Origin of the sequence: Pseudomonas sp. KUIN-1, assembly GCF_009176725.1 — a bacterium.
GTDB classification, from domain to species: Bacteria; Pseudomonadota; Gammaproteobacteria; order Pseudomonadales; family Pseudomonadaceae; genus Aquipseudomonas; species Aquipseudomonas fragariae.
On record NZ_AP020337.1, the window covers coordinates 5,662,963 to 5,778,305 of the forward strand.

General features: G+C 58.4%; 96 protein-coding genes, 2 tRNA genes and 8 pseudogenes (2 of these 106 only partly in view). 44 read left to right on the top strand and 62 right to left on the bottom strand.

What is annotated here, in order from left to right; all coding sequences use genetic code 11:
• From KUIN1_RS25695 to KUIN1_RS25725, 7 genes and pseudogenes are all read right to left on the bottom strand, one after another.
• Positions 1 to 1,084: the 5' portion of a site-specific integrase gene (locus KUIN1_RS25695; protein ID WP_152092385.1), read on the bottom strand. It extends 1,010 nt beyond the left edge of the window; the window shows 1,084 of its 2,094 coding nt (coding positions 1–1,084); the start codon lies at positions 1,082 to 1,084; the stop codon falls past the left edge of the window.
• Positions 1,084 to 3,459 carry a tyrosine-type recombinase/integrase gene (locus tag KUIN1_RS25700; RefSeq protein WP_152092386.1) on the bottom strand — a complete coding sequence of 792 codons (2,376 nt, stop codon included), beginning with the start codon at positions 3,457 to 3,459 and terminating at the stop codon, positions 1,084 to 1,086. Before KUIN1_RS25700 ends, KUIN1_RS25695 begins: the two co-directional genes overlap by 1 nt.
• Complete coding sequence (locus tag KUIN1_RS25705; RefSeq protein WP_232059994.1) at positions 3,456 to 4,688, bottom strand: tyrosine-type recombinase/integrase; 1,233 nt, start codon at positions 4,686 to 4,688, stop codon at positions 3,456 to 3,458. Before KUIN1_RS25705 ends, KUIN1_RS25700 begins: the two co-directional genes overlap by 4 nt.
• Before the next feature lie 133 nt (positions 4,689 to 4,821).
• Positions 4,822 to 5,481, bottom strand: a pseudogene (gene thyA / locus KUIN1_RS25710) (thymidylate synthase); the annotation flags it as partial.
• Positions 5,482 to 5,535: 54 nt separating this feature from the next.
• On the bottom strand, positions 5,536 to 6,348 hold the full coding sequence (gene lgt, locus KUIN1_RS25715) for a prolipoprotein diacylglyceryl transferase (RefSeq protein ID WP_003405275.1): 813 nt from the start codon (positions 6,346 to 6,348) through the stop codon (positions 5,536 to 5,538).
• 513 nt (positions 6,349 to 6,861) lie between these two features.
• Positions 6,862 to 9,141: a phosphoenolpyruvate--protein phosphotransferase gene (ptsP, locus tag KUIN1_RS25720; RefSeq protein WP_003420161.1), complete on the bottom strand. Its 2,280-nt coding sequence runs from the start codon at positions 9,139 to 9,141 to the stop codon at positions 6,862 to 6,864.
• Between the two features lie 21 nt (positions 9,142 to 9,162).
• A complete protein-coding gene (locus KUIN1_RS25725; protein WP_002555745.1) occupies positions 9,163 to 9,642 on the bottom strand; it encodes an RNA pyrophosphohydrolase in 480 nt (159 codons plus the stop codon).
• A 142-nt stretch (positions 9,643 to 9,784) separates the two neighbouring features.
• Here KUIN1_RS25725 and KUIN1_RS25730 point away from each other — a divergent pair, with 142 nt between their 5' ends.
• Positions 9,785 to 10,441: an HAD family hydrolase gene (locus KUIN1_RS25730; protein WP_011269258.1), complete on the top strand. Its 657-nt coding sequence runs from the start codon at positions 9,785 to 9,787 to the stop codon at positions 10,439 to 10,441.
• A gap of 13 nt (positions 10,442 to 10,454) precedes the next feature.
• Here KUIN1_RS25730 and KUIN1_RS25735 read toward each other — a convergent pair whose 3' ends face one another.
• Together KUIN1_RS25735 and ilvA are read right to left on the bottom strand one after the other, a co-directional pair.
• Complete coding sequence (locus KUIN1_RS25735; protein ID WP_011269259.1) at positions 10,455 to 10,883, bottom strand: DUF2269 family protein; 429 nt, start codon at positions 10,881 to 10,883, stop codon at positions 10,455 to 10,457.
• Between the two features lie 411 nt (positions 10,884 to 11,294).
• Complete coding sequence (gene ilvA / locus KUIN1_RS25745; protein ID WP_152092388.1) at positions 11,295 to 12,809, bottom strand: threonine ammonia-lyase, biosynthetic; 1,515 nt, start codon at positions 12,807 to 12,809, stop codon at positions 11,295 to 11,297.
• 161 nt (positions 12,810 to 12,970) lie between these two features.
• Between ilvA and rpiA the strand changes: the two genes are divergently transcribed.
• Positions 12,971 to 13,642, top strand: coding sequence for a ribose-5-phosphate isomerase RpiA (rpiA, locus tag KUIN1_RS25750; RefSeq protein WP_003397175.1), 672 nt, complete (start codon positions 12,971 to 12,973; stop codon positions 13,640 to 13,642).
• Between the two features lie 45 nt (positions 13,643 to 13,687).
• On the opposite strand, the gene KUIN1_RS25755 is transcribed toward rpiA, so the two are convergent.
• The 4 genes from KUIN1_RS25755 to KUIN1_RS25770 form a co-directional block, all read right to left on the bottom strand.
• Positions 13,688 to 14,593, bottom strand: coding sequence for an SdiA-regulated domain-containing protein (locus KUIN1_RS25755; RefSeq protein WP_024641946.1), 906 nt, complete (start codon positions 14,591 to 14,593; stop codon positions 13,688 to 13,690).
• A 126-nt stretch (positions 14,594 to 14,719) separates the two neighbouring features.
• Entirely contained in the window at positions 14,720 to 15,664 is a 945-nt protein-coding gene (locus KUIN1_RS25760) for an SdiA-regulated domain-containing protein (RefSeq protein WP_003397170.1), read from the bottom strand.
• A gap of 181 nt (positions 15,665 to 15,845) precedes the next feature.
• Positions 15,846 to 16,511, bottom strand: a complete 666-nt coding sequence (locus KUIN1_RS25765; RefSeq protein WP_152092389.1) for a fumarylacetoacetate hydrolase family protein — start codon at positions 16,509 to 16,511, stop codon at positions 15,846 to 15,848.
• Positions 16,512 to 16,591: 80 nt separating this feature from the next.
• Positions 16,592 to 17,986 carry an FAD-binding oxidoreductase gene (locus KUIN1_RS25770; protein WP_162886633.1) on the bottom strand — a complete coding sequence of 465 codons (1,395 nt, stop codon included), beginning with the start codon at positions 17,984 to 17,986 and terminating at the stop codon, positions 16,592 to 16,594.
• 160 nt (positions 17,987 to 18,146) lie between these two features.
• On the opposite strand from KUIN1_RS25770, the gene serA reads away from it, so the two are divergent.
• Positions 18,147 to 19,376: a phosphoglycerate dehydrogenase gene (gene serA, locus KUIN1_RS25775; protein WP_002555754.1), complete on the top strand. Its 1,230-nt coding sequence runs from the start codon at positions 18,147 to 18,149 to the stop codon at positions 19,374 to 19,376.
• Positions 19,377 to 19,611: 235 nt separating this feature from the next.
• Here serA and KUIN1_RS25785 read toward each other — a convergent pair whose 3' ends face one another.
• Positions 19,612 to 20,049, bottom strand: coding sequence for a DUF4399 domain-containing protein (locus KUIN1_RS25785; protein ID WP_011269266.1), 438 nt, complete (start codon positions 20,047 to 20,049; stop codon positions 19,612 to 19,614).
• Between the two features lie 138 nt (positions 20,050 to 20,187).
• Positions 20,188 to 20,823 carry a 2OG-Fe(II) oxygenase gene (locus KUIN1_RS25790; RefSeq protein ID WP_162886057.1) on the bottom strand — a complete coding sequence of 212 codons (636 nt, stop codon included), beginning with the start codon at positions 20,821 to 20,823 and terminating at the stop codon, positions 20,188 to 20,190.
• 141 nt (positions 20,824 to 20,964) lie between these two features.
• Here KUIN1_RS25790 and KUIN1_RS25795 point away from each other — a divergent pair, with 141 nt between their 5' ends.
• Together KUIN1_RS25795 and KUIN1_RS25800 are read left to right on the top strand one after the other, a co-directional pair.
• Entirely contained in the window at positions 20,965 to 21,723 is a 759-nt protein-coding gene (locus KUIN1_RS25795; RefSeq protein ID WP_003420191.1) for a DUF2059 domain-containing protein, read from the top strand.
• 51 nt (positions 21,724 to 21,774) lie between these two features.
• The gene (locus KUIN1_RS25800; protein ID WP_024640574.1) at positions 21,775 to 21,966 is read left to right on the top strand and encodes a hypothetical protein; all 192 of its coding nucleotides are present in this window, start codon (positions 21,775 to 21,777) and stop codon (positions 21,964 to 21,966) included.
• Here the strand turns inward: KUIN1_RS25800 and KUIN1_RS25805 are convergent.
• Positions 21,963 to 22,904, bottom strand: a complete 942-nt coding sequence (locus tag KUIN1_RS25805; protein WP_024640575.1) for an alpha/beta hydrolase — start codon at positions 22,902 to 22,904, stop codon at positions 21,963 to 21,965. The two genes, KUIN1_RS25800 and KUIN1_RS25805, sit on opposite strands and share 4 nt — an antisense overlap.
• Before the next feature lie 270 nt (positions 22,905 to 23,174).
• On the opposite strand from KUIN1_RS25805, the gene KUIN1_RS25810 reads away from it, so the two are divergent.
• Complete coding sequence (locus tag KUIN1_RS25810) at positions 23,175 to 25,562, top strand: penicillin acylase family protein (protein WP_152092390.1); 2,388 nt, start codon at positions 23,175 to 23,177, stop codon at positions 25,560 to 25,562.
• 724 nt (positions 25,563 to 26,286) lie between these two features.
• On the opposite strand, the gene KUIN1_RS25820 is transcribed toward KUIN1_RS25810, so the two are convergent.
• From KUIN1_RS25820 to KUIN1_RS25850, 7 genes are all read right to left on the bottom strand, one after another.
• Positions 26,287 to 27,168 (bottom strand): ABC transporter permease subunit, encoded by an 882-nt coding sequence (locus tag KUIN1_RS25820; protein ID WP_116886447.1) that lies wholly within the window; start codon positions 27,166 to 27,168, stop codon positions 26,287 to 26,289.
• Entirely contained in the window at positions 27,165 to 28,085 is a 921-nt protein-coding gene (locus tag KUIN1_RS25825) for an ABC transporter permease subunit (RefSeq protein ID WP_003372160.1), read from the bottom strand. Before KUIN1_RS25825 ends, KUIN1_RS25820 begins: the two co-directional genes overlap by 4 nt.
• The gene (potA, locus tag KUIN1_RS25830; RefSeq protein WP_024640641.1) at positions 28,082 to 29,224 is read right to left on the bottom strand and encodes a polyamine ABC transporter ATP-binding protein; all 1,143 of its coding nucleotides are present in this window, start codon (positions 29,222 to 29,224) and stop codon (positions 28,082 to 28,084) included. Before potA ends, KUIN1_RS25825 begins: the two co-directional genes overlap by 4 nt.
• A 55-nt stretch (positions 29,225 to 29,279) precedes the next feature.
• Positions 29,280 to 30,374, bottom strand: coding sequence for a polyamine ABC transporter substrate-binding protein (locus tag KUIN1_RS25835; protein ID WP_104684644.1), 1,095 nt, complete (start codon positions 30,372 to 30,374; stop codon positions 29,280 to 29,282).
• 171 nt (positions 30,375 to 30,545) lie between these two features.
• Positions 30,546 to 31,643 carry a polyamine ABC transporter substrate-binding protein gene (locus tag KUIN1_RS25840; protein WP_060400258.1) on the bottom strand — a complete coding sequence of 366 codons (1,098 nt, stop codon included), beginning with the start codon at positions 31,641 to 31,643 and terminating at the stop codon, positions 30,546 to 30,548.
• Positions 31,644 to 31,786: 143 nt separating this feature from the next.
• Complete coding sequence (locus tag KUIN1_RS25845; protein WP_116886446.1) at positions 31,787 to 33,151, bottom strand: aspartate aminotransferase family protein; 1,365 nt, start codon at positions 33,149 to 33,151, stop codon at positions 31,787 to 31,789.
• Between the two features lie 68 nt (positions 33,152 to 33,219).
• Positions 33,220 to 34,578, bottom strand: a complete 1,359-nt coding sequence (locus KUIN1_RS25850) for a glutamine synthetase family protein (protein ID WP_002555767.1) — start codon at positions 34,576 to 34,578, stop codon at positions 33,220 to 33,222.
• Between the two features lie 594 nt (positions 34,579 to 35,172).
• On the opposite strand from KUIN1_RS25850, the gene KUIN1_RS25855 reads away from it, so the two are divergent.
• Positions 35,173 to 36,549 carry a glutamine synthetase family protein gene (locus tag KUIN1_RS25855; protein ID WP_003413528.1) on the top strand — a complete coding sequence of 459 codons (1,377 nt, stop codon included), beginning with the start codon at positions 35,173 to 35,175 and terminating at the stop codon, positions 36,547 to 36,549.
• A gap of 458 nt (positions 36,550 to 37,007) precedes the next feature.
• Positions 37,008 to 37,652 carry a TetR/AcrR family transcriptional regulator gene (locus KUIN1_RS25865; RefSeq protein ID WP_024642508.1) on the top strand — a complete coding sequence of 215 codons (645 nt, stop codon included), beginning with the start codon at positions 37,008 to 37,010 and terminating at the stop codon, positions 37,650 to 37,652.
• A 31-nt stretch (positions 37,653 to 37,683) separates the two neighbouring features.
• Here the strand turns inward: KUIN1_RS25865 and KUIN1_RS25870 are convergent, their stop codons facing one another.
• Positions 37,684 to 38,763, bottom strand: a complete 1,080-nt coding sequence (locus tag KUIN1_RS25870) for an RHS repeat-associated core domain-containing protein (protein WP_116886443.1) — start codon at positions 38,761 to 38,763, stop codon at positions 37,684 to 37,686.
• Positions 38,764 to 38,865: 102 nt separating this feature from the next.
• Between KUIN1_RS25870 and KUIN1_RS28200 the strand changes: the two are divergent.
• A pseudogene (locus tag KUIN1_RS28200) lies at positions 38,866 to 38,949 on the top strand (TetR/AcrR family transcriptional regulator); the annotation flags it as partial.
• Between the two features lie 42 nt (positions 38,950 to 38,991).
• On the opposite strand, the gene KUIN1_RS25880 reads toward KUIN1_RS28200, so the two are convergent.
• The 9 genes from KUIN1_RS25880 to KUIN1_RS25930 form a co-directional block, all read right to left on the bottom strand.
• Positions 38,992 to 40,071 carry an RHS repeat-associated core domain-containing protein gene (locus KUIN1_RS25880; RefSeq protein ID WP_116886442.1) on the bottom strand — a complete coding sequence of 360 codons (1,080 nt, stop codon included), beginning with the start codon at positions 40,069 to 40,071 and terminating at the stop codon, positions 38,992 to 38,994.
• Between the two features lie 663 nt (positions 40,072 to 40,734).
• On the bottom strand, positions 40,735 to 42,042 hold the full coding sequence (locus tag KUIN1_RS25885) for a delta-60 repeat domain-containing protein (protein WP_024650881.1): 1,308 nt from the start codon (positions 42,040 to 42,042) through the stop codon (positions 40,735 to 40,737).
• Between the two features lie 367 nt (positions 42,043 to 42,409).
• Entirely contained in the window at positions 42,410 to 42,625 is a 216-nt protein-coding gene (locus KUIN1_RS25890) for a TOBE domain-containing protein (protein ID WP_002555770.1), read from the bottom strand.
• 26 nt (positions 42,626 to 42,651) lie between these two features.
• Positions 42,652 to 43,464, bottom strand: coding sequence for an aliphatic sulfonates ABC transporter ATP-binding protein (gene ssuB / locus KUIN1_RS25895; protein ID WP_103754874.1), 813 nt, complete (start codon positions 43,462 to 43,464; stop codon positions 42,652 to 42,654).
• Positions 43,461 to 44,258, bottom strand: a complete 798-nt coding sequence (gene ssuC, locus KUIN1_RS25900) for an aliphatic sulfonate ABC transporter permease SsuC (RefSeq protein WP_004407339.1) — start codon at positions 44,256 to 44,258, stop codon at positions 43,461 to 43,463. Before ssuC ends, ssuB begins: the two co-directional genes overlap by 4 nt.
• Positions 44,259 to 44,286: 28 nt before the next feature.
• Positions 44,287 to 45,252, bottom strand: a complete 966-nt coding sequence (locus KUIN1_RS25905) for a sulfonate ABC transporter substrate-binding protein (protein WP_103754873.1) — start codon at positions 45,250 to 45,252, stop codon at positions 44,287 to 44,289.
• Positions 45,253 to 45,778: 526 nt separating this feature from the next.
• Positions 45,779 to 46,417, bottom strand: a complete 639-nt coding sequence (locus tag KUIN1_RS25915; RefSeq protein ID WP_003318285.1) for a peroxiredoxin — start codon at positions 46,415 to 46,417, stop codon at positions 45,779 to 45,781.
• A gap of 169 nt (positions 46,418 to 46,586) precedes the next feature.
• A complete protein-coding gene (locus KUIN1_RS25920) occupies positions 46,587 to 47,948 on the bottom strand; it encodes an OprD family porin (RefSeq protein ID WP_024652461.1) in 1,362 nt (453 codons plus the stop codon).
• Positions 47,949 to 48,970: 1,022 nt separating this feature from the next.
• Complete coding sequence (locus tag KUIN1_RS25930; protein WP_004407332.1) at positions 48,971 to 49,411, bottom strand: hypothetical protein; 441 nt, start codon at positions 49,409 to 49,411, stop codon at positions 48,971 to 48,973.
• On the opposite strand from KUIN1_RS25930, the gene KUIN1_RS25935 reads away from it, so the two are divergent.
• Positions 49,410 to 49,865, top strand: coding sequence for a tRNA (cytidine(34)-2'-O)-methyltransferase (locus KUIN1_RS25935; protein WP_024652462.1), 456 nt, complete (start codon positions 49,410 to 49,412; stop codon positions 49,863 to 49,865). The two genes, KUIN1_RS25930 and KUIN1_RS25935, sit on opposite strands and share 2 nt — an antisense overlap.
• A gap of 61 nt (positions 49,866 to 49,926) precedes the next feature.
• Here KUIN1_RS25935 and secB read toward each other — a convergent pair whose 3' ends face one another.
• Genes secB through KUIN1_RS25950 form a run of 3 tightly spaced genes read right to left on the bottom strand, consistent with a single transcriptional unit; the run spans position 49,927 to position 51,123 of the window.
• Positions 49,927 to 50,415 (bottom strand): protein-export chaperone SecB, encoded by a 489-nt coding sequence (gene secB, locus KUIN1_RS25940; RefSeq protein WP_003372189.1) that lies wholly within the window; start codon positions 50,413 to 50,415, stop codon positions 49,927 to 49,929.
• A gap of 40 nt (positions 50,416 to 50,455) precedes the next feature.
• Positions 50,456 to 50,707 (bottom strand): glutaredoxin 3, encoded by a 252-nt coding sequence (grxC, locus tag KUIN1_RS25945; protein WP_011269283.1) that lies wholly within the window; start codon positions 50,705 to 50,707, stop codon positions 50,456 to 50,458.
• Between the two features lie 2 nt (positions 50,708 to 50,709).
• The gene (locus tag KUIN1_RS25950; protein WP_003318290.1) at positions 50,710 to 51,123 is read right to left on the bottom strand and encodes a rhodanese-like domain-containing protein; all 414 of its coding nucleotides are present in this window, start codon (positions 51,121 to 51,123) and stop codon (positions 50,710 to 50,712) included.
• A 156-nt stretch (positions 51,124 to 51,279) separates the two neighbouring features.
• Here KUIN1_RS25950 and gpmI point away from each other — a divergent pair, with 156 nt between their 5' ends.
• The 6 genes from gpmI (at position 51,280) to KUIN1_RS25980 (ending at position 60,222) form a co-directional block, all read left to right on the top strand.
• Entirely contained in the window at positions 51,280 to 52,812 is a 1,533-nt protein-coding gene (gpmI, locus tag KUIN1_RS25955) for a 2,3-bisphosphoglycerate-independent phosphoglycerate mutase (RefSeq protein WP_004407326.1), read from the top strand.
• 152 nt (positions 52,813 to 52,964) lie between these two features.
• On the top strand, positions 52,965 to 54,290 hold the full coding sequence (locus KUIN1_RS25960; RefSeq protein ID WP_011269286.1) for a murein hydrolase activator EnvC family protein: 1,326 nt from the start codon (positions 52,965 to 52,967) through the stop codon (positions 54,288 to 54,290).
• Positions 54,291 to 54,323: 33 nt separating this feature from the next.
• Complete coding sequence (locus tag KUIN1_RS25965; RefSeq protein WP_010433148.1) at positions 54,324 to 55,661, top strand: S41 family peptidase; 1,338 nt, start codon at positions 54,324 to 54,326, stop codon at positions 55,659 to 55,661.
• A gap of 3 nt (positions 55,662 to 55,664) precedes the next feature.
• Positions 55,665 to 56,447 carry a divergent polysaccharide deacetylase family protein gene (locus KUIN1_RS25970; protein WP_004407320.1) on the top strand — a complete coding sequence of 261 codons (783 nt, stop codon included), beginning with the start codon at positions 55,665 to 55,667 and terminating at the stop codon, positions 56,445 to 56,447.
• 251 nt (positions 56,448 to 56,698) lie between these two features.
• Positions 56,699 to 58,522: a M60 family metallopeptidase gene (locus KUIN1_RS25975; RefSeq protein ID WP_060400255.1), complete on the top strand. Its 1,824-nt coding sequence runs from the start codon at positions 56,699 to 56,701 to the stop codon at positions 58,520 to 58,522.
• A 197-nt stretch (positions 58,523 to 58,719) separates the two neighbouring features.
• Positions 58,720 to 60,222: a trypsin-like serine peptidase gene (locus KUIN1_RS25980; protein WP_053275613.1), complete on the top strand. Its 1,503-nt coding sequence runs from the start codon at positions 58,720 to 58,722 to the stop codon at positions 60,220 to 60,222.
• 4 nt (positions 60,223 to 60,226) lie between these two features.
• Here KUIN1_RS25980 and KUIN1_RS25985 read toward each other — a convergent pair whose 3' ends face one another.
• Positions 60,227 to 60,982 carry a substrate-binding periplasmic protein gene (locus KUIN1_RS25985; protein WP_004407313.1) on the bottom strand — a complete coding sequence of 252 codons (756 nt, stop codon included), beginning with the start codon at positions 60,980 to 60,982 and terminating at the stop codon, positions 60,227 to 60,229.
• Between the two features lie 414 nt (positions 60,983 to 61,396).
• On the opposite strand from KUIN1_RS25985, the gene KUIN1_RS25990 reads away from it, so the two are divergent.
• A complete protein-coding gene (locus KUIN1_RS25990; protein ID WP_232059995.1) occupies positions 61,397 to 62,734 on the top strand; it encodes a S1 family peptidase in 1,338 nt (445 codons plus the stop codon).
• A gap of 56 nt (positions 62,735 to 62,790) precedes the next feature.
• Here KUIN1_RS25990 and hisF read toward each other — a convergent pair whose 3' ends face one another.
• From hisF to KUIN1_RS26025, 7 genes are all read right to left on the bottom strand, one after another.
• On the bottom strand, positions 62,791 to 63,561 hold the full coding sequence (gene hisF, locus KUIN1_RS25995) for an imidazole glycerol phosphate synthase subunit HisF (protein ID WP_002551458.1): 771 nt from the start codon (positions 63,559 to 63,561) through the stop codon (positions 62,791 to 62,793).
• Between the two features lie 19 nt (positions 63,562 to 63,580).
• The gene (hisA, locus tag KUIN1_RS26000) at positions 63,581 to 64,318 is read right to left on the bottom strand and encodes a 1-(5-phosphoribosyl)-5-[(5-phosphoribosylamino)methylideneamino]imidazole-4-carboxamide isomerase (RefSeq protein WP_003372206.1); all 738 of its coding nucleotides are present in this window, start codon (positions 64,316 to 64,318) and stop codon (positions 63,581 to 63,583) included.
• 106 nt (positions 64,319 to 64,424) lie between these two features.
• Positions 64,425 to 64,685: a DUF2164 domain-containing protein gene (locus KUIN1_RS26005; protein WP_162496708.1), complete on the bottom strand. Its 261-nt coding sequence runs from the start codon at positions 64,683 to 64,685 to the stop codon at positions 64,425 to 64,427.
• 4 nt (positions 64,686 to 64,689) lie between these two features.
• Complete coding sequence (hisH, locus tag KUIN1_RS26010; RefSeq protein ID WP_003318304.1) at positions 64,690 to 65,328, bottom strand: imidazole glycerol phosphate synthase subunit HisH; 639 nt, start codon at positions 65,326 to 65,328, stop codon at positions 64,690 to 64,692.
• Entirely contained in the window at positions 65,328 to 65,921 is a 594-nt protein-coding gene (hisB, locus tag KUIN1_RS26015) for an imidazoleglycerol-phosphate dehydratase HisB (protein ID WP_002551454.1), read from the bottom strand. The genes hisH and hisB overlap by 1 nt, the downstream gene beginning before the upstream one ends.
• A gap of 93 nt (positions 65,922 to 66,014) precedes the next feature.
• Entirely contained in the window at positions 66,015 to 67,214 is a 1,200-nt protein-coding gene (locus KUIN1_RS26020; RefSeq protein WP_152092392.1) for an amino acid aminotransferase, read from the bottom strand.
• 216 nt (positions 67,215 to 67,430) lie between these two features.
• On the bottom strand, positions 67,431 to 69,092 hold the full coding sequence (locus KUIN1_RS26025) for an OFA family MFS transporter (protein ID WP_011269292.1): 1,662 nt from the start codon (positions 69,090 to 69,092) through the stop codon (positions 67,431 to 67,433).
• A 497-nt stretch (positions 69,093 to 69,589) separates the two neighbouring features.
• Here KUIN1_RS26025 and KUIN1_RS26030 point away from each other — a divergent pair, with 497 nt between their 5' ends.
• From KUIN1_RS26030 to KUIN1_RS26070, 9 genes are all read left to right on the top strand, one after another.
• Positions 69,590 to 71,815, top strand: a complete 2,226-nt coding sequence (locus KUIN1_RS26030) for an AsmA family protein (RefSeq protein WP_024640513.1) — start codon at positions 69,590 to 69,592, stop codon at positions 71,813 to 71,815.
• Positions 71,816 to 71,907: 92 nt separating this feature from the next.
• Complete coding sequence (gene mutY, locus KUIN1_RS26035; RefSeq protein WP_011269294.1) at positions 71,908 to 72,975, top strand: A/G-specific adenine glycosylase; 1,068 nt, start codon at positions 71,908 to 71,910, stop codon at positions 72,973 to 72,975.
• Complete coding sequence (locus KUIN1_RS26040; RefSeq protein ID WP_002555777.1) at positions 72,972 to 73,244, top strand: oxidative damage protection protein; 273 nt, start codon at positions 72,972 to 72,974, stop codon at positions 73,242 to 73,244. Before mutY ends, KUIN1_RS26040 begins: the two co-directional genes overlap by 4 nt.
• A gap of 101 nt (positions 73,245 to 73,345) precedes the next feature.
• A tRNA-Phe gene (locus KUIN1_RS26045) sits at positions 73,346 to 73,421 on the top strand.
• 462 nt (positions 73,422 to 73,883) lie between these two features.
• Positions 73,884 to 74,456 carry a DUF6932 family protein gene (locus KUIN1_RS26050; protein WP_232059996.1) on the top strand — a complete coding sequence of 191 codons (573 nt, stop codon included), beginning with the start codon at positions 73,884 to 73,886 and terminating at the stop codon, positions 74,454 to 74,456.
• Positions 74,449 to 75,351 (top strand): hypothetical protein, encoded by a 903-nt coding sequence (locus KUIN1_RS26055; protein ID WP_024640511.1) that lies wholly within the window; start codon positions 74,449 to 74,451, stop codon positions 75,349 to 75,351. Before KUIN1_RS26050 ends, KUIN1_RS26055 begins: the two co-directional genes overlap by 8 nt.
• 266 nt (positions 75,352 to 75,617) lie before the next feature.
• Positions 75,618 to 75,896 carry a lipoprotein gene (locus KUIN1_RS26060; protein WP_003318312.1) on the top strand — a complete coding sequence of 93 codons (279 nt, stop codon included), beginning with the start codon at positions 75,618 to 75,620 and terminating at the stop codon, positions 75,894 to 75,896.
• A 312-nt stretch (positions 75,897 to 76,208) separates the two neighbouring features.
• On the top strand, positions 76,209 to 77,555 hold the full coding sequence (locus KUIN1_RS26065; RefSeq protein WP_103754836.1) for a methyl-accepting chemotaxis protein: 1,347 nt from the start codon (positions 76,209 to 76,211) through the stop codon (positions 77,553 to 77,555).
• Between the two features lie 143 nt (positions 77,556 to 77,698).
• On the top strand, positions 77,699 to 78,184 hold the full coding sequence (locus KUIN1_RS26070; protein ID WP_004407280.1) for a hypothetical protein: 486 nt from the start codon (positions 77,699 to 77,701) through the stop codon (positions 78,182 to 78,184).
• A 57-nt stretch (positions 78,185 to 78,241) separates the two neighbouring features.
• Here the strand turns inward: KUIN1_RS26070 and gabP are convergent, their stop codons facing one another.
• The gene (gene gabP, locus KUIN1_RS26075) at positions 78,242 to 79,633 is read right to left on the bottom strand and encodes a GABA permease (RefSeq protein ID WP_004407279.1); all 1,392 of its coding nucleotides are present in this window, start codon (positions 79,631 to 79,633) and stop codon (positions 78,242 to 78,244) included.
• 525 nt (positions 79,634 to 80,158) lie between these two features.
• Between gabP and KUIN1_RS26090 the strand changes: the two genes are divergently transcribed.
• From KUIN1_RS26090 to KUIN1_RS26110, 5 genes are all read left to right on the top strand, one after another.
• Positions 80,159 to 80,932 (top strand): ABC transporter ATP-binding protein, encoded by a 774-nt coding sequence (locus KUIN1_RS26090; RefSeq protein WP_004407276.1) that lies wholly within the window; start codon positions 80,159 to 80,161, stop codon positions 80,930 to 80,932.
• Positions 80,933 to 80,945: 13 nt separating this feature from the next.
• A complete protein-coding gene (locus KUIN1_RS26095) occupies positions 80,946 to 81,710 on the top strand; it encodes an ABC transporter substrate-binding protein (RefSeq protein WP_024652769.1) in 765 nt (254 codons plus the stop codon).
• 66 nt (positions 81,711 to 81,776) lie between these two features.
• Positions 81,777 to 82,472, top strand: a complete 696-nt coding sequence (locus tag KUIN1_RS26100; RefSeq protein ID WP_003342249.1) for an ABC transporter permease — start codon at positions 81,777 to 81,779, stop codon at positions 82,470 to 82,472.
• Positions 82,469 to 83,158 (top strand): ABC transporter permease, encoded by a 690-nt coding sequence (locus tag KUIN1_RS26105; RefSeq protein WP_003318320.1) that lies wholly within the window; start codon positions 82,469 to 82,471, stop codon positions 83,156 to 83,158. The genes KUIN1_RS26100 and KUIN1_RS26105 overlap by 4 nt, the downstream gene beginning before the upstream one ends.
• Position 83,159: 1 nt before the next feature.
• Positions 83,160 to 84,431 (top strand): methyltransferase, encoded by a 1,272-nt coding sequence (locus KUIN1_RS26110; protein WP_103754837.1) that lies wholly within the window; start codon positions 83,160 to 83,162, stop codon positions 84,429 to 84,431.
• Between the two features lie 295 nt (positions 84,432 to 84,726).
• Here KUIN1_RS26110 and KUIN1_RS26115 read toward each other — a convergent pair whose 3' ends face one another.
• Positions 84,727 to 85,053: a DUF6124 family protein gene (locus KUIN1_RS26115; RefSeq protein ID WP_003434742.1), complete on the bottom strand. Its 327-nt coding sequence runs from the start codon at positions 85,051 to 85,053 to the stop codon at positions 84,727 to 84,729.
• A 436-nt stretch (positions 85,054 to 85,489) separates the two neighbouring features.
• Positions 85,490 to 86,515 (bottom strand): J domain-containing protein, encoded by a 1,026-nt coding sequence (locus tag KUIN1_RS26120; protein ID WP_103754838.1) that lies wholly within the window; start codon positions 86,513 to 86,515, stop codon positions 85,490 to 85,492.
• A 758-nt stretch (positions 86,516 to 87,273) separates the two neighbouring features.
• Between KUIN1_RS26120 and KUIN1_RS26130 the strand changes: the two genes are divergently transcribed.
• Both KUIN1_RS26130 and KUIN1_RS26135 read left to right on the top strand, forming a co-directional pair.
• Positions 87,274 to 87,349 (top strand) — tRNA-Thr (locus KUIN1_RS26130).
• A 580-nt stretch (positions 87,350 to 87,929) separates the two neighbouring features.
• A complete protein-coding gene (locus KUIN1_RS26135) occupies positions 87,930 to 88,400 on the top strand; it encodes a hypothetical protein (RefSeq protein ID WP_011269305.1) in 471 nt (156 codons plus the stop codon).
• 1,352 nt (positions 88,401 to 89,752) lie between these two features.
• On the opposite strand, the gene avrPto1 is transcribed toward KUIN1_RS26135, so the two are convergent.
• From avrPto1 to KUIN1_RS28865, 3 genes and pseudogenes are all read right to left on the bottom strand, one after another.
• Positions 89,753 to 90,244 (bottom strand): type III secretion system effector AvrPto1, encoded by a 492-nt coding sequence (gene avrPto1, locus KUIN1_RS26155; RefSeq protein WP_011269306.1) that lies wholly within the window; start codon positions 90,242 to 90,244, stop codon positions 89,753 to 89,755.
• 117 nt (positions 90,245 to 90,361) lie between these two features.
• Positions 90,362 to 91,333: pseudogene (locus KUIN1_RS26160) on the bottom strand (hypothetical protein).
• Positions 91,306 to 91,511: pseudogene (locus tag KUIN1_RS28865) on the bottom strand (hypothetical protein); the annotation flags it as partial. The pseudogenes KUIN1_RS26160 and KUIN1_RS28865, both read right to left, overlap by 28 nt.
• Between KUIN1_RS28865 and KUIN1_RS28210 the strand changes: the two are divergent.
• Positions 91,448 to 91,834, top strand: a pseudogene (locus tag KUIN1_RS28210) (site-specific integrase); the annotation flags it as partial. The pseudogenes KUIN1_RS28865 and KUIN1_RS28210 sit on opposite strands and share 64 nt — an antisense overlap.
• A gap of 389 nt (positions 91,835 to 92,223) precedes the next feature.
• Here the strand turns inward: KUIN1_RS28210 and KUIN1_RS26175 are convergent.
• On the bottom strand, positions 92,224 to 92,970 hold the full coding sequence (locus tag KUIN1_RS26175; protein WP_024652768.1) for an SDR family oxidoreductase: 747 nt from the start codon (positions 92,968 to 92,970) through the stop codon (positions 92,224 to 92,226).
• Positions 92,971 to 93,103: 133 nt separating this feature from the next.
• Here KUIN1_RS26175 and KUIN1_RS26180 point away from each other — a divergent pair, with 133 nt between their 5' ends.
• The 3 genes from KUIN1_RS26180 to KUIN1_RS26190 all read left to right on the top strand — a co-directional run bounded on the left by KUIN1_RS26180 (position 93,104) and on the right by KUIN1_RS26190 (position 96,696).
• Positions 93,104 to 93,991 carry a LysR family transcriptional regulator gene (locus KUIN1_RS26180; RefSeq protein WP_024652767.1) on the top strand — a complete coding sequence of 296 codons (888 nt, stop codon included), beginning with the start codon at positions 93,104 to 93,106 and terminating at the stop codon, positions 93,989 to 93,991.
• Positions 93,992 to 94,717: 726 nt separating this feature from the next.
• Positions 94,718 to 95,803 (top strand): type I restriction endonuclease, encoded by a 1,086-nt coding sequence (locus KUIN1_RS26185; RefSeq protein WP_003342475.1) that lies wholly within the window; start codon positions 94,718 to 94,720, stop codon positions 95,801 to 95,803.
• A 155-nt stretch (positions 95,804 to 95,958) separates the two neighbouring features.
• Positions 95,959 to 96,696 (top strand): hypothetical protein, encoded by a 738-nt coding sequence (locus KUIN1_RS26190; RefSeq protein ID WP_103713678.1) that lies wholly within the window; start codon positions 95,959 to 95,961, stop codon positions 96,694 to 96,696.
• A 10-nt stretch (positions 96,697 to 96,706) separates the two neighbouring features.
• On the opposite strand, the pseudogene KUIN1_RS28215 reads toward KUIN1_RS26190, so the two are convergent.
• The 5 genes and pseudogenes from KUIN1_RS28215 to KUIN1_RS26220 form a co-directional block, all read right to left on the bottom strand.
• Positions 96,707 to 96,862, bottom strand: a pseudogene (locus KUIN1_RS28215) (GNAT family N-acetyltransferase); the annotation flags it as partial.
• 51 nt (positions 96,863 to 96,913) lie between these two features.
• Positions 96,914 to 97,144 carry a type II toxin-antitoxin system RelB/DinJ family antitoxin gene (locus KUIN1_RS26205; protein ID WP_004407018.1) on the bottom strand — a complete coding sequence of 77 codons (231 nt, stop codon included), beginning with the start codon at positions 97,142 to 97,144 and terminating at the stop codon, positions 96,914 to 96,916.
• A gap of 15 nt (positions 97,145 to 97,159) precedes the next feature.
• Positions 97,160 to 97,618: pseudogene (locus tag KUIN1_RS28420) on the bottom strand (GNAT family N-acetyltransferase); the annotation flags it as partial.
• An 86-nt stretch (positions 97,619 to 97,704) separates the two neighbouring features.
• Positions 97,705 to 98,379: pseudogene (locus KUIN1_RS26215) on the bottom strand (Fic family protein); the annotation flags it as partial.
• Positions 98,354 to 98,923: a GNAT family N-acetyltransferase gene (locus KUIN1_RS26220; protein WP_162886000.1), complete on the bottom strand. Its 570-nt coding sequence runs from the start codon at positions 98,921 to 98,923 to the stop codon at positions 98,354 to 98,356. The gene KUIN1_RS26220 and the pseudogene KUIN1_RS26215, both read right to left, overlap by 26 nt.
• Before the next feature lie 160 nt (positions 98,924 to 99,083).
• Here KUIN1_RS26220 and KUIN1_RS26225 point away from each other — a divergent pair, with 160 nt between their 5' ends.
• Entirely contained in the window at positions 99,084 to 99,578 is a 495-nt protein-coding gene (locus tag KUIN1_RS26225; protein ID WP_004407013.1) for a hypothetical protein, read from the top strand.
• 271 nt (positions 99,579 to 99,849) lie between these two features.
• Here KUIN1_RS26225 and KUIN1_RS26230 read toward each other — a convergent pair whose 3' ends face one another.
• The 4 genes from KUIN1_RS26230 to KUIN1_RS26250 all read right to left on the bottom strand — a co-directional run bounded on the left by KUIN1_RS26230 (position 99,850) and on the right by KUIN1_RS26250 (position 107,017).
• On the bottom strand, positions 99,850 to 101,124 hold the full coding sequence (locus KUIN1_RS26230; RefSeq protein WP_011269316.1) for an OprD family porin: 1,275 nt from the start codon (positions 101,122 to 101,124) through the stop codon (positions 99,850 to 99,852).
• A 645-nt stretch (positions 101,125 to 101,769) separates the two neighbouring features.
• Positions 101,770 to 102,876 carry an agmatine deiminase gene (gene aguA / locus KUIN1_RS26240; protein ID WP_096135536.1) on the bottom strand — a complete coding sequence of 369 codons (1,107 nt, stop codon included), beginning with the start codon at positions 102,874 to 102,876 and terminating at the stop codon, positions 101,770 to 101,772.
• Between the two features lie 5 nt (positions 102,877 to 102,881).
• Positions 102,882 to 103,760 (bottom strand): N-carbamoylputrescine amidase, encoded by an 879-nt coding sequence (gene aguB / locus KUIN1_RS26245; protein ID WP_003372277.1) that lies wholly within the window; start codon positions 103,758 to 103,760, stop codon positions 102,882 to 102,884.
• A gap of 344 nt (positions 103,761 to 104,104) precedes the next feature.
• Positions 104,105 to 107,017, bottom strand: a complete 2,913-nt coding sequence (locus tag KUIN1_RS26250; protein WP_103713676.1) for an aminotransferase — start codon at positions 107,015 to 107,017, stop codon at positions 104,105 to 104,107.
• Between the two features lie 242 nt (positions 107,018 to 107,259).
• Here KUIN1_RS26250 and rfbB point away from each other — a divergent pair, with 242 nt between their 5' ends.
• The 5 genes from rfbB to KUIN1_RS26275 all read left to right on the top strand — a co-directional run bounded on the left by rfbB (position 107,260) and on the right by KUIN1_RS26275 (position 112,795).
• On the top strand, positions 107,260 to 108,342 hold the full coding sequence (gene rfbB, locus KUIN1_RS26255; protein ID WP_058399524.1) for a dTDP-glucose 4,6-dehydratase: 1,083 nt from the start codon (positions 107,260 to 107,262) through the stop codon (positions 108,340 to 108,342).
• An 80-nt stretch (positions 108,343 to 108,422) separates the two neighbouring features.
• A complete protein-coding gene (rfbC, locus tag KUIN1_RS26260) occupies positions 108,423 to 108,968 on the top strand; it encodes a dTDP-4-dehydrorhamnose 3,5-epimerase (RefSeq protein ID WP_003318259.1) in 546 nt (181 codons plus the stop codon).
• 170 nt (positions 108,969 to 109,138) lie between these two features.
• On the top strand, positions 109,139 to 110,947 hold the full coding sequence (locus tag KUIN1_RS26265; protein WP_032607501.1) for a sensor histidine kinase: 1,809 nt from the start codon (positions 109,139 to 109,141) through the stop codon (positions 110,945 to 110,947).
• Positions 110,944 to 112,335 carry a sigma-54-dependent transcriptional regulator gene (locus tag KUIN1_RS26270; protein WP_103713675.1) on the top strand — a complete coding sequence of 464 codons (1,392 nt, stop codon included), beginning with the start codon at positions 110,944 to 110,946 and terminating at the stop codon, positions 112,333 to 112,335. The genes KUIN1_RS26265 and KUIN1_RS26270 overlap by 4 nt, the downstream gene beginning before the upstream one ends.
• On the top strand, positions 112,322 to 112,795 hold the full coding sequence (locus tag KUIN1_RS26275; RefSeq protein ID WP_024652755.1) for a YiiD C-terminal domain-containing protein: 474 nt from the start codon (positions 112,322 to 112,324) through the stop codon (positions 112,793 to 112,795). Before KUIN1_RS26270 ends, KUIN1_RS26275 begins: the two co-directional genes overlap by 14 nt.
• 548 nt (positions 112,796 to 113,343) lie before the next feature.
• Here the strand turns inward: KUIN1_RS26275 and cysQ are convergent.
• Both cysQ and nudE read right to left on the bottom strand, forming a co-directional pair.
• Positions 113,344 to 114,186, bottom strand: a complete 843-nt coding sequence (gene cysQ / locus KUIN1_RS26280) for a 3'(2'),5'-bisphosphate nucleotidase CysQ (protein WP_032657773.1) — start codon at positions 114,184 to 114,186, stop codon at positions 113,344 to 113,346.
• Entirely contained in the window at positions 114,183 to 114,749 is a 567-nt protein-coding gene (nudE, locus tag KUIN1_RS26285; RefSeq protein ID WP_003372295.1) for an ADP compounds hydrolase NudE, read from the bottom strand. Before nudE ends, cysQ begins: the two co-directional genes overlap by 4 nt.
• A gap of 97 nt (positions 114,750 to 114,846) precedes the next feature.
• Between nudE and yrfG the strand changes: the two genes are divergently transcribed.
• Positions 114,847 to 115,343 carry the 5' portion of a GMP/IMP nucleotidase gene (gene yrfG / locus KUIN1_RS26290; protein ID WP_152092466.1) on the top strand. 166 nt of this gene lie beyond the right edge of the window, so 497 of the gene's 663 nt are visible here — the first part of the coding sequence; the start codon lies at positions 114,847 to 114,849; the stop codon falls past the right edge of the window.

The following is a 115,343-nucleotide window of genomic DNA, read 5'->3' on the forward strand; positions in this document are numbered from 1 at the left end:
AGAGACATGAGTAGTTAACAAAGTTCAGGTAAAGCCTGAATTGATCATCGAGAGCCGATCCGGTGTCTTTCGCATATTGCTTAACAGCATAGGGCGCTATTACAGAGAACAGCTTGCTAGAGCTCATGACATCGCTGCCCAGAACTTTAGCGACCTCATCAAAAGAGAAACCCTTGTTAGAAAGGCGCTTGTACACATACAAGTTGAATTTGAGCGGATTCAACCCACTCTGTTGCGAAGGAAAGTATTCCTTAGCGTTACGACGCTTGAGGCTAGCAACATCGATAACCTCTTCTCCCATCGCATCCAAAAAATCGACAATCGACAGCGAGGCCATCTGGGAAGAAATTTCGAAGACGCTGTTTGGTAAAATTTGCGACTTTTTCTCAGCATCCTTTGCAGGCCGATTTTTACCACCCAGGACTTTCCATTTCAGCTTGGAAAAGTCGACGAATGGCAGGCTCGCACCGAACACGTTCGCTTGCAGGTAGCCAGACTTGAGGTGCTTGAACAGCTTCTCAGTGTATTCGTCGTATACGTAGTCGTAATCTTCGGCAGCTGCTGCATAGAAATGCGCAGGCAAGCATTGAATTGAGATCAGCTCACGATCCACGTGCTCCTTTCCAAGCTCAATAGCCGCGACGGCATAAACCTTATCCAAAAACCGAAGCCCGTTCTCATAGTCACTGATCAGCGAATTGGGCTTGAGCGGTTTCTTGCTGACTCTGGTGGATTTCCTATCCGCTGGAATCCCGCTCAGGGCCTTGAGGATGATCATGAATGCAGCTTTGAGCTCGAGAATCGCCAGCTCTGGAATGTTGGAATACTTCGTGAAATCGATGCGAAGTTTAGCCCCACGAATGTAGCGCGAGGCATTTGGGTAATCCGCATTGAAGTCCCAAACCCAGTCGACGAATGCAGAGCTCTGAGATACCTGCAAGGTACTGAGGTAGGACAGGAAAGCCAAAGCCTCCTGCTGTTCGCTTCCTGCTTCAAGAGCGGAAGCCTGGCCCTGCAGCAGTGAAAGGCTCGAGCGAAACTTCGAGAACGTTAACAGGGTAGAAAAATCAATCTGCTCCATCATCACATCGCCACCCCGTCCACCAGCACAGTCGTATCCACAAACTCTGAAAGACGATGGCCCTCGGCCAACTCTTCAGGCGTGAAATCAGATTTTGAGTGCAGGATGCCATCCAGCAGCGCAAGGTTCTCGCGTACTACGCGTCCATACGGCGTGTCCATGATGCGAGAAACGTCCTTGAGCGAGAGGTAGTCCCGCTCCATCGCGAACAGCTCTGGCAGGTTCGACGCAGTGAGCAAAACGTTCTCGCATCCCAGGCACATGTTGTACAACGCACAAGGGCTGCCGGGCACGTAAGAGCTCAACTTCTTGATGAAGTCAGGCGGGTTGAAAATGTTACGGCAGCTCGCTAGAGGAGTTTTGAAAACAACCTGTGGCCCATCGAGATTAACGACATCGATGAGGTTGGCTCCAGCCTCGATGCTCGAGCGATTATCAGCCAATTTGGCTGCCGACTCATGAAGCTCCCTGAGAGCCACATCCAGCTTGGAGCGTGCGATGTGGTTGAAGTCCATACGATCCAGGTACGCCAGCGTAGTCTCGATTCGCATGTGCCCCAAGATCAACTGGATCTCACGGACAGGGACGTCACGCTCCACCAGCTCGCTGACAAAGCTCGGGCGAAGACGTGAAGGTGTGAGGCTCAACTGCTGCCCAGCGCTATCCAGGAGGCCTTTACGCTTAGCGTAAGCAGCAAAGGCCACCCACAAAGCACTCTCCTTCCCAGTTGCGAAGGATTTGATCTCCATGAAGCTTTTAGGGGCACTTGATTGCCAAATGAATAGCTTATCGCGCATAACTGGGGGTGCAGATACGCGGATTTTGGCTGTCAGTGCCTTGATGTCCTCAAAAATCTGAGCGACAGCATACGATTGAGACGTGGTGAGCCAGGTGATGTCAGCTTCGAAAATATCGAGATGCATCAGCTTTTCACCGTCAGAACGCTCTTTCCAGTACCGGAGGCAAGGACGCCCAGTGAGCGGATGCTTAGGCTCGTAGTCATCCACATCAAGCAGCTTGATTGAGTCAGCGTTCAGCCCGGTGACTTGAGCCAGCTTGATCGCATAAGGCGTGATCACCTGAGCGTCCACCAGATAGTGAACGCCCCAACCCTCTACAACCTCCCGCAGCCCGGTGCCTGAACGGCTCACGATACGCAGAAAGGCTCTCACATGAGGATCTTCACTGTCTTTTTGATCATGACCAACATGCGTACAACCGAGCTTGTTCTCGAAAATCCAGCGAGCATTTTCAAGGGTATTGCAGCCTGGCTTTAAGCTGCCTTTCGCATCAATGGGATCTTCACCAATACCGCTCCGCTGGTAGGGCTGCGCAAGGGTGTTGTAGTGCTCGATATCCTCGTTCACGCTCGTAGAGATTCGAACACGCTCAGCGCTCGAGTATGGGCGGTACGCATCAGTGACACGATCAGCATCAAACCCCTGACAGTTGATGAAATCTGATCCCGCGTAACCCTTGATATTTTTGATGGTCGTCAAGGTGCTACGGACGGCACTCACCAAGGTAGTCGCGGTAATCGGAGAAAGGGTGCCCTCAACAATATGGCGCTCGAGATACGAACGGAACAACGGGAGGCTGAACGGATCGAGAACCTCAGTCAGCGGCTCCATGCCACTGAAGCCTTGCCCAGTGAGAAGCCTCGTGAACCATTTGAACCCCTCATGATAATTGCTCGCTCCAGAGTCGCTGGTAGTACCCAGCGAAGCGGTCGCAAACGCATGTTTCAAGTCGTTGAATGGCCTACCTTCAGATGATTTTTCGAGACCGTCCAAGGCAGCAAAATCAAGCATCTGGAGTCGTTTAAAATCCACAAGAGCATTCTCCTGCGGCACAAACTCCTCCTTGGATTCAACTCGCTCCTTAACGGTCATATAGTCCGCAGAGGCGACCCCGAGAGACTGAAGATCAAGGTTGATCTCCTGGTAGGCGAGCCGAACACTTTCATGCCTGCTGTAGCCGTATTTGATCGCGTCCAGCGCAGAAGCCGGCACAACTGATTTGGAGAGCTTTAGCTTGTTGCCAAAAATCGGGAGCGCGAGCTTCTCTTCTTGAGAGAGCGATTTATACCAGCCCAAAAGCTTCAAACGCCAATTACAACCCGCAGCTGTTTCTCCATGATGTATAACGCCGTCAATAAGCATGTTCAGGATGAGCTTCTGCTCTGCAAGCTCGAACATCTTGATTGATGGGTCGAGATCCTTACTCGCAACATACGAGTCACTCAACATCAATGGCGCATAAGCACCACTAGAATTGTCGCTAAGCTCAACTTGGTAATATTGAAGAGGGTTCTCTTCCAGATCTCTAAGCCACCTGAAGATTTTGGCACTCTCAAATGCGTGCTCTGAAAAATTCATTTCTTATCTCCCAACCTGATTTTCAACGTCGTCTGAGCAGCAAGATCCGCCATGCTTTGCGCTTTAGTCGCGACCTCGCCCGTGTTCGGACAGACCAGATGAAAGATATCCTGTGGCAACTTGGTATAAATTCCTGTAGTGGATGTGTCTTCGTGGCCAAGCGACTTCTGGGCCATCAGGAGTTTGTTGAGATAGTCATCACCAAAGTCCGGGCTAGTCAAAATGGCATATGCGTGACCATGGCGGAGCTTATGCGGCGAAACCATACGCTCAAGTCGCTTGCTCTTTACTGCACGCTTAGAGAGCCGCTCGAGTAGCTTGCTGACAGCGTCTGGGTTAAACGGCTGTCCCTCTGAATTAAAAAAGCACGGAGTTACATCGGCGGTCTCATAACGGCGAGCGTGTTTCTTAAATAGGGGAGACGCGTGATAACGCTTGATGCGTTCGAGCACAGCCCGGCTCACGATTGAGTATCGTGGCTTAAACTCATTTCCACGTGCTTTACTGCCGTCAATGTAAAGAGGACAGTAATCAGGATGCACCCAATCAAGATCTTCATCCGCAACAAAGTTAGCTTGAGCAAACCCCAAAGCCCTATTCACGGCACCCAGAGTGACCCTGCCAACTTCACTTCGACGCAGACCCACATCAAAGATAGCTTGGATCAGGCAGCGCTCTCTCTCGCTGCTCGCAGACTCAATAAGCTCTTTGAGTTCCTGCAATGAACAGGGATAAACCAAATCCTTCTTTGGAGCAGGAGAAAGAAAACCACCAGCATAAGGATTATCCTCACGCGCTGGGCCTTTGTGCTTTCCGCCAACGCACAGGAAGTCATTGAACAGGGCCATATAACAAGCATCCCTGTTACGGATGGTCGTTGAGGTCAAACCATCCACTTCACGCAGGTGGGTAAAGTACCGTTGAATACCGTGTTTAGTTACGGCAAGAAGAATTTCGTCATAAGAGGAGGTTCTGAAAGTTGGCGTGCCTTTCAGGTGTTCGAGTAGGTAACCAATGTTACGCCCGTACGTCTCGGCGGACAGAGCCGCTAACTCGGCGCTGCGAACTGCGAAGGTCAGGTACTCGCTTACAAGCGGGACTAGCCTCTCTTCTGAATCGAACAGCCCCACCGCTGTAACAGAAACACGGTCTGCCACCGTGGGCCCATCTTCGTTGAGCATCGACCCACCCAGGTCGAGCATCTGCTTTTCTTTGACTACAACCTTCACCGACAACCCCTTTTTGAAGGCCGCCCATCCTATGCAGAATGTGCAGCTTGTCAAGGTCAAGATAAAGTCGCATGAAGGATAAATTTTTTTAGGCGAGGAAGGCGTACTGTGCGCTTTTTCCTACGTCCGATAAAAGGCCCAGATCGTTGGAGCGGATGTACAGCGTCAGCGAGATTTCGCGGGTCTGCGGGTTCGGGTGCAGCTGGTACAGCAGGTGGCACGGCGGCAGGGCCATTTCATCGAGCTGTGCGCAGTTCCAGCCGTGGAACAGGATCCGCCGGCTGCCCGGGTCGTTGATGATGGTGTCGACGCACTGGCGAATCTGGTCGATGGCCTTGTACAGGACCACGAAAGACTGGCTGTCTTCTTCGGACTCGGCAATCTGACGATACCCCTGGCCCAGCGCCAGTTCGATGGCCGCGACATTGCCGGCATCGATACGCTTGTAGGCAGGCCACTTGCGCCATTGCACGCCATAGATTTCGCCCAGATCGTCCTCGCCCTTGCGGAACGGGTTGTTCAGCCACTGAGCGTTTTCGTTGGCGTTCTGATCCCAGACCTTGCAGCCCAGTTCGCGGAATTCGGCGGCGTTGTTTACGCCACGCAGAAAGCCGACCATCTCGCCGATGGCCGATTTGAAGGCAATGCGCCGTGTGGTGATCGCCGGAAAACCTTCCTGCAAGTCATAACGCAGCATCGCCCCCGGAAAGCTGATGGTGTTCACGCCGGTACGGTTGGCTTGCAAGGTCCCGTGCTTGATCACATGAGCGACCAGTTCCAGATATTGCTTCATAAATCACCTGCATTGTTGAACGCGCCGGGCGTTGTCTCACCCGGCGTTTCGGTATTAGGCCGCTGCTTTGCTGGCGGACGGGTCGCGCTTGTAGGCCAGCCAGATCAGCAACAGGCCCGCGATGATCATCGGCAGGCTGAGGATCTGACCCATGGTCACCCAGCCCCACGCCAGGTAACCCAACTGGGCGTCAGGGACGCGGACAAACTCGACCACAAAGCGGAAGATCCCGTAGAACAGCGCAAACATGCCGGAAACGGCCATGGTCGGACGCGGCTTGCGGGCGTACAGATTGAGGATGATGAACAGCGCAACGCCTTCCAGCGCGAACTGATACAGCTGCGAGGGATGACGCGCCAGTTGCGCAGGGTCGCTGAACGGCGGGAAGACCATGGCCCACGGCACATCGGTCGGCTTGCCCCACAGCTCGGCATTGATGAAGTTGCCGATACGCCCGGCACCCAGGCCGATCGGCACCAGCGGGGCAACGAAGTCCATCAGCTGGAAGAAGCTTTTGCCGTTGCGCTTGCCAAACCACCAGGCCGCGATCATCACGCCGACAAAGCCGCCGTGGAACGCCATGCCGCCCTTCCAGACCTCGAAGATCAGCAGCGGATTGGCGATGTAGGCCGACAGGTCATAGAACAGCACGTAGCCCAGCCGCCCACCGACAATCACGCCCATGGCCAGCCAGAAAATCAGATCGGAAAGTTTTTCCTTGGTCCAGGTCGGGTCGAACTTGTTCAGGCGACGCGACGCAAGCAGCCAGGCGCCGCCGATACCGACCAGGTACATCAACCCGTACCAGTGAATTTGCAGCGGGCCGATAGCGACGGCTACCGGGTCAATCTGCGGGTAAGGCAGCATTGCGACTCCTCAATTGGAACGCCCTTGCGAGCGACTGAATCAGGCGCGCATGTTACCGGAGCCCGGCAGGATGCTCTAGCGGCGACCGATGGAAGCCGCCTGAACGAAGTGAAAAAAGATGCGCCTGGTGTGCCTAGTCATATGGTTATCGCTTCCACGCGCAGCGTTATGTACAGGTCTTGGAGAGCACTGAATACGTGCCTTTCAGGCTTCTGCCCGCAGGACGTAGGAGCGCACCGGGCGACGCCTGGCTTATTCGCGCAGACGGTACGTTTTCGGCGATCATGCCGGCCTCTTCGCGAACAAGTTCGCTCCTACAGGGGCAATGTGTACTCCCTGTGGGAATGAGAGGGCGTTGGAGCGCACCGGGCGACGCTTCGCTTGTTCGCGAAGACGGTGTCTTCAGACGATACGTTTTCGGCGATCATGTCGGCCTCTTCGCGAACAAGTTCGCTCCTACAGGGGCGATGTGCACTCCCTGTGGGAGTGAGCTCACGAAAGCATTAGTAGCGCTTAGTGCCCTTTGACCGAGCTGGGGTTGATCATCCGCGACAGGCCGAGGTTTTTCAGTGCCAGTTGCAGGGAGCTGCTGATGACCTGCGGGTTGTCGTTGGTCATCAGTTGCGCCAGCAGTTCCTTGGCCTTGCTGAGGTTGATCTGGCGCAGCATCCATTTCACTTTCGGCAGGTTGGTGGCGTTCATCGACAGGCTGTCGAAACCCATCGCCATCAACAGCACCGCTGCTGCCGGATCACCCGCCATTTCGCCGCAGATGCTCACCGGTTTGCCCTCGGCGTGGGCATCACGCACCACGCTTTGCAGCGCCTGAAGCACCGCCGGGTGCAGGTAATCGTAGAGATCGGCCACACGCGGGTTGTTGCGGTCGACCGCCAGCAGGTATTGGGTCAGGTCGTTCGAACCCACCGAGAGGAAGTCTACCTGCCGCGCCAGGTCGCGGGTCTGATAGACCGCAGCCGGCACTTCGATCATTACGCCCACGGGCGGCATCGGCACGTCGGTGCCTTCGTCGCGCACTTCGCCCCACGCACGGTGGATCAGGTGCAGCGCTTCTTCCACTTCATGGGTGCTGGAGATCATCGGCAGCAAGATGCGCAGGTTATTCAGGCCCTCGCTGGCCTTGAGCATCGCGCGGGTCTGGACCAGGAAGATTTCCGGGTGGTCGAGGGTGACGCGAATACCGCGCCAGCCGAGAAACGGGTTGTCTTCCTTGATCGGGAAGTAGGACAGCGACTTGTCGCCACCGATGTCCAGGCTGCGCATGGTCACCGGCAGTGGATGGAAGGCGGCCAGTTGCTCGCGGTAGATCGCCAGCTGTTCTTTTTCGCTCGGGAAGCGCTGGTTGATCATGAACGGCACTTCGGTGCGGTACAGGCCCACCCCTTCGGCGCCTCGCTGTTGCGCACGCGCCACGTCGGCCAGCAGGCCGGTGTTGACCCACAGCGGCATGCGATGCCCGTCGAGGGTCACGCAAGGCAGTTCGCGCAGTGCATCCAGGCCCTGGGAGAGCTGACGCTCCTCCTCCACCACCTTGCCGAACTGCTTGCGCATGATTTCGCTGGGGTTGGTGAAGACTTCGCCGTGATAGCCGTCGACCACCAGATCGATGCCATCGACCTTGGAGTAAGGGAAGTCCACCAGGCCCATGACCGTGGGAATGCCCATGGCCCGCGCCAGAATCGCGACGTGGGAGTTGCCGGATCCCTGAACCGACACCAGGCCGACCAGTTTGCCTTCTGGCACCTCGCCGAGCATCGCCGGGGTCAGCTCTTCACTCACCAGAATCGTGTTGTCGGGATAGACCAGCGCCTGTTGCCGCGCTTCCTGGAGATAGGCCAGCAGACGGCGGCCCAGGTCCTTGACGTCCGACGCCCGCTCGCGCAGATAGGCATCGTCCATCAGTTCGAAACGTTTGACGTGCTCACTGACCACCGAGCGCAAGGCACCCTGCGCCCATTGGCCGGTCTTGATCACGTCGGTCACTTCGCTGCCTAGCGAGGCGTCGTCGAGCATCATCAGGTAGACATCGAACAGCGCCCGCTCTTCGGGACGCAACTGAGTGGCCAGCTTGGCTGACAGGGTGCGCATGTCACCGCGTACGCCTTCCAGCGCGTTCTGGAACAACGCCAGTTCGGCGGCGATGTCAGTGACGGTCTTGTCGGGGACCACTTCCAGATCGGCTGGCGGCAGCATGACCACGGCGACACCGACCGCAGCACCCGGCGAACCGGCGACACCGACGAACTTGGCTTCCTGAATGCCCTTGCCCTGACGACCCAGACCGCGGATCGAGCCGGTCGCTTCGGCATGCGCGATAACGCCCGCCAGTTGCGCGCTCATGGTGACCAGGAAGGCTTCTTCGCCCTCGTCGAACTGCCGGCGCTCCTTTTGCTGGATGACCAATACGCCGACCACACGCCGGTGGTGAATGATCGGCGCGCCCAGGAACGAGGCGTAGCGTTCTTCACCGGTTTCGGCGAAATAGCGATAACGAGGGTGATCTGCGGCGTTTTCGAGATTCAGCGGTTCTTCGCGCGTACCGACCAGACCGACCAGGCCTTCATTCGGTGCCATGCTGACTTTGCCGATGGAGCGCTTGTTGAGGCCTTCGGAAGCCATCAGGACAAAGCGGTTGACCTCGGCATCGAGCAGGTAGACCGAGCAGACCTGGCTGCCCATGGCCTCCTTGACGCGCAACACAATAATGCCCAACGCCGCCTTGAGATCCTTGGCGGAGTTAACTTCCTGGACGATCTTGCGCAGCGTATTGAGCATGGCTCGGGGTCGAACTCCGTGTCAGTCGCGCGATAAGAGGCGCGGGGCAAGCTCTTTGAGTGCGCGTCGATACACCTCGCGCTTGAATGTCACCACCTGGCCTAACGGATACCAATAGCTGACCCAGCGCCAGCCATCGAACTCCGGTTTACCGGTCAAATCCATCCGCACCCGCTGCTCGTTGGAGATCAGGCGCAGGAGAAACCATTTTTGCTTCTGGCCGATACACAGCGGCTGGCTGTGGGTACGGACCAGTCTTTGCGGCAGACGATAGCGCAACCAGCCCCGAGTGCAGGCAAGTATTTGCACATCATGTCGTTCCAGACCGACTTCTTCATTCAATTCGCGATAAAGCGCGTCTTCCGGCGTCTCCTGCGGGTTGATACCCCCTTGAGGAAACTGCCAGGCATCCTGGTTAATACGCCGAGCCCATAGGACCTGACCAGCATCGTTTGTCAGAATAATCCCGACATTAGGACGGAAACCATCGGGGTCGATCACGGCAACAACCTCGCAAACGCATGTCGCCGCATTGTTCCACAAAGGCGATCAAACCAGCAACGAGGCTTATCACCTTATGTGAAGACTTGTGAAAACCTCGTATTCTGGGGCTCTTTTTTCAACTATTTCAGCGAGTAACCCTATGCGTCTGGCTTTATTCGACCTCGACAACACCCTTCTGGGCGGCGACAGCGATCACGCCTGGGGCGATTACCTGTGCCGGCGCGGGATCCTTGATGCCGCGACCTACAAAACCCGCAACGACGAGTTCTATCAGGATTACCTGGCCGGCACGCTGAACATGACCGATTACCTGAATTTTACCCTGGAGATTCTGGGCAACACTGACATGGCGCAGCTCGAGCAGTGGCATCGCGAGTTCATGCGCGACTGCATCGAACCGATGATGCTGCCCAAGGCGCTGGAATTGATCGCCAAACACCGCGAGGCCGGCGACAAGCTGGTGGTGATTACCGCCACCAACCGCTTTGTGACGGCACCTATCGTGGCGCGACTGGGGATCGATACCCTGCTGGCGACCGAATGCGAGATGGCTGACGGCCGCTATACCGGCCGCACCACAGGTGTGCCCTGCTTCCGTGAAGGCAAGGTGACACGCCTCAATCAGTGGCTGCAAGACAACGCGTTCAGCCTTGAGGACAGCTATTTCTACAGTGATTCGATGAACGACCTGCCTCTGCTGGAGCAGGTGGCCAACCCGGTTGCGGTCGATCCGGACGATAAATTGCGTGCCGAAGCCGAGCGACGCGGCTGGCCGGTAATTACCCTGCGTCACTGAGTGCTGGCAATACTCAGGCCGGTTTGAAGCCCGTCAGACCGGCCATCGCCACGAAGCACACGAGGCTGATCACCGTCAGCGCCAGGGTAAAGCCGCGCTTGCCGCCTTGGGCACCGAGACGCAACCGGTTGAGCCTGGCCACCAGCCAGACCCAACTGCACAGCCCCAGGGTGTAAAGCACGCTGCTGCCCAGCACCCAGGTCTGGCCCAGTGACAGGCCTTTCAAATGCACCAGCCACCAGCCACTGAACGGCAGCGTCGCCAGGCACACGGCCATCAACACCCAGAAAAACAGCAGTGGCCGCTTGAGCAGGCGATTCTGCACGGTCGTGTCGCCTTCAAGACGCACCTTGATCACCCCGCTGGCCAACACCAGCGCGCTGATCAGCAACAACGCGATGGCGACGATGTGCAAGGTATTAAGGGTGGTGATGGGTTCCATGACGCGGTGTTCCTCTGGAATCGGGCTTGGGTGAGTTTAGCAGTGTGGACACTAGAATCGCGCCTTAAGCGCCATCGCGCCCGTGCTCCGGTGGTTACACCGGTCTGGACGCTCCGCGTCCTCTTGCGACGCAGAGCGTCGTGAACTGCATTCCCACGCTGGAGCGTGAGGAACGATAGTCGTCAGTCAGATCACCATCGTGCCCATGCTCCGCGTGGGTACACCGGTCTGGACGCTCCGCGTCCTCTTGCGACGCGGAGCGTCGTGAACTGCATTCCCACGCTGGAGCGTGAGGAACGATAGTCGTCAGTCAGATCACCATCGTGCCCATGCTCCGCGTGGGTACGCCGGTCTGGACGCTCTGCGTCCTCTTGTGACGCGGAGCGTGAGGAACGAGAGATATCCTCGGCCTCAGCCCAGAAACAACCGGTAAGCCGGGTTCTCGCTTTCGTCCCAATACCGGTAACCAATCTCGTCCAGCGCAGCGCCGACCAGATGCCGCTCTTCCTCCGGCACTACCAGCCCGGCAACCACTCGGCCATCGGCTGCGCCGTGGTTGCGGTAGTGGAACATCGAGATGGTCCAGCGCCCGCCCAGGCAGTTGAGGAAGTTGAACAGCGCGCCCGGTCGCTCCGGGAACTCGAAGCGCAGCACCACTTCATCGTCGACACGCTCGGCATGCCCGCCGACCATGTGGCGGATGTGCAGTTTGGCCAGTTCGTTGTCGGTCAGGTCCAGCACCGGGAAACCCTGTCCGGTCAGGCTGGCGATCAGGGCGCTGCGTGGGTCGTTCTCGGGATGGGTCTGCACGCCGACGAAGATGTGCGCCTCGCGATCAGTGTGGTAGCGGTAGTTGAATTCGGTGATCTGCCGCTTGCCGATGGCCTCGCAGAACGCCTTGAAGCTGCCCGGTTGCTCGGGGATGGTCACGGCAATGATCGCCTCGCGGCCTTCGCCCAGTTCGGCGCGCTCGGCCACGTGCCGCAAGCGATCGAAGTTGACGTTGGCCCCTGAATCAATCGCCACCAGCGTCTGGCCGCTGACGCCGCGCTGCTCGACATACTTCTTGATCCCGGCCACGCCCAACGCGCCGGAGGGCTCGGTGATCGAGCGGGTGTCGTCGTAGATGTCCTTGATCGCCGCACAGATCTCATCCGTGCTGACGGTGATCACTTCATCGACATAGTGGCGGCACACTTCGAAGGTGTGATGGCCGATCTGCGCGACCGCCACGCCATCGGCAAACAGCCCGACCTGGCTCAGCACCACGCGCTCCCCGGCGGCCATCGCCGCCTGCAGGCAGTTGGAATCGTCCGGCTCGACGCCGATCACCTTGATCTCCGGGCGCAGGTATTTCACGTAAGCCGCGATACCGGCAATCAGACCGCCACCCCCGACCGGAACAAAGATCGCATCCAGCTGGCCCGGTTGCTGACGAAGAATCTCCATCGCTACAGTGCCTTGCCCGGCGATGGTGTCGGGGTCGTCATACGGATGGATGTAGACGAAGCCTTGTTCGTCGACCAGCTTCAGCGAGTAAGCCAACGCTTCCGGGAACGAATCGCCGTGCAGCACCACGGTGGCACCCCGCGAGCGCACGCCTTCGACCTTGATCTCCGGCGTGGTGCGCGGCATGACGATGGTCGCCTTGATCCCCAGCTCACGCGCTGCCAGCGCCAGGCCCTGGGCATGATTGCCCGCCGAGGCCGTCACCACGCCCCGTGCAGTCTGCTCTGCGGGCAGTTGCGCGAGCTTGTTGTACGCACCACGAATCTTGAACGAGAACACCGGCTGCAGGTCTTCGCGCTTGAGCAGCACCTGATTGCCCAGCCGTTCGGACAGCTGACGAGCGCCTTGCAGCGGCGTTTCGATGGCAACGTCGTAGACGCGGGAGGTGAGGATTTTCTTGACGTACTGTTCAAGCATCGGGGTGGCATCACTGACGAAGCGGGCAAGGTCGGGAAGTCTACTCTGCGTACCGAAAGACGACCATACGAATGACAGGGCTTTGCGGCGCAGTCGCCGCTATAATGCGGGCCTTTTTGCATCCCCCCTCTTCTACCTACATCAGGCACCGTGGAGCCCGCATGACCCAGGATCAACTCAAACAGGCAGTCGCTCAGGCAGCTGTCGACTTCATCCTTCCGAAGCTCGATGACAAAAGCATTGTGGGCGTCGGCACCGGCTCCACGGCCAATTGCTTCATCGACGCACTGGCCAAGCACAAGGCCGCCTTTGACGGCGCTGTCGCCAGCTCGCAAGCCACTGCGGCGCGCCTCAAGGCGCACGGCATTCCGGTCTATGAGCTGAACACGGTCAGCGACCTGGAGTTCTATGTCGACGGCGCCGACGAAAGCGACGAGCACCTGAACCTGATCAAGGGCGGCGGCGCGGCACTGACTCGCGAAAAAATCGTCGCGGCGGTGGCCAAGACCTTCATCTGCATCGCCGACGGCAGCAAGCTGGTGCCAGTGCTGGGCGCGTTCCCGCTGCCGGTCGAAGTCATTCCGATGGCCCGTAGCCACGTGGCGCGGCAACTGGTGAAACTGGGCGGCGACCCGGTTTATCGCGAAGGTGTTCTGACCGACAACGGCAACATCATCATTGATGTGCACAACATGAGCATTACCAACCCGGTGGAGCTGGAAGCGCAGATCAACGCCATCGTCGGCGTGGTCACCAATGGCCTGTTCGCCGCCCGTCCGGCCGACCTGTTGCTGCTGGGTACCGCTGAAGGCGTGAAAACCCTGACGCGCTGATAAAACCGGTCGTGCCCACGCAAGGTGGGCATGACCCTCACAGGCTCAAGGCTTGCGGAACACGTAAAAAAGGTTCGGCTCGCTCACCAGATACAACGCCCCTTCCGCGTCCATGGCCATCCCTTCCGCCTGCGGCACGTCCTTGCTCAGCCCCATCGCCCCTTTTGCCAGCGAGCCGCTGCCAATCGGATGACCGCTGGTGTCGAGTTCGAGAATGCGCTTCGACTCATCGGACAACGCCAGCAAATGGCCGCTGGTCTCATCGAATTGCAGGCTGGAGAGGTCACGAACCGACAGTCGGCCATCGCGTTTGCTATTGGAGATGACCTGCAGATTGCCGGGAGCCTCGGAGTTGGTCCTGGGAAAGCCGCGCACCTCGATGATCTGCACCGGATCACGCTCGCGGGCGACAAACAGGCGCTTGCCGACCGAATCATAGGCCAGCCCTTCATAGCCTTTGTTGCCGCTGGCGGTGATGCCCAGCGTCAGTTGCTCGGCCTGGGCGGCGTCCAGACTTTTGGTGTTGTCATCGACGTGAATCTGAATCAGCCGGAGCCTGCGCTCATCGCTGATCACGTAAGTGCCCGGGCTGATGTATTCGACGGCCTCGGCATCACCGAATCCCACCAGTGGAATGCGCCGCAGGATGCGACCGTCCAGGCTCAGTTCGACCAGTTCGGGGTTCTGGTTGGTCACCGTAAACAGGCTCTTGCGGTCCGGGTCGTAACTCAGGCCCGAGACATCATCATGCAGCCCGTCGATCACCTGTGCTTGCGTGACGACGCGGTACTGATCCAGGCCAATGGAGTGAAGCGAGTCGGACTGCCAGAACACCTGCCAGTCGAACAGGGCGCTTTCAACATAGCGGTATCGCTGATTGGCGATCACGAATATAACGATCAGAGGTACAAGGGCCAGAAGCAGGACTAAAGAGCGAGTAGAGCGGCGCATTAAGGGTGACTCGGACGGATTGAGCGGACGGGATTGATACCATGCCATCCTGAAAGCAAGCTTAATGGCATGGTGCTATATGTTTACCGAGTGTGTATCGGTGATCTGTGTAGCTGCCGTCCTGGCTCAGTGCTTGCGCAGCGCCCTGTGAAACGAATAGAACAGGTTCGGTTCGCTGACCATGTACAGCGTACCGGCCTCATCGAGGGCCACGCCTTCTGCGCGCGGAATTGTATCCTTCAAACCATTCATGCCGCCCAACAATGTCATGAAGCTGACCTGCTCGCCTTGATCGTCGACTTCCAGCAACATGTGCGAATCGGCAGACAGCGCGAGCATGTGGCCCGTGCGCGGGTCGATGCTCAGCGAGGACAGATTGCGCATGTCCAGCGAGCGACTCGATAGCGGCTGCTTGTCGCCTGCCAGCACGTCGCTGCCATTACTTTTCCAGGTGTACAGCGCGGGAGGTCGCTCCTCGCCCAGTATCAGCTGCTGACGCTGCGGGTCCCAGGCGATGCCTTCGAAGCCCTTGTTCTGGTTGGCGGACTTGCCGAGTTCGTACTGGGGGAAATCCGCGATGTTCAGGGTGGTGGTGTCTGCATTCACTTTAACGATGGTCAACTTGTGCTGGCGCTCATCGGTGATCGCAATCAGGCCATCGTTCATGACGGCAACGCCTTCCGGATTGCTCCAGCCCACCAGAGGGATCTTGCGCAGTACATCGCCCGTGAGCGTCAGCTCCACCAGAAACGCATTTTTGCCCATGACCGCAAACAGCGTTTTGGTCACCGGGTTATAGGACAGGTCCGACGCCTCGTCCTTTTCCATGCCGGGCAGCACCTTGGCGTCGATATCCACGTGGTAGTCCGGCAGCCAGATGCTGGCGTGACGGCCTGCCTTGCTCTCGAATCGCTCCTGGAACCAGAGCAGCGCGCGATCATCCCAATGCATGATGAACGCCAGCCCATAGCCCAGCAAGGCAACCACTAACAACCACGAATACCAGCGCATGTTGCGCAGGTAAGCGAAGCGTTTTTTGGTACGAGGCGGCGTTGCGGCAGTACTGGCCATTCATGTGTTCCTGAGCAAATGAGACTTCATGACGACGGGGTGCCCTTGCAGGGACGGCCGGATTATCCGGAACAGGTGTGAAAAAAACGCAAAATCGACGAACTATCAGTCACCCCACAAACAAAAGCCACCCGGGAGTGATCCCGCGTGGCTTTGGGCGCTGACTGAACATGCTGTCGGCTTACCTGACGACGCTCTCGAACGGCGTCTGCCCGACCAGTTCCAGGGCGACCTGGTCGCCGGCTTCGAACGGCCCGACACCGGCAGGTGTGCCGGTCATGATCAGGTCGCCGGCCTGCAGCGAGAAGTTGGCTGCCATGTGCTGGATCATCGGCACGATCGGGTTGAGCATCATGTTGCTGTTGCCGTCCTGAACCACCTTGCCATTGAGAGTCAGGCGGATACCGATGTCCTCAAGATCAGGGAAGGTCTCGGCGGGCACGAACGGCGGGATCACCGCAGCGCCGTCGAAACACTTGGCCAGCTCCCACGGCAGGCCTTTCTCACGCAGACGCGACTGGACATCACGCAACGTCAGGTCCAGACCAGGCGCAAAGCCGCTGATCGCGTCGAGTACTTCTTCGCGCGAAGGGTTCTTGCTCAGGGGCTTGCCGATCAACACCACGATCTCGGCTTCGTAATGCACCGAACCGCGGTCTGCCGGGATGCTGAAGCCACCCTCCAGCGCAACCACCGCGCTGCCAGGCTTCATGAACAGCAGCGGCTCGGTAGGCACCGCGTTGCCCAGTTCCTTGGCGTGTTCGGCGTAGTTACGCCCGATGCAGACCACTTTACCCAGCGGGAAGTGAATGTTGGTGCCATCGACATATTTGTGCTGGTAGCTCATGACGTCTCCTGAGGCTGTAAGAGGTAGCCTGCTTATTGTTGCGACCTTGTTGTTGCGACGGATCAAATGGTTGTGGCAGCTCAAACGGCGAAGATTTTGCCGGGATTCATGATCCCGTTGGGATCGAACACCGCTTTCAACGCCTTCATGTATTCGATTTCGACCGGCGAGCGACTGTACGTCAAATAGTCACGCTTGGTCATCCCGACGCCGTGCTCGGCCGAAATCGAGCCGTTGTATTTTTCGACGGTCTCGAACACCCACTTGTTGACCTTGGCACATTTGACGAAGAACTCGTCCTTGTCGAGGTTCTCGGGCTTGAGGATGTTCAGGTGCAGATTGCCGTCGCCAATGTGGCCGTACCACAGCACTTCGAAGTCCGGGTAGTGTTCGGCAACGATGGCATCGATTTCAGCCAGAAACTCCGGCACTTTCGAGACAGTGACCGAGATATCGTTTTTGTATGGCGTGAAGTGCGAGATGGTTTCCGAGATGTATTCGCGCAGCTTCCACAGGTTGCGTAATTGCTGTTCGCTCTGGCTCATCACGCCGTCCAGCACCCAACCCTGCTCGACGCAGTGCTCGAAGGTCGCCAGGGCCTGATCGGCGAGATCTTCGGTGGTCGCTTCGAATTCCAGCAATACGTAGAACGGGCACGGCGTGTCGAAAGGCGACGGCACATCACCGCGCGCCATGACTCGGGCGAAGGATTTGTCCGAGAAGAATTCGAAGGCGGTCAGGTCGAGCTTGCCGTGAAAGGCATGCAGCACCGGCATGATCGAGTTGAAGTCCGAGGTGCCCAGCACCATCGCGGTGAGGTTCTTCGGCGCACGATCGAGGCGCATGGTCGCTTCGACGACAAAGCCCAGCGTACCCTCGGCACCGATGAACAATTGGCGCAAATCGTAGCCGGTGGCGTTCTTGATCAGGTCCTTGTTCAATTCCAGCAGATCGCCCCTGCCGGTGACGACCTTGAGACCGGCGACCCAATTGCGCGTCATGCCGTAGCGAATGACCTTGATACCGCCGGCATTGGTGCCGATATTGCCGCCGATCTGGCTGGAGCCCGAAGAAGCGAAGTCGACCGGGTAATAAAGGCCGTTGTCTTCGGCGAGCGCCTGCAACTGACGAGTGATGACGCCCGGCTGACAGACCGCCGTGCGGTCGGTGAGATTCAGATCCAGCACCTGGTTCATGTAATCGAACGAGACGACCACTTCACCGTTGGCGGCCACCGCGGCCGCCGAAAGACCGGTTCGTCCACCCGAAGGCACCAGCGCCACCAGCCGCTCATTGGCCCAGCGCACGATGGCCTGCACCTGTTCGGTGGTCTTGGGGAATACGATGGCCAGCGGCGCAGGGGTGAACTGCTTGGTCCAGTCCTTGCCGTAAGTCTCCAGAGACCCGGCATCCGTGAGTACCTTGCCAGGGTCAACCAGGGTCTGCAGCTCATCAATCAAAACGCGATCGGTCATTGAATCAACTCTCGAACGATTCATGGGCATCCTGAGAACGGTTCACGTTCGGGATGAGGTTTCGCGGGGCTCATATGCTAGCATACGCCCCCCGCGAGTCGTGCCCAGAGCCGATCCGGCCACCCCCTGCCAATTTTCTTCGGGACACAGGTTTACGCAGATGAGCAAGACTTCCCTCGACAAGAGCAAGATCAAGTTCCTTCTTCTCGAAGGCGTCCACCAATCCGCTGTCGACGTCCTCAAGGCAGCCGGTTACACCAGCATCGAGTACCACACCAAGTCTCTGCCGGAAGCCGAACTGAAAGAAAAGATCGCCGACGCCCATTTCATCGGTATCCGCTCTCGTACTCAGTTGACCGAAGAGCTGTTCGATTGCGCCAAGAAACTGGTTGCGGTCGGCTGCTTCTGCATCGGCACCAACCAGGTTGACCTCAACGCGGCGCGCGAGCGCGGTATCGCAGTGTTCAATGCGCCCTACTCCAATACCCGCTCGGTCGCCGAACTGGTATTGGCCGAAGCCATCCTGCTGCTGCGCGGTATCCCCGAGAAGAACGCTTCCTGCCACCGTGGTGGCTGGATCAAGAGCGCGGCCAACTCCTTCGAGATCCGTGGCAAGAAGCTGGGCATCATCGGTTATGGTTCGATCGGTACGCAGCTGTCGGTGCTGGCCGAAGGTCTGGGCATGCAGGTGTACTTCTACGACACGCTGACCAAACTGCCGCTGGGCAACGCCACTCAGGTGTCGAGCCTGAACGAGCTGCTGGGCATGTCCGATATCGTCACCCTGCACGTTCCGGAAACCTCGGAAACCCAGTGGATGATCGGCGAGAAAGAAATCCGCGCGATGAAGAAGGGCAGCATCCTGATCAACGCCGCGCGTGGCACGGTGGTCGAGCTGGACGCACTGGCTGACGCCATCAAGGACAAGCACCTGATCGGCGCCGCCATCGACGTGTTCCCGGTCGAGCCGCGCTCGAACGACGACATCTTCGAAAGCCCGCTGCGCGGTCTGGACAACGTGATCCTGACGCCGCACATCGGTGGCTCCACAGCCGAAGCGCAGGCCAACATCGGTCTGGAAGTGGCGGAAAAACTGGTCAAGTACAGCGACAACGGTACGTCGGTGTCCTCGGTCAACTTCCCGGAAGTGGCCCTGCCTGCGCACCCTGGCAAGCACCGTCTGCTGCACATCCACGAAAACATCCCGGGCGTGCTCAGCGAGATCAACAAGGTCTTCGCCGAAAACGGTATCAACATCTCCGGTCAGTTCCTGCAGACCAACGAGAAAGTCGGCTACGTGGTCATCGACGTCGACGCCGAGTACTCCGACCTCGCCCAGGCCAAGCTGCAACAGATCAAAGGCACCATCCGCAGCCGCGTGCTGTTCTGATCTGATCGCCGTGCCCACCCCATGTGGGCACGAGCGATGTTCTTGCGGGCACCTATCGTTCCTCACGCTTCAGCATGGGAATGCAGTTCACGACGCTCCGCGTCGCAAGAGGACGCAGAGCGTCCAGAAAGGCATGCGACGCAGAGCGTCGCACGATAGTTGCGATAATCGTTCCTCACGCTCCAGCGTGGGAATGCCGTTCGTGACGCTCTGCGTCACACCAGCACTGACAGCCCTACTTCACATTGATGGTGATCTTCTTCGATTCGACCGAAGGGTTGAGCGGCATGTGGCCTTTGTCGCCCATCAGCAATTGCAGGGTGTGCTGGCCCGGCGGCAGGTTGATTTCGGTTTCGGTCTGGCCTTTGCCGAAGTGGCGGATGTTGTCGCTGACCGGCAGCGGTGCATTCATCGCCGGCTGGTCCTTCACGTCGATCAGCAGGTGATGGTGACCGGTCTCGGGAACATCGACACCCGCAGGCGCGACGCCCATACCCTTGAGGCCGAATTGCACCTTGAACGGTGAGGTGACCGTTTCACCGTCCTTGGGCGAGATGATGTACACCTCGGCGCCTTCAGGGGCTGCGGTGCGTGGTATGTCGGCGGCGCTGGCCAGCATGGATGCGCTGAGCAACAGGCCGGCGACCATCGTTCCAGAAAATAAGGATTTCATGATTGCTCCGGCTGCAGTTGGCGTAAGTCGACCCTCACACGACGAATCCGTCGGTTCAGGAGTGCTCACGATAGACCGCAGCCAGGCTCAATGGCTCATTGCGTTGATGAAACTGTTTTCATGAACGCAGCCTGCAGGTCACTGGAACAGCTCGTTGCCCCGGCGTCTGAACCACCCCGTCAGTGACAGGCGATCACGACTGGCGGGCATGACTTCGTGGGGAATTTCGCCGGACAGAAAGACCACCAGGCAGCCGCCCGCAGGCTGAACGTCGTAAGCCACCTCGTCCTTGAGGTACATGCGCAACTGACCGCCGTGCTCGGGTAGCCATGCGCTGTTGAGGTAGAGCACCGCCGACACCATGCGCCTGTCGTCATCGCGGAATCGATCCACATGCCTGAGGTAGCGGGCACCCGGCGGATACAGCGCGAAATGGCTTTCGTAATCTTCCAGCCCGAGGAAAAGGCCGCGATTGAGCGCCTGACGCAAACTGTCCATCAGCTCAAGATAGCGGTCGCAGCACTGCACCTGCCCCGGCTCGAGCCACTGAATGCGGTCACCACGAATCCCCTCGCGTATTTCCAGCGCGGTTCCCTTGCCAATCGCGGCAGGCTCGAGCTCACCTTCCGCTGCACGTTTGCGGCACTCTTGCTCAAGTTCCAGAGTCAGAGCTTCGGGCAGGAAAATATTCTGCTGCGACCAGCCGTTGGCGGCCAGATCGCCGACGATTCGTAACAGCAGTGGGTGGTCAGAGGGTATGCGCATGGCGTGCATAGTATCCATAAGCCCTGAAATCGGACAGAGGCTTATACAGGCGGTATCACGCGCGCGAGATTTCATTCATCGAAGGCACTCATAACTCGACAAATCCACGCCAACACCGGGAGAATAGCGGCCTGCCGACAGGAGTCCCCAATGCGTCGTTTGTTTGTTTTGCTGTTGATGTTCTGCACCTCACCTGCCTGGGCAGACAGCTACGATCAGTTGTACAAGTCTGCAGGCTGGCCGGAACAGCGCGCGCATTTCAACGATGCCCTCAAAGCTGCCCAACAGCGTTACAGCAACAACCTGCCGCCTGCGGTTTATCAAGCGCTGGTCAATAACAGCAATCAGCGTTTCGCCCCCCAGGCCATGGACCAGCGCGCGTCGAAGCGCCTGCGTGAAAGCCTCAAGGACCCTGCCCCGTCGCTGCAGTTTTTCCAGTCGCCGCTGGGCCGCAAGATCGTCAATGCCGAGCTGACCGCCACTCGCGCCGATCAACTGGCCAAACATGCCCAAGGGCTGCCGCATATCGAAGCGGACGCAACGCGTCAGTTGTTGATCGGCCATCTGGCCCAGGCGCTGCCGGCCAGAGAGGCCGGCGCGGAAGTCAGCCTTGCCATCGCCGGTGTTGCCGCAGACAGCCTGAGCCAGATGATTCCCGGCCTGTTCGGCGGAGGCCAGGCGCAGGGCATGCTCGAAGGCCAGCGCGAGCGACTGATGGCGCAGATGAGTGCCGATCTGAACAACACGCTGCTGTACGTCTATCGCGACCTGTCCGACCCTGAGCTCGAAGAATTCTCGACCTTCGCCGAATCGCCGGAAGGCAAAGCCTATTACCAGGCCGCTCTGGCCGCGATTCGTGCCGGGCTGGCGGTCGGGCAGAGTGCGTCGAGCCTCAATCCCGGACAGTAGAAACCGTTCAGGCCTTCAAGCGCCTGAGGTCAAAGGAATGGACACCATCGTATGAAAGACTCATTGGCTTTGCTCGCCACCGGTATCGTAATGGCCTTTTTCGCCTGGCTGTTCTGGAGCTCTCTGGGACAGGACGCCTTTGCCGTGTTTGGGGCGTTGATGCTCGTTGTAACGGCCGTTGACAACTCCCGCCTGCGCCGACAGGTAAAGGCGCTGCAGGCCGGCAAAACTGAAAAACTCTAACGCAAGCGCCCTTTCAGAAAATCAAAGTACCGAGCCCGCAGCTCGGGCGTTTCGTTGGCCAGATGATGCCGGGCGTGCCCGAGCATCAGAATCTGCGGCTGGCTGAACTTGTCTTTCAGGATCGCCAGATTGTGCGACCAGTCGACCGTCATGTCCGCCTCGCCCTGGATGATCAGCGGGCTGCGCAGGCTGCGCGGCGCACTTTCAACACGCACGATCCATTGCCCCAGCGCGCCGACCCAGGCCGTGGGCAGTCGCAGCGGCTGTAACGGATCGGCCATCAGAAACGGCAGGAACGCGGGCGCATTGGAGTTTTCGGTGAAACGGCGGGCAATGCCGTTCACGAACGGTCTGAGCAGGTGATAACTCAGACGCGACCAGCCCCAGGCGCGCGGCCTGACCAGCGGCGCCAGCAGGATCACCTCGCCCTGCGCGGGCGAGTCTGCGCCCTGATGAAGCAGGTGATCCGTCACGATGGCACCGCCCATGCTTTGTCCGCACAGGTGCCAGGGATGTGGTAGCCCGAGGCCTTCGGCTTCGAGCAGCAGGCGTTGCAACACCAGCTGGTACTCGGCGAAGTCATTGATGCAGGCACGACTGCCGCTCGACAGACCATGCCCCGGCAGGTCGCAGGCGATCACCGCAAAGCGCTGCTCCAGAGCCCATTCGATCACATGCCGGTACAGTCCCATGTGGTCATAGAAGCCGTGAAACAGAAACAGCGTAGCGACCGGGCTGTCAGGCAGCCATACCTGCCCGACCACCTCGTAGCCCGCCACATCGAGGCGCCCCAGCCAGCTGCGTATGACGTTCTCGCCACACAGTCCGGCAAGACCGTAGAAGCGCTGATAGGCCAGTCCCTCCATGGAAAGCGGGTCAATAACGCTCAGCGGCAGCAGGCTGGCACGCAGGTTATCGGGGTCGAACGTGACGGACATGTGGTTTCCAGATTTCAACAAATGGCTCGTAAAGTTGTGTAACGATATTCTTCTGTCTGCTCCGGCATGGCAAGCTAAGCGGCTGTAATCGCAGATATCTGTCATCGAACGTGCATATTGTTGTCTGCACACTGGGCGATGCTCGCGAATTCACTCGCCCGAATTCGCTCTGAAGCCGTTTCAAGCAGACTCGTGTGTCGGGTTTCATCGAGTCAACTGCGTCACAACGATAGTCTCCATTCCTGCCTACGCCATTTACAGAGAAACCGGATGAAACGCAGCCTCTTCATTCTAGCCATCATCATCGCCCTGCTTGCGGGTGGCGCGGGCTGGTACGTAAATAGCAAACTGCCGGTACGTGATGGCGAGATCGCCATGAGCCGTCTTCAGGCCCCCGTCACCCTGCGCTACGACGAGCGTGGCGTGCCGCACATCCGCGCCGAGAACGAAGCCGACCTTTACCGTGCGCTGGGCTATGCCCATGCTCAGGACCGACTGTTCCAGATGGAAATGCTGCGTCGCCTGGCACGTGGCGAGCTGGCAGAGGTACTGGGGCCGAATCTGCTCGAGACCGACAAGCTGTTTCGCAGCCTGCGCATTCGTGAGCACGCGGATGCGTATGTCGCACGTCAGGACAAGAACACCCCGACCTGGAAAGCGCTGGAAGCCTACATCGACGGCATCAACCAGTATCAGGACACCCACGCAAGGCCGATGGAGTTCGACGCGCTGGGCATTCCCAGACGGCGGTTCACCCCAGAGGACACGGTCAGCATCGCCGGCTATCTGGCTTACAGCTTTGCCGCGGCGTTCAGAACCGAGCCACTGCTGACCTACGTCCGTGATCAGCTGGGTCCGGAGTACTTGAAAGTCTTCGACCTGGACTGGCACCCGGACGGCATGCTCGACTCGAAACCGGCACTGGCCGACGCCGACTGGAAGGGCCTGAATCAGCTCGCGCAGTTGAGTCACAAGGCGCTTGAAGACGCTGGCCTGCCGCAGTTCGAAGGCAGCAACGCCTGGGTGATTTCCGGCAGCCGCACGCAAAGCGACAAGCCGATCCTCGCCGGTGACCCGCACATCCGCTTCTCGGTGCCTTCGGTATGGTACGAAGCGCAGTTGTCGGCGCCGGGCTTTGAGCTGTACGGGCACTTTCCGGCGCTCAACCCGTTCGCGTTGCTGGGCCACAACATGGACTTCGGCTGGAGCCTGACCATGTTCCAGAATGACGACGTGGACCTGATTGCCGAGAAGACCAACCCGGATAACCCGAATCAGGTCTGGTACCACGGTCAGTGGGTGGACATGAAACGCACCGAGCAGCAAATCGCCGTGAAAGGCCAGGCGCCGGTCACACTGACGCTGCTCGAATCGCCGCACGGCCCTATTGTCAACAACGTGATGGGCAAGAACGCCGGCCAGGCGCCAATTGCGATGTGGTGGTCTTTTCTGGTGTCTGCCAACCCGGTGCTGGACGGTTTTTACGAGGCCAACCGCGCCGATACGCTGGACAAGATGCGTAGCGCGGCCGAGAAGATTCAGTCGCCGGGCCTCAACATCGTCTGGGCCAACGCCAAAGGCGATATCGGCTGGTGGGCTGCGGCGCAATTGCCGATCCGCCCGCAAGGCGTCAACCCCACCTTCATTCTGGACGGCAGCACGGCGCAGGCCGATAAGCTCGGTTTTTACCCGTTCAGCGCCAACCCGCACGAAGAAAACCCGGCGCGTGGTTACATCGTCTCAGCCAATTTCCAGCCGCTGTCGCCGACTGGTATGCAGATTCCCGGCTACTACAACCCGGCCGAACGTGGCCAGGAGCTTAACCGGCAACTGAGTGACGCCAGCGTCAAGTGGGACCTTGCCGCCAGCAAGGCGCTGCAACTGGACACGCAGACCGACTATGCACCGAGCATTCTCAGGCCATTGATTCCGGTACTGCGCAGTGTTGTCAGCGACCCGGACGAACTGGCACTCGTGGAACGACTGGCCAGCTGGAAAGGCGATTACCCTGTCGATTCGGTGGGCGCCACGCTGTTCAATCAGTTCCTGTTCGACCTGACCGAAGAGACCTTTCACGACGAACTGGGCGACGCGATGTTTGAAACCCTGCTGTCGAGCCGCGTAATGGACGCTGCCCTGCCGCGCCTGGCCACCGATGCCGATTCGCCGTGGTGGAACAATCGCAATTCACCCCACGAAGAAAGCCGCGCCAACACCGTCAAGGTGGCCTGGCGCGCCAGTGTTTCGCATTTGAGGTCGCTGTACGGCACCAACCCGGACGAATGGGTGTGGGGCAAGGCGCATACCCTGACCCAAGGCCACCCATTGGGTTCGCAGAAGCCGCTGGACATGATTTTCAACGTCGGCCCGTACGCAGCGCCGGGCACGCATGAAGTGCCGAACAACCTGTCGTCGAGCATCCGCCCTGCCCCGTGGCCAGTCGGCTACGGCCCCTCGACCCGCCGCCTGATCGACTTCGCCGACCCGGCGCACAGCCTGGGGATAAACCCGGTAGGACAAAGCGGCGTGCCGTTCGACAAGCACTATTCGGATCAGGCCAAGGCCTTCGTGAACGGCGAGTACCTGCCACAGCGCTTCAGCGAGAAGGATGTGGCGGAGCATACGGAAGGGGTTTTACGGTTGGTGCCAGGAGCGTAGCGACACTCTCTGCGCCGGCCCGGAAATGGCGCTTCTGCCCGGAGGCCAGAATCAAGAGCGGACCTGCGACCAACGTCTTCGCGAGCAAGCTCGCTCCCACGCCCTGCGGGCAGAATCTGTGTATCGCCCCGATCAGGCTGCTTCCAGGCGTTTTGCGGCTGGTGCAGGGGGCGTAGCGACACTCTCTGTACCGAGCCCGGAAACGGGGCTTCTGCCCGGAGGGCGTGGGAGCGAACTTGCTCGCGAACTGTCGGGAACCGACAGTGAAACCGTCACGTGCGGTACATCAGGCACAACCGAGGTCGCTGGTTTGGCTGCCGGTCCCCGGCAGTTCGCGAACAAGTTCGCTCCTACGCCCTGCGGGCAGAATCTGTGTATCGCCCCGATCAGGCTGCTTCCAGGCGTTTTGCGGCTGGTGCAGGGGGCGTAGCGACACTCTCTGTACCGGGCCCGGAAATGGGGCTTCTGCCCGGAGGGCGTGCGAGCGAGCTTGCTCGCGAACTGTCGGGAACCGACAGTGAGACCGTCACGTACGGTACATCAGGCACAACCGAGGTCGCTAGCTTTGCTGCCGGTCCCCGGCAGTTCGCGAACAAGTTCGCTCCTACGCCCTGCGGGCAGAATCAAGAGCGGACTTGCGACCAACATCTTCGCGAACAAGTTGGCTCCCACGCCCGGAGGGCAGAATCAGGAGCGGACTTGTGTATCGCGCGCAATCAGGTCTTCACGCCGCCGGAGCACGCCTTGGATCAGGCTGTTTCCAGGCGTCTGCCGCGCTTTCCTCGATGGTTTGCTGGATCGCACGCTTGCGGTTGTTTTCCGCGCGGCGGGTGAAGAACCAGACCAGGAAGGTCGCCAGTGAAACGGCCAGCAGGATCAGGCTCGCCACGGCGTTGATTTCAGGCTTCACACCCAGACGCACGGCTGAGAACACTTCCATTGGCAAGGTGGTCGAGCCGGGCCCGGAAACGAAGCTGGCGAGCACCAGGTCGTCCAGCGACAGCGCGAAGGACATCATGCCCCCGGCTGCCAGCGACGGTGCGATCATCGGGATAGTGATCAGCAAGAACACCTTCCACGGACGGGCGCCCAGGTCCATTGCGGCTTCTTCGATCGACAGGTCCAGCTCACGCAGGCGCGCCGACACCACCACCGCCACGTAGGCCGCACAGAACGTAGTGTGCGCGATCCAGATGGTCATGATGCCGCGTTCCTGCGGCCAGCCGATCAATTGCGCCATGGCCACGAACAGCAGCAACAGCGACAGACCGGTGATCACTTCCGGCATTACCAAGGGAGCTGTGACCAGCCCGCCAAAGAACGTACGGCCCTTGAAGCGGCTGATGCGGGTCAGCACAAACGCCGCCATGGTCCCCAGCGCCACCGCAGCAACGGCGGTGTAGCAGGCGATTTCCAGCGAGCGCATCACTGAGCCCATCAGTTGCGAGTTGTCCAGCAGGCCGACGTACCACTTCACCGACCAGCCGCCCCAGACCGTCACCAGTTGCGAGGCGTTGAACGAGTAGATGACCAGAATCACCATCGGTGCATAGATGAACAGCAAACCCAGCACCAGCATCAGGTTCGAGAATCGAAAGCGGTTCATGCCTTGCCCTCCAGTTCTTTGGCCTGACTGCGGTTGAACAGGATGATGGGCACGATCAGCACCAGCAGCATGATGACCGCCAGCGCCGAAGCCACCGGCCAGTCACGGTTGTTGAAGAATTCCTGCCACAGCACGCGGCCGATCATCAGGGTTTCCGGGCCGCCGAGCAGCTCGGGAATCACGAACTCGCCGACCACCGGAATGAATACCAGCATGCAGCCGGCGATCACGCCGTTCTTGGACAGCGGCACGGTGATTTTCCAGAAGCTGTTGAAGGTGCTCGAACCCAGGTCGGACGCGGCTTCCAGCAGGCTGGTGTCGTGCTTCACAAGGTTGGCGTACAGCGGCAGGATCATGAACGGCAGGTAGGAATAGACCACGCCGATGTACACCGCCAGGTTGGTGTTGAGGATCTGCAACGGCGCGTCGATCAGGCCCAGCCACATCAGGAATGCATTGAGCAGCCCGTTGTTGCTGAGGATGCCCATCCAGGCGTAGACGCGGATCAGGATCGCCGTCCAGGTCGGCATCATGATCAGCAGCAACAGCACGGTTTGCAGGTCCTTGCGCGCGCTGGCGATGGCGTAGGCCATCGGATAGCCAATCAGCAGACACAGCAAGGTGCTGATGAAGGCCATCTTCAGCGAGCCCAGATAGGCCGAAACGTACAGATCATCGCCACTGAGCAAGGTGTAGTTGGCGAAGTTGAGGACCATCTGCAGCTTTTCGTCGGCGTAGCTGAAGATTTCGGTGTACGGCGGGATCGCGACGTCGGCCTCGGCGAAGCTGATCTTGAGCACGATCAGAAACGGCAGAGCAAAGAACAGGAACAGCCAGAGGAACGGCACGCCGATGACCATCTGCCGCCCGTTGGGCTTTATGCGCTCGAACGCGCGCTTGATCTTGCGGATTTTCATGAGCGCAGTACCACGCCGCTGTCGTCTTCCCACCAGACGTAGACTTCATCGCCCCAGGTAGGCCGCGCGCCCTGACGCTCGGCGTTGGCGACAAACGACTGCACCAGCTTGCCGCCTGGCAGCTCGACGTAGAACACCGAATGACCGCCCAGATAGGCGATGTCGTGGACCTTGCCACGCGACCAGTTGTATTCGAAGCCTGGCTGCTCGGTGGTGATCAGCAGCTTCTCCGGACGCAGTGCGTAGGTAATGTGCTTGTCTTCCACCGACGTACTGACGCCGTGGCCGACATAGATATTGCGCTCCAGCTCGGGACTGCGGATCAGCGCATGGGCTTCCATGTCCTCGATCACGTCACCTTCGAAGAGGTTGACGCTGCCGATGAATTCGCAGACCAGACGGCTGGTCGGGGTCTCGTAGATGTCGATCGGGCTGCCGATCTGCGCGATCCAGCCCAGGTGCATGATCGCGATGCGCTCGGCCATGGTCATGGCCTCTTCCTGATCGTGAGTCACCATCACGCAGGTCACGCCGACGCGCTCGATGATCTCCACCAGCTCCAGTTGCATCTGCGAACGCAGTTTCTTGTCCAGCGCACCCATCGGCTCGTCGAGCAGCAACAGCTTGGGCTTTTTCGCCAGCGAACGAGCCAGGGCCACGCGCTGACGCTGACCGCCAGAGAGCTGATGCGGCTTGCGCTTGGCGTACTGGGTCATCTGCACCAGCTTGAGCATCTCCGCCACGCGGGCTTCGATTTCCGGCTTGCCCAGCTTGTCCTGCTTGAGGCCGAAGGCGATGTTGTCCGCCACGGTCATGTGCGGGAACAGCGCGTAGGACTGGAACATCATGTTGATCGGGCGTTCGTACGGCGGCATGTCGGTGATGTCGACGCCGTCGAGGTAGATGCGGCCTTCGGTCGGCCGTTCGAACCCGGCCAGCATGCGCAGCAGTGTCGATTTGCCGGAGCCAGAGCCGCCAAGCAGGGCGAAGATCTCGCCCTTGTTGATCTGCAGGGACACATCGTCCACCGCGATCGTCTCGTCGAACTTTTTCGTGACCCGATCAATCTTGACCAGCACCTCTTTGGGTTGCTGACCGCCTTCGAGGGCTTTCTTGTAGGCGCCGGAGGCAACTGCCATGGGTGAAACTCCCAACAGATAGGCAACCCGGCCCATATGGCCGGGTGCTGGATTTTTATTTGCCCGACTTGACCTTGGTCCAGCTGCGGGTCATCAGACGTTGCACCTTGGGTGGCAACTCGCTGTTCACGAACAGCCGGTCCAGCACTTCCTGAGGCGGGTAGACCGCTGCGTCAGTACGGATTTTCTGGTCCATGAACTCGCCGGAGGCGGGATTGGGGTTGGCATAGCCGACTTCATCGCTGACCTTGGCGATCACCCTGGGGTCGAGCATGTAGTTGATGAAGGCGCTGGCTTCCTTGATGTTTTTCGAATCAGCCGGAATGGCCAGCATGTCGAACCACAGGTTGCCGCCCTCTTTCGGGATGCTGTAGGCGAGCTTCACGCCCTTGCCCGCTTCTTCTGCACGAGCCTTGGCCTGGAACACATCGCCCGAGAAACCTGCGGCAACGCAGATGTCGCCGTTGGCCAGGTCGGTAATGTATTTGGACGAGTGGAAATAGGTCACGTAAGGACGAATAGCCATGAGTTTGGCTTCGGCCTTCTTGTAATCGGCTTCCTTGGTGCTGTTGGGGTCCAGCCCAAGGTAGTTGAGCACCGCTGGCAACATTTCATCGGCAGAATCAAGAAACGCTACGCCACAGCTGGAGAGCTTCTTGATGTTCTCCGGCTCGAACAGCACGGCCCAGGAGTCGATCTTGTCGACGCCCAACACGGCCTTGACCTTCTCGACGTTGTAACCGATGCCGTTGGTGCCCCACAGGTACGGCACGGCGTACTGGTTACCCGGATCGTTCTTCTCCAGACGCTTGAGCAGCGCCGGGTCGAGATTCTTGTAGTTGGGCAGCAGCGACTTGTCGAGCTTCTGGAACGCACCCGCCTTGATCTGCTTGCCAAGAAAGTGGTTGGACGGCACCACCACGTCGTAACCGGTGCGCCCGGCCAGCAGCTTGGCTTCCAGGGTTTCGTTGGAGTCGAACACGTCATACATCGGCTTGATGCCGGTGGTGGCTTCGAAGTCCGTCAGGGTGGTCTTGCCGATGTAGTCGGACCAGTTATAAATATGCACGGTGGACTTAGCCTGGGCACCGAGGGTCAGTGTCAGGCCGGCAGCCGCCAGCAAGGCTTTGGAAAGAATAGAAATAGACAAAGAATGAGTCCTTTTAACAGAGGGGCCTGAGCGCCGGAGGGCGTCCGGAAAACCAAACCGGCGCGCAACTTACCGTCTATGCGTCCAACCAGCAAAGGTTTAGGCAATATTCCTGTCTGCTGGAAGCTGCGCAGCCGAGGCTACGCAGCATCCACAGGTTTGATGACAGGCTTATTCACCTGACTTAATCTTGGTCCAGCTGCGGGTCATGATCCGTTGCGTGGCAGCAGGCAGGTCGGCGATTGCATACAGCTTGGCCTGGACGTCAGCAGGCGGGTAAACGCCCGGATCACTGGTGATTTCCTTGTCGACCAGCGCCGTAGCCGCCGCGTTACCGTTCGGGAAGCGCACGGCGTTGGTGATCTCGGCCATGACTTCCGGCCTCATCAGGAAGTTCATGAACTTGTAGGCACCCTCGACGTTCTGGGCATCCTTGGGAATCGCGACCATGTCATAGAAGCTGCCGGCGCCTTTTTTCGGAATGTTGTAAGCCACTTTGACCTTGCCACCGGCCTCGGCAGCGCGCGACTTGGCCTGGTAGATATCACCCGAGTAGCCGACTGCGACGCAGATGTTGCCGTTGGCCAGGTCCGAGATGTACTTGGACGAGTGGAAATAGCCAATCGACGGACGAATCGTCATGAACAGCTCTTCGGCTTTGGCGAGCTGTTTCTTGTCCTGCGAGTCGGTCGGGTAGTCCAGGTAATGCAGCGCGATTGGCAGCATTTCGGTTGGCGAATCGAGGAAGCTGATGCCGCACGACTTTAGCTTGGCAGCGTTTTCCGGCTTGAACAGCAGGTCCCACGAGTTGACCGGCGCGTCAGCACCCAGCGCGGCCTTGACCTTGTCCGGGTTGATGCCGATACCGATCGACCCCCACATATACGGGAATGCGTACTTGTTATCTGGGTCGCTGACCGACACGGCCTTGAGCAGCGATTCGTTGAGGTTCTTCCAGTTCGGCAGTTTGGACTTGTCCAGCTCCTGATAAACGCCAGCCTTGATCTGCTTGGCCAGGAAGTTGTTGGATGGCACGACCACGTCATAGCCGGATTTGCCAGCGAGCAATTTGGCTTCCAGCGTCTCGTTGCTGTCGAAAACGTCGTAGACCACCTTGATGCCCGATTCTTTCTCGAACTTGGCAACGGTGTCCGGCGCGATGTAATCGGACCAGTTATAGACGTGCAGCACTTTGTCATCGGCCTGCGCAGCAGTGGCCACAACGCCCATCAGGGACAGCGCGAGAAGGGTCTTGCCAAATTTTTTCATGCGTAGCTCCAATGTATTTTTATCACTGACCGTCAGTTAGCGGCGTGTAGCCATTAGTCTGGCAACTTCCTGGGCAGGCTTTCAAGCCGAAGCCCCCTCAAACAATGCACATTGCGCTTGAATCGACGCTTTTTTTGGCATTTTCAGCCCTGCAACACCGCCAGCGTCAGATCCAGGCATTTGCGCGCCTTCTCTACCAGCTCATCGATTTGCGCAAAACTGATCACCAGCGGTGGCGCAATGATCATGGTATCGCCCACAGCCCGCATGATCAGGCCATTGTCGAAGCAGAAGGTTCGACAGATCATTCCCGCGCCCTTGTCGGTATAGCGCTCGCGGGTGGTCTTGTCCTTCACCAGCTCAATGGCCCCGAGCAGCCCGACACCCCGGACTTCGCCCACCAGCGGATGATCGCTCAACTCACGCAAACGCTTTTGCAAATACGGTGCCGTTTCCGACCTGACCCGTTCGACGATCTTTTCTTCGCGCAGGATACGGATGTTCTCCAGCGCAACCGCGGCCGCCACCGGGTGCCCGGAGTAGGTAAAGCCGTGATTGAAATCGCCACCCTCATTGAGCACCGCAACGATTTCATCGCGCACGATCAGGCCGCCCATCGGGGCGTAACCGGAGGTCAGGCCTTTGGCGATGGTCATCATGTCCGGCCTGAGGCCATAGAAATCGCTACCGAACCACTCACTGGTACGCCCGAAGCCACAAATCACCTCATCGGCGGCGAACAGGATGTCGTAGCGGGAAAGGATTTCCTTGATCTTCGGCCAGTAGGAATCAGGCGGGACAATCACACCGCCCGCGCCCTGGATTGGCTCGGCAATGAACGCACCGACGTTCTCGACGCCCAGCTCGAGAATTTTCTTTTCCAGTTGCTCGGCCGCCCAGATGCCGAACTCGTCCGGTGTCATGTCGCCGCCTTCGCCGAACCAGTAAGGCTGTGGAATGTGCACCACCCCCGGGATCGGCAGGTCGCCCTGTTCGTGCATGTAGGTCATGCCACCCAGGCTGGCACCGGCGACGGTGGAGCCGTGGTAGCCATTGACGCGGCTGATGATGGTTTTCTTGTTCGGCTGGCCTTTCAGCGCCCAGTAATGACGAACCATGCGCAGCATCGTGTCATTGCCTTCAGAGCCTGAACCGGTGAAGAACACATGGTTCATGCCCTCGGGAGCGATGTCGGAGATGGCCTTGGCCAGTTCCAGCACCGGCGGGTGGGCGGTCTGGAAGAACAGGTTGTAGTACGGCAGCTCGCGCATCTGTTTGCTGGCTGCGTCGGCCAGTTCTTCGCGGCCATAACCGATGGCCACGCACCACAGGCCGGACATGCCATCGAGGATCTTGTTGCCCTCGCTGTCCCACAGATAAACGCCCTCGGCACGGGTGATGATGCGCGGGCCTTTCTCTTTCAGTTGTTTGTAGTCGCTGAACGGTGCCAGGTGATGCTCGCTGCTCAGGGCCTGCCATTCGAGGGTTTGCGGGTTGTTGGCACTCATGCAGCACTTCCTTTGATCAGGTCAGTTGGCAGAGCGCCGCGCCTCGACCGCGGCGGCGCTCTGCGTGATCAGACGGCGAAAAGCAGGAATTCCCGCTCCCACGAACTGATCACGCGCTTGAAGTTTTCATGCTCGGCGCGCTTGACCGCGACGTAACCGATGATGAATTTCTTGCCCAGGTATTTTTCGATGGTCTTGCTGTTTTCCATGCGCTCCAACGCGTCTTCGATGGTCAACGGCAGACGCAGATTGCGCCGCTCGTAACCCCGTCCGACCACCGGTGCGCTCGGGTTGATGCCTTCGACCATGCCGATGAAGCCGCACAGCAGACTGGCGGCGATGGCCAGATAAGGGTTGGCATCGGCACCCGGCAGACGGTTTTCCACGCGACGGTTCTGCGGCACGGCATCCGGCACACGCAGGCCGACGGTGCGATTCTCTTCGCCCCACTCGACGTTCACCGGCGCCGAGGTGTCGGGCAGAAAGCGCCGGAACGAATTGACGTTGGGCGCGAACAGCGGCAACAGCTCGGGGATGAACTTCTGCAGACCACCGACGTGGTTCAGAAACAGCTCACTCATGGTCCCGTCTTCGTTGGAGAAGATATTCTTGCCGGTCTCGATGTCGATGATGCTCTGGTGCAAGTGCATGGCACTGCCTGGCTCGCCGGTCATCGGCTTGGCCATGAAGGTCGCCGCGACATCGTGCTTGAGGGCGGCTTCGCGCATGGTGCGCTTGAACACCAGAATCTGGTCAGCCAGCGACAGGGCATCACCGTGACGGAAGTTGATTTCCATCTGCGCCGTACCGTCCTCGTGGATCAGCGTATCCAGGTCCAGGTTCTGCAGTTCGCACCAGTCATAGACGTCTTCGAACAGCGGATCGAACTCGTTGGCCGCTTCGATCGAGAACGACTGACGGCCGGTTTCCGGACGCCCGGAGCGGCCGATCGGCGGCTGTAGCGGGTAGTCAGGGTCGTCGCTGCGCTTGGTCAGGTAAAACTCCATCTCCGGCGCCACGATGGGCTGCCAGCCCTGATCGGCGTAGAGCTTGAGGACCTTCTTCAGCACGTTGCGCGGCGACAGCTCGATGGGGTTGCCTTGCTTGTCGTAGGTGTCATGAATCACCTGCGCAGTGGGCTCGACCGCCCAGGGCACCAGATACACCGCGTTCTGGTCGGGACGGCAGATCATGTCGATGTCTGCCGGGTCCAGCAGCTCGTAGTAGATATCGTCCTCTACGTAGTCACCGGTCACCGTCTGCAACAGCACGCTTTCAGGCAGGCGCATGCCTTTTTCTGCGATGAACTTGTTGGTCGGCGAGATCTTGCCGCGCGTGATCCCGGTGAGGTCGGACATCATGCATTCGACTTCGGTAATCTTGTGTTCTTTCAACCAATCGGTGAGCTGGTCGAGGTTGGTACTCATAAATACCTCAGGGTTTTATTGTCCTGATCGTGATCAGGCGTTCCAGACGCATCGGCGTCATGATGTACAACTCGTTTCGGCAGACGCCGAATAGGGGTAAGGTGACAGCTGCGGGGCCGGATTTCCAGACGGCCGCGGTCACATTGACGACGCCGCTATACTGGTAGTGTCCAGCGTTGAGAGCAGGGCAGACTGGCTTCGATGGCCGTTCAGGGATGTCGCAATGCGTGGCAACCCAACACGAGCACCGATATCACAGGCATGATGAGCGCTGTACGGACTTGATAGTCGCGTGTCGACCAGGGAAAGGTGAAGCATTTGACCCCCGCTGTTGTTGCTCTACTGGGTTGCGATCGAGCTTAGCCTCGTTCATTTTTTTATACAACAGCCCGTTAAAAACAGTAGACAGGCCGCTTTAGCTCTTATTTAAGATCGGTAAAAAACGGAATAAAACGCCCTAAATAGCAGCAAAAAAGGCCATATGGCGCAGTTTTAGGGCAAAAAAAGGCTCTATTGACTTCATCATGGCTTTCGGATTGACTGAGATCCGCAATCATTGATGATTGATATTTTTAACAACAAAGGTGTTGCATCATGTCGGTACCCCCGCGTGCCGTTCAGCTTAACGAAGCGAACGCGTTCCTTAAGGAACATCCTGAGGTTCTGTACGTTGACCTTCTGATTGCAGATATGAATGGTGTGGTGCGTGGCAAACGCATCGAACGCACCAGCCTCCATAAGGTTTACGAGAAGGGCATCAACCTGCCTGCCTCTTTATTTGCTCTGGATATCAATGGCTCCACGGTGGAGAGCACCGGTCTGGGCCTGGACATCGGTGATGCTGACCGAATCTGTTATCCCATCCCCGACACCCTGTGCAACGAGCCATGGCAAAAGCGCCCTACCGCGCAATTGCTGATGACCATGCACGAACTCGAAGGCGATCCGTTTTTCGCCGACCCGCGTGAAGTATTGCGCCAGGTCGTCGCCAAATTCGACGAAATGGGCCTGACCATCTGCGCCGCGTTCGAGCTGGAGTTCTACCTGATCGATCAGGAGAACGTGAACGGTCGCCCACAACCGCCCCGCTCGCCGATCTCCGGCAAACGCCCGCATTCGACACAGGTCTACCTGATCGACGACCTCGACGAATACGTCGACTGCCTTCAGGACATCCTCGAAGGTGCGAAGGAACAAGGCATTCCTGCCGACGCCATCGTCAAGGAAAGCGCCCCGGCCCAGTTCGAAGTCAACCTGCATCACGTCGCCGACGCGATCAAGGCGTGCGATTACGCGGTATTGCTCAAGCGCCTGATCAAGAACATCGCCTACGATCACGAGATGGACACGACCTTCATGGCCAAGCCCTATCCGGGTCAGGCGGGTAATGGTCTGCACGTTCATATTTCGATTCTGGATCGCGACGGCAAGAACATCTTCACCAGCGAGGATCCCGAGCAGAACGCCGCATTGCGTCACGCAATCGGCGGTGTGCTCGAGACCCTGCCGGCACAAATGGCCTTCCTGTGCCCGAACGTCAACTCGTACCGCCGGTTCGGTGCGCAGTTCTATGTGCCCAACTCACCGACCTGGGGCCTGGATAACCGTACGGTCGCCGTTCGCGTACCGACCGGCACCGCCGATGCGGTACGTATCGAACACCGCGTTGCCGGCGCCGACGCCAACCCGTATCTGGTGATGGCTTCGGTCCTGGCGGGCGTGCACCACGGCCTGGTCAACAAGGTCGAGCCTGGCGCTCCGGTCGAAGGCAACTCCTACGAGCAACACGAACAAAGCCTGCCGAACAACCTGCGCGACGCATTGCGCGAGCTGGACGACAACCCGGTGATGGCCAAGTACATCGACCCGAAATACATCGACATTTTTGTCGCCTGTAAAGAGAGCGAGCTGGAAGAGTTCGAACACTCCATCTCCGACCTCGAGTACAACTGGTACCTGCATACGGTCTGATTGAGGCCGAGTAACACAAAACGCCGCAGGCTTTGAGCCTTGCGGCGTTTTGGTTTGGCGTGCATGCCCTCCCCCGGACACCTGTCGTTCCTCACGCTCCAGCGTGGGAGCGATAATCATATGGCCGCACGCTTATCGTTCCGCACGCTCCAGCGTGGGAATGCAGTTCGTGACGCTCCGCGTCACACAGTGGAGCGTTGACGCCTACTTCAGGCTGTACGAGTTGCGGCACTCTTAAAGCCCGAGTTTCATTTACGCACGCTATCTCGCCAGACTGAAGATTTGTGACGCAGAGCGTCACGAACTGCATGCCAACGCGGAGCATTGGCACGATAAACAGTTAGATTTGTGTATACCGACGAGCGTGGAGCGTGGGAGCAATAATCGTTTGGCGACGGCAGCGATTCATCCCGTCAGAATCCCTTACAATGCCTGCAGCCCAATCAAGAGCCACGCCCATGACACGCGCCGCCACTCCTCGCAAACCTCAAGCACGCAGCCAGGCCAGAATCGATTCGATTCTCGACGCCGCCCGCACGCTGCTTGCCGAACAAGGAGTGGCCAGCCTGTCGATTTACAGCGTTGCCGAGCGCGCCGGCATTCCGCCCTCGTCGGTGTACCACTTCTTCGCCAGCGTCCCCGCGCTGCTTGAAGCACTGACCGCCGACATCCACGCCGCCTTTCGCGCCTCGCTGCAGGCACCCATCGATCACGACCAGCTCACCACCTGGCGCGACCTGTCACGCATCGTCGAGCTGCGCATGCTGGCCATCTACAACGCCGACGCCGCCGCCCGCCAATTGATCCTCGCCCAGCACGGCCTGACCGAAATCAACCAGGCCGACCGCCAGCACGACATTGAACTGGGGCACTTGATGCTTGAAGTGTTTGACCGCCACTTCCAGCTGCCCGCGTTACCGGACGATGTAGACGTATTTGCGCTGGCCATGGAACTGGGGGATCGGGTGTATGCGCGGTCGGTGCAGTTGCATGACGAGATCACACCGCGCATGGCTGAGGAAGGGATGCGGGTGTTTGATGCGTATTTGGGGTTGTATTTGCCGGTGTTTTTGGTGAAGAGAAAAATATCACCACTGCAGTGACCGTTTGTAGAGACTGAGTGTAATACTGTTATTAACGCTGTTTACGTATAGCCTTACGGTGCTTTCTAGACATACCAGCTGCATATACTTTAAAAGCATTAATATCTCTCAACAGGATAGCTTTATAAAACTGCGACGGGCCAGCCTCTATAAAATTCCCGGTATCTACAGCCCGATTGGATTTATAAAAAAGTATGGTATTTTCTACGTCCAGCAGTCTTTTAAGGTGCCGCTCCAAATAGATTTTGGCCACTTCAAAGTCCGTAGGCACCGCCGTGCTCACTGGATGATGAAACTCCTCAGCCTTCTTCACCCTATACTCCCAGGTCATGGCTGGAGTGGTCATCGCCGGCCTACCTTTATCAGGAGCTTGCAGAGTTGAGGTCGTCGAGGGTGGAGGAGATGAGGCAGCGCTCGTTGATGCCAGGGGTGATATAGGTAAAGGCTTGCCTTCCCGTGAAGGAGGCGCTTCTGAGCGTTTGCCAAGCACCCTCAACAAACGGGTAGATATTCGATCTTTCCGGCTAGGTGATTTCAAGCGTGCGTTTTCTAGTGCCCGTCTGAGTAGCCTGTTATACGGCGCATGCCCTGACGGATCCACAAACCCAATCGGATCACCCCCACAATACCCATACGCATTCAACCCGCCCTCATCAAACGGACTCAAACTGTCCGGGCTGTTGAACCGCATCAACACCGGGTTATAAGCCCGATACCCATTCCCCAGCAGGTAATGCCCAGTCACCGGATCGCGTCGTTCGCCGTTAAACCCCAGCAAACTGGTCAAGCCACTTTCAGCCGGATGGTGACCGTAGGGGCTGTAAGCCACAGGCTCAATCCCGGCCTCATCCACAAGCCGCAGGACAGAACGTTGCTGATCCGTCGCAAGCAGCGTCGTGTCCACCACACCATCAACATGCCGCTGCTGAGCCAATAACAGGTCTTCATGCTGAAAGACCGTGCGTCGTGATGCACCCTCTATTTCGGTCGCCAGGCGGTTCTTTTGATAGAAGCGCTGCACATCCGCCCGCCCAACCGGCGAGCTGGAGGCCAGACGGTCCAGCGCGTCGTAGCGATACGTGCACAGCATTATCGGGTCGAGAGAGGCCATGGCAGTTGTTCACATAGAACCAGCCGTCAGCATCCGGCAAAACCGATACGCCGCCTACCTCGCATAAATGCTAGGTAAACGCTCGGCTTCGAGCCTGAAAGCATCATGCTTGAGGTTTTTGATCTCCACATCCAGCGCTCTGTACTGCCGGATGATGTAGGCGTATTTGCGCTGGCGATGGGATTGTATTTGCCATTTTTTTAGTGAAGCGGACCTGAGACAGCGATATTATTTATCTTTAGGCGGATCCCGAACGTACTCACCGAATTTTTCGATATATTTTTTACGGTATGCATTAAAATTAGTTTCTGCGTTAACAAGCTTCGCTCCAAAAAGCTCTCGCGACTGGGATGGATTAATTATACTATGCTTAACTCTCTCAGGGTTTTCCGTGTAATGTTTTATTAGATACTCAGCGTCTCTTACGCGCCCCTCAAACCTTTCATACCGTCTCTTTGCGGAACTCTCATCAATAGGCAATCTAGTCGAAAGTTCATTAATTAAATTTTTCCTTTTTAGTTCCAACATCCTACGCTGCTCAGTCAGCCTGCGCCTCGAAACAGATTTAGCCGACGAAGTAGACGTAGAGGCGGACGCGGACGGTAGCTTACTTGCCTTTTTAGATACCAAGGATGGTACAGCCGCAGGAGTATGTTTGCCCCCTAAAACACGCGCAGCAGGGCTGACGCCTTGCAGAGCGCGCTGTGCAATAAGAGTAGCTGCTTGCGGACCGAACTTTTCAATCATGTCTGCCGCCTGTATGAGAATTGAAAATGGCATATGCCCCGACGGATCCACAACTCCCACCGGATCCCCTCCACAATACCCATACGCATTCAACCCGCCCTCATCAAACGGACTCAAACTGTCCGGGCTGTTGAACCGCATCAACACCGGGTTGTAAGCCCGGTACCCATTCCCCAACAGATAATGCCCGGTCACAGGATCTCGCCGCTCGCCATTGAACCCCAGCAGGCTGGTCAGTCCGCTTTCCGCCGGGTGATGACCATAGGCGCTGTACGCCACTGGCTCAACCCCGAACTTATCCACAAGCCGCAGGACAGAACGTTGCTGATCCGTCGCCAACAACGTGGTTTCGATCGCACCCTCAACACGCCGCTGCTGAGCCAATAACAGGTCTTCATGCTGAAAGACCGTGCGTCGTGATGCACCCTCTATTTCGGTCGCCAGGCGGTTCTTTTGATAGAAGCGCTGCACATCCGCCTGCCCTGCCGGCGAGCTGGAAGCCAGACGGTCCAGCGGGTCGTAGCGATACTTGCACAGCACTGTCTGGTTGGGGGAAGTCATGGCAGCTTCTTCAAATAGAACCAGCCGTCAGCATCCGGCAAAACCGATACGCCGCCTACCTCGCATAACTGCTAGGTAAGCGTTCGACTTCGATTCTGAAAGCATCATGCTTGAGGTCTATGATCGCCACTTCAAGCTGACTGCGCTGCCGGACGATGCTTCGCTTGTCCACGATCTGCCGGGAACCGGCAGTAAAATCGTTGCATATGGTGTATCAGACATAACCAAAGCGGGCTGTTTTAGAGCCGCTTCGCAACCCATCGCGGACAAGTCCGCTCTCACAAAAGCCCTATTTTCTGAGCTTATCAGAACTTGTGTATAACGCTGAGCGCTCCAGCCAGGGAATGCCTTGCGTGACGCGAAGCCCTGTTGCTGTGAAGCTGCTCGCCAGAGATGCCTCGCTAAACCCAATGCTCATTTTGCTAGGTGGGGCTTGTGGCGCGCATACGTTAGAGCGAGGCTTACCCGCGAAGATTTTATGCGTTCGTCGAGACCTTCGTGGAATCCAGAGCTTCTCAGTGACCAAGCCTCAATTCAACAAAGCGCGTCGCTCGAATTGGACCGACCGCCACCTTTGACTACAAACAACAACTCCGAAGGGCTTGCGCGCTTCGGGGCGGCGGATGACGCATTCACGTTAGAATAGACGACCTAGCAGTAACCCTAACTGGCTAACTGCATGACAAAGCCAGTCATTGAAGACAGGTTATTGTCAGGACCACCATCCCCTGCCAGCAAGATTTTCTGATCCTTATCAATACTAATACTATTAAGGTAACTTACCACATTGCCAAACGGGCTGAACTGCACCCACCCTCTCCCCGCAAAACTCAAGTCGAGCTCCCCAGTCTGTAAGTATCGAATGACGAATACGTCCCGTCTATATGTCGGGTTCCTTGCGGTTAAACCGCCACCCACCAGGATTTTCCCATCCGCTTGCAACACGACGCCCCCGAATATGAAATCCACCTCACGTGGCGCCAGCTCAAACATTACTGGCTTACCGTTATTAAAGGACTGAGCCAGCTTGCCTGTACTGTCCACCGCGACCAGAAGACCGTAGGTGAGCGTAGGGTTGATAGCGGACAAATATCCACTCACTATAAATCCGCCACCTGGCAATACTGCAATATGATTAAATTCCAGCTGGAGAATTTCTTCATCGGTGTAGCCAAAGTGCTCAGGACCGAATATTGCAAATCCGCCCTCACCAAATTGCACGTTCAAGGAACCATCTTCTTTATAGCAACTTACGAACACTGCCCCCCTGAGCCTGCCCGTAACCGCTATACCGCCATCCGGGGTGGGGACAACGCCCGACACCACTGCGTCATACGTTGTGTAGGTAATGGGTAGCGTTCCAGTCTCGTTGAATCCAGCATCCAGTTCGCCGTTACCCAGACAACGTATCACTGCATCCGGAGAAGAGGTTCGGCCTCCAATCAAACCGTAGATTCTTCCATCCATCCCCGGCGCTATAGTGCCTCTAGCGCCAGCAACGTCTTTCCCGCTGGGAGCGCTCTTATCGTCCGAGTCAACATCGTCAAGCTGCCCGCTGCGTTGAGTAATACCTACCGCCCAATAGGAATGGACAATTATCCCGTCAGTTCCAAAGTCTGGATCAAGCGTACCGTCCGTTTTAAAACACACCAGCCCCAACTCATTGTCATTACACAGAGCGGCAACAACTCCTCCGTCTTTCCGCACCACCAGCCCCGGCTCGAGCCCATCAAATGCCATCTCCACGCTCTCCGTCCTGTAACCGTCCGGAGCGAAGCTCAGATCAGGGGTGCCGTCGTTGGATAACCTGGAAAGAAATACTCTGCTGCTACTGTGTTCCAGGTCTGTCAAATAACGCATACCCGAATCAAGCGCCAATATTTTTGTCTGGTGACCCATATCACGAGGCGCTCGGAACGGTGCCTGGAACTCATACTCGATCCCGCCCGCTTTACTTGTACTTTTCATCATTAAAACTCCATCCATAGAAGTGCGCTAACCGAACAACATGCATGAAAAAAAGCCGCACTGCCTCACCTGATCAGCAAGTACTCACGGCCGATTTCAGCTTGACATAGCACGGCATCGCTATGTTCACCTAACGTGCCAGTAACCTGTCAAATCTGAATTGAGATTAATCAGCATGATCACCGCGATACAGCATCCTTATCGTTCAGTGTATATATAGGCTGTGCTTGCAAAAAACTTCACAGACAACAACAGGCTATCCCTGTCTTTCTGTTCTGCCTAGCTGTCAGACATGACAGCAGGCTTATTGCCACTTTCACGCAAAAACCCCGAAGGGCTTGCGCGCTTCGGGGTTGCATTCACGCATCGTTTACAGCTTGGCGATGGAAACCTCAGTCGACTTCACGAAGGCGATGACTTCGCTGCCGACGACCAGCTCCAGCTCCTTGACCGAGCGGGTGGTGATGACCGAGGTCACGACGCCCGATGCGGTCTGTACGTCGATTTCCGACAGTACATCGCCGTGGACGATTTCCTTGATGGTGCCTTTGAACTGGTTGCGAACGTTGATGGCTTTGATAGTCATGGCATGTCTTCCTTTGGGGATCAGGGTTAATTTGCCCAGCGTAATTGCGTGGGCAGTGGCGAAAACGGTTCCGGGTCAGGTGGCGAACCCGGCAGGGCCAGCACGCGGTTGAGCACTTCGGCCTCCAGCGCCGCAAGGCGATGCGAACCACGAACACGCGGGCGTGGCAGGTCGACCAGCAGATCAAGGCCGATCTGCCCTTCTTCGATAAGGATCACACGTTCGGCAATGGCCACGGCCTCGCTGACGTCATGGGTCACCAGCAGCACCGTGAAACCATACTGGCCCCACAGTTTTTCGATCAGTTGCTGCATTTCGATCCGGGTCAGGGCGTCCAGCGCACCCAACGGCTCGTCGAGCAACAGCAGGCGTGGCTTGTGAATCAGCGCGCGGGCTAGGGCAACGCGCTGCTTCTGACCACCGGACAATGCGGCAGGCCACTCGTTGGCGCGCTCGGCAAGGCCGACGGCTTCAAGCGCTTCTAGGGCCTGCGCCCGCCAGTCGCCGCTCAGGCCTAGGCCGACGTTGTCGATGATCTTTTTCCAGGGCAGCAAGCGCGCTTCCTGGAACATCAAGCGCGTATCTTCGCGGGCATCGTCCAGTGGCGCAGAGCCGGCGAGCAGCTGGCCTTGCGTCGGTTTGTCGAGACCGGCGAGCAGGCGCAACAGGGTGCTTTTGCCACAACCGCTGCGGCCGACGATGGCGACGAACTGACCGGCCGGAATGTGCAGGTCGATGTCCTTGAGCACTTCACGGGCGCCGAACGCTTTTTTCAGTTTGCGTACCGCCAGCGGGATGCCACGCAGCAAGTGTGGAGGTTGCTGTTTCAGACTGGTCATGCGGCACCGCCTTTGCTCGTTTGATAGGCCGGGTGCCAGCGCAGGCAGACACGTTCCAGGCCTCGCGCCGCCAGATCGGCCAGCTTGCCGAGTACGGCGTACAACACAATGGCCAGCACCACGACGTCGGTTTGCAGAAATTCCCGCGCATTCATCGCCAGGTAGCCGATGCCGGAGCTGGCGGAAATGGTTTCCGCGACGATCAGCGTCAGCCACATGAAGCCCAGCGCAAAGCGCACCCCTACCAGAATAGAAGGCATGGCGCCCGGCAGGATCACATGACGAAACAGGCTGAAACCTGACAGGCCATAGCTGCGGGACATTTCTACCAGCGCCGGATCGATGTTGCGGATGCCGTGGTAGGTGTTCAGGTAAATCGGGAACAGGGTGCCCAGTGCAACGAGGAATATCTTGGCGGTCTCGTCGATGCCGAACCACAGGATGACCAGCGGGATCAGCGCCAGGTGCGGCACGTTGCGGATCATCTGCACCGAGCTGTCCAGCAAACGCTCACCCCATTTGCTCAGGCCGGTAATGAAGCCCAGCGCCAGACCGATGCCGCCGCCGATGGCGAAACCGATCCCGGCGCGCCAGCCGCTGATTGCCAGATGGGTCCAGATTTCGCCGCTGGCGACCAGGTTTATGCCGGCTTCGATGACCGCGCTGGGGGCGGGCAGAATGCGTGTGGATAACCAACCGGCGCTGACCGACAGCTGCCAGACTGCCAGCAACAGGACTGGAAGTGCCCAAGGCGCCAGTCGGTGAACGATGCGTTGCGAAGCACTGAGGCTCATGGAGTTGTCTCCTCGAAGGGCCTGACGATCACTGTGCTTGAGCAACAGCAGCAGGAGGTGTCCAGACCACGTCAGCAATGCTGAGCGGCTTTGGAATCAGCTTGAGCTGGTAGAAGGTGTCGGCGATTTTCTGCTGTGCCGCCACCACCGTCGGGGTAAGGAACTGCGCGCCGTAGCCCTGACGCTTCACCGAAGTCAGGGTGATGTCGGCAGGCAGCCCCAGCAACGGTGCGACCTGTCGGGTCACTTCATCGGGGTTGGCCTTGGACCATTCCCCCACCGCACGGACCTCCTCGACCAGGGCCTGAATGACCTTGGGGTTTTTCTGTGCGTATGGCTTGGTGGCGAGATAGAACTGATGGTTATCGACAATGCCGGTGCCATCTTTCAAGGTGCGCGCCTGCAATTGCTTTTCAGCAGCGGCCTGGTACGGGTCCCAAATGACCCAGGCGTCCACGCTGCCACGCTCGAAAGCCGCACGCGCATCGGCCGGAGGCAGGAAGACGGTCTGGATATCGGTGTATTTCAGGCCGGCATCTTCCAGTGCCTTGACCAGCAGGTAATGGACGTTCGAGCCCTTATTGAGGACGACTTTCTTGCCCTTCAGGTCCTTGACCGAGGTAATCGGCGAGTCTTTGGGGACCAGAATGGCTTCACTGGTCGGTGCTGGCGGCTCGTAGGCCACATACAGCAGGTCCGCGCCCGCGGCCTGAGCGAAGACCGGCGGCGTTTCGCCGGTGACGCCGAAATCGATGGAGCCTACGTTCAGGCCTTCAAGCAGCTGAGGACCACCAGGGAACTCGGTCCACTGGACTTTCACGCCCTGCTCGGCCAGGCGCTTCTCCAGCGAGCCCTTGGCCTTGAGCAGCACCAGCGTGCCGTACTTCTGGTAACCGATGCGCAGATCTTCCGCCTGGGCCTGAGTGACCGCACCAAGAGCGACCGCAGCAGCAAACAGCGCAACAAGGCCTCGACGCAAAATGACAGTGCGCATATGCGCTCCTTTACCTATTTGGGGTGATCCCCTGCTCGACCGGTTACGAAGGAGCAAGGTGGGAATAGGCACGACATTAACAGCCCTTTTTTATATCTATAAATCTTATTTATTCATTTAGTTATTCCATAAATGAATATATAAAAGTGTTCGTGCTTGTACGTTGGCAACCTGTGACGCGGAGCGTCACGACAGGCATTCCCACGCTGGAGCGTGAGGAACGATAGCCCTGTAACTATCGTACCCATGCTCCGCGTGGGTATGCCCGTTCTGGACGCTCCGCGTCCGATCCTGATTCTGCAGCGCGACGAAGATTTGTGACGCAGAGCGTCACGACAGGCATTCCCACGCTGGAGCGTGAGGAACGATAGCCCTGTAACTATCGTGCCCATGCTCCGCGTGGGTATGCCGTTCTGGACGCTCCGCGTCCGCGCTTGATGGAGCGACTTAGCAGGTGGCTATGAGGAAGGAATAAAAAAGGGCCGATACATCGGCCCGAATAACCCCACGCTTGGTAGATCGAAAATCAGCGGTTTGGCTGTGGTGTCAGGCGCAGATAAGGGGTGACTGCCTTGTAGCCCTTGGGAAAGCGCTGCTTGATCTCGGCTTCGTCCTTGATCGACGGCACGATCACTACGTCATCACCGTCCACCCAGTTGGCGGGCGTGGCAACCTTGTAGTTGTCGGTCAATTGCAGGGAGTCGATAACGCGCAGAATCTCGTGGAAGTTACGCCCGGTGCTGGCCGGATAGGTAATGGTCAGACGCACCTTCTTGTTCGGATCGATCACGAACAGCGAGCGCACAGTCAGTGTGTCGTTGGCATTAGGGTGAATCAGGTCGTACAGGTCGGAAACCTTGCGGTCGGCATCGGCCAGAATCGGGAAGTTGACCAGGGTGTTTTGCGTGGTGTTGATGTCATCGATCCACTTGATGTGCGAATCGACCGGGTCCACCGACAGCGCAATGGCTTTCACGCCACGCTTGGCGAACTCGTCTTTCAATTTGGCAGTGAAGCCCAGCTCTGTGGTGCACACCGGCGTGAAGTCAGCCGGATGAGAAAACAACACACCCCAGCTGTCGCCGAGCCATTCATGAAAACGTATACGCCCCTCACTGGATTCCTGTTCGAAATCAGGGGCGATGTCGCCAAGTCGCAGTGTCATGGTGTTGCTCCTTGTCTGTATCGGGTAGGCCTTGGTATAGCACTACTGTGCGCCCTGTCGAGAGAAGTTAAAAAGAATAAATAATGCGCCCAATAGACCTGTCAGGAATATCAAAAAACAGGCAAAAGAAACCCCGCACGGGGCGGGGTTCCTTTGAGCCTCAATACACTTACATGAAGTTGTAGGTGTAGTTGAAGATCAGACGGGTTTGATCAGCATCAACAGCGCCGTTGAGGCCATCATCAGCACGGTAGTTACCGCGACGCAATGAAGTACCCAAGCCTTTCAAAGGACCGCTCTGCACCACGTAGTCAACGCGCATGTCGCGTTCCCACTCAGAATACTCGTTACCGAACGCAGTGGTACCACGTGCGCCTTTGATGTCATCACCGTAGAGGTAAGCAAGGGATGCTTTAAGCCCTGGGACACCAACCTTGGCAAAGTCATACGAGTACTGACCGAACGTGGTGTTTTCACCAGCACGGTTGAAGCCGTTGATCATCGAGTCAGTAAACAGGTAGAAGCTCGAACCGCCGTTGCCTTCAGCACTAGAAGTGCTGGTGCCGTTCTTGGTAACGCTGCCCTGGCCCAGATAAACCATACCGCCGTCATCGCTAACCTGCTGACGACCGATCATCAACGCATGGCCACCCAACGAGTAGGTGAACATCGCCGACCAGGTGGTGTTATCGACTTCGCCGGGTTTCTTGGCATAGCCGCTGTTGTTGTTAAAACGATAGCCGGCCGCTGCATCGCTGTTTTTGCCGTCAGAGCTGCTATTGAAGTAACGCAGGTCAGTTTTGAACGACTGGTTGTCGCTGATCGGGTAGACATGAACCAGGCCCAGGAAGTGTTGCTTGTAGAAGTCTTCCAGGTTGGCGTAGTAGTACTGCAAGGTCAGATCTTTGGTTACTTTCCAATCTGCACCAGCGAAACGGAACTGATCGCTGCCTTCAGTAGCACCAGCAACGGACAGGTCAGTCCAGTTGCTCGATGCACGGCCGATGGACTTGTTCAACTGACCAGCAGTGAAGGTAACGTTGTCCAGTTCCTTGGACGTCAGGATGCCGCCCTGGAAAGCCTGAGGCAAAAGACGACCGTCGTTGCTGACCAGAATTGGCAGGTTAGGTGCCAGTGCGTTACCGACTTTCAGCTCGGTTTTCGAGAAGCGTACTTTGCCGTTGGCGCCCAGACGGCTCCACTCGTCAACTGAAGAACCGTCGCTGTCAGAAGGCGAAATGGCGCCGTTCAATGCATGATGGCCACGGCCACCATCAAGGTGAACGCCCACCAGACCTTGCAGGTCCAGACCAAAACCAACAGTGCCCTGAGTAAAGCCAGACAGGTAGTCAAACTTCAAACCAGTGGCAGTCTCACGATTGTTGGCCGAGCCAGGCTCACGCTGGTCGTTGTCAAAATACAGGGTACGAGAACTGACGGACGCTTTACTGTCTTCCAGGAAACCAGCTGCGCTGGCCTGCTGAGCCAATACACCAACGGTGACGGCCAAAGCCAGGGTGGACTTCTTCATTACTACGCTCCTCGTGAATCTAATTTTTTATATCCATGGTGCCGGGCTTGGCCCTGACCCACGGATTAGCGATAGGCGACAGTCCCGATCCGAGATCAATGGATTCTGTTCGCCCTGACTTTTGACTAGACCGCTTTGGTCGATGGCAACACGTCGGTGCAATGCTTTTATGCGCTGAAGAAACCGTTGCTGGAATCTTGAGAACATCCAGTCATTTGTCACAACTCGTGTCAGCAAAGACGTCACGGAGTGTATCGACCTGACTACCCATTTCCCAAAACTTATTTTGGTACCGTTCGTCAGATCTATCGTTTTCGTGCCCCCGACCGGAAAAATGCACCTTCACCGGCCTCGATCCCCGCCAGCAGAGTGCTGATGCAAAACTGGCGAAAGCCTTGTATTACGGGAACTTCGGGGAGATTAGTCAGTTAATGTGACAGTTGTCATCACTTTGACGGCGCACCGTGTTCAAGCACAAAAAATTTTTTTCACTTTGCTTTTTTGGGCCATTTTCAAGCATTTTTCGGCCTTCAGAGCCGTCCCTCACTGTAGTCCATGTGAACAAAAAGGCAATTCTGGTGTCGGGCGCCATGGCAGCCAGCCGATTGGCCAATGCGCAAACGGCTCATTTGTGCACGTGAGGGGCGAAGATCCATCATCGAGTTCGGATGGACGAGTGCATCAGTATGGGTTTCTGCACGCTAGTGGTGCGCAAATTGAGTGCGCTTCTGGAAAACCGGAAGGCTGGAACGTGTACTGCGTTATCAAGGAGGAACGACGCGGCACTACGACTCCGCTCTATAGCCAAATCACTTCCGGCACACGAGCAACATGTATAAATATTTATAATTCAAAGAGTTATGTGTTGCAGGAATAAAGCATGGCCTCACGCAGGGAGGATCCGCTTCTCACGCGAACACGTTTTTTCTGAAACGATTTGAAAACTGGCACGCCCCCTGCAATAGGTATTACATCGCCAGTTTTGGGGACCTTGGTACAGGCAGGCCGGGGATTCCCCTCTTTTATTCCTCCCGGAGACTGACCTCCAGTCTCCAGCGCCCGTCCACCTTCTCAGTGCGCCAGTCGCCATGAAGTGGACGGGCTGCCAGGAGCGTCAGCACCAACCCCTTCTCTCCACGTTCTACCTTCCAGCGCGCAATCCTGTTGTCGAACCTCAGTTGGCCCGTCCACGGCTGTCCTGAGGCATCGACGTTGAGTACCACTGCACCATCGACTGTCGCGCCGCGATACTTCGGTTCTTCGTTGAACCAGAGCGCCAGACCGGCAGGCAATTCTTCGATCTGCTCCAGTTCGACCGGGTCAGGCTGCTGCAGGCGGCCGATAATCGTGCCCACGGTAAACCCGACAATCGCCATGGAGCCAAGAACACGCGGCCATAGCTTCGGTCTCGGGTCCTCTTCAAGGGTAGAATGCATCCCGTCCTTTCGTTCGGAGCCGTGCATGTTTCACGTCATCCTTTTTCAACCAGAAATTCCGCCGAATACCGGCAATGTCATCAGGCTATGCGCCAACAGTGGCTGCACCCTGCATTTGATCGAACCCTTGGGTTTCGAGCTGGACGACAAGCGCCTGCGTCGTGCCGGGCTCGACTATCACGAGTATGCCACGCTGCAGACACATGCTGACCTGGCAAGCTGTCTGGAGAAGATCGGCAACCCGAGGGTGTTCGCCTTCACCACCAAAGGCTCTCGGCCTTTTCATGATGCGAGCTTCGAGCCAGACGATGCCTTTCTGTTCGGTCCGGAGAGCCGTGGCCTGCCCGCCGATATTCTTGACTCGCTGAGCAGCGAGCATCGCTTGCGACTGCCCATGCGCGAAGGCTGCCGCAGCCTTAATCTGTCCAACACGGTGGCCGTGGCTGTCTATGAAGCATGGCGTCAGCACGGGTTTGCCTAGACCGAGCGACCATGCACAAAAAAGCGCCCCGAAAGGCGCTTTTTGTTTGCAGCGGTAACGCTTACTGAACAGTCGGCGTTTCGCCAGCTTCCTGCATGCGCTGCAGTTCTTGCGCGTACAGGGCGTCGAAGTTCACCGGAGCCAGCATCAGCGCAGGGAACGAGCCACGTACGACCAGGTTGTCGATGGCTTCGCGAGCGTAAGGGAACAGGATGTTCGGGCAGAATGCGCCGAGGGTGTGGCTCATTGCGCCGTCGTCCAGGCCCTTGATCAGGAAGATACCGGCCTGTTGCACTTCAACGATGAAGGCAACTTCGTCGCCATTGTTGACGGTCACGGACAGGGTCAGCACGACTTCGTAGAAATCGCCTTCCAGCTGCTTCTGACGGGTGTTGAGGTCCAGGCTGACGGTCGGCGTCCACTCCTGGCGGAAGATCGCCGGGCTTTTTGGCGCTTCGAACGACAGGTCGCGAACGTAGATACGCTGCAGGGAGAATTGTGGGCCGTTTTCTTCGTTGGCAACGGCGTCGTTGTTCGGTTGATCGGTCATCTCGGATCCTTGTCAGATTAGGCTGAAAGATTAAGGGGTATCAGGCCAGCAGCGCATCGAGCTTGCCGGCACGCTCCAGAGCGAACAGGTCATCGCAGCCGCCCACGTGGGTCGAACCGATCCAGATTTGCGGTACGGAAGTACGACCGGCCTTCTGGGTCATTTCGGCACGCAGCTGCGGCTTGCCGTCGACCCGGATTTCCTCGAAGGCCACGCTCTTGCTCTGCAGAAGCTGTTTGGCACGTATGCAATACGGGCAGTAGTCGCTGGAATAGACGATGACTTGAGCCATGTTCACTTCACCAGAGGAAGGTTATCGCCGCGCCAGCTGGAAATGCCGCCGGACAGCTTGGCCGCCTTGAAGCCGGACTTGAGCAGCTCGCGGGCGGTGGTGCCAGCATGCTGCCCCATTGCATCGACTATGATCAACGTCTTGTCCTTGTATTTCTCCAGTTCGGCGGTACGGGTCAGTACCTTGTCCTGCGGAAAATTCAGGGAGCCGACGATGTGCCCTGCGGTGTAATCCTTTTTCGAGCGCACGTCGATGACCACGCCCTGATCGCTGTTGACCAGCGCGGTCAGCTCGCGAGTGCTCAGGCTGGCGCCGCCCTTGCTCATTTCGTAAGCAATCAGCAGTCCCAGCAAAATGACGAAGGCACCGGTGATCAAATAGTGGTTAGTGGCGAATTCAAGCAGGTGAGCAACCATCAGTAGGTTCCAGGGCGTTAAAATGTCGGCCAGTATACACAGCAGCCAAGGTCGGCCAAAGTCCGTACGGCAGTGACGCCGTTTGAACTTGTCCTTAAAATGCCGTTCCCTTGTACTTTGTTCATCTCTTTATCCAATCAGCATCGAGTGGGTTCTATGACTGCCACGCCAAAACCTCTGGTTCTTATCATCCTGGATGGCTTCGGACACAGCGAAAGCCACAAGGGGAATGCCATTCTGGCCGCGAAGATGCCGGTCATGGATCGTCTCTACCAAACCATGCCCAATGGCCTGATTTCCGGGTCGGGCATGGACGTCGGTCTGCCGGACGGGCAGATGGGCAATTCCGAGGTCGGGCACATGAACCTGGGTGCCGGCCGCGTGGTGTATCAGGACTTCACCCGGGTGACCAAAGCGATTCGCGATGGCGAGTTCTTCGAGAACCCGACCATCTGCGCCGCTGTGGATAAAGCCGTCAGCGCTGGCAAGGCCGTGCACATCATGGGCCTGCTGTCCGATGGCGGCGTGCACAGCCACCAGGACCATCTGGTTGCGATGGCAGAACTGGCGGTCAAACGCGGTGCAGAAAAAATCTACCTGCACGCCTTCCTCGACGGTCGCGACACGCCACCGCGCAGCGCGAAGAAATCCCTCGAGCTGATGGACGCAACCTTTGCCCGTCTGGGCAAGGGTCGCACTGCCACGATCGTCGGTCGCTACTTCGCCATGGACCGTGACAACCGCTGGGACCGGGTTTCCTCTGCCTATAACCTGATCGTCGACAGCACCGCCGATTTCCACGCCGACAGCGCCGTTGCCGGGCTCGAAGCCGCCTACGCACGCGACGAGAACGACGAGTTCGTCAAGGCCACCCGCATCGGCGAAGCCGCCCGCGTGGAAGATGGCGACGCGGTGGTGTTCATGAACTTCCGTGCCGACCGCGCTCGTGAACTGACTCGTGTGTTCGTCGAAGACGATTTCAAGGACTTCGAGCGCGCCCGTCAGCCGAAGGTCAACTACGTGATGCTGACCCAGTACGCGGCGAGCATTCCTGCACCGTCCGCTTTTGCTGCGGGCAGCCTGAAAAACGTGCTGGGCGAGTACCTGGCGGACAACGGCAAGACCCAGCTGCGCATCGCTGAAACCGAAAAATACGCCCACGTCACCTTCTTCTTCTCCGGCGGCCGAGAAGAACCGTTCCCGGGTGAAGAGCGCATTCTGATCCCGTCGCCGAAAGTCGCCACTTACGACCTGCAGCCGGAGATGAGCGCACCGGAAGTGACCGACAAGATTGTCGATGCCATCGAACATCAGCGTTATGACGTGATCGTCGTCAACTACGCCAACGGCGACATGGTTGGCCACAGCGGGATCATGGAAGCCGCGATCAAGGCTGTGGAATGCCTGGACGTGTGTGTCGGGCGCATCGCCGAGGCGCTGGAGAAAGTCGGTGGTGAGGCGCTGATTACCGCGGACCACGGCAACGTCGAGCAGATGACCGACGACTCCACCGGACAGGCGCACACTGCGCATACCTCCGAGCCGGTGCCGTTCGTTTATGTCGGCAAACGTCAGCTGAAAGTTCGCCAAGGCGGCGTTCTGGCCGATGTCGCGCCGACCATGCTGCACCTGCTGGGCATGGAGAAACCGCAAGAGATGACTGGTCACTCGATCCTCGTGGCCGAGTAATCCGGAAAAACCGGCCTTTAGCCATCAGGCAAGGCCGGTTTTTTATGTTTCAGGCCTCAAAGCAGTGGCTGCGAGGCGTTTTTTTTGCAGCGCATGGCGGGCATACTAGGCCTGACATTTTTTCTCACAATTCCTCGGTATCGCCCACCCACATGCTTCGCGCCTTGATTGCCCTTGCTCTGATCTGCCTGCTCAATCCGGCGTTTGCCGAAGACGAGCGTGTGCAAACCCAAAAACAGATAGATGCTGCGCGTCAGGATGTGGCGGAGCTGCAAAAAGTCCTGGGCAAGCTTCAGGAAGAACGTGCAGGCGTCCAGAAGGACCTGCGCACCACTGAAACCGAAATGGGCAAGTTGGAAAAGCAGGTCGAGGTCCTGCAAAAGGAACTAAAAAAGACGGAAACCGAGCTGCAAAAGCTCGACAGTGAAAAAAAGAAACTCAACAGTGCCCGCGTTGAACAGCAACGCCTGATCGCCATCCAGGCCCGCGCCGCCTACCAGAGCGGCCGTCAGGAATACCTCAAGCTGCTGCTCAACCAGCAACATCCCGAGAAGTTCGCGCGAACCCTCACCTATTACGATTACCTGAGCCAGGCGCGCCTGGAGCAGCTACGCAATTTCAACGAAACCCTGCGCCAGCTGGCCAATGTCGAAAAAGACATCGACCTGCAACAGGCCCAGCTGCTGGTGCAGAAAAGCAACCTGGACAGCCAGAGCGAAGAGCTGGCCAAGGTTCGTCAGGAACGTCAGCAGGCACTGGCCAAGCTGAATCAGGACTACAAGGCCCGCGATCAGAAAATGCAGGCGCGGCAGCAGGATCAGGCCGACCTGGCCAAAGTCCTCAAGACCATCGAAGAAACCCTGGCCCGCCAGGCACGTGAAGCCGAAGAAGCTCGCCAGAAGGCGCTGGTCGCAGCCCGCGAGGCGGAAGAGAAGCGTCAGCGCGAAGCTGAAGCCGTCGCCCGCAACAACAGCAACAACAGCAGTAGAAAAAGCGATGATGAACCGGCACCGCGTCGCCCGGTCAAAGCCCCCGGCGCAGTCGTTTCCAGTGCCGGTGTTTCCTACGGCGGACCGTTTGCAGAGGCCAAGGGAAAACTTCCATGGCCTATCGATGGTCGACTGCTTGCGCGTTTCGGTGAAGCCCGCGGTGATGACGAACGGACCAAATGGGACGGCGTCATGATCAGCGCCGCAGCCGGAAGCCAGGTACGTGCCGTGCATGGCGGACGAGTGGTGTTCGCCGACTGGTTGCGCGGTGCCGGGCTTCTGGTCATTCTCGACCATGGCAACGGTTATCTGACCCTTTACGGGCACAACCAGAGCCTGCTCAAGTCGGCAGGCGACATTGTAAAAGCCGGTGAAGCGATTTCCACGGTCGGCAATAGTGGCGGTCAGGACACGGCAGCGTTGTACTTTGCTATTCGTCAGCAGGGTCGCCCCAGCGATCCGGCCCAATGGTGCCGCACTCAAGGATAAGTCGGCGTCAATATCTGTAGGAGTTCGTTAGACATGCTGCATTTGTCCCGCCTCACCTCGCTGGCCCTGGCAATTGCCATCGTTATCGGCGCGCCTCTGGCGCAAGCTGCCGAAAAGACCGCGCCAGCCACGCCTGCAGCAGTCTCGCCCGCCAAAACCAACGCCGCCGCAAAGCCGCCGCTGCCGCTCGACGAGTTGCGCACCTTTGCCGAGGTCATGGACCGGGTCAAGGCGGCCTACGTGGAGCCGGTCGACGACAAGACTCTGCTGGAGAACGCCATCAAAGGCATGCTCAGCAACCTTGATCCGCACTCTGCCTACCTCGGCCCGGAAGATTTCCAGGAGCTGCAGGAAAGCACCAGCGGCGAGTTCGGTGGGCTGGGCATCGAAGTCGGCGTCGAGGACGGTTTCGTCAAGGTGGTTTCGCCCATCGACGACACACCGGCTTCCAAGGCTGGCATCGAGGCAGGCGACCTGATCGTGAAGATCAACGGTACGCCGACCCAGGGCCAGAACATGCAGGAAGCGGTCGACAAGATGCGCGGCAAGATCGGCGAAAAGATCACCCTGACGCTGGTCCGCGATGGCGGCACGCCGTTTGACGTGACCCTGGCGCGGGCAACCATTCAGGTCAAGAGCGTCAAGGCGCAGATGCTGGAAAATGGCTACGGCTATATCCGCATCACCCAGTTCCAGGTCAAGACCGGTGACGAAGTCGGCAAGGCGCTGGCCAAATTCCGCAAGGACAACGGCAAGAAGATGAGCGGCCTGATTCTCGACCTGCGCAACAACCCGGGCGGCGTGCTGCAATCGGCCGTGCAGGTGGCGGATCACTTCCTCACCAAAGGCCTGATCGTCTACACCAAAGGCCGCATTGCCAACTCCGAACTGCGCTTCTCGGCAGACCCGGCAGACGCCAGTGAAGGCGTGCCACTGGTGGTGCTGATCAACGGCGGCAGCGCCTCGGCATCGGAAATCGTTGCCGGTGCCCTGCAAGACCAGAAACGCGGCATCCTGATGGGCACTGACACCTTCGGCAAAGGCTCGGTGCAGACCGTCCTGCCGCTGAACAACGATCGCGCCCTGAAGATCACTACCGCGTTGTACTACACGCCGAACGGCCGCTCGATCCAGGCCCAGGGCATCAACCCGGACATCGTGGTACGTCGGGCCAAGGTCACCAACGAAGCGGACGGCGAGAACTACAAGGAAGCCGACCTGCTGGGTCACCTGGGCAATGGCAACGGCGGCGCAGACAAACCGACCGTCAAGAGTGGCGCAGCCGCCAAGGCGCGTCCGCAGGATGACGACTTCCAGCTCAGCCAGGCGCTCAGCCTGCTCAAGGGGCTGAGTATCACCCGCGGCAACTGACGGATGCGCTTTCTAACTTTGTTATTGCTGACCCTCTCGATCACTGGCGCTGCCCATGCAGCGCCAGCCGAGAACAGCGGCAAACCGTCCAAGGCCTACCTGAGCCTGATCATCGATGACCTGGGCCAGAATCCGCAGCGCGACAGCCGCACACTGGCGCTTCCCGGCCCGGTCACCCTGGCAATCATGCCCGACACCCCGCATGCCACCGAGTTTGCCCGCCAGGCTCATCGCGCAGGCAAAACGGTCATGCTGCACATGCCCATGGACCCCGCGACCGGTCCTTACGCCTGGCACCCCGAGCTGCCACTGCCTGAGCTGGAAAGCCGTCTCAATGCTGCCCTGCTGAAAGTGCCGTACGCAGCCGGCATCAACAACCACATGGGCAGCCGGATGACCGCCGAGCCGGTCGCCATGACCTGGCTGATGGCCGAGCTACAGCGTCGTCACCTGTTTTTCGTCGACAGCCGCACCAGCGCGAAAACCGTGGCGGCCGCCGAAGCGCAGCGCATCGGTCTGGCCAGCGTCTCGCGTGACGTATTCCTGGACGACGAACGCACCGCAGAAGCCATCACCCGCCAATTGCAGACCGCGATAAAAATCGCCCGCAAATATGGTTCTGCCGTGGTGATCGGACACCCCTACCCTGTCACGCTGGACGTACTGGAACGCGAACTGCCCAACCTCAAGGCACAAGGCGTCGAATGGATCGACCTGCGCAGCATGATCGGCGAACGCGGCAATCAGGCGAGTGCGGCGCATGGCAAGAACGGGATTTATCGCTGACGCAGCAAACCACTGCACCGCCCTGTCAGTTCTGTCAGTACCTTCCAAGCAAGGACAGGCCCACACTGCGCTTACTCGGTTTGAGCAGGACGGCCATGCGACCGCAGAGAGTGTCTGACTGCATTCGCTACTCCAGCTGTTGTACGAGAGATCGCAGGCACGAGCCTGGCGGCATCGCCGCCCAAGCCCGTATCTGCTCACTATTTCTCGCTTGAGCATTAAGCGCTCAAGCAGCAACAGGTAATCATTCGATGAACGATTTCACTTCAGCCGTCGCTGGCGCAAGGGCGCTGCAGGGCTTCATCTGCGGCACCTCCATAGAGGATTCCGAACCGCAGGCAACTCAAGCCGTTTCAATTGTCGCAGTCGACATAACGGCAGTTTCAGATGATCGCGTCGAGGTCATCGTCATGGTCTACGGCGCAAACGGGGCGACGGTAGAGGCGCTTAGAGCCGATGGCACCTGGGCCTCCATCGGCTCGGTTGCCATGGGCATACTCAATCCGGATGTGCCTGCAAATTATCTCGTAGACCCTGACCACATTCGCCTGCGTGTCGCCGGCTTTCCAGACTCTGACACCACGTTTCGAGTCCGTCCGATACTGACCCGCCTGTCATCGCACAAGAACAACGACGGCAGCCTGTCAGTCAGCGGCTCTACCACTATGCAGTCGGGGCTGGTGGAAGCGTTTTCCGATTCGGAATGGAAAGGCATCGGTATCGTCAGCGGCGGGGTCTTTTCCAACCCGGCCGTACCGTCTGCTTATCTGCACACCGCCGATACCCTGCGTGTTCGAATATGCAGCCATGATAAAAATATTTGCTCTTATGCACTGGATTCAACGCTCGAGTTCCCTCACCCGCGCTCCGTGCTTATTCAACCAATGCAGGACGCTGCTGCCGAGCAGGCGGCAATGTCCTGGAGAATACGCAAGGCGGACTATCAGCCAACCGGCTACTTTGCGCTCGCAGGACAAGAGTTCGAGGTACGGGTATGGGGCAACGTCGATAATCTGACCTTGCTGGTCGGTACACAAGGCTTGGCTGACCGCGACGATCCGTCAGAGCAGTCCGAGAACATGCGAGCGCGGCCTCTGACCCGAGGAATAAACATTATTCGAGACCCCTTGGGAGGTGCCATTCACATCCGTAACCTGATCGGCTCCAGGCCGGGCGTAGCAAGGGTTATCTTCGGAAGTGGCGCCATTCCGATGCCCTACTATGTCAATGGGATTACAGCGACCCAGTGGCGAAAAATGCTTCTACTCACCAAGGCGCCTGAGGTCGAGCTGGTGGGTACGCACATAGTAGTGGCAGCATTTCGAAGCACGGCGCTCAAGTTTTCTGATGTCGAACCCAGTGCCATAGTGCATTCTCACGAAGAAGTCATGCGGCTGGAGGCAGAAGTCAGCGGGTTTGACGGTTCTGCACCCATTCACACAAGGTCTCGCTTGTTGATCTATGCGGTGGAAGGCTCCGCCAGCAAAATTCCCCATGCGACCACAGGTTGCATTGCCTTGCCCTACAGAGAAGCGATCGGTGAGTTCAATGAGGCTCTACTCGGAGGGCTGGCCGCTGAGCGATGGGTCACGCTGCACGAGTACGGACACCATTATCAAACCTCTTACAACTCATACGGCCTGTTTGGCGAAATCACCGTCAATCTTTATGCCCTTGCTGTAGGACGACACTACATCAACGAATACACCTATGTACTTCCAGATCGGTGGAATGGCACCGTGAATTGGCTGGCGTTACCACGCACTGAAAAAATCTACGGGGCGCCTGAATCCGACCCTTTGGCAATGTTTGAACAGCTTCGCAAGGGATTAGGCGAGGACTTCCTGCCAGACTGGCATCGTTACATCAGAGAACATCCAGGCGAGGCCCTGGGTCTTAAATACTTCGTACTGACTGCGTCTATCGCCGCCAAACGTAACCTGACCGAGTTTTTTGCCGATTGGGGCTTACTCAAACTCACGGATACCGACGTATGGATTGCCGTGAACGCCCTTGGATTTCCTTACCCGTCACAGCGGCTGGCTGCCATCAGGCCTTACTTGAATCAGGTTTGACTGTCATGGATCAGCTCGGCTTGGCAGAGGTAAGTACATGAATACGCCCGGATTGCGTCGGCAGGTTCAAGACCAGACGTAAGCCAAATCTGCTTTCCGTGTCCACCACCGTCTCAGCCTTGATAAACGTGTCAATTCCGGCTTAAAGGAAGGTGTTCCCATGATGGGGGCCCAGACACATTTATCAGGGATTGATGATGAAACCGACCATGATGACGGGGGCGTGCTGCATTGCCGCACTGCTGCCTTTTTCCATCCACGCCACACCTGCAGACCTGGGCGAAGGGCTGATGGCTCTCGCACCTTCGATAGCCCTGCTCAACGCCGACGGCTCACGCGACCACTGGAACGGCATCGGCCGTATCAACAGCAGGTCAGGGTCAAACTGCACGGCGACGCTGATCGATAGCCGAAGCGTCGACAGCCCGTCTGACGCGCCCGCCTACGTACTCACCAGCGGCCACTGTATCAATCGCCAGAATGGCGTGATCATCACCGATGGCGAAATCGAAGGCAGCGTGCAGTTCAATTTCTTCACCGACAGCACCGCCCGCAGCTATCCATTGAAGCGGGTCAACTGGAGCAGCATGCAGGGTGTGGACCTGGCGATTGTCGAGCTGCAGCCCACGCTTGAAACACTCGTCAACGACGGCATTCAACCCATCAGGCTCGCCGCGGAAATGCCCGAACAGGGTCGCGCTATCTTGTGGGTGGGGGCACCGCTCGACAAGGAGACCGGGCATCTGCGCATGGCGGCCTGTGTTCACCAGACGTCGGCGGTGATCATGGAGCCGCCTTGGGTCTGGCGTCACACCGTCCGTAATCAGTGCCGGGATGTCGGTACGGGCGCGTCCGGCAGCCCGCTGCTGACCCGCGACAGCGGCGAGCTCTATGCGGTGATGAACCTCACCAATCAGGCCTCGTCGGATAACCCGAGCGAAGACCTCAGTGAAGAAATACCCGGCTTTCCGCCAATGATCGCCGACAGCAACTATGGCAACCCGGTCACGCTGCTGAAGAAGTGCTTTGTCAGCGGCACGCTGAGTACGGACCCGGCGACCTGCGATCTGTTTCCAGTCTTCTCTGTCGATTTCGAAACACTGGGCCGGCAGCCCGCGCAGCATGCCAGAGTACAACTGGATGCTGAAGGCAGGAATGTCTATCCATCCTGGGACTTGCGCTTCATGGTCGACACGCCGTTGTATCGCTACAAGAAGGTCGATTCGGCCATGCAGTGCGAAGACCCGGTGGGTTACAGCCATACCATCAGCTCGCAGAACGCGACCATCGACGACCCTGTGGACAAACAGATCGGCATCAACTGGCTGTGCATGGTAGGTGTGTCTTCGGCCGAACAACGCTCCAGCATCGGTCTGATGCGCAACGCACTGACGCTTGGCATAGAGCTGCAACCGGCAGGCCCCACGCCGGCACCGCAAGTGGAGATCGGCACAAATCGATCTGGCGCGACATCGGTCGTCTGGTCGCACGAGCACCGGCTGATCGACTACTACACGGTCAAAATGGGCAAGCCGGAAATCACCGACTGCTCTGCCCCTGAAGGTTTCAAGCCGCAATTTCGCGATCTGACATTACGCGCGAAGTCGTTGCCGTTGAAGATCTGCACCTACGCCCACGATATCAACGGTCAGCCATCCGCCTTGCGCGAAGACATCATCCCGTCGCCCGCAGCAGGCTGAGCGGTTACTGATAGCGCGCCTTGGCGGCATCGACCCAGCCTTCGGCGCGCATCTGATCGAGGGCCTTTTGCAGGCGCCTGACAACCTCGTCAGGGGTGCTCTTGTTGACCGCCAGGTAGAGTTCGGCGCTGTTGAAACGCAGCGCCGTCTTGAAGCCCGTGACGCCTTCCAGCTTCGCCAGATAGCGGCCCACTGGATCGCCTACTGCCCACAGATCGATCTGGCCGTTGGCGAGCTTTTTCACGTTGTCGCGGTCACGCAACATCAGAATCGGATTCAAGCCCATGGTTTTAAGACGCTCGCCAATCGCATCGCCCTTGTAGGCACCGATGCGGTAATCCCTGGCCTGCTCCAGCGACGTCAAGGTGATCGGGCTGTCACCGCGCGCCAGCATGACCCAGTCGTAGGAACCTACCGGGCCGACCCATTTGAAGAGGCTTTCACGTTCGGGCAGGCGGGTCGTGGAAAACACGCCGTAACCGGGCTTTTCCAGGGCCAGTTTGTAGACCCGGTCCCACGGAAAGCGCAGCGTCATGCTGTAGCCGATATTGGCGCGCTTGAACATCTCGCGCACCACCTCGGCGGCGATACCGTCGATGTTGTTTTCCTGAGCGAAATTCTTGCCGTCGACCGCCATGTTGAACGGCGGGAAGTTCTCGGTCAGCAACACCATGGAATAAGGCGTCGACTCGCTGGCCCGGACACCTTCACTCGACAAGACACCGATCCCGATCAGTGCAAGCAGTAGGCGTTTGAACATGTTCCGGCACTCGATCGTGAACGACGCATGCAGAGTGCCGTGAACCCGGCGCACTGTCTAGCCCGGTACTTCGCGATGTCGCTTATGGACAACTTCGGTATGAGCGCTATCCGCACCGTCGTGAAGCCCCTCAGGCTCAATAACTATTTACCTCACGCGGCACAGCAGAATTTCATTGAATGACAGGCACCTGACACCACTTATCAAGGAATGATGATGGATATTCAAAGACGGGTTTTTCTGGCTGTACTTGCGGTCTCGATGACGAACGTCGCGTCTGCACAACACATCGACTACGGCCAGGGAATGGCATCCTTCACACCCTCTTTGCTGCTGGAGAACGAGGATGGCAGGTTTGATCACTGGAATGGCATAGGCCGTATGGAAAGTCGGGGAAACCGCATGTGCACTGCAGTGCTCATCGATTCTCGTGGCAACCCTCAGGTCGACAGCCCTGATGTACCCGCCTACGTATTGAGCAGTGGCCATTGCACTTACACCCAGCCAGGCCAGTTGGGTGTTGATCTGGAAATAGAGGGGCATGTCGAATTCAATTATTTCAAGGGCATGTCCAGAAATCGCAAGAGCTATGCGCTGAAGAGAATCAAATGGAGCAGCCTGCGCGGTACAGACCTCGCTCTGCTGGAACTGGACACAACGTTGTCCCGCTTGTTCAAGGACGGCATTAAACCGCTGGCACTGGCGCAACAGGCGCCTACCGTCGGCATGGACGTGCTGTCTGTCAGCGCCCCTCTGACAGCCACCGGCTATACGCTGCGTTTGTCCGCCTGCAAACTGGAATCGGTGGTAAACATCGTCGAACACCCTTACGCCTGGAATGCCAACCTGAGCAATCGATGCGAAGACGTGTTACCGGGAAGCTCGGGCAGCCCCCTCGTAGACCGCTATACAAACAGGATCATCGGCATCATGGGCACCACCACCCGAGGTGCTGCGGAGCAAAGCCGTTGCTTCACCGACTCGCCGTGCGAGGTCAATGACGGACAGGCTTCGTGGCGTGTCGATACCAACTATGCAAGCCCGATAGACTCGCTGTCTGCCTGCTTTGCCGACGGGGTTTTCGACATTAACCGCCCCGCGTGCACGCTACAATCCGCGGCGCAACTGACGCTGGCAAATCCGGACTATCGCAAGCACTACATCAGGCTCGAACGCGATAAGAACGGGGACGTGATTGCCCCGCGCTGGAACATGGCGTTCACCGTCAATACCTCGATGTTCAAGTTCAAGGCCACGCGTAATCCCGCTGAGTGTCGCGAACCGGACGGTTATAAAAGCTCCAGGGATGCCCGTACCGCGCATATCAATGCTGTTATCGGCACAGAGCCCGGCATTTATTCGCTGTGCATTGCGGGCCACAATGGTAATCAGGGGGCAGCACCGGGTGTCAGGGAAAATGCGTTCATCCATACCGTCGAACTGGTCGAGGCAGATCAAACGCCTGCTCCCCATGTAAACATCGAACGGCTGGATAACGGCAAGCACCAGATAAACTTCATTTCTGGCTTGCCGACACACGCCAATCACGCCTACAAATTCGGCGCCCCCGAACTCACGGATTGCGCCGATTTATCAGGCTACAAAACGGTTTATTACAACTTCAGCATCAGCCCGAAACTGCTTCCGATCAAGCTCTGCACGATGGCCAGGGACGAAGCGGGTCATCCGTCCGCACCGCGCACGGACCTGCTACAGGAACAGGCGTCAGAAGAACAGGCTTCGGAAGGCTGAAATAAACGAGCGCACCAACGATGAAAAAGGTGCGCTCGTCTGACCGCTATGGCGACTCAGCGCACGACAATCCCGCGGCTGGCCATGTAGGCCTTGGCCTCGGGAACCGTGTATTCGCCAAAATGGAAAATACTCGCCGCCAGCACAGCGCTGGCGTGACCCTCGATGACACCGGCAGCCAGATGCTCGAGGTTGCCGACGCCACCCGAAGCAATCACCGGAATACCCAGTGCATCACTGATGGCGCGCGTGACGCCCAGATCGAAGCCGTTCTTCATGCCGTCCTGGTCCATGCTGGTCAGCAGGATCTCGCCAGCGCCCAGGTCTTCCATCTTTTTCGCCCAGAGCACCGCGTCCAGCCCGGTGGGTTTGCGCCCGCCGTGGGTGAAGATTTCCCAGCGCGGGGTTTCGCCCGGACCGGAGACCTTCTTGGCGTCGATAGCGACCACGATGCACTGCGACCCGAAACGCGCGGCGGCTTCACCGACGAACTCGGGGTTGAACACCGCGGCCGTGTTGATCGAGACCTTGTCGGCACCGGCATTGAGCAGGTTGCGGATGTCCTGCACGGTACGCACGCCGCCGCCGACGGTCAGCGGGATGAACACCTGACTGGCCATGCGCTCGACGGTATGCAGCGTGGTGTCACGGCCATCGACGCTGGCGGTGATGTCGAGGAAGGTGATTTCGTCGGCACCCTGCTCATCGTAACGACGAGCGATTTCCACCGGATCGCCTGCGTCGCGGATGTTCTCGAACTTGACGCCCTTGACCACTCGACCGTTGTCGACGTCCAGGCAAGGGATGATGCGTTTGGCTAGGGCCACAGGGTCAATCTCCAGCTGTTCAGCGTTGTTCGCGGTCGCAGAGCGCCTGAGCTTCGGCCACATCCAGCGTGCCTTCGTAAATCGCACGGCCGGTGATTGCGCCGATGATGCCCGGAGCCTTCGCATTCAGCAGCGCCTGAATGTCGCCCAGGTTATGGATGCCACCCGAAGCGATCACCGGGATCCGCGTGGCAGCCGCCAATGCCGCGGTGAACGGAATGTTGCAGCCCTGCATCATGCCGTCTTTGGCGATGTCGGTGTAGACAATGGCCGACACGCCATCGGCTTCGAAACGCTTGGCCAGATCGATGACCTGCACCGAGCTGACTTCAGCCCAGCCGTCGGTGGCGACGAAACCGTCCTTGGCATCCAGACCGACAATCACCTTGCCGGGGAACGCACGGCAGGCTTCGGCCACGAACTCGGGCTCTTTGACGGCCTTGGTGCCGATGATGACGTAGCTCACACCCGCCTTGACGTAATGCTCGATGGTTTCCAGCGAACGGATGCCGCCGCCGATCTGGATCGGCAGGTTCGGGTAGCGTCGGGCGATGGCCGTGACCACATCACCGTTGACCGGCTGACCTTCGAACGCACCGTTCAGATCGACCAGATGCAGACGGCGGCAACCACCTTCGACCCATTTGGCGGCCATGGCCACCGGGTCATCGGAGAACACCGTGGAATCTTCCATCCGGCCCTGACGCAGACGCACGCAAGCGCCGTCCTTGAGATCAATAGCGGGGATAATCAGCATGCTTATTCCTTGGTCTGAAAGAGCGGCAAGCTGCAAGCGGTTAGCTGCAAGTATGCGTACTCACTGATTCTTGCGGCTTGAAGCTCAACGCTTGAAGCTGCTTTATCTAATTCTTTTCGAGTGCCCACAAGTCACTTTCGATGCTCTCGAAGCGCTCCTTGAGCTGCTGCTGAACATCGAAAATGGCGCGATTGTAGTAATGCGGAGCAATCTCGCGAGTGAACAGCTCGAGGACTTCAGCCACTTCGAACGAGCCCATTTCCAGCTCGAAGCGCTCTGCGAACAGGCGCTTGAGCTTGTCGATCGCCTGTTGCTCGTGCTCGGGCGAGAGGGTCAGGATCGGCGGTTTACCCTTGGCTTTGCTCATGCGCTTACCAGCGACCATCCCAGGCGGCGAAGTTCTGCAGCAACTGCAGGCCGTGGGTATGGCTCTTTTCAGGGTGGAATTGCACGGCGAAGCGCGAACCGTCGGCCAGCGCAGCGGCGAAGTCGAGGCCGTAGTGGCCACGCCCGACCACCTGACGCTGATTGGCGGCATCGATATAGAAACTGTGCACGAAGTAGAAACGCGCCTGATCCGGAATGTCATGCCACAGCGGGTGATCCACCGCCTGAGCGACCTGGTTCCAGCCCATGTGCGGCACTTTCAGGTGCTCGCCCTCTTCATGCAGGTCCTTGCCGAAGAACTTTACCTGGCCGGGAAACATGCCGATGCAGTCCACGCCGCCGTTCTCTTCGCTGCTGTCGAGCAACGCCTGCATGCCGACGCAGATACCCAGAAACGGACGGTCCTGGCTCACTTCCTGAACCAGCGAATCAAAGCCCAGACGGCGAATCTCGGCCATGCAGTCGCGAATCGCGCCCACACCCGGAAAGACGATGCGATCGGCTTCGCGAATCACCTTGGCGTCACTGGTAATCAGCACACGGCCTGCGCCCACATGCTCCAGCGCCTTGGCGACAGAGTGCAGGTTGCCCATGCCGTAATCGATGACCGCAACTGTCTGCATCAGAGCACACCCTTGGTGGATGGCATCTGCCCGGCCATACGCTCATCCAGCTCGACCGCCATGCGCAGCGCACGACCGAACGCCTTGAACACGGTCTCGATCTGGTGGTGAGTGTTGGTGCCGCGCAGGTTGTCGATGTGCAGCGTCACGTTCGCGTGGTTGACGAAGCCCTGGAAGAACTCCTGAAACAGGTCCACATCGAAGCCGCCTACAGTGGCGCGGGTATACGGCACATGCATCTGCAGGCCCGGACGCCCGGAGAAATCGATGACCACGCGCGACAGCGCTTCGTCGAGCGGCACGTAGGCGTGGCCGTAGCGACGAATGCCCTTCTTGTCGCCGATCGCCTGGCTGAACGCCTGGCCCACGGTGATACCGACGTCTTCCACCGTGTGGTGATCGTCGATTGCCAGGTCGCCCTTGCATTCGATGTCCAGATCGATCAGCCCGTGCCGGGCGATCTGGTCGAGCATGTGCTCAAGGAAAGGCACGCCGATATCGAATCGGGCCTTTCCGGTACCATCCAGGTTGATCGAGGCTTTGATCTGGGTTTCCAGAGTATTGCGCTCGACGTACGCCTTACGTTCGGCCATCACCAGCTCCGCAAAATCATTGGGCGAAAAAAAGGCGAGCATTATAGGCCCAGAAGCGCCCGCCATGAAGCAAACAGACGACCAGCAGGGTATTTAACGGGCGAAGAGGCTCGCGATTGCGTTACATACCTTATCGATATTCCCTTCATTCAAACCTGCCATGCACACCCGGCCACTGCGCAGCATGTAAATGCCGTGAACATCTTTCAGTTCGTCGACCTGCTGCGGGGTCAGACCGGTGTAGCTGAACATCCCGTTCTGCCTGAGGATAAAGCTGAAATCGTGGCCGGAGACCTTCTGCGCCAGCACCTCGACCAGCCGCGTGCGCATATCGATGATGCGCACGCGCATGGCCTCGACTTCACCCAGCCACTGCTCGCGCAAGTGCGGCGTGTTGAGCACTTTCGAGACCAGAAACGCGCCATGTGCAGGCGGGCTGGAGTAGTTGCGGCGCACGGTTGCCTTGAGCTGGCCGAACACATTGGCCGCCGACGTCGTGTCCTCACAGACCACCGACAGCCCGCCTACCCGCTCGCCGTACAGCGAGAAGATTTTCGAGAACGAGTTACTGACCAGCGTAGTGATACCTGCGTTGGCCATCGCCCGGATGGCATAGACGTCTTCGTCGATGCCTTTGCCGAAGCCCTGATAGGCGATATCCAGGAAGGCGATGAGCTGACGATCCTTGATCACTTCGATCAGGCGGTCCCATTGCGCCACTGTCAGATCGGCACCGGTCGGGTTATGGCAGCACGGGTGCAGCAGGAGGATGCTCTGCGCCGGCAGCCCCTGCACCGTGTCGAGCATGGCCTCGAACCTCACGCCACCCGTCTGGGCATCGAAGTACGGGTACGCATTGACCTTGAAGCCCGCCCCGCCGAACAGCGCGTTATGGTTTTCCCAGGTCGGGTCACTCACCCAGACCTGCGAATCCGGAAACGCGTATTTGAGGAAATCGGCACCTATCTTCAGCGCGCCCGAGCCGCCCACGGTTTGAATGGTGGCGACGCGGCCTGCCTGAACCAGCGGGTGATCGGCGCCGAACAACAGGGTTTGCACCGCCTGCCGATACGCCGCCAGGCCTTCCATCGGCAGGTACACGGACGCTGCCTGTTCGCCTTCGGCCAGTTGCTGTTGCGCTGTTGCCACGCATGCCAACTGCGGAATGCGGCCCTGTGCGTCGTAATACAGGCCGATGCTCAGATTGACCTTGTCCGCACGCGAGTCCTTGCCAAAGGTCTCCATCAGCGAAAGGATCGGATCACCGGCGTATGACTCCACGTGGGCTAGCATGCAAACAACTCCTTCGGGCAATAAAATCAGGGCTGACTAATGTAGCAGCGTATGCACCGGAACGGGCAGTGCATCGAGTACATAGGGTCAACTGAATATGACTATCGCGACGAATAAAATCCGGACGCAATGATCAAAAGCGCAGTGCACCCAAAACCCGGACAAAAAAAAGCGCCTGCACCGAGGTGCAAGCGCTTTTCAGTTACCGGCAGGCTTTTAGTGGAACAGCACTGCGGTCTTTTGCAGGGTAATCCAGACGCCCCACGCCAGCGGGATGCCTACGGCCAGCCAGGCGGCGATGACCAGCGGCTTGCTGCTGTCGGAGGCTTTCCACTCCAGCGAAGTCGTGGCGTTGGCACCCTTGTCGTGACCGATGGCTTGTTCAGCCGCCAGTTCGGCGTCGGTCATGAAGTACTTGTCGGCAACCGGACGAATCAGCAGGTTGCAGATAAAGCCCAGTACCAGCAGGCCCGACAAGATGTACAGGGTGATGTCGTAGGCGTCGGCACGTGCAACACCGTGGGCGAGTTGGTACTCACGCAGGTAGTTGACCAGTACCGGACCCAGCACACCGGCCGCAGCCCAGGCAGTCAGCAGACGACCGTGAATCGCGCCGACCATCTGCGTACCGAACAGGTCAGCCAGATAAGCCGGAACCGTCGCAAAACCGCCACCGTACATCGACAGCACGATACAGAACGCGGCCACGAACAGCGCGATGCTACCCATATGGCTCAGGGTCGGAACCGACGCATAAAGCAGGAAGCCCAGTGCGAAGAATACAAAGTAGGTTGCCTTGCGACCGATGAAGTCCGAGCACGAAGCCCAGAAGAAACGACCGCCGATGTTGAACAGACTCAACAGACCGGTGAAGCCGGCTGCAATCGCAGCAATGGCTTTCAGTTGATCGGCATTGAGCTGGCTGAAGGTCAGGTCGACGCCCAGCAGTTTGCCGGCGAACACTTCCTGCAGCAGCGGCGAAGCCATGCCCAGGATGCCGATACCGGCCGATACGTTCAGGCACAGCACCAGCCAGACCAGACGGAACTGCGGTGTTTTCCAGGCCACGCTGACGTGCACGTGACGGTTGGTGATCATCGAGTTCTTGGCCTTGGCAGCCGGAGCGGTCCAGCCTTCAGGCTTCCAGCCGGTTGGCGGAACGCGGTAGCCCAGTGCACCGCCGATCATGAAGATGAAGTAGATCACCGCCATCACCACGAAGCTCTGCCATACGCCAACGCTTTCAGCCGAAGCGAAGTGACCCATCAGAGCCGTAGCCAGCGGTGCACCCACCATCGCGCCGCCGCCAAAGCCCATGATCGCCATGCCGGTCGCCATGCCGCGCTTGTCCGGGAACCACTTGATCAGGGTCGATACCGGGGAGATATAGCCCAACCCCAGACCGATACCGCCGATCACGCCCGAGCCCAGCCACATCAGCCAGATCTGGTGCGTATAAATGCCCAGTGCGGAAATCAGCAAGCCACCACACCAGCAGAGGGCCGAAACCACACCCGCCTTGCGTGGACCTGCGTGCTCCAGCCAGCCACCCCAAATGGCAGCCGAGCAACCCAGGAAGATGAAAAACAGTGTGTAGATCCAGCCCAGCATGGAGATCTGCCAGTCACAGGTCGACGCGAACATCTGCGCGAAAAAACCCATGTCCGGTGTGCAAGCGACAGGTGCCGTAACACCGATAGCCTTCGACAGCGGCAACCAGAATACCGAGAAGCCGTAAGCCATACCGATACAAAGATGGATGGCCAGTGCTGCAGGTGGAACAAGCCAACGGTTGAAACCTGGCTTGGCGATAATGCGCTCTTTGGACAAGAACGCAGGCTGAACGGCTTCGCCGCCCAAGGCTGTGCTTGTGCTCATTATAATTACCCCAATGTGTGAAGCTCGCAGATGTCCGCTGGTCCGCCACAGACTCAGTGCCGAGCGGCCATGTCTGTTTTATCGGCAGGTTCTCCGGATACGTGACAAAAAGACGCACCCTGGCCAGCAAAAACGGAGACTATCACTGTCTGATGGCAAATAAGCATCTCACTACATGCTTTTTATTATCTATTTTCATACGCTAATCCACGTGCTCTATGGCCCCATAGATGCAATCAATTAAGCACTGACGAAAACCTGCCTTGGGCTTAGTTGGGCCAGCACCTGTGTGGCCGTTCGGCCGGCTTGAAAAGACTTGGAAGATATATCGCGACAAGACGACTCGCATTTTTTCATCTGCTCCCAGGCGTAATGGCGCGTGGCGCCAGCGTCCCGAACCGGAGGCCAGACAGCAATAACGGTATCCGCAGCCCGGTCGGCTCGTCAGAGCGGTATACTCGTGGGCTATTTTTGAACATCGACACAAGGACTCGCCCATGAAAGCGTTCGGCAAAATCCTGGGGCTGTTTATTCTCGGGTTGTTGCTGATCATCGTGGCTCTCGGCTTCGCCCTGACCCACCTGTTTGATCCCAACGACTACAAAGACGAGATTCGCCAGCTGGCACGCGACAAGGCCAACGTCGAGCTGACGCTCAACGGCGATATCGGCTGGAGCCTGTTCCCCTGGCTCGGCCTGGAATTGCACGACGCCCATGTCGCCACCCTGACCGCTCCCGATCAGCCGTTCGCCGATGTGCAGATGCTCGGCCTGTCCGTTCGTGTTCTGCCACTGCTGCGTCGCCAGGTACAGATGAGCGACATTCGCGTCGAAGGCCTGAACCTGACCCTGCACCGCGATGAAAACGGTCATGGCAACTGGGAAGACATCGGCAAGCCAGCCGTGGCAAGCACTGAAACACCTGGCGAGACAACACCGGCCCCGGCTCCGGACGCGCCCAAAGCGGATCGCCCTGCCCAGCCGATCCGCCTGGATATCGACAGCCTGACCGTCAACAACGCCCGCGTGGATTACAGCGATGCCCGAAAAGGCCGGACCTTCATGGCCGAGAGCATTCAGCTGAGCACCGGGCCGATTCGTGAGGCGTCCGATATCCCGATCAAACTGACGGCGTTCCTGAGCACCAACCAGCCCGTCGTGCGCGCCAAGACCGAGTTGGTCGGCGCACTGCGCCTGGACCGCGTGCTCAAGCGTTATCAATTCGAAGACATGCGCCTGTCCGGTGAAGTCGCCGGCGAGCCGCTGCAAGGCAAGACCGTGACCTTCTCGGCGCAGGGCCAGTTGCTCGTCGACCTGGCAGCCAATATCGCCGAATGGAACAGCCTCAAAGTCTCGGCCAACCAGTTGCGTGCACTCGGCGAACTGCGTGCCCGCGATCTGGACAAAACACCGCAGATCAGCGGCGGCCTGTCCATTGCCCAGCTTGATCTGCGCGCGTTCTTCGAAAACATCGGCCAGCCGCTGCCAGCCATGTCCGAGGGCGCGCTGAGCAAGGTTGAAATGGTCACGCGTCTGGCAGGTACGCCTACCAGCCTTGCGCTGGAAAACCTCAACCTGAAAGTCGACGACAGCAGCTTCACGGGACGCATCGCGGTGGACGACTTCGCCAAACAGGCGCTGCGTGTCCAGCTCAAGGGCGATACCTTCGACGCCGACCGCTATCGTCCGGCTGAAAGCGAAGAAAGCAAAGGTGCCAAGGCCGCGCGCAAATCCGAAGTACAGTCCGGTGAAGCCGCCGCCGCTGCGGGCGACTCGCCGCTGCCCGAACAACCGACCAAGGCCGCCTGGAGCACGGCAAAACTGCTGCCGCTGGAGCGCTTGCGTACACTGGATGTCGAGGCTGACCTGAGCTTTGGCAAACTGACCCTGAACAAACTGCCCATCGACAACGCAGCGTTCAAGACCCAGGCCAACGGTGGCGTTATCAAGGTCGATACGCTGAGTGGCGACCTGTACAACGGCAATTTCGAGGTCAAGGGCAATCTGGACGCGCGTCCGGACACGCCTGTGGCCACTGTACAGACGCGCATTGCCAAAGTGCCGGTCGAACGCGTTCTGGAAAGCCAGGGGCAGACGCCGCCAGTGCGCGGCCTGCTGACCCTCGACAGCAACCTGACCGGCACAGGCAACAGCGAAAAAGCCCTGATCGACAGCCTGAACGGCACCGCCAGCTTTGCGCTCAATAACGGCGTACTGGTCAATGCCAACCTGGAGCAGCAGCTGTGCAAGGGTATTTCGATCCTCAACCGCAAGACGCTCAGCGGCGAACCGCGTGCCAAGGACACCCCTTTCCAGCAGCTCAACGGCAATCTGGTGATACGCAATGGCGTCGCCAGCAACCCGGACCTCAAGGTCCGCACGCCTGGCATGGCCGTCAACGGTAACGGCGACGTCGACCTGCGCGTGCTGGGCATGAACTACCGCGTCGGCATCATCGTTGAAGGCGACAAGAGCGACATGCCGGACCCGGCCTGCGAGGTCAACCCGCGCTTTGTCGGCATCGAGTGGCCGGTGCAGTGCCGTGGCCCGCTGGAACTGGGTGCCAAGGCCTGCCGTCTGGACAAGGAAGGCGTCGGCCAGATCGCTGCGAAACTGGCGGGCGACCGGATCAGCGAGAAGCTTGAGGACAAGCTGAACGACAAACTCGGTGACAAGGTCAGCCCCGAGCTCAAGGACGCCCTCAAGGGCCTGTTCAAACGCTAGGGCAACGTGAATGCTCAGGAGCGCCCTCGCGGCGCTCCGTTGGCGCACCCTTTCATATCCCGACTCACATCTCGACGAGAGCCCTCCAGGCCATGCAACCCGAACAATTCTCCAGCGCCGTGCTGGACTGGTACGACCGTCATGGCCGACATGACCTGCCCTGGCAACAAGACATCACGCCGTACCGGGTCTGGGTATCGGAAATCATGCTGCAGCAGACCCAGGTCAGCACCGTTCTGAGCTACTTCGACCGCTTCATGGAGGCCCTGCCGACCGTGCAGGCGCTGGCCGAAGCGCCCGAGGACGAAGTACTGCACCTGTGGACCGGGCTGGGTTACTACACCCGCGCCCGCAACCTGCAGAAAACGGCCAAAATCGTCGTCGCCGAGCATGGCGGCGAGTTTCCCCGTGATGTCGAAAAACTCATTCTGCTGCCCGGCATCGGCCTGTCCACCGCAGGCGCAATCGCCAGCCTGAGCATGGGCATTCGCGCGCCGATCCTCGATGGCAACGTCAAACGCGTGCTGGCGCGCTTCACCGCGCAAGAGGGCTACCCCGGCGAGCCGAAGGTGGCCAAGCAGCTGTGGGCCACCGCTGAACGCTTCACGCCGCACAGCCGGGTCAACAACTACACCCAGGCGATGATGGACCTGGGGGCGACACTCTGCACCCGCAGCAAACCCAGCTGCCTGCTCTGTCCGCTGGAGCGCAGTTGTGAGGCGCACATGCTGGGCCTGGAAACGCGCTACCCGATCCCCAAGCCGCGCAAGACCGTGCCGCAGAAACGCACGCTCATGCCGATGCTCGCCAACGAAGACGGCGCGATCCTGCTTTATCGTCGCCCTTCCAGCGGCTTGTGGGGCGGCCTGTGGAGCCTGCCGGAACTGGACGACTTCGATGACCTTCAGCACCTGGCCACGCAACACGCGCTGCAACTGGGCGAGCACCATGAACTGCCGGGACTTATCCACACCTTCAGCCACTTCCAGTTGAGCATCGAACCCTGGCTGGTCAAGGTCCGCGAGTCCGCCGATCACGTGGCCGAGGCCGACTGGCTCTGGTATAACCTCGCCACCCCGCCACGCCTGGGCCTTGCCGCCCCGGTGAAAAAGCTGCTCAAACGCGCAGCCGACGTATTGAACGCAGGAGAGTCGTCATGACCCGCACCGTAATGTGCCGCAAATACAAAGAAGAACTGCCCGGCCTGGAACGCGCCCCATATCCGGGAGCCAAGGGCGAAGACATCTTCAACCACGTCTCGCAGAAAGCCTGGGCCGACTGGCAGAAACACCAGACCCTGCTGATCAACGAGCGTCGCCTGAACATGATGAACGCCGAGGACCGTAAATTCCTCCAGACCGAGATGGACAAGTTTCTCTCCGGCGAAGAATACGCCCAGGCCGAAGGCTACGTTCCCCCCGAAAAATAAAGCGTTTCACGCAGTGAAGGTCGTAAGCGTCGGTAATAATTCAAATTTTTTAAAAAACACGCTTGACGACCTCCTGAAAAACACGTCTAATGCGCCCCGTTGCCCAGATAGCTCAGTCGGTAGAGCAGGGGATTGAAAATCCCCGTGTCGGCGGTTCGATTCCGTCTCTGGGCACCACCTTCCGTTTTCAGGTGATGCCAGGCACACCTGAAAGCACACAAAAAGCCCGCCTCGTGCGGGCTTTTTGTTGTCTGGGCCTAACCCTCATCGTATGCCCAAAGTTCGGCACACAACCCGTCCAGTGACAAGCTCGACCACCGAACGATGCCAATCATTCAGCACGTAGCTAAATTGCTGAGCAGCGGCTGATACCTATGGTCGTTGGGGGCTATGCTCGCTGAAGCAGGCATCGTCTATCCAGCCCTGAAAGTCTGCTGACGCGCGAGCGCTCGAAACTTTGCGTACAACGTTTTCGCTTGCTCGCATTTTGCACTGCATGACAGAGTGCACACATGCACTCCCGAAGGGGAAGCCAAGTCATCTGGCGCGCTAAGGGTATCGGCAAGCCAACGAACCGGCGGGGGTGAACTGCAATAGACAACGCAGCTGGCTTGCTCGGCTGGACCATGGCACACGGAGGTGAAGTTGATACCACTATGGGATCATCAGGGGGTAATTCCGCCGATCAACGAGCGAAATCCGACATCTTTTGAGCGAGCGCCCTATCCGACAGACGTAAAGCGGTTGATTGATCGCTTCTCGACTACCTTAGAAAGATGCGAGGTGCTTGAGGGCTTCCTGTCTCATCGATCTGAAATCCATCGCGTGGGTATCGTTTCGGGCATTCAGTGGCTTAACGGCAGCTTCATGGAGAACGTGGAGATGCTGGAGGGCCGTCCGCCCAATGATATGGATGTTGTGACATTCGCCGATGTGTCAGCCGCCATTCAGCAATCATTGACCGCTGATGATGTTCAAAAGCTGACAGACACAGAATGGATCAAGACATCGTATAGAGTCGATTTTTATATAAATCTGCTCTCTGACCCACCCGAAACACTCATTGAGCTTGCGGCGTACTGGTACAGTATGTGGTCGCACAGAAGATCTCAGCAATGGAAAGGATTTCTGAGCGTGAAACTCGATCCATTGCATGACCAAGCTGCGGCCGACCTTTTGGGGATTCGAAAGCGGGAGCTCCAGAATGAATAGAACTGAATTCACTCACGCACAGGCAGAAATCGGTTTCCTGGACCGCATCGCGCAGAAGCCAGGTCTGAGCAACCTTTCACGCCTTTCGCTGCAAGCCAGGAAGAATCAGGTAGGCGCAAGTCTTCGAGAGCCTGGCCGCGGCGCATTCTCACCCGCTAAAGCAGTGGTTACTTACCGCGGAACTCCAGTCAGAGGAGTACACGGTATAGGTGCTGAGTTCGGGGCCGCGGTAACCACAAAATTTTCCGATGTGGTATCGGCTATTGCAGCCTCTATAAGCGGCGTTCTGAATGACTTTGGGCCAATCCCAAACAAAGCTCAAAACCAGATACTGATCACAGGGACGGCACTGGGCTCATTTGGTTTTGAATTTGAGGAAGCGCCAAGTGGTGACCCTCAGCTCACGCTGGAGGGGACTACGCCCGTCTCGCAAGCTTTCGAGCTGGTTGCAGAACTTCTTGAAGCATCCACCAAGGGTGATGAGGAGTTGTCAGAGCCAGCGTCGAGGCTTGGTACAAGGGCTATTGCCACGGTCTCAGAGTATCTGGACAAGCTAATAGCCTATGAAGCCTACTGCTCCGTAACAACCAGAGACCACGTATTTTCCTTTACCAGCGTCGATCAGGTTCGCATTAGCAGATCGCGCCTGAGCGTGGAAAACATCACTGAAACCGATATCGAGTTCAGTGGCGAATTTCTTGGCGCCTTTCCTGCCGAACGTCGTTTCGAGTTCAAAACCCAGGAAGGCACAATTATCCACGGACGGATTGCTGCCGCAATCGAGAACCCGGCAATAATTAACACCCGGCTAAATCAGACATTCACTATTGGCGTGAGCGCGAGAACAGTGGGAAATGGCAGGCCGAGATACACAATTTCCAAACTTCCTTGGTAAATACTGGCCCAGCCTGCAGCTGGGCTTTTCATTTCTCCCTCCCTGATCCGATCCTTGAATATCGACATGCCGAGGTCATGTACAGTCAATCTGCGAAGAAAGGTATCAACCAGAATCGCTTCCAGATAGCGCTCGGCCACAGGTGCGAAACGATGCTTCGACAGCCTCAAGACCAGCCATCCAGAGCCCTGCCACCTCCATCCCATTGAACTAATTTTCCCTGCCCGCCCTCGAAGCCATACATTTGCTTCCACAAGGAAAATTCCGTGCTCAAGTTAACTGCCTCCGCCCTCATCCTCGCCGCCACTCTCGGTCTGGCTGCCTGCGACAGCAAATCCGAACAGAAGGCACAGGACGCTCAGGCGCATCAGGAGAAATCCCAGGAGAAGATGGAGTCTGCTCAGGACAAAGTGAACGAAGCGGCCAAAGAGAACACCGAAGCGGCCAAGGACAAAGCCGAGTCCAAGGAAGCGGCTGCCGAAGAGTCGAAGACCTTTGTGCCGACCTCCGAAGTGACCAACACCATTCAGCCTGAAAAAAAGTAAAACAGTGAAAACTCTTCACAAAGTTTTCACAGCGGCCGCGTCATTGTAGAGCTGCTCCCAAGTGTGAATCCTTAAGCCCGCTCCCCCATCGCGGGCTTTTCTTTGCCCGGAATTTGACGGGCAAAGCACTTTTCGAACAGATTCGATCGTCATTCCCGACGCGCCGTTCTCGTTAAAAAAATCGCACAATATCTGACGCCAAAAAATCACTTGATTTATTTATAGGATTATTGCACTCATGCATTAACGCCACAGGTTCTGGTGTCGATAGCCTCATCACAGTAAGTCCGCAAACACACCTAGGGGCACGTTATGTTCGGAAATAAGAACAAAGCTGAGCTGACGGCCATGAAGGCCGAGGTAGATGGACTCAAAGGACTGACAAGCGCGCTGGAGAAATCGATGGCGGTGGTCGAGCTGGGTCTCGACGGCAAGATCCTCCGGGCCAACGATAACTTCCTCGCGGCGATGGGCTATCGGGCTGAAGAGCTGGCGACCAAGACACATCGTGACTTCTGCGAGCCGGAAATGCTCCGCAGCCGCGAGTATGCGGATCTCTGGGCATCCTTGAAGGCCGGGAAATTTATCTCGGGCACCTTCAAACGCGTCGGCAAGAATGGCCACAGCGTCTGGCTCGAAGCCAGCTACAACCCGGTGAGGGATGCGCAGGGCAACGTCGTCAAGGTGGTCAAGTACGCCCTGGACGTCACCACACGCGTGATGCTGGAGAACGAAACCAGCAGCAAGCTCGCCGCTGTCGACCGGGCGATGGCTATCTGCGAATTCGAACCCAACGGCAATGTGATAACCGCCAACAACAACTTCCTGAACGTCATGGGCTATGCGCTGGCCGAGATCAAGGGTAAACACCATCGCTCGTTCTGCGAGCCGACACTGGTCAACAGTCCGGAATACACCGAGTTCTGGCGCAAGCTGAACCACGGCGAGTTCATCGGCGACCAGTTCAAACGTATCGGCAAACAGGGTCGGGTTGTCTGGCTGGAAGCGACGTATAACCCGGTTTTCGATGTCGACGGCAAACTCTACAAAATCGTCAAGTTCGCCAGCGACATTACCCAGCGCGTCGAAAAACAGGAAGCGGACGCGCACGGTGCGTCGCGCGCTTATCACATCTCGGCAGAAACCGAGAAAGTGGCCGAGCAGGGAACCCTGGTCATTCAGGAAACCGCGCGGGAAATGCGTCAGATCTCCGAAAACATCGGTGCATCGGCGAAACTGGTGAGTCAGCTGGGCGATCGCTCCGAGCAGATCACCGCCATCGTCAACACCATTCGCGGCATCGCCGATCAGACCAACCTGCTGGCGCTCAACGCGGCCATCGAGGCGGCACGCGCGGGGGATCAGGGCCGTGGGTTTGCCGTGGTGGCCGACGAAGTCAGGCAACTGGCGGGACGTACCAGCGGCTCGACCACCGAGATTGCCGAAATGATTGGCAAGATCCTCGCCGAAACACGCGAAGCCGTGGCCAGCATGGATGCCACGCAGGAAGGTGCCATTCGTGGTGTGACACTGGCCGATCAGGCCGGCCAGGTGATCGTGCAGATCCGCGATGGCGCAAGCGATGCAGTCGAGGCCGTCAACATGTTCGCCACGCGCATGGACGAAGCTGAAGCGTTTGCAAAACCGGGCAAGCGTTGACGCTTCGGTAGCGCCGCGCCAATCAAGAACCCGCGCGCTGCGGGTTTTTTATTGACCGCTGATTACTGCACAAACCTTGGTTATCAGGCGCGTCTGCGCTTCAATAGCGCCCATTGCACCCCACGCCAGCCAAAGGACCGCTCATGGCCTCGCCAGACAAGCAGCAAAAACGTGCCAAGCGCGCAAAGATCAAGGCCAAGCAGAACCGCTCGGGCAAGGCTGCAACCAGCCTGGTTCATCCAGTATTCGCCTCGGCGCTGGTCAACCAGCCGTTCGACGACGTTGAACTCGACCTCAATACCTTCGACTTCAGCGACATTGTCGAGAACGGTTTTGACCCGGCCGACTACGACGACCTGTTCACGGCCATGAAGCAAGCCGAGGCCATCAGCCAGCTCGCGCTGTGCGTCGTCTTCCTGCAGTACCCGGTGCTGGCACTGGTGATTTCCGAAGAGGACGAAGACCCGGCCACGGACTTCATGATGGGCCTGCTTATCGTGTACCGCGCGATGTACCACGATGAAGACGAAGACAGCGCGATCGAGTGGATCGAAAGCCCTGCCTTCCAGAAGGATTACACCCTGGCGTCCGGCCTGCTGATGAAGAGGGAGACCAGGGCCGCACGCTGATGGAAGCTCGTGCCAATGCGCGGCATTGGCACGAGGGTCATGAGCCCAAGGGCGCGATCAACCCAGCGCAGCAGCGCCGACGCGACCGTCCTTGCGGCGACGCGATACGATCATGCCAGCGCCGATCACCAACAGGCTGAGCACGCCGGTGGCGATGATTTCGAGGCGATGCTCTTCCTGCAGCAGCATGATGGTCAGCACCGCGACGATGAACGCGATCACTGCCCAGGTCAGCCATGGGAACAGCCACATCTTGAAGTCGATGGCCTCGCCCGCAGCGATGCGCTTCTGGCGCATACGCAGCTGCGACACCGCGATCACCAGGTACACCAGCAGTGCGATGGCACCGGAGCTGGCGAGCAGGAAATCAAACACGGCCGCCGGCGCGATGTAGTTGGCGAACACGGTCAGGAAAGCCGCCGCAGTCGACATGATCACCGCCCAGTGAGGCGTACCGCCCTTGCTGGTGCGCTTGGACACGGCCGGTGCATCGCCGCGCTTGCCCAGCGAGAACAGCATGCGCGAAGCGGTGTACAGGGCCGAGTTCAGGCAGCTGGTCACGGCGACCAGGACCACCAGGTCGACGATCAGCTTGGCGTTCGGAATGCCCATTGCATCGAGCACGGTTTGATACGAACCCACCTCGGCCAGGCGCGGGTCGTTCCACGGCACCAGCGACACCACGATGAAGATCGAAACCAGATAGAACAGGAAGATCCGCCAGATCACCGAATTGGTGGCCTTGGTGATCTGCTTGCCAGGGTTCTTGGACTCGGCCGCGGCGATGGTCACAATCTCGGTGCCCATGAACGAGAACATGGTGGTCAGCATCGCCGCCAGTACCGCGCCCATACCGTTTGGCAGGAAGCCGCCGGTATCGAACAGGTGGCTGACACCGCTGACGTTGCTGGTGGGCAGCAGACCGAAGATCGCGGCAACACCCAGCACCACGAACGCGATGATCGCCACGACCTTGATCAGCGCGAACCAGAACTCGAATTCACCGTAGTTCTTCACACTGAACAGGTTGGTTGCCGTCAGCACCAGTGTGATGACCAGCGTGAACACCCAGATCGCGATATTGGGGAACCAGGCATGCAGAATGGTTGCAGCGGCGTTGGCTTCCAGTGGAATCACCAGCACCCAGAACCACCAGTACAACCAGCCGATGGTGAAACCGGCCCAGTGGCCGATAGCGCGGTCGGCATAGGTTGAAAACGAACCGGTATCCGGCGAGGCAACGGCCATTTCGGCCAGCATGCGCATCACCAGTACCACCAGCGTACCCGCCGCGGCATACGCCAGCAGCACGGCAGGCCCGGCTTCGGCAATCGCGTGGCCGGAGCCGACGAACAACCCGGCGCCAATCACGCCAGCAATCGACAGCATCGTAATGTGTCGAGGTTTCAGCCCTTGTTCGAGCTCGGAAGAGTTAGCGGTACTGCTCATAAAACCACCTGTGCAAGACGAGCGAGGCACACCGGAGCGTTACGTAAAAAGAAACCTACGGTGCCGTTCTTTATATTTGACGCAAGAATTGCGCCAAAATATTTCGAAAACGACGTCGCTTAGAGAATACGAGGCCTGTGGCTTGACGCGTGAAGCCTGCAGCACGATGGCTTTTCTGCGCCGTCTGTAGGATTTGTTACCAAACGCCTCAGATTCGTCTACATGCACGCACCAAAAATGCCCCAAACCTTCCTCAAAGCGCAAACATGGTGCAGAAATCAGACCGCCGCTCAGCAAATGCTACTTCCAACGCCCGGCCAAAGCTGGCAACATCGCGCCTTTTTCGCGCACGCCCCTGTTTTACAGGGCATCGTGCTTGCCTTCTTGCGACCGTCCGCTGCCCATATGAGACAACCCGTCGAGCGCCTCCACGCTGGACACAATACGTCGATGGTTGTCCTTTAAACGCTGTGCTAGCTTGGCGTTCGCTGGCAGCCAGCGCGCACACTTCAACGAGGACCCCAAATGGCCGAGGCCACGCCCGCCCTGGAAATCCGCAACCTGCACAAGCGCTACGATCAGCTCGAGGTGCTCAAAGGCATCTCGCTGACGGCTCGCGACGGCGACGTCATATCGATCCTCGGCTCGTCCGGCTCCGGCAAGTCCACGTTGCTGCGCTGCATCAACCTGCTGGAAAACCCGCATCAGGGCCAGATTCTGGTGGCCGGCGAAGAATTGAAGCTCAAGGCAGCGCGCAATGGCGACCTGATTGCCGCCGATAACCGGCAGATCAATCGTCTGCGCAGCCAGATCGGCTTTGTGTTCCAGAATTTCAACCTGTGGCCGCACATGAGCGTGCTCGATAACATCATCGAAGCCCCGCGTCGCGTCCTCGGTCAGAGCAAGGCCGAGGCCATTGCGGTGGCTGAAGAGCTGCTGGCCAAGGTAGGTATCGCCGACAAGCGCCATGCCTACCCCGCGCAACTTTCCGGCGGGCAGCAGCAACGCGCCGCCATTGCGCGTACGCTGGCCATGCAACCACGGGTTATCCTGTTCGACGAGCCGACCTCGGCCCTCGACCCGGAGATGGTTCAGGAAGTACTCGGCGTCATCCGCGCACTGGCCGAAGAAGGCCGGACCATGCTGCTGGTGACCCACGAAATGAATTTTGCACGTCAGGTATCAAGTGAAGTGGTGTTTTTGCATCAGGGAATGGTCGAAGAACAGGGCACACCGCAGCAAGTATTCGAAAACCCGCTGTCGGCAAGGTGCAAACAATTCATGTCGAGTCACCGCTAACGGAGCAACACCCATGCAATCGTACAAAAAGATCTTGCTGATCGCAGCGGCCACCCTTGCCTTCAGCGGCAGTGCCTTTGCTGAAACCATGAAAATGGGCATCGAAGGGGCCTACCCGCCGTTCAACAACAAGGACGCGAGTGGCCAGGTGGTGGGCTTTGACTATGAAATCGGCCAGGCCCTGTGCGCCAAGATGAAAGTCGAGTGCGAAGCGGTGACGTCAGACTGGGACGGCATCATCCCGGCGTTGATGGCCAACAAGTTCGACTTCCTGATCTCGTCGCTGTCGATCACCGAAGAGCGCAAGCAGGTGGTCGATTTCACCAACCCGTATTACTCGAACAAGCTGCAATTCATCGCGCCGAAAACCTCCTCGATCGACGTATCGAGCGTGGAAAAAGCCAAAGAGAGCCTTGTCGGCAAGTCAGTGGGTGCACAGCGCTCGACACTGGCCGCCACCTGGCTGGAAGACAAGCTCGGGATCATGGACGCCAAACTCTATGACACTCAGGAAAACGCCTTCCTCGACCTGTCCTCCGGTCGCGTCGACGCCATGCTGGCCGACAAATACGTCAGCTTCGAGTGGCTGAAAAGCGAAGCGGGTCAGAACTTCGAGTTCAAGGGCGAGCCTGTCGTGGAAGACGACAAGATCGGCATCGCCGTGCGCAAGGGTGACGACGCCCTGCGCGAGCGCCTGAACGCGGCCCTGAAAGAAATCATCGCTGACGGCACCTACAAGAAGATCAACGACAAGTATTTCCCTTTCAGCATCCTCTGATTCACCTGACCGCGTCGCCGCCGCTTGCTTTCGAAGCGCGGCGACCGGCCCTGACAAAGCCTGCCCATGAACATTGATCTCCACGGATTCGGCCCGGCCCTTGCGGCTGGCGCGCTGATGACGGTCCAGCTTGCTCTCTCGGCCCTGTGCCTGGGGCTGGTGCTCGGACTGCTCGGCGCCTTGGCCAAGACCTCGCCCTACAAGCCGCTGCAATGGCTGGGCAGTACCTACTCGACCCTGGTACGCGGCATTCCCGAACTGCTTTGGGTGTTGCTGATTTACTTCGGCACCGTCAACGGTATGCGCGCCCTGGGCAAACTGTTCGACATTCCCGACCTGGCCCTCAGCGCCTTTGCTGCCGGGGTCATCGCCCTGGGCATTTGCTTCGGTGCCTACGCGACCGAAGTGTTTCGCGGCGCGATTCTGGCCATCCCCAAAGGCCACCGCGAAGCCGGGCTCGCGCTGGGCATGTCACGCTCGCGCATCCTTTTCAAACTGGTCCTGCCGCAGATGTGGCGCATCGCCCTGCCCGGCCTGGGCAACCTGTTCATGATTCTGATGAAAGACACCGCGCTGGTCTCGGTGATCGGCCTGGAAGAAATCATGCGCCACGCGCAGATCGCCGTGGGCTTCACCAAGCAAGCGTTCACCTTCTACATGGTCGCGGCCTTCATGTACCTGGGCCTGACCGTGCTGGCCATGGCCGGCATGTACTTCCTTGAAAAGCGCGCCAGTCGCGGCTTTCTGAGGAGCGCGTCATGAACTGGGAAGTCATCATCAAGTGGCTGCCACGCCTGGCACAGGGCGCAACCCTGACCCTGGAACTGGTGGCGATTGCCGTCATCGCCGGGCTGATCCTTGCCATCCCGATGGGCATCGCCCGCGCATCGCGCCACTGGCCGGTGCGCGCCCTGCCCTACGCCTACATCTTTTTCTTCCGCGGCACACCACTGCTGGTGCAACTGTTCCTCGTCTATTACGGGCTGGCGCAGTTCGAGTCGGTGCGCCAGAGTGCGCTGTGGCCGTACCTGCGCGACCCGTTCTGGTGTGCCGTGGTGACCATGACCCTGCACACCGCCGCCTACATCGCCGAGATCCTGCGTGGCGCCATGCAGGCTGTGCCGCCAGGTGAAGTCGAAGCGGCACGGGCGCTGGGCATGTCGAAATGGAAGGCGCTGTTCTATATCGTCCTGCCACGCGCGGCACGCATCGGCCTGCCGGCCTACAGCAATGAAGTGATCCTGATGCTCAAGGCCAGTGCGCTGGCCAGCACCGTCACCCTGCTGGAACTGACCGGCATGGCGCGCACGATCATCGCCCGCACCTACCTGCCAGTGGAAATCTTCTTCGCCGCCGGCATGTTCTACCTGGTCATGACCTTCGTGCTGGTGCAGGGCTTCCGGCTGCTGGAAAAACTATTGCGTGTAGACGCAAGCCAAGGGCGCTGATATGAAAGGTGCTGGCGTCGATCCAGTCAGCACCTTGCCATACGAGTCCGCCACCATGCCCTCTGAACCTCGCTTGCAGGATGAACACCTCGGCAGCCACTTCGGTGCGCTGGACAGCTTCCTGTTCGCGCATCAGGCCTTGTGGCGGCCCAAGCCGTTCACGCACCTCTCCCTGCCTTGGGAAGACAGATACCCGGACCTCGCGCTCTGGCTGCGGCAACGCACGCTGGAACAGGCCGAGGCCGCGCACAATCACCCGGAACACCTCGACGCGCCCTTCCCGTTCAAGCAACTGGCCGCCGAAGCGGTCGCGCTGAGCCACGTCGCCGAACTGCCCGTGCACGCCCTGCAGCCAGTCGAGGCGCGCATGAGCGTCGATGTGCCGGGGCGCAAGTGGCAGCAGATCGAAGCCTTCGCCAGCCATCTGGACATGCGTGACAGCGCGACTCACTGGCTGGACTGGTGCGCTGGCAAAGGCCACCTGGGGCGCCGCCTGACCGGGCCCGGCCAGCGCCTGACCTGCCTGGAGAAGGATCCGGCGCTGATCGAAGCAGGCCTGGCCCTGAGCACGCGGCAAGGCATCGACGCCAGACATGTGCAGCAGGATGTCATGGCCGACGACACGTGGCGCTACCTGCAACCCGAACACACGCCTGTTGCGCTGCATGCCTGCGGCGACCTGCACATTCAGTTGATGGAGCTGGCCAGCCAGACGGGCTGTCGGCGTATGGCGATTGCGCCGTGCTGCTACAACCGTACCCGGCACGACCTTTATCAAGCGCTGTCCAGCGAGGGCAAGGCGTCCGGCCTGAAGCTGTCGCGAGACGAGCTCGGCCTGCCGCTCAGTGAAACCGTGACGGCCGGCGCGCGCGTACGTCGTCAACGCGACACCTCGATGGCCCGCCGCCTGGGCTTCGACCTGCTGCAGCGCCGCCTGCGCGGCATTGATGACTACTTGCCCACACCCTCGCTGCCGACGTCCTGGCTGGATGCGTCCTACGCGGACTACTGCAACCATCTGGCAAAACTCAAGCATCTGCCTGCACCGGGCCAGCAGGACTGGGCTGCGCTGGAAGCCGCTGGCTGGAAAAGACTGGCCGAAGTGCGCAACCTGGAACTGGTCCGCGATCTGTTTCGGCGTCCGCTGGAGATGTGGCTGGTGCTGGACAGGGCGATGTACGTGCGCGAGCAGGGTTACAGCGTGAGCGTTGGCACTTTCTGTGACAGCCGGATTACACCGCGCAACCTGCTGATTCTGGCCCGAAAATCGTGACTGAAATCGGTTGAGCAACCTGTGGATAAGTCTGTTGATGGAAATGTGGATGAGTGCGTTAAAGCTTGGCGCGCCAGTTACTGAAGCCCCTTATTTTTTTCCGCCATCCTTCCCGTAACCCGCAAAAACAATGCCTTGCGGCTCAATGCACCCGACTGCACATAATTACCCGGCTGCGCAAATCTTTATCGGCAAATTGTGCATAAAGATTTGGTAAAGGCTCTGGCGCAAGCGTTTTGCGCGGCTCAATCGTGCACACGCAGACGCCTGTGCACGAGCTGTCGGGCGCAAGATTTCAGACCTCTTCGACACACTCCAGCGAGCGCTCGACCATGACCTTGGCCATTTCCAGCATGTGCATGGAAGCGAACGCCAGATCGCGCTGCGAACCGGTCAGTTCATCGCCGAGTTCGTGAGCGGTGGCCGATGCGCAGCGCAGGAAATCCAGCGCGTGCACCAAGGTGGCTTCCAGGCTGATGAAGTCGAACTTGCTGTCGTGGGGTTCCTTGGCCGGTCGGGAGATTGGCAGGTAACACTCCATGGCGCGCTTGACCACAGCCTTGTCGAAGACCGGTGCGGCGCTGGACGGTTTGTTGGGCGGATCGGGGGTTACTTTGACCATGCTTTAGCTCCTTCTATTGAAGTCGCTGCCATTTCGCTACTAAACGAAAAGGCGGCAACTGTACGCGAGTTAGTAGACCGGTGAGCTAAGAACCGGCGCACCCGAAGGTGCCAAGCGCACAGTCGCCATAGCATCAGGACGAAGCCTAATGAAACGCGGCTGTGTTACGCCTTAACTCACTACGGGCTACTAAACCCGATCGCTGATAGGCAGCGACGGGCGGAGAGTAGAAGCCCAGATAGAGGGGCGCAAGCGGTCGGGGATTCTCTCGGAAATGTCCTTCAAAAGAAAGAGACGGTGCCTGCAAAAACGCGCCTGAAAGCGTTGCAAAAGGTGAGTTCACAGTACGACGCTTTGATTCTGGCCGAAGGCCGTAGGAGCGAACTTGTTCGCGAAGACTGAATACGCAGCGCCGCATTCCTGTCATGACCCACTACTAAAACTGATCATCCTTCAACCGCGCAAACGGCACACTGCGGTTCTGCAGCTTGCGCAACGTCAGCTTGTAGGCACTGGACTTGATCTGACTGCCCATCGGCGTCTCCTCCAGCAAAATCCGCCCCGACGCAAAGGCACAGCCCGTACTCATCATCTTGTACTTGAGCAGGTACAGCCCCGGGTCCATCTTGGCGAACACAAACACCGCCCCGGCCGGCACAAACGCATGCCGAAACGCCCGGCGCCCCACCGCATCCGTAACCTTGGCATACACCGCCGACTCGCCCGCCGAGTTATCCACAGTGATCTGCGACCAACCGTTGTCCTTGAGCACCGGCATGTCCTTCACATAGCCCGCCTTGTCCGGCCAAGGCGCGCCCATCGGGTCAAGCGCCGGCACGCCACACTCGGACGCCGCCGCATCCACCGATTTGGCCGGGCTCGCTACAGGTTCCTCGACCGGCGTGACAGGCATGGCAGGCGCGGGCTTGACCCACGTCTGCGCAACCGGCGCAGGCTCCGACGGCACAAACGACTTGCCTGCACCCGGTTCGTAGCCCATCCATGCCCCACCCGCGCAGAACACCACAAACAACAGCGCCCAACGCCACGCACTGCGACGACGCCTGTCACGGGAAGGGGATGCAGAAGCGTAGGAAGAGGACTTGGGCGCCGGTCCCGAACGAGCCGCCTGAGACGGCGCTGAGGTCGCGGCTGCTGACGTGGCATCATACACATGAACCGCCTGCCCGCGCGTTGCATGCGCCTGCTTGCGGCGCGCAGCATCGATACGCGCCTTGTGCTCATTGGCAGCGAGCTGCGCATCATAAGCCGCACGCCGCGAAGGGTCAGCCAGCACATCGTGAGACGCGTTGACGACGCCCATCATGTCCGAGGCGTAAGGATCTGGATTCCTGTCCGGGTGCAGCTTCTGCGCCAGCTTGCGATAAGCCTTCTTGATCTGCTCAGGAGAGGCATCGCGAGCAACACTCAGCAGCTCGTAATGCGTAGGCGTTCTCTGCATTGCACTTGCTGTCCATGGCTGACTGCCATTTTCGATACAGTTGTATCGGCCAAAAAGCCGGTAGCTCCAGTGCAAATCCGACGCAACAGCAACCAGCGCACAAGAAAATGCCCGAATCCAGAGGATCCGGGCATTTCTTGATACATCGATGAAGCCTTCGTCGGCATCCAGACGCACATTCATGCGATTCAGACAGCCATCCTCAGCCCCACCCTGCGCAAAGCCGACAGGCCAGGCGCATCTGCAAATATCCTTCAACAACTCTTCAGCGAATGACCAGCCTGCGGCATACAACACCCCAAACCCGGTTACGATCCATCGCATCACTCATCAGATAGTCCTTTATCTGCATGGCTGAAAAGCTAACGACCCGTGCTGCTGACTCAGTAGCCTGGGCCGTTGAGAACAAGCCTATGCAAAGCCCTCCTGCCCCGCAACTGCCCAAAAATGGCGGGGGCGGATGGGTGCCTGTTCACACGCCAAATCGCCATCAACGCTGGACGCACTGGTTTGCGCGACGAGGTTAAAAATCCAGCGTTCTGTCAGGCACAAGCTATGAGCGCCAAAGGCAAAATCAACCCCCGAATTCAACGCCATCCGCCCTACCACACAGACCAATCCGTCCAAACCAACAGAAACGTCCTGCACCACCACCCGCCCACATCCGACCCGAAGCGCCAACGGTCGATTTTTTTCAACTGAATCAGACAGCTAGGCTTTACAAGCGCATCAGACTCTATATACTCGCAGCCCATTACGCCGGTATAGCTCAGTTGGTAGAGCAACTGACTTGTAATCAGTAGGTCCCGGGTTCGACTCCTGGTGCCGGCACCATATAAATCAAGGGCTTGCAGCGATGCAGGCCCTTGTTTTTTGCGGTACACGTAACAAGCCACGTAACAAGCCATCCTTTCACTGCGCCTGACCAGGCCTTAGACGTGATTACTCGCGTCGGCAAAAGCGCACACGCCAACACACGTCCGCACCTCCCCAAGCAGCCCACCCAAGGGCAGCGTCTCAAAATTTGCTGGGGCAGAAAAAAAGAGCGATATTAGTAATATGCGTTGCTGAAAACGGCTACAGCCCTTGTAAATCAAGGCTCTCAGCGTTTTCGGGAAATAGCGATATTGAAGCGATATGAAGGCGATAATATTACCTTTATGAACAGTAATATTTACCTTCCTTAAAACCCAATGAATCCGGGGGATTGGTAAAATATCGCTATTCATATAGCTACCATATCGCTATCCCCTGCTATATGAAGGACCCAGCAAAACCGGGGCCTCCAGCCCTTTTTTCCTCACATCTAGCTAATATCGCTATTTTTTTTACCCCACCCCTATTTTTAGAACGAAATCCCACGTTCCGGTCACGTTTCAGCGCCATCGATCCGGTCGGGGCATAGGAGATCAACATGTCCGAGGATTTATGCGTCACTGACCAGATCGCGTTGTCCCGCCATCGAGTTTTCCTCCTGAGGGAGTTGAATCGAACCAGGAGCATGGCGCTTCGTTCGGCGATCTATGACCAGCTCGCCCATTTTTCTGCGCTGCTCTGCATGCCGATACCTGCCCTCGATACCATTGGCTTGCCCGAACAATCAGCTGAGGACGCATTGATTCCCTTCTGGTCAGCACTCGACCTACTGGATGGCAAAGGCGAACAGTACAACCACTCGGCGGCACCCGAGTCGTTGCTCGCGATCAACTTCAAAGATCTGCAATCACGTCTGGACAAGCATGGTTGCGGGCTACAGATCGACTCATCTCTCCGCAGATTTCTAACCGAGTCCGTTAAGCCGAAATTCGTCGAGGCCAACAAGAACGTGGCCAGTGTTTTATTGAAGAAAACAGTCAGGTGTATGGTTTTTCAAGCCCGTGAGTAACTGTGTAACGCAGTGAAACCTCCAAACTGACCTACGAGCCTTGTCGCTCAGGGCTTTCAGCCCATCCACTGCGAACGAGGCTATGACCGAAATCGGCGTGCGATTTGATCGATCCTGATTTCGAAAACCCTGGTCTCAGGGTCTTTTTTAGTTTTTCACCCAGAGAAACCGGGGGCTTCTTCACGGAGCTCCTGAATGCCTTTCCAAGGTCCACAGTGCAATCCCACTGCATTCCTCTGCAAAACTTTGCACTCTGTGAAATGGCTGATCAACCGCAGAGGCCCACGGCCCGCTTGGGCTTGAAGGGCTATTGCACTGCATCGAGATTTGCAAAAAAAACGGACGCGAAGCCCGTCGGCGGGAGGGGGATAAGTGCTTTTCCTTGAGTTTTTTTATTCCCAGGCTAATTCTCCCCACAAGCCCGGATCAGCTGAGACTCAGTCCTTCCATCGGAAAGTTTGGCAAAGCCAAAGCACCCGAATGTACTGCATACACATACAGCTAAATATTCGGAGGGCAGATGGTCATGGCAGTGGTTATCACAGAAAAAAAACCAGAGGTTGATGCATGGGTCGCGTAGCTTGGGGACAGCACCGCGCTGCTCGCTTGTCCCGAAGTCCATCACAGACTGTTGCTACAACGTGCTTGCGGTCTGCATGCCTTGCAAATTGTGAATGCAGAAAGAGTACAGCGACATGCTGGAACTCGCTGGCGGAGCGCTCGCATATGCAATTGAGGAGCAACTGCACTTCCCTGCATCGTGAAGTGCCGCCTGATGCAAGTCTTGGTCATTCCAATGAGGCGCAAGGGTGTAGCGTTGTAGCCGAGAGATGGGAGCGTTACGAAGCGATAAAAGGGAACGCGATAGTCCGATCGACTCACTGCGAATATTCAGGCAGGCATGCCAAAAGAGGAACAGCGGCTTCCGGAGCTGATGGACGTCACGTTGGCCACAATGGCCCACAACGGCTTTGTGCTCAGTGGTATTGAATAGTCGATGACTGTGCCTACGCGCAGGCTTGTGTTATTGAGGAGACCAAAGCATGCTGCGACGCGGAGTATTTTGGTTCACAAGGAAAGATTGCATTAACAAATGAATACACCTCCCCCTTAAAGGGTTGACACTTTTTAATCGTAGCACTGTTATGCGCTGCTACAATCCAGTTCCTCTACAAACACATTTTATAATTAACTGCTCTTTAATTTAGTCAATCGCCCGCTGTGACGCACTGAAGAACCTCTGCACTCATCTGTAAATGCCTAGAGTTTTAGATCAGGCGAACACAACTGATGGAATCACAGATGCAGGCCGTGTGCGTAGACATCATGACGCCACACACGGCCTGACATCATTACCAGTTACGGTGCGGGCTAGGAGCAAGTGTTGCCATTCGAATTGATCCGCTCGGGTTTATAGTCGTAACAAATCGCTCTGGAGACGGTGGGATGTCAGCATGGATACCCATTGCGTGCTGCAGAGCTTCGCGCATGTCACTCCAATCAGATATAGCGCTACGCATATCGTCCACATTCTCACGTGGCAGCATTCCCGGATTGATTCCTGACGCTCCCGTCATGAACCTATGCTGCATGTCCGCAAAATCCAGTGTTCTTTGCGTATGTGAGTAAAGATTGTTGTAGCTGCTTCTCAGGCTTTCAGGTGCTTGACTACTAATAAATTCATGCTGATCTCTTGGTAGACCAGCAGACTCCGCAAGTTGACGTCTGACGCTCAGAAGCTGATTGGAAGTTACGTTATCTTCGTCACCCGAGTTATTACTAACTCGGTCTGGGGAGTTCACCTGATGGGCCATCCTGGATCCGCCGACACATATATTTCCCATTCGTATACCCTCTTCAAGTACAGCATTTATGACGCCACTTGAGTGGTCATAGGGAGCGGTTTGGTTCCAAGCTTATAAGATAATTTCCCAAAATATTGCTAGCGCCGAATTTAGACATCAAAGCGTCACTGACTTGAGTTTGGCGGACAGTAACGCTGCCTTGGCAGCGTCTGCCGTGAACGCAACTGCATTACCAGGCACCGGGGTGGGCCCGTGCTGATGCGCGGCGAGTTGGATATTCATATCCTGAACCAGATCGAGCAGGTCACACACCACCTGAAAGATGTTCACGGCCCCGGATCCGATCCAGTTTTTCGGAGCCTGCAGACGCTGACTCTCGCTGGTGATGCTCTCTCGCAATCCCTGAATGCGTTCGTGCATGTCGCCACCCACCGTGGCGTTGTGTTTTTGGCCGACCACCAGGTTCAGATCGCGCCCGGTCGCCTGGTGCAAGTCGTCCACTGCCGCCAGGCTCGCGGATCCGCCTGACAACAGTTTGAGCGCGCCCAGAGCCTCGATCTTCTTCACGCCACCCACTGACTCAGTCGAATGGTCGTCCACTGTCCTGGTGTGGCTCTGGAAGCTTTCGGTGTTCGTCATGGCGTCGACTTCGCGCTCGATCGCCAGGTCCTGAATCTTGCCGTCAGTCTTGCGCAACCAGTTGCCATCCGCGTCGACGCGCTGCTGCACAGCGTCACTGTGCTGCCACACCTAGTCACCCTTGGGGACCTTCGGCAATGTCAGGCCATGCGGCAGGATCGTCTGAATGTAAGGCTTATGCGGCAGGCCGTAGGCGAAGCACACCACTACGCTGGTGCCCTCCTCCGGAAAGGCGAAGAACCCCATTTCATCCCCACCCACTGGCATAGGCAGCGGCACACCGGCCAGTACCGGCAACGTCGTGTCGATCTCGCCGTCTGGCCCCATTACCTGCAGGTCGACCGAGAAGCGCGGTCGGAAGTCATCACACAGCCCGGCGCTGGCCGGCGCATCCGCCACGGCTACGACCTTGGCGAAGCGCGGCAAGTGATAGCCACCAGTGAGTTCAGGGAATTGCCGCTCTAAGCTGCACTTGATTGCGTCGTCCATTTGATAGCCATCTGTGTGCCGGCAGGGTCACGTTCGTGATCCGCTCGCCCTGGTTGATTGATACGCCTGGTCGCAGGCCTGGTAAGGCCGCGATCATCGCGCTCTGGCTGCCTTGGTAGCCGAGACAACATCGTACGCTGGACGCCGCGTTTGCGAGCCGCTTGGGAAGGTGCAAAGGCTTATCGAGCGAAGGTATGAGGCAGCAAATCAACGGTCGTTCCGATCCGACCCGATCGACGCTACATCATTGTGGCCAGCCACGGAGGCCCGTTGCGCAAATCTAGCCTCGACACAGCATGGCAACGGTTCATAACTTCGGCCATAGAGGACGGCACCATTACGGCCGAGCAGCGGTTTGGCCTGCATGATCTAAAGCGTAGAGGCATCACAGACACGGCCGGCAACAGGGCAGACAAGCAGGAGGCGAGCGGTCATCGGGACGGGGCCATGATGGACGTCTACGACCTCAGCGTGCCGCTGATCAATGCCTCCCAGACGTAGCAAGAGTCATCAGACTTCGACCTGCAGCGCTTTCCGCTTCAAGACTTTCGGCAAAGCGACCCGCGACTGTAACGCTGATCCAGGTGCGCACCACCTCACAACTGAAGCGCACCGCGCCACTTGCCAAAGCGGCTAGCATCGCGTCGCTCTACAATCCTTCACGCATGGTTTAGAGCCCAGTCGGGCCTGACCTTCAGATCAACATCAATGCGCTGAAATGGAACCTGCTTTTCGTGAAGTAAAAATGCCATTCACTGAACAAACGGACAAAGCTCGTGGCTAACGAGCGTGAGCGGTGATTGCGAGATTTGAATAACCACTGTCATTTCGACAACTCCCGCTTCCGGGCAGGAAGCGGGATGTACAGACTCGAAGGCGTGCCTATCTCGTTAAAGCGAGCGACCACCATCGACGATAATTTCTGTTCCCAACGTCCAACGAGACTCGTCCGACGCGAGGTACACCACCGCCTTAGCTACTTCCTCAGGCGTGCCAAAACGGCCAAATGGGATAGTCGCAGCAATATCTTTGTTGACCTGCTCGCGGTATGCATCGGGAATACCCGCCTTGTCGTACAGCGGCGTGTCGATGGGCCCAGGGCTGACCGCATTTACTCGTACACCACGCGGAAGAAGCTCGCTAGAGAGCGTTTTCGACATGCTTAGAAAGGCCGCCTTTGTTGCGGCATAAATGGATGAGCGCGGGGCGCCCAGGTGCGCACTGATCGAGGTGTTAAGAACCACCGATGCAGGGTTTGAGAAGACCGGCAGCAGTGCTTGCAGGAGGAAGTAAGGGCCTTTGACATTGATGTCAAAGGAGCGGTCAAACATCTCCTCGTTCCATTCTTCGATCGGCTTCCAGACGGATACGCCAGCATTGAGAAAGGCAATGTCGAGCTGCCCGTAATGAGACTGAACAGCCTGCGCCAGCTCCTTCTGGGCTGCGACACTCGCTGAGTCGGCTCGCAGCACCAAGACATCGCTCCCTAAAATAGCTTGAGCATTTGCCATGGACTCAGGATTAACACCTGTGACGATCACGCGTGCGCCTTCGGCGAGAAATTGCTTGGCGGTCTCCAGACCGATGCCGCTTGTACCGCCAGTGATGAGAGTACGCTTGCCTTGTAAACGGGACATGTAATTTCCTCTCTATTGGTTCGGCCAGCCGGACGGCTGACCTTCTGAGAGCAACTATGTATTCATGCCAACGCACTGATAAGATGGGCAAATAGAATAGATCTCATGCAAAATCTGCATGAAAAGAGGCGTGATGGACCGGTTGTTACTGATGAGCTGTTTTGTACGCGCTGTCGAGACAGGTAGTTTCTCTGCTGCGGGACGTGATCTAGGACTAGGGCAACCGAACGTCAGTCGTTACGTCGCTGCTCTTGAAGACCATTTGCAAACCAGGCTGCTTCACCGATCCACACGAAAGCTGATGCTCACGCCCGAGGGTGAACGGTACTACGCGGATGCGCTGCGTATTCTGGACTCAGTGGAACAGTCAGAGTCCTCACTGAGAGGGAACGTAGCGCCGTCTGGGTTACTGCGAGTCGCTTGCCCGACCGCATTGGCTCACACCTTCATCGTACCGCACGTCGCGAGCTTTCTAGCGCGTTATCCCGAACTGTCGCTCGATCTTCAAATCAATGATCGCTACGTCAATTTAATCGACGAGGGGGTAGAACTCGCGATTCGTATTGGGCACCTGGAGGACAGTGCAATGCGAGCCCGGCCACTAGCATCGTTCGAACGTGTGTGCGTTGCCAGCCGTGCGTACCTAGAGAAACGTGGCTCTCCCTCTTCGCCTGATGACCTGAAGGAACACGACTGCCTCATTTATACCCTCCTATCCACTGGAACCAACTGGCGGTTTAAGAATACTGATGTCCCGGTCTCCGGACGACTGCGTGTCAACTCGCCTGAGGCGATACGTGAGTACGTCAATGCAGGATTGGGAATCGCGCAGGGGCCTCAATGGCTTTATGAGGAAGGGCTCAGAAGTGGCAATCTTCAATTGCTGCTTAACGAATACGTGGCGCCACCCGTCCCGATCCAATTCGTATACTTAGCGAATCGGCTGCTGCCCCAGCGAGCGATCGTTTTCATGGATTTTATGGCGGATGTTTTTGCTGCATTCCATGATCGCCCTAAATAGCCTAGACCACGGCCAAGGTGCGAACGAAGAACCATTAGCATGGGCGGTAACATGCGGTTAAGGAAACGGAAGCAGATTTATTTGGATAAACGACCGCTTCTGGCCTAGAGTGTGTAAAAACGATTTTCAGCGAGATAGGCATTTAAAAACGATCTCAAAATCGCGTCCCTACGCAAAATCTGCATCTGCTCACTTGGCGATAAATTTCAGATTTAACGTGGAGGCGCGCACTTCAATTTTGGCAAAACGTTTTTACACACTCTGGGCCGAGAGCTGCCTCAGAATAAATCGAGCTACGCCGCCCCTACTGAACCACGTAAAACAGCCATAGACCTCACGTAGGCCGTGGCTTTTAGGACATTGCCACGTAACAAGAAAATCTGTAACGCACTGATACATATATATATAAAGCATCTTCCTTGTAATCGGTAGGTCCCAAGTTCGACTCTTGGTGCCGCACCATACAAAATAAGTGCTTTCAGCCTACAAGCTCTTTTTTCGCATCAGATTTAGCAACGCACATGTAGATCTTCATTACGCACGAACCAAAACAGACCGCTCCCCCCGCTATGCCCCGCAACGCGTAAGACGTTTCCGATTTCCTCAGATATCTCCGCTCACGCCTCAAAATCCTATAGCTATTCCCCAGCCCATCGTAGTAGCGTTGCGCCTCTATCGATTATCGATAGGACTGAGGGCTCATGAGCCCGGCACGGAGCAATAAAAATGGATTTTCTTGAAGCACTCAATTCCCTTTCAGCAAAAGTCCGCCAGCAAGCCGCGTCTATCCGAACCGAAGAGGCTACCAAAACGGCTCTGGTCATGCCGTTTATCCATACCGTGCTGGGCTACGATGTATTCGATCCTTCTGAGGTTGTGCCGGAGTACACGTGCGATGTGGGCACCAAGAAAGGCGAGAAGATCGACTATGCCATCGTTAAAGAGGGCAATATTCAGATTCTCATCGAGACCAAGAAAATCGGCGAGCCGCTGAACATCAATCATGCCAGCCAGCTGTTCCGTTACTTCCATGTGACCACTGCAAGGATTTCGATTCTCACCAATGGCCGGGTCTACAAGTTTTTTACAGACCTGGACGCGCCTAATAAGATGGATGAAAAACCATTTCTTGAACTGGACCTGCTGGCGATTGATGACCATGCCATTCCGGAATTGCAGAAGCTGACCAAGTCGTCCTTCGACGTTGAGTCAATTCTAAATGCCGCTGGCGAGTTGAAGTACGTCGGTCAGATCAAGCGTGTGATTGCGGCACAGTTCAGTCAGCCAGACGACGATTTTGTCCGGTACTTCGCGTCACGCATTTATGAGGGCGCTATTACTCAGAAGGTACGTGAGCAGTTCACGATTCTGACCAAAAAGGCCACCTCGCAATTTCTGAACGATCAGGTCAACGACCGGTTGAAGCTGGCAATGAGCGGAGTTCAGGCGCCCACGGTGGCCGAAACCATCATCGAAAATAACACTCAGCCTGAAAAGGAAGAGCCGATAGACGACCGGATCGTGACGACTGTGGAGGAAATGGAAGGCTTCCATATCGTCAAGTCGATCATCCGCACTGTGGTTGAAGCGAAACGTATTGCTCATCGTGATACACAAAGCTATTTCGGCATTCTTCTGGATGACAACAACCGTAAACCCATCACCCGCCTGCATTTCAATCGCGCTCAGAAATACATCGGCATTTTTGAAAAGGACAAGGGCGAGACCCGCCACCCGATCGCTTCCCTGGATGATATTTACGGTTTTGCCGATGCCCTCAAGGACACCGTATTGAGCTACGCAGAGTCTTGAAAAAGCATCAATTCCGTTAACAAATATTTGCAGGGCGTGTGGCAATGCGCGCCCTGCAAGTACGTCGGGATATTTTCCGTCCCCCGACCTCCCCTCAAGCTCCCCCCTCCTTCGTCGATACCCTCCATACAACCCCGCAATCATGGATCGATGAAATGGTTATCTCACTAACCCCCGGCAACAACACGTCTCCCACCATCACCCTGCCCAATTCCGGCATCACGCTCACCCCGCAGCCGCTCACCGATGCGCAGAAAGAAGCGTTTAAGAACGCTGCTGCCAGTACACCCGCTGTCGTCTATCACCCGAGTACCGAAGTACCTGCGACCACTGAACCGATGGAAGCGGTGGATACCTGGATAGGCCGCTCGCAGTCGCCTGATTTCCCAAAGATGGCGGCGCAGCACGGTAACTCGACGGAGGCGCTGAAGACGTCGTATGAAGCGTTCACGTCGACGCTGGCGTCGGTGTATCCGGATCTGGCCAGCAAGAAGTTCGGCTTCACGATCGAGGCGGACGGTAATCTGAAGGCGATCAACAGTTCCGGTGAGTTGAGCGAGGCGGATACCAAGCAACTCAATACATTGTTGAATGCGTCCAGCGGGCTGAAAACCGCAGCGGCTACCTATCGGGAAACGGCCATTGATCTGGTCGACGCCGATTCGCCCTGGAGCGGCAGTTATCTGGGTCGCTACAACCTGAACAAGGAGAACTTCGCCAATTCTCTGGACCTGGGCGCGCTGTTTATTCCCAAGACTTCAACGCCGTCCAAGGAGCAGTCGGATGGCATGTTCTTCAATCAACTGGCGTACAAAGGTGAGCTGCACACCCAGGAATCGGAGGCGGCCATGCTCGCTGCACGTGCGGCGGAGAAAGCTGCCTCGGCGGGTTGATCCCAACCCGTCAGCACATCGGCAGACGTGGCGGGCGGAGGTAGTAGTTATCGAACTCGCCGCTCTCAACGAGCTGAAACGCGTGGCGGATGTAGAAGCGGTTGGAGTCGCTTTCTTTCAGGGGGCAGATGTATAACGTGGATGCGGTGGCATCTGCTGACGCACGGTATCTCCTGATTTGTGCCAAACCTTTAGAACTCGCGCATCGAATTCGAGGTTATAGGTCATCCAGTGAAACCTTTACCCGCTGCGGAGATGCCAGGCGCTCGCGGACAGTTGCCAGTAGCGCTTCGTCTTCCTCGGTCATCATGAAGGGTAGCTGGCCGTGCTCAGCTACGTATTGAAGGGTTTGGCGCAGTAATTCCGAGGAGGTGGCGCCAAGCCTTTCCAGCTCGAGGTAAGCACGCGCTTTGAGATCGTCCTCGATACGAACGTTGATAGACGCCATCGGGGCACCCTCAAAACGTTGCGGGCGAAGGTAGTAGTTGTCGAAATCGCCGCTCTCAACGAGCTGAAACCCGTGACGAACGTAGAAGCGGTTGGAGTCGCTTTCTTTCAGGGCGCCCACCCGTACTGTGGATGCGGTTGCGTCCGCTTGTGCGAAGACTTGCCGAAGCACGGCAGCACCAATGCCCTGCCCTTGAACAGCCGGCTTGATATACAGGTGATCCAGCAGCAGGCCGTCGCTGCTCGGTTTGACGACCATGAAGCCGACCTTGCTGCCGGCGACCTGGATGTAATGGGTGCATGACGCAGAAAACCCTTCACGAAAACGCTTTCGGGCGCGCACCGGATCGAACCGGCCAACGCGCTCGAGGCTTTCGCGCATGGCTTCGATACGTATGGCCACCAATGTTTCGAAGTCTTCGGGCTGGACCGTTACCAGGGTGATGTCGGGATCATTTTCTAGAATCTGTTGCATTGTGTTTGCTCCCGTATCAAAGGCTCGACGTCAGGTGCCCTATCCAGGAACCGCGACCACTTTAGCTTTGTTGGCGGGCCTGATCGTCAAGGCGCTGATTGCCCATCGAGTCGCTTACGAACGATTTTCCCCAGGCTCGTCAGACGATATCGCTGATTGCTGCTGGTCGGTTTTTCCGGAATCGTCATGGCGAGAACGCCTTGCTCGAGCGCGGGCGAAAGGTAATGTTTACGGAAGTGTTCTGCGTCAGCCAGCTTCAACTGGTGCTGAAGCTCAATGCGTTTGATGTCTCCATTTACGAGCACAATCAGCTTTTCGACTTCCGGGGTGACTTCCGGGGTGGCTTCCGGGGCGACTTCCGGGGTAAGGAATGTGAGGGTGACTCCAGAGTTTCCTTCGCTATACCAAACAGGAGGCGCAAGGCCGTTCTCTTCGCAGGCCTGACGAATAAGTACGCTGCCGCGACCCAGCTTTTCTATATAGCCCTGTAAATAAAGTGCGTGGGCAATATCAGGATTGCGCAGCACTGAAATATGGCCCTGTTGCAGCTTGTCCGCATCGACGCCGTCCGGAAGGCTGCCGGAGTTCCAGATCTGCAGTCGGACCGGACTGATCTCTACTTTGATGCCGCCGGAAAAGCTGCTGTAGTCTCGATGAGCGAAAGCGTTGACGATGCCTTCGCGTATAGCCATCTCCGGATACAGCGGTAAGTCTTCACGCTGATTGCGGCCTTGGCTAAAGCGCGCCTTGACCGGGGTATTCGTGTAGGCGCAACCACTCCTCCCGCGTCATCTCCCAGACTTCCACCTCGAACCGTCCGCCAACAAACTCGCCCTCCTGCGTGCTCACCTTGCGCATGCCTTCGCTGATTGAGATGCGCCGCGAGGCTTCATTGGGGGCGGCTTTGGGCACTTGCATCAGGGGCATGCCCATCACGTCGAACCACTGTCGATTGATCGCGCGGCAGGCCTCTTTCATGTAGCCGTGGCCTTGCCAGTCCGGGTGCAGCCAGAAGCCGCGGTTGTTGCCGGGATGGGTCATCAGGGTGATGCTGCCGATGATCTCGTGGGGCGCGCTCTGCAGGCGGATCATCCAGTGCCATTCGGTGCCGTTTGCTATGGCGGGCAGTGCGACGTCCTGAATGTAGCGCAGCGCACCGTCCTGTGGATAAGGCCAGGGGACGCGGTTGTTCAGGTAGCGCACGATGTCCCATAGCGGGAAGCGTTGCTGAACCGCAGGCGCATCCTCGAGCTGAAGTGGCGTCAGCAGCAGACGCTCGGTGTGCAGCGTGGGGGTGATGGTCATGACGATGTCCCTGTTCATCGAACGATGCTCACTGGATGAACGGTCCCATATGCCGGGGATTTAAGTCGAACTGCCGGCTGCAGGTGGGGGTCTATCCTGCATCTTTTATACATCGGAAACCCCAGTGCCCAGAATCATTACGGATCAGACACCCCAAAGTGTGGTGGATGAGCAGCAGGTCAAATTGTTTGGCTCGCCCAAGGAACGGCTGGATTTTTATCGACGCGAAATTCATTACGAAACCACCAACCTCTCCAACCGCACCAACGCCTATTTGTCGGCGCAGTCATTCCTGGTGATAGCTTATGCATCGTCGATGGCCAACATGAACACGGCCTGGGGCGCGATGTTTACGCTGGTTGTGCCGCCGATGCTCGCCTTGCTGGGGCTGCTCAGTACGCTGTTCGCCTGGCCGGGTATTCGGGCGGCGTGCGACATCATCCAGCACTGGCACCACAAACAGGCGCAACTGCTGCTCAGCGAGCCGGTCATCGGGCTGACTTATGACGATTCGCCGCTGTTCAGCGATTGGGAATCCAGCGAAACCGGGCCGAAAAAGTCCTTGCTGTTCTCCAAGCGCAGTCCTTGGCTGTTCAGCTTTTTCTGGGTATTCCTCGGCGGTTTCGCGGTGTTTGTTCAGTTGATTGCGGACTGAGTCAGGTGCGGCCCTGTCATGTTCTTTGGCGTGACTGACAGACTTGGGATGGGTAGATGTGACGGAGAGCGTCAGGGAAGGTATGCCCACGCTGGAGCACGAACGGTGTTTCAGTCATGCATTTTCGGCGATCATCCAGCCCTCTTCGCGAACAAGTTCGCTCCCACGGCCTCCGGCCAGAATCAAAAGCAGACTTGTATAGCGATGAGCGCTGGAGCATGGGCACGATCAGGATTCAGGCGACGGTCTTTGTCAGGCCGCCGCCCTCGGATCAGAAAATGTTGATCGGGTAGTCCACGAAGATGCGTGTCTCGTTGCCTTCGCTATTGTAGGCCTGTGCATCGTCCGAGACCCGCAGGAACGAGTTGCGCAGGCGGAGCGAGAGGTCTTTGGCCGGGCCGCTCTGGACCACGTAAGTCAGCTGGCTGAATATCTCGCGTTCCGTGCCGTCGCCGCTGCCTGCGGTGCCATCGTCGATGTTGTCGCCGCGTACGTAGGCAGCCTTGTAGCTAAGGCCAGGCAGGACCAGCCCGGACAGGTCGACGCCATAGGCCGCCTGCCAAGAACGTTCGTCCTTGCCGTTGAAATCGGACCAGTAGGAGTTGGCGAGGTAGATGGTGTTACCGCCATCACCAAAACCGCCATCGTTGCGATAGCCTCCGTAGGCGTAACCCATGTCACCGGTGCTGCGCTGATGCGCCAGGGTGAAGGAGTGGATGCCCACGGCCCAGGTTGCGGCCAGGCTCCAGATCTTGTTGTCACGCGCGTCGCTGGCAGTGAAGTCTTTATCCAGTCGGGTCTTGTAGCCGTTGAAGTCGAAGGTCAGCGACTGGTCTTGCGGCAGTGCGAAGACATAGTTCAGGTTCAGGTACTGCTTCTTGAACACGTCTTCGTTGTCCGAGGCATAGAAAGCGGCGCTGAACTCATCGGTGAATTTGTAGCTGGCGCCGTAGACGTTGATGCTCTTCAGGTCACCACTGTCGCGACCTTCCGCGCTCTTGCGCGCTTCCTGGGTGAAACGCCCGGCGACCACTTCCAGCCCCTCGATCTCTTTGGAGGTGATCAGGGTGCCGGTGTAGCTTTCCGGCAGCAGACGGGAGTTGTCGTAGTTCAGTACCGGCAATTGCGGCATCTGATCGCCGTATTTGATGACGGTATTCGAGAAGCGCGCTTTTACCGCTGCGCCTGCACGGGACAGGTCATCGGCAGCCGCGCCGCTGTCGCCCTGCTTGAAGAAGTCGATGCCGCCATTGCCACTGCGGCCCTTTCCGCCATCAAGGCGAATGCCGTACAGCGCAAAGGCGTCGACGCCCACGCCAACCGTGCCCTGAGTGAAACCGGACGCGAAGGTGCCCATGAAGGCCTGGCCCCATTCGGATTTGTCTTCACGGTCGTTTTTGAAGTCGCGATTGATGTAGGCGTTTCGCAGGTTGACGTTCAGGCTGCTGTCTTCGACAAAGCCCTTCGAATCGGCCTGCCCCTGGGCCATGGCCTGACTGGCGCTGATGATGCCCAAAGCGAGCATGCCCATACGTGTGTTAAGCATTTTGTCTTCCTTGTTCTGCAAATGACATGCGCTGTGGCGGCCAATGGCCGTCTGGCTTCCCGCCTCTGGTCAGGCGGTGGAGCGCCGCACGAGGTCATCGCAGTGGACTACGAAGCACGTACAGGGGGTGGAGCCACAGGCAGTGGGGCGCGAATCCTAGTTCGGGTGCCTGGGGGTGTCAAACGTGTGGATGGCCGGGGCCAGGTCTGGTGTATTGCTTAATCTGTCAGCACGCGCGCCAACGCTTCGAATTCGGCATCGTTGAACAGGCCTGCCGGATAGCGCTGCAGCAGCATGGCGCGAACGTCCGGTCTGGCTTTCACGGGCCTGGTCGTCCTTAACCAATCCGCCACTCGCTGGCGTGCCTCGTTACTGAGCGAAGCAGAAAAACCACGAACTCGCTGTTGGCTCATACCTGCATTCATAACGAAAACCTCTTGATTCATGAGGGGCTAAATCTACTGATGCCATGTGACAGTCAAGCTAAGAAAACGGGTTTTCGCCAGTGGAATTTAGGATAACTGCCGATAAATCTGATGAACTTAGTTATAAAGTAACGCATAAAAAAGCCCATCTGATGATGGGCTTAATACAGCACAAACGGGACCAACTATCCAGTTGTTAGATACAACTAGTTACTAAGCACTAGTGCTTGTGAGGCGCTGGCTGTTGCTGTGTCAGGCAGTGGATATTGCCCCCGCCCAGCAGCAATTCACGGCCTGGCGCCATTACCACCTCATGCTCTGGAAACAGCTTTTGCAGGATCTCGCGGGCCTTTCCGTCCATCGGATCGTCGAAACTCGGCGCAATGATGCCGCCGTTGACGATCAGAAAATTCACATACGACCCGGCCAGACGCACCGAAGGGTTGCGTTCCTGGCTGCCATGCACCTGATCGACGCCCGCACATTCTTCTTCTGTGGCGAACAATGGGCCGGGAATCGGCATTTTATGCACGATAAACGCACGCCCCTTGGCATCCCGAGTGTTTTCCAAAATACTCAATGCCGCATGGCAGCGTGAGTAGTTGGGGTCTTCGGGATCATCGGTCCAGGCCAGTAACACCTCGCCCGGACGGATGTAGCAGCAGAAGTTATCCACATGTCCGTCGGTTTCGTCGTTGAACAGGCCTTCCGGCAACCAGATGATTTTATCCACAGCCAGGTAATCGCCGAGGATCGTTTCGATCTGTTCGCGGGTCAGGTGCGGATTGCGGTTGCGATTGAGCAGGCACTCTTCGGTGGTGATCAGCGTGCCCTCGCCATCCACGTGGATCGAGCCGCCTTCGAGGACGAAGCCTTCAGTGGCGTAGCGCGGGCAGCGCTCGATTTCGAGTACTTTGCCGCCCAGCTGCGAATCGAGATTCCACGGCGCATACAGGCCGCCATCGAAGCCGCCCCAGGCATTGAATTCCCAATTCACGCCGCGCACTTCGCCACGGTCGTTGATGACGAACGTCGGCCCGCTGTCGCGCACCCAGGCATCGTTGCTGCTCATTTCCACAACCCGGATGTTCGGCATGTCCAGCCGCGCACGGGCGTTGTCGTATTGTGCAGCCGACACAGCCACCGTGACCGGCTCAAAGCGGGCGATGGCCTTGGCGATGGCAACGTGGGCAGCCTGCGCGGGCTTGCCACCCAGGCGCCAGTTGTCCGGGCGCTCGGGCCAGACCATCCAGACCTGGGTTTGCGGTGCCCATTCGGCCGGCATGTGGAAACCGTCGGCGCGTGGCGTGCTATTGAGCGTGGTCATGGCGATCAGGACTCCAGCGAACCGTCGAGGGTCTTCACCGCGCCGTACAGGTTAGGACGGCGATCACGGAACGTACCCCAGGCACTGCGGATGTGCTCCAGCTCGTCCAGGTCGAAGCTGTGGACCAGCACGCCTTCTTCGGTTTCGTTGAGCTCGGCGACTTTTTCACCGAACTGGTTGGCGATGAACGACGAACCGTAGAAGGTGATGTCGTAGCCGTCCTGCTCTTCGTTGCCAATGCGGTTGCTGGCAATCAGCGGCATCAGGTTCGCGCCGGCGTGACCTTGCTGCACGCGCTGCCAATGGTCGCGCGAGCTGATGGTCTTGTCATGCGGCTCGCTGCCGATGGCAGTCGGGTAGAACAGAATTTCCGCGCCCTGCAACGCCATGCTGCGCGCGCACTCCGGGAACCACTGATCCCAGCAGATACCGACGCCGATTTTCGCATAACGGGTCTGCCAGACCTTGAAGCCGGTGTCGCCCGGGTTGAAGTAGTACTTTTCGTGGTAGCCAGGGCCGTCCGGGATGTGGCTCTTGCGGTAGATGCCCAGGTTGCTGCCGTCTGCGTCGATGATCGCGATGCTGTTGAAACGTGCACGCCCTGCCAGCTCGAAGAAGCTGATCGGCAAGACGACCTGCAGTTCTTTGGCGATTTTCTGGAAGTGCTTGATTGCGACGTTGGACTCGAGGGTGGTCGCCAACTGCAGGTAGTCCGGGTTCGGCTTCTGGCAGAAGTACGGGGTTTCGAACAATTCCTGAATCAGGATGATCTGGGCGCCCTTGGCGGCAGCTTCACGTACCAGCTTTTCAGCGGTCTCGATGTTGGCTTCCAGATCCCAGGAGCAGGCCATCTGGGTAGCAGCGACAGAAACGATACGGCTCATGAAAATATCTCCAGGGGCGGTTGCAAAGGACTTATCACCATAGCAGACAGGCGATGACGATTATGAACGTCTTTATAGCGGATATAAATCGGTATTAAAAGCTTATAATTTGCTTATCATGAATTTATTTGTAGATTTTACCGATATTAATCTGCTTAAGACTCATGACCGCGCTCATTCCTACGAGCTGGGTGTGACGCGACGGCCCTTCGCGAACAAGTTCGCTCCTACGGCCTTCGGCCAGAATCAAGAGCAGATCCGGGTATGGCGGTAGTGCCCCGTCAGGCACCACCTATCGTGCCCATGCTCCGCGTGGGTATGCCGTTCTGGACGCTCTGCGTCCTCTATTCCAGTTCGCGCAGCACCTTCGATACGTTGTCGACGAAAAAGTCCACGCTTTGCCGGGTGGTGCACATCGGGGGTTTGATTTTCAGGATGTTCAGGTAGTCGCCGGTCGGCTGCATGAAAATGCCCAGCTCACGCAGGCGCTCGCACAGGCGCGCGGTTTCTTCTGTGGCGGGTTCCAGGGTGTGGCGGTCGCGGACCAGTTCCATGCCCAGATAAAAGCCCATGCCGTGCACCGCGCCCACCAGCGGATGTATATCGGCCAGGGCCTGCAGCCGCGCCTTGAAGTGGTCGCCCACGATCCGGGCGTTGTCCCAGAGTTTTTCCTCCTCCATGACATCCAGCACCGCCATGCCGATCCGGCAACTGACCGGACTGCCACCGGATGACGAGAAGAAATAGCCCTCGGCCTCCAGCGCCTCGGCAATCTCACGGCGGGTGATCACCGCGCCCAGCGGATGGCCGTTGCCCATGCCTTTGGCCATGCTGATGATGTCCGGCACCACGCCCTGCTCTTCGAAGCCCCAGAAGTGATGACCCAGCCGGCCATAACCCACCTGTACCTCATCGGCAATGCACACGCCACCCACCGCGCGGACCTTCTGATACACCTGTTGCAAATAGCCCGGCGGCAGGGAAATCCCGCCCGCATTGCCATACACCGGCTCGCAGATGAAGCCCGCCACCTGCCGTTGCTGCTCAGCCAGCGTGGCAAGGGCCTGATCGACACTGCGCACGTACTCAGGCGCACTGTCCGCGCCCCTGAACGGCCCGCGATAGGTGTTGGGCGCGGTGACCGGATGCACCCAGTCCGGGCGCGTGCTGAGCGCCTGCGGGTTGTCGGCGATAGAGGTTGAAATGGCATCGGTGGCCACCGACCAGCCGTGATACGCCTCCAGCACACTGAGCATGTCGCGACCACCGCTGTAAGCCCACGCCAGCCTGATCGCTAGATCGTTGGCCTCGGTGCCGCTGTTGACCAGAAACACGCGATCCATGCCCTCGGGGGCCAGCTTGAGCAGGCGCTCGGAGAACTCGGCGATCGCCGCATAATGAAAACGCGAGTTGGTGTTGAGCAACGACCACTGGCGCGCCGCCTCGTGAGCCATGCGCGGATGGCCATGACCGAGAACGGCGACGTTATTGAGCATGTCCAGGTAGGAGCGGCCCTGCATGTCGATCAGGTGGTTACGCCAGCCGCGCTCGATCTGCGGCGGGGCCTGGTAGTAGTGCTTTTGCGAGCGGGCAAAGCTGGCATCACGGCGCGCCAGCAATTGCGCGGCGTCCTGCAAGGCTGGCGCGTCACAATCAAAACCGAGCAGGGCCGACGGCGACGGGCACACTGCGCGCCAGGCATCTGCCCAGGTCGGTGTGCTGAACAGCGGCGGGCTGAGGTCCGGCGCGGTACATAATTGCAGCAACAGCGAGCCACCACCCTGCCCAATCAACGTACCCGTCGCTACCTGACCCTGCAGCGAAGCCTCCGGCAACACACCCCACAGCTTCAAACTGATGCGCTCGCCGACCAACAGCACCGCAGCATCGGCCGTCAGCCGCAAGGTGCCCTCGAACGGCGCATGCAGCGGCGTTGCTGCGGGCACATGCAATTCGACGTGCAGCGCAAAGGTCTCCGGCTCGCTGGCGCAGTCAGGCAAGGTGCGTGACAGACGGTATTCACCGAACCGACTGGCTGCCAGACCCCTGTCCCCGGCCGCTTGCGACAGCAAGTATTCATCGATGCCGCTCTGCTCCCAGTTGCCTGCCACAAAGTGCTCGCTGAGCACGCCCAGATCCACCAGCACCGGCTGAAGCCCCGCCAGGCTGGGCAACAACGGCGAATAGACAGGTTGCTCGACAGTCGGCAGGTCCAGACCCACCGCGCGCAGAATGGCGGCTTCCATCAGCGCCATCGGCACCGAAGTGGCGACGTCGAAAATGTTCCATTCGCCGGCAAGGTTGGCCTGGATATACGCATTGCCAGGCTCGACGCTGGCCTGCTGTTCGCTGCTGAGCACAAGCACTGCGGATCGAGCGACGATCAGCGGCCAGAGCGCCTGCAATTCCTCGATCTTCAGCGGATTGAGGGCGTGATAGGCAGCAATGGCCGGGAGGATGTACAGCGGGTCGCCCTCGGCGTGGTGCAGCAGCGCCGCGCAGGTCACCGACAGGTCGGCCACTCGCCAGGTACTGAGCAGATCGCCGAAATCAATCAGCCCCTGCAAGTGCCACGGGTGCCCCGCCTCACGCCGCCAGACTGCGTTGTGCTCGGAGATGTCCAGATGCACTGCCTGTATCGGCAGTGCGGCAATCAATGGCAACAGACGGCGATGAGCCTGCTCACCGGCTTCGATCAGACAGGCGCGGGCGTCGGCATCCTTGATCACCGGCAGCAGGTGCTTGATCAACGCGTGGGCGTGGCGCGGGTCCCACTGCAGAATGCGCTGCAGACCGGGGTGGTCGAAATCGGCCAGCGCAATATCCACATGGGCACACAGTTCGCCCAGCTCGACCACGATGTCACGGCCCAGGTGCTCGACATGCCCCAGCGATTGCCCGTCGATGAACTCAAGCAGACGCACATGCACCGCCTGCCCGTCGATGTCGACCGACAGTAACTGTTCGGTGTCGATGGCACGGATCACGCCCGGCACCTTGACCGTACTGTGGCCGGCCAGATGATGCAACGCCGCGTGCTGGGCGTTCAGCTCGTTGGTCGAATACGCCCCGTGGCAGATTTTCAGCACATAACGCCGCGTGCCGGTATCCAGCAGAAAGTTGCGATCCTGCTGGCTGCCCAGCGCTTTCAGGGTGCCGCTCAGCCCGTAGTGCTGCGCGAGCAATTGCAGCGCCTGGTCCGCGCTGACCTCGGGGCAAGGCAGACTGGACCGGCGGATGAGCGTGGCAAGCGGCATGGAGAACCTCGTTGTTGTTGTCAGGCCCGGGCTCAATGAGCAAGGCGTGATGGGCAGTCGCGCAACTGTAGGGGCATTGACTATAGGGGGATTGCACTGTGCGACCAATCCGCACCTGCACCTCAGGTCGGAAATAAGCCGGAGTTTTATTCAACCGCCTGCTCGGGTTTAATGGTTCGATCCTGTCATACGCGCTCAAGCGCTATGCTGCATTACTCCAGAACACACAAGAAGGTCAGTTCATGCGAATACTCGTTACCGGGGGCGCAGGTTTCATCGGCTCTGCACTGATCCGCCACCTGATAAACAACACCGACCACGAAGTGCTGAACTTCGACAAATTGACCTACGCGGGCAACCTTGAATCGCTGCAGTCGATTGCCACCGACACGCGCTATGAGTTCGTGCAGGCGGATATCTGCGATCAGGCCCGTGTCAGCGCGGTGCTCGAGCGCTTTGCGCCGCAGGCGATCATGCACCTGGCGGCTGAATCCCACGTCGACCGCTCCATCGATGGTCCGGCCGAGTTCATCCAGACCAACATTGTCGGCACGTACAGCCTGCTGGAGGCCACGCGCGCCTGGTGGCTGAAACTGCCGGAAGCGCAGCGCCAGGCGTTCCGCTTTCACCATATTTCCACTGATGAGGTGTATGGCGACCTGCACGGTGTCGATGATCTGTTCACCGAAACCACACCGTATGCGCCCAGCTCACCCTACTCGGCGAGCAAGGCGGCGTCCGACCACCTGGTGCGCGCCTGGCACCGCACCTATGGCCTGCCGGTGGTGGTGACCAACTGCTCCAACAACTACGGGCCGTTCCACTTCCCGGAAAAGCTCATCCCGCTGGTGATTCTCAACGCCCTCGCGGGCAAGCCGCTGCCGGTGTACGGCAATGGCCTGCAGGTGCGCGACTGGCTGTACGTCGAGGATCACGCACGGGCACTGCTCAAGGTGGTGACCGAAGGTGAAGTCGGTGAGACGTACAACATCGGTGGCCACAACGAGCAGAAAAACATCGACGTTGTGCGCGGTATCTGCGCGCTGCTTGATGAGCTCGCCCCGCAGCATCCGGCAGGCGTCGCGCAGTACAGCGACCTGATCACCTACGTGGTCGACCGTCCGGGCCACGATCAGCGTTATGCCATCGATGCCGGAAAGATCGACAAAGACCTGGGCTGGACGCCCGAAGAAACCTTCGAGTCCGGGCTGCGCAAGACTGTGCAGTGGTACCTGGATAACCTGGACTGGTGCCGCAGGGTTCAGGACGGCAGTTATCAGGGCGAACGACTGGGCTTTACCGAGCCTAAAGACCTGATTGCCTGATCAGCACCCTTCTCGGCAGGCGCGCCTCAGGGCAGACTGTCGAGTCGCCACGACTTATTGAACATTGCAGGGGAAGCCACGTGAACGTAGTCGCAACAAAATTGCCGGAAGTCCTGATTCTCGAACCCAAGGTATTCGGTGATGAACGAGGTTTTTTCTATGAAAGCTTCAACGCCAAGGCTTTTCAGGCTGCCACTGGCCTGACCCGTGAATTCGTACAGGACAACCACTCGCGTTCGCAGCGCGGCGTCCTGCGCGGTCTGCACTATCAGATCGAAAACGCCCAGGGCAAACTGGTGCGCGTCACGGTCGGCAAGGTGCTGGATGTGGCCGTGGACATTCGCCGCAGCTCGCCGAACTTCGGCCAGTGGGTCGGCGTCGAGCTGTCTGCTGAAAACGCCCGTCAGCTGTGGGTTCCGGAAGGCTTTGCCCATGGCTTCGTGGTGCTCAGCGAACACGCCGAGTTCCTGTACAAGACCACCGACTACTACACACCGTCTGCCGAACGCTGCATCGCCTGGGACGATGCGGATCTGGCCATCGACTGGCAGTTCGACGGCCAGCCCAACCTGTCGGCCAAGGATCAGCAAGGCAAGCGCCTGAAAGAAGCCGACCTGTTTCCCTGAGCCCGCGACCCAAGGCCGCCCGGCGCAATGTCCGGGTGCCTGACAAGCCGGCGGCGGGCATAATACGCGCCTGATGCCCACGTCAGGATCGACCGGGTGTTTCTGTTGCCTGCCGCGGCGTGATCGCCAGCAGGCATCGTCAACCCTTCGGCGACGGCCAATCGATGACCATGACTCCCGCTCTGCCGCCCCGCCCTCGCTGGCGCAGCCTTGCCCTTCTGGCACTCTGCCTGGCGCCGTTGCTGTGGCCGCTGGAGCATCTGGCCGAACGTTATTACCGCAACGTGCTGGCCAATCAGAACCGCCAGACCCTGGACCTGTACGTCGCCAACCTGCTCGGCACCCTGCACCGTTACGAAACCCTGCCGCAGATCCTCGGCGACCTGCCGGCCTTGCGCGCCGCACTGGCGGCACCGGGCGACACACCTACCCTGGTAAACGCCAACCGTCTGCTCAGCGAAATCACGCGCCAGACCGGTGCCGATGTCATGTACCTGATGGACGCAAACGGCCTGACCCTGGCGGCCTCCAACTCGGATCACAAGGACAGTTTCATTGGCCGAAACTTCTCGTTCAGGCCCTATTTCATCGATGCGCGGGCGGGCAGAACCGGGCGGTTCTTCGGCCTCGGCACGACCTCTGCCAAACGTGGCTACTTTTTCGCCGGCCCGGTGCGTGACGGTGAGCGAATCATCGGCGTGCTGGTGGTCAAGGTCGATCTGGACCACACCGAAACCCTGTGGGGCAAGACGCCCGAACAACTGCTGCTGACCGACCAGAACGGCGTGGTAATTCTGACCTCCAACCCCGAATGGCGTTTTCGGGCGACACGCGACCTGACCGATGACGAGAAAAAAGCCATCGTCGCGATCCAGTCCTACCCGACCCGCGATCCACGCCCGTTGAGGATCGATGAAAACGCCTGGCTGACCCAGACCCAGGCCATCGAAGAGACCGGCTGGAACGTCAACATCCTCGCGCCGCGCGCCCTTGTCGACCGTCAGGTGCGCACGGTGGTGGCGATTGGCGGCGCAGCGCTGCTGGTGCTGATGTTGTTGCTGGGCCTGATGATGCAGCGTCGTCGTCATTATCTGGACCGCATCGCTTTCGAGGCCAAGGCGCGCCGCGAGCTGGAGATGCGGGTTATCGAGCGGACCAGTGATCTGGAGGGGCTCAACAGCCGTCTGCGCCAGGAAGTGCTGGAGCGCGAGCAGGCGCAGCAGGAACTGGTGCAGGCTCAGGACGAACTGGTACAGACCAGCAAACTGACGGCGCTGGGCACCATGTCGGCGAGTATCAGCCATGAGCTGAACCAGCCATTGGCCGCTATCCGCAGTTACGCCGAAAACGCCGAAGTGCTGCTCGATCATCAGCGCACCGAGGACGCCCGCGGCAACCTCAAGCTGATCAGCGAACTGACCGGGCGCATGGCCTCGATCATCGCGCACTTGCGCGCCTTCGCCCGTCGCGACCGCCACGCCCCTGAAAGCGTGGCACTGCAACCGGCGCTGGAAGATGCGCTGGCGCTGCTGGCCAAACGGCGGCGCGCCATGGAAGTCGAACTGATCCGTGACCTGCCGGACGCCACAATCTGGGTGCAGGCCGGTGAAACCCGTCTGCGTCAGGTGCTCGGCAATCTGATCGCCAACGCGCTGGACGCCCTCACTGAAAAAGGCCCGCCGCGCAGGCTGTGGATAAGTGTCGAGCAAACCGCCGAGGGCGTTAACCTGTACATTCGTGACAACGGCCCCGGCTTTTCCCAGGAAGCACTGGCGCGGGCCCGCGAGCCCTTCTTCACGACCAAGACCCGCACCCAGGGCCTTGGCCTCGGTCTGGCTATCTGCGATACGCTGATGCGCGCGCTGGGCGGCGAATTGCTGTTCGCCAACCATCCCAGCGGCGGTGCGCTGCTGACCCTGCGCCTGCGTGCCGGGGCTTCCGGGGCCAATCTTCAACCGCCAGAGGACCTTTCTGCATGAGTTCGGACACAGCCATCGACAGCCAGATTCAGGTGGTGCTGATCGACGACGATTCGCACCTGCGTCAGGCCCTGCGCCAGACGCTGGACCTGGCTGGCCTGAACGTTCTATCACTGCCCGAGGCCACCGGGCTGGCCGAGCGCATCGGCCGCGACTGGCCGGGCGTGGTGGTCAGCGATATTCGCATGCAGGGCATGGATGGCCTGGAACTGCTCGACCAGCTTCACGCGCAGGACCCCGACCTGCCGGTACTGCTGATCACCGGGCATGGCGATGTGCCGCTGGCGGTAAAGGCCATGCGCGCCGGGGCCTACGACTTTCTGGAAAAACCCTTCGCCAGCGACGCCATGCTCGACAGCGTGCGCCGTGCCCTGGCGTTGCGCCGTCTGGTGCTGGATAACCGCAGCCTGCGCCTGGCCCTGAGTGATCGCCAACAACTGAGCACACGCCTGATCGGTCAGTCGTCGCCGATCCTGCGTCTGCGCGAACAAATCGGCGCATTGGCCGGGACGCGTGCCGACGTGCTGATCCTTGGCGAAACCGGCGCAGGCAAAGAAGTGGTTGCCCGCGCGCTGCACGACCTGTCCAACCGCCGCAGCGGCCCGTTCGTGGCGATCAACGCCGGCGCGCTGGCTGAATCGGTGGTGGAAAGCGAGCTGTTCGGTCACGAACCAGGCGCCTTTACCGGCGCGCAGAAGCGGCGTATCGGCAAGTTCGAATTTGCCAATGGCGGTACGCTGTTCCTCGATGAAATCGAAAGCATGAGCCTGGACGTGCAGGTCAAGCTGCTGCGCCTGCTGCAGGAGCGCGTGGTTGAGCGAATGGGCAGCAATCAGCAGATCCCGCTGGACATCCGCATCATCGCCGCGACCAAGGAAGACCTGCGTCACGCGGCCGATCAGGGCCGCTTTCGGGCGGACTTGTATTACCGCCTGAACGTGGCCTCGCTGCGCATCCCGCCGTTGCGCGAACGGGGTGAAGATGCGCTGATGCTGTTCGAACATTACGCCGATGCCGCGAGCATGCGCCACGGCATCCCCAAGCACGAACTCAAGCCGGGCCAGCGCGCGCTGCTGTTGCGGCATAACTGGCCGGGCAACGTCCGGGAACTGCAAAACGCTGCCGAGCGTTTTGCGCTGGGTCTGGAACTGGAGCTGGAGCCGGAAGGCGTTGATGCAGAGCAAGCGCCACCGCCGGGTGGTGGTTTGAGTGATCAGGTGGAAAGCTTCGAGCGCGCGTTGATCGCCGCCGAACTGGCGCGCCCGCACAGCTCGGTGCGCAGCCTCGCGGAAGCGCTGGGTGTGCCGCGCAAGACCCTGCACGACAAACTGCGCAAGCACGGCCTGACGTTTGGCGACAGCAGCGGAGCCTCCGATGACACCGATTGAGCCTGGACATGACGCAGCCCGCGAGTTGGAACAGGTGCTGCACCACGACATCCCGCTGACCCGCGAGATGGGCATGCGCGTGCTCGACTGGCACAACCAGACCCTGCGCCTGCACCTGCCGCTGGCCCCCAACGTCAACCACAAGAGCACACTGTTCGGCGGCAGCCTGTATTGCGGCGCAGTACTGGCGGGCTGGGGCTGGCTGCACCTGCGGCTGCGCGAAGCCGGGATCATCGATGGGCATATCGTGATTCAGGACGGACAGATCAGTTATCCACTGCCGGTACGCAGCGACGCCATCGCCCGCTGCGACGCGCCCGAGCTGGCGCAATGGGACAAATTCATCACCACCTACCAACGCCGAGGCCGCGCCCGCCTGACCCTGCACACCGGCATCAGCGAGCAGGGCAGCGAAGAACACGCCGTGCGCTTCGTCGGGCAGTTTGTGTTGCACCGGTGAGGCTGCGCGCAGTCAATTCACTACCCGTGGGAGCCAACTTGCTCGCGAAGAGGCCAGTGTAATCCGCAAAAATTCATCGTCTGATCAATCGTATTCGCGAGCAAGCTCGCTCCCACAAGAACGCGCCTGCCCCTGCAGACCTGTATCAAGCGAAGAACACGCCGTGCGCTTTGTCGGGCAGTTCATGTTGCGCCAGTGTGGCTGCGCGTAGTGGATGCAGACCTGTGGGAGCGAGCTTGCTCGCGAAGAGGCCAGTGTAATCCGCAAAAATTCATCGTCTGATCAATCGTATTCGCGAGCAAGCTCGCTCCCACAAGAACGCGCCTGACCCTGCATACCTGTATCAAGCGAAGAACAGGCCGTGCGCTTTAGCACTGGTGAAACTGTCTCAGCCAAGCGTCTCAGCGCTTTTGTAGGAGCGAACTTGTTCGCGAAGGCGTCGTTTCAAGCACTGGATTTGCTGTGGATGCACCGGCCCTTTCGCGAGCAAGCGAAACGTCGCCCGGTTCGCTTCTACGCCCGCCGGGCAGAGGCCTTGAGGCCCGGCCTCAGGACTGCGCCAGCACCAGCAGTTTGTCGCGCCATTCGGCGTTGGCCGGCAGGGCCAGGAAGAACGGGTTGAGCAGTGATTCGCGGGCCGGGTAGCTGAACGGCTGGCCGTCCAGTTGCAACACTTCGCCTCCTGCACCTTCAAGCACGCCCTGCGCCGCAGCGGTGTCCCATTGCGAGGTCGGGGCCAGGCGCGGGTAGCAGTCGGCGGCGCCTTCGGCCAGCAGGCAGAATTTCAGTGAGCTGCCGATGTTGGTCAGTTGCAAATGACCCAGCCCGTTCGACAGGCCCGCGAGCAAATGTTCCTGCTCCGGGCTGGAATGGCGGCGGCTGGCGACCACCGTAAAGGTCTGCCCTTCAGCAAGATGATTGCGCACTGCGATCGGCTGGAGGTGGCCGACGCCATCGCTGCGCCAGGCACCCAGCCCGGCACCGCCGAAGTAACAACGGTTGTTGGTGGGCATCGAGACCACACCGAATACCACGCGGCCGCGTTCGATCAGCGCGACATTGACGGTGAACTCCTCACTGCCGGAGATGAACTCCTTGGTGCCGTCCAGCGGATCGACCAGCCACCAGCGCTCCCAGCTTGCCCGCTGGCGGAAGGGGATGTCAGCGTCCTCTTCAGAGAGCACATGAATGTCCGGATCAAGCGCCTGCAGGCCCTCGACCAGCACCTGATGGGCGGCCAGATCAGCGGCGGTCACCGGCGAGTCGTCAGTCTTGGTGGTCACGGTGACATTGGCGCGCCAGAACGGCAGGATCACTTCGCCCGCCAGTCGCGTGAGTTCAATCACCGGGGCGAGCAGCGGATGTGGCAGGTTGTGCAACGAATCGGTCATGGCTGAAACAATCCACGCTGGGTCAGCAGGTCACGTGTGAGGTACAGCGCGGCCAGCGCCCGGCCTTCGCTGAACTGGGCATTCTGGGCAAGGCTCGACAGCTCGCGCAGGTTGATCCGGTCGACCCGGATCGGCTCGGGCTCGTCGCCTTCCAGCCGCTCTTCGTACAGGTCGGTGGCCAGCACCACCTGAATTTTCTGGCTCATGTAGCCGGGGGACAGCGACAGCTCGGTCAACAGTTCCAGCTCCCGCGCACCGAAGCCGGCCTCTTCCTTGAGTTCACGGTTGGCAGCCGCCAGCACGTCTTCGCCCGGCTCGATCAGGCCCTTGGGCAGGGACAGCTCGTAGGCATCGGTGCCACCGCAATATTCTTCGATCAGCACAGCGTGATCGGCATCGAGCATGGCCACGATCATCACCGCGCCGGGGCCCGTGCCTTTGCTGGCCAGACGCTCGTAGGTCCGCTCGACGCCATTGGCAAAGCGCAATTGCAGCTCTTCAACGCGGAACAGACGACTACTGGCGACGATTGCGCGGGCAAGTACGGTAGGTTTCTGACGCATGACAGGCTCCTTTACATGAACGAGGTACTATACCGAGCTTTTCCCGATGTCTGTGTCGGATATGCTTACCCGCTATCAACCCCCTGACGAGGCCAGAATGCTTTCCATGCCCTGGAGCGAAATCGATACCGTCCTGCTGGATATGGACGGCACGTTGCTCGACCTGCATTACGACGAACACTTCTGGATGCAGCACCTGCCGCAGCGCTACGCCGAACTGCACGGCGTCAGTTTCGCCATGGCCTGGCTGGAATTGAAACCGCTGTTCGAAAACAACGCGGGCACGCTCAACTGGTACTGCCTGGATTTCTGGAGCGCCGAGCTTAACCTCTCGGTTCGCGACCTGAAACGCGAAATCGCCCACATGATTGCACTGCGCCCGGACGCCGAGACCTTTCTGGCGGCCCTGCAAAAGGCCGGCAAGCGGGTGATCATGATCACCAATGCGCACCGTGATTCGTTGTCGCTGAAAATGGAGCGAATCGAGCTGGCGCCTTATTTCGAACGCCTGATCAGCTCTCACGATTACGGCTTTCCCAAGGAAAGCCAGCATTTCTGGGACGCGTTGAAGGCCGAAACAGCGTTCGACCCGGC

Excerpts from the sequence above, each read along its gene's own strand:
- KUIN1_RS26030 (WP_024640513.1), top strand. The coding sequence starts at position 69,590 with ATGAAAGCGTTCGGCAAAATCCTGGGGCTGTTTATTCTCGGGTTGTTG.
- KUIN1_RS25805 (WP_024640575.1), bottom strand. The coding sequence starts at position 22,904 with ATGTCCGTCACGTTCGACCCCGATAACCTGCGTGCCAGCCTGCTGCCG.
- KUIN1_RS25905 (WP_103754873.1), bottom strand. The coding sequence starts at position 45,252 with ATGCGCACTGTCATTTTGCGTCGAGGCCTTGTTGCGCTGTTTGCTGCT.
- ssuB (WP_103754874.1), bottom strand. The coding sequence starts at position 43,464 with ATGACCAGTCTGAAACAGCAACCTCCACACTTGCTGCGTGGCATCCCG.
- aguA (WP_096135536.1), bottom strand. The coding sequence starts at position 102,876 with ATGACCACGCTCAATAGCACGCCACGCGCCGACGGTTTCCACATGCCG.
- KUIN1_RS25735 (WP_011269259.1), bottom strand. The coding sequence starts at position 10,883 with ATGGAACCCATCACCACCCTTAATACCTTGCACATCGTCGCCATCGCG.
- ssuC (WP_004407339.1), bottom strand. The coding sequence starts at position 44,258 with ATGAGCCTCAGTGCTTCGCAACGCATCGTTCACCGACTGGCGCCTTGG.
- KUIN1_RS26230 (WP_011269316.1), bottom strand. The coding sequence starts at position 101,124 with ATGCTTAACACACGTATGGGCATGCTCGCTTTGGGCATCATCAGCGCC.
- KUIN1_RS26265 (WP_032607501.1), top strand. The coding sequence starts at position 109,139 with ATGACTCCCGCTCTGCCGCCCCGCCCTCGCTGGCGCAGCCTTGCCCTT.
- KUIN1_RS26070 (WP_004407280.1), top strand. The coding sequence starts at position 77,699 with ATGGCCTCGCCAGACAAGCAGCAAAAACGTGCCAAGCGCGCAAAGATC.
- mutY (WP_011269294.1), top strand. The coding sequence starts at position 71,908 with ATGCAACCCGAACAATTCTCCAGCGCCGTGCTGGACTGGTACGACCGT.
- KUIN1_RS25810 (WP_152092390.1), top strand. The coding sequence starts at position 23,175 with ATGAAACGCAGCCTCTTCATTCTAGCCATCATCATCGCCCTGCTTGCG.
- KUIN1_RS25870 (WP_116886443.1), bottom strand. The coding sequence starts at position 38,763 with ATGGCCTCTCTCGACCCGATAATGCTGTGCACGTATCGCTACGACGCG.
- KUIN1_RS26115 (WP_003434742.1), bottom strand. The coding sequence starts at position 85,053 with ATGGTCAAAGTAACCCCCGATCCGCCCAACAAACCGTCCAGCGCCGCA.
- serA (WP_002555754.1), top strand. The coding sequence starts at position 18,147 with ATGAGCAAGACTTCCCTCGACAAGAGCAAGATCAAGTTCCTTCTTCTC.
- KUIN1_RS25795 (WP_003420191.1), top strand. The coding sequence starts at position 20,965 with ATGCGTCGTTTGTTTGTTTTGCTGTTGATGTTCTGCACCTCACCTGCC.
- KUIN1_RS26005 (WP_162496708.1), bottom strand. The coding sequence starts at position 64,685 with ATGAGCAAAGCCAAGGGTAAACCGCCGATCCTGACCCTCTCGCCCGAG.
- KUIN1_RS26190 (WP_103713678.1), top strand. The coding sequence starts at position 95,959 with ATGGTTATCTCACTAACCCCCGGCAACAACACGTCTCCCACCATCACC.
- KUIN1_RS25975 (WP_060400255.1), top strand. The coding sequence starts at position 56,699 with ATGAACGATTTCACTTCAGCCGTCGCTGGCGCAAGGGCGCTGCAGGGC.
- KUIN1_RS25865 (WP_024642508.1), top strand. The coding sequence starts at position 37,008 with ATGACACGCGCCGCCACTCCTCGCAAACCTCAAGCACGCAGCCAGGCC.
- KUIN1_RS25845 (WP_116886446.1), bottom strand. The coding sequence starts at position 33,151 with ATGAGTGCCAACAACCCGCAAACCCTCGAATGGCAGGCCCTGAGCAGC.
- KUIN1_RS26090 (WP_004407276.1), top strand. The coding sequence starts at position 80,159 with ATGGCCGAGGCCACGCCCGCCCTGGAAATCCGCAACCTGCACAAGCGC.
- KUIN1_RS25800 (WP_024640574.1), top strand. The coding sequence starts at position 21,775 with ATGAAAGACTCATTGGCTTTGCTCGCCACCGGTATCGTAATGGCCTTT.
- KUIN1_RS25820 (WP_116886447.1), bottom strand. The coding sequence starts at position 27,168 with ATGAACCGCTTTCGATTCTCGAACCTGATGCTGGTGCTGGGTTTGCTG.
- KUIN1_RS25840 (WP_060400258.1), bottom strand. The coding sequence starts at position 31,643 with ATGAAAAAATTTGGCAAGACCCTTCTCGCGCTGTCCCTGATGGGCGTT.
- KUIN1_RS25790 (WP_162886057.1), bottom strand. The coding sequence starts at position 20,823 with ATGCACGCCATGCGCATACCCTCTGACCACCCACTGCTGTTACGAATC.
- KUIN1_RS26110 (WP_103754837.1), top strand. The coding sequence starts at position 83,160 with ATGAAAGGTGCTGGCGTCGATCCAGTCAGCACCTTGCCATACGAGTCC.
- KUIN1_RS25965 (WP_010433148.1), top strand. The coding sequence starts at position 54,324 with ATGCTGCATTTGTCCCGCCTCACCTCGCTGGCCCTGGCAATTGCCATC.
- grxC (WP_011269283.1), bottom strand. The coding sequence starts at position 50,707 with ATGGCTCAAGTCATCGTCTATTCCAGCGACTACTGCCCGTATTGCATA.
- KUIN1_RS25915 (WP_003318285.1), bottom strand. The coding sequence starts at position 46,417 with ATGACACTGCGACTTGGCGACATCGCCCCTGATTTCGAACAGGAATCC.
- potA (WP_024640641.1), bottom strand. The coding sequence starts at position 29,224 with ATGGCAGTTGCCTCCGGCGCCTACAAGAAAGCCCTCGAAGGCGGTCAG.
- KUIN1_RS26180 (WP_024652767.1), top strand. The coding sequence starts at position 93,104 with ATGGACCGGTTGTTACTGATGAGCTGTTTTGTACGCGCTGTCGAGACA.
- KUIN1_RS25855 (WP_003413528.1), top strand. The coding sequence starts at position 35,173 with ATGTCGGTACCCCCGCGTGCCGTTCAGCTTAACGAAGCGAACGCGTTC.
- KUIN1_RS26270 (WP_103713675.1), top strand. The coding sequence starts at position 110,944 with ATGAGTTCGGACACAGCCATCGACAGCCAGATTCAGGTGGTGCTGATC.
- KUIN1_RS25700 (WP_152092386.1), bottom strand. The coding sequence starts at position 3,459 with ATGAATTTTTCAGAGCACGCATTTGAGAGTGCCAAAATCTTCAGGTGG.
- rfbB (WP_058399524.1), top strand. The coding sequence starts at position 107,260 with ATGCGAATACTCGTTACCGGGGGCGCAGGTTTCATCGGCTCTGCACTG.
- KUIN1_RS26175 (WP_024652768.1), bottom strand. The coding sequence starts at position 92,970 with ATGTCCCGTTTACAAGGCAAGCGTACTCTCATCACTGGCGGTACAAGC.
- KUIN1_RS26055 (WP_024640511.1), top strand. The coding sequence starts at position 74,449 with ATGAATAGAACTGAATTCACTCACGCACAGGCAGAAATCGGTTTCCTG.
- ilvA (WP_152092388.1), bottom strand. The coding sequence starts at position 12,809 with ATGCTTGAACAGTACGTCAAGAAAATCCTCACCTCCCGCGTCTACGAC.
- gabP (WP_004407279.1), bottom strand. The coding sequence starts at position 79,633 with ATGAGCAGTACCGCTAACTCTTCCGAGCTCGAACAAGGGCTGAAACCT.
- KUIN1_RS26205 (WP_004407018.1), bottom strand. The coding sequence starts at position 97,144 with ATGGCGTCTATCAACGTTCGTATCGAGGACGATCTCAAAGCGCGTGCT.
- KUIN1_RS26275 (WP_024652755.1), top strand. The coding sequence starts at position 112,322 with ATGACACCGATTGAGCCTGGACATGACGCAGCCCGCGAGTTGGAACAG.
- secB (WP_003372189.1), bottom strand. The coding sequence starts at position 50,415 with ATGACCGATCAACCGAACAACGACGCCGTTGCCAACGAAGAAAACGGC.
- KUIN1_RS25980 (WP_053275613.1), top strand. The coding sequence starts at position 58,720 with ATGAAACCGACCATGATGACGGGGGCGTGCTGCATTGCCGCACTGCTG.
- KUIN1_RS25930 (WP_004407332.1), bottom strand. The coding sequence starts at position 49,411 with ATGCACGGCTCCGAACGAAAGGACGGGATGCATTCTACCCTTGAAGAG.
- gpmI (WP_004407326.1), top strand. The coding sequence starts at position 51,280 with ATGACTGCCACGCCAAAACCTCTGGTTCTTATCATCCTGGATGGCTTC.
- KUIN1_RS25785 (WP_011269266.1), bottom strand. The coding sequence starts at position 20,049 with ATGAAATCCTTATTTTCTGGAACGATGGTCGCCGGCCTGTTGCTCAGC.
- KUIN1_RS25920 (WP_024652461.1), bottom strand. The coding sequence starts at position 47,948 with ATGAAGAAGTCCACCCTGGCTTTGGCCGTCACCGTTGGTGTATTGGCT.
- KUIN1_RS25755 (WP_024641946.1), bottom strand. The coding sequence starts at position 14,593 with ATGCGCCGCTCTACTCGCTCTTTAGTCCTGCTTCTGGCCCTTGTACCT.
- KUIN1_RS25880 (WP_116886442.1), bottom strand. The coding sequence starts at position 40,071 with ATGACTTCCCCCAACCAGACAGTGCTGTGCAAGTATCGCTACGACCCG.
- avrPto1 (WP_011269306.1), bottom strand. The coding sequence starts at position 90,244 with ATGGGAAATATATGTGTCGGCGGATCCAGGATGGCCCATCAGGTGAAC.
- KUIN1_RS26135 (WP_011269305.1), top strand. The coding sequence starts at position 87,930 with ATGTCCGAGGATTTATGCGTCACTGACCAGATCGCGTTGTCCCGCCAT.
- KUIN1_RS26250 (WP_103713676.1), bottom strand. The coding sequence starts at position 107,017 with ATGCCGCTTGCCACGCTCATCCGCCGGTCCAGTCTGCCTTGCCCCGAG.
- KUIN1_RS25765 (WP_152092389.1), bottom strand. The coding sequence starts at position 16,511 with ATGAGCTACCAGCACAAATATGTCGATGGCACCAACATTCACTTCCCG.
- hisA (WP_003372206.1), bottom strand. The coding sequence starts at position 64,318 with ATGCTGATTATCCCCGCTATTGATCTCAAGGACGGCGCTTGCGTGCGT.
- KUIN1_RS26040 (WP_002555777.1), top strand. The coding sequence starts at position 72,972 with ATGACCCGCACCGTAATGTGCCGCAAATACAAAGAAGAACTGCCCGGC.
- nudE (WP_003372295.1), bottom strand. The coding sequence starts at position 114,749 with ATGCGTCAGAAACCTACCGTACTTGCCCGCGCAATCGTCGCCAGTAGT.
- KUIN1_RS26065 (WP_103754836.1), top strand. The coding sequence starts at position 76,209 with ATGTTCGGAAATAAGAACAAAGCTGAGCTGACGGCCATGAAGGCCGAG.
- KUIN1_RS25960 (WP_011269286.1), top strand. The coding sequence starts at position 52,965 with ATGCTTCGCGCCTTGATTGCCCTTGCTCTGATCTGCCTGCTCAATCCG.
- ptsP (WP_003420161.1), bottom strand. The coding sequence starts at position 9,141 with ATGCTCAATACGCTGCGCAAGATCGTCCAGGAAGTTAACTCCGCCAAG.
- KUIN1_RS25890 (WP_002555770.1), bottom strand. The coding sequence starts at position 42,625 with ATGACTATCAAAGCCATCAACGTTCGCAACCAGTTCAAAGGCACCATC.
- rpiA (WP_003397175.1), top strand. The coding sequence starts at position 12,971 with ATGACCCAGGATCAACTCAAACAGGCAGTCGCTCAGGCAGCTGTCGAC.
- aguB (WP_003372277.1), bottom strand. The coding sequence starts at position 103,760 with ATGAGCCGTATCGTTTCTGTCGCTGCTACCCAGATGGCCTGCTCCTGG.
- KUIN1_RS26220 (WP_162886000.1), bottom strand. The coding sequence starts at position 98,923 with ATGACCATCACCCCCACGCTGCACACCGAGCGTCTGCTGCTGACGCCA.
- KUIN1_RS26095 (WP_024652769.1), top strand. The coding sequence starts at position 80,946 with ATGCAATCGTACAAAAAGATCTTGCTGATCGCAGCGGCCACCCTTGCC.
- KUIN1_RS25760 (WP_003397170.1), bottom strand. The coding sequence starts at position 15,664 with ATGGCCAGTACTGCCGCAACGCCGCCTCGTACCAAAAAACGCTTCGCT.
- KUIN1_RS25885 (WP_024650881.1), bottom strand. The coding sequence starts at position 42,042 with ATGATGAAAAGTACAAGTAAAGCGGGCGGGATCGAGTATGAGTTCCAG.
- hisH (WP_003318304.1), bottom strand. The coding sequence starts at position 65,328 with ATGCAGACAGTTGCGGTCATCGATTACGGCATGGGCAACCTGCACTCT.
- KUIN1_RS26025 (WP_011269292.1), bottom strand. The coding sequence starts at position 69,092 with ATGAGCACAAGCACAGCCTTGGGCGGCGAAGCCGTTCAGCCTGCGTTC.
- KUIN1_RS26100 (WP_003342249.1), top strand. The coding sequence starts at position 81,777 with ATGAACATTGATCTCCACGGATTCGGCCCGGCCCTTGCGGCTGGCGCG.
- KUIN1_RS25770 (WP_162886633.1), bottom strand. The coding sequence starts at position 17,986 with ATGACCGATCGCGTTTTGATTGATGAGCTGCAGACCCTGGTTGACCCT.
- lgt (WP_003405275.1), bottom strand. The coding sequence starts at position 6,348 with ATGCTGCCTTACCCGCAGATTGACCCGGTAGCCGTCGCTATCGGCCCG.
- KUIN1_RS25935 (WP_024652462.1), top strand. The coding sequence starts at position 49,410 with ATGTTTCACGTCATCCTTTTTCAACCAGAAATTCCGCCGAATACCGGC.
- KUIN1_RS25730 (WP_011269258.1), top strand. The coding sequence starts at position 9,785 with ATGCGTCTGGCTTTATTCGACCTCGACAACACCCTTCTGGGCGGCGAC.
- KUIN1_RS25950 (WP_003318290.1), bottom strand. The coding sequence starts at position 51,123 with ATGGTTGCTCACCTGCTTGAATTCGCCACTAACCACTATTTGATCACC.
- KUIN1_RS25970 (WP_004407320.1), top strand. The coding sequence starts at position 55,665 with ATGCGCTTTCTAACTTTGTTATTGCTGACCCTCTCGATCACTGGCGCT.
- KUIN1_RS25985 (WP_004407313.1), bottom strand. The coding sequence starts at position 60,982 with ATGTTCAAACGCCTACTGCTTGCACTGATCGGGATCGGTGTCTTGTCG.
- KUIN1_RS26185 (WP_003342475.1), top strand. The coding sequence starts at position 94,718 with ATGGATTTTCTTGAAGCACTCAATTCCCTTTCAGCAAAAGTCCGCCAG.
- KUIN1_RS26105 (WP_003318320.1), top strand. The coding sequence starts at position 82,469 with ATGAACTGGGAAGTCATCATCAAGTGGCTGCCACGCCTGGCACAGGGC.
- KUIN1_RS25850 (WP_002555767.1), bottom strand. The coding sequence starts at position 34,578 with ATGAGTACCAACCTCGACCAGCTCACCGATTGGTTGAAAGAACACAAG.
- KUIN1_RS26120 (WP_103754838.1), bottom strand. The coding sequence starts at position 86,515 with ATGCAGAGAACGCCTACGCATTACGAGCTGCTGAGTGTTGCTCGCGAT.
- KUIN1_RS26020 (WP_152092392.1), bottom strand. The coding sequence starts at position 67,214 with ATGCTAGCCCACGTGGAGTCATACGCCGGTGATCCGATCCTTTCGCTG.
- KUIN1_RS25825 (WP_003372160.1), bottom strand. The coding sequence starts at position 28,085 with ATGAAAATCCGCAAGATCAAGCGCGCGTTCGAGCGCATAAAGCCCAAC.
- cysQ (WP_032657773.1), bottom strand. The coding sequence starts at position 114,186 with ATGACCGATTCGTTGCACAACCTGCCACATCCGCTGCTCGCCCCGGTG.
- hisB (WP_002551454.1), bottom strand. The coding sequence starts at position 65,921 with ATGGCCGAACGTAAGGCGTACGTCGAGCGCAATACTCTGGAAACCCAG.